Source organism: Parasulfitobacter algicola (genome assembly GCF_013315265.1).
Lineage (GTDB): Bacteria > Pseudomonadota > Alphaproteobacteria > Rhodobacterales > Rhodobacteraceae > Parasulfitobacter > Parasulfitobacter algicola.
Genome location: NZ_JABUFE010000007.1, coordinates 1 through 114344, shown reverse-complemented (window position 1 = coordinate 114344; position 114344 = coordinate 1). Strand labels below are relative to the sequence as shown.

At 52.7% G+C, this 114344-nt stretch carries 113 protein-coding genes, 3 pseudogenes and 1 riboswitch (1 of these 117 running past the window's edge); of the genes and pseudogenes, 62 read left to right on the top strand and 54 right to left on the bottom strand.

Translation table 11 applies throughout. The features are described from left to right. Positions 1 to 591: the 5' portion of a helix-turn-helix domain-containing protein gene (locus HRQ87_RS20590; protein ID WP_174138805.1), read on the bottom strand. 408 nt of this gene lie to the left of the window's left edge; 591 of the gene's 999 nt are visible here — the first part of the coding sequence; it begins with the start codon at positions 589 to 591; the stop codon falls past the left edge of the window. On the opposite strand from HRQ87_RS20590, the gene HRQ87_RS12655 reads away from it, so the two are divergent. The 5 genes from HRQ87_RS12655 to HRQ87_RS12635 are packed head-to-tail and all read left to right on the top strand — an operon-like array spanning position 548 to position 8167. Then, complete coding sequence (locus tag HRQ87_RS12655; RefSeq protein WP_174138804.1) at positions 548 to 1615, top strand: cytochrome-c peroxidase; 1068 nt, start codon at positions 548 to 550, stop codon at positions 1613 to 1615. The two genes, HRQ87_RS20590 and HRQ87_RS12655, sit on opposite strands and share 44 nt — an antisense overlap. 10 nt (positions 1616 to 1625) lie before the next feature. Further along, positions 1626 to 2750 (top strand): cytochrome-c peroxidase, encoded by a 1125-nt coding sequence (locus tag HRQ87_RS12650; RefSeq protein ID WP_174138803.1) that lies wholly within the window; start codon positions 1626 to 1628, stop codon positions 2748 to 2750. Between the two features lie 12 nt (positions 2751 to 2762). Further along, positions 2763 to 3347 carry an arsenate reductase (azurin) small subunit gene (locus tag HRQ87_RS12645; protein WP_174138802.1) on the top strand — a complete coding sequence of 195 codons (585 nt, stop codon included), beginning with the start codon at positions 2763 to 2765 and terminating at the stop codon, positions 3345 to 3347. 12 nt (positions 3348 to 3359) lie between these two features. Continuing rightward, positions 3360 to 6035 carry an arsenate reductase (azurin) large subunit gene (locus HRQ87_RS12640; protein ID WP_174138801.1) on the top strand — a complete coding sequence of 892 codons (2676 nt, stop codon included), beginning with the start codon at positions 3360 to 3362 and terminating at the stop codon, positions 6033 to 6035. Then, on the top strand, positions 6032 to 8167 hold the full coding sequence (locus HRQ87_RS12635) for a HEAT repeat domain-containing protein (protein ID WP_174138800.1): 2136 nt from the start codon (positions 6032 to 6034) through the stop codon (positions 8165 to 8167). The genes HRQ87_RS12640 and HRQ87_RS12635 overlap by 4 nt, the downstream gene beginning before the upstream one ends. A 31-nt stretch (positions 8168 to 8198) precedes the next feature. Here the strand turns inward: HRQ87_RS12635 and HRQ87_RS12630 are convergent, their stop codons facing one another. From HRQ87_RS12630 to HRQ87_RS12605, 6 genes are all read right to left on the bottom strand, one after another. Continuing rightward, positions 8199 to 9635, bottom strand: coding sequence for a nicotinate phosphoribosyltransferase (locus HRQ87_RS12630; protein WP_174138799.1), 1437 nt, complete (start codon positions 9633 to 9635; stop codon positions 8199 to 8201). Positions 9636 to 9747: 112 nt separating this feature from the next. After that, the gene (locus tag HRQ87_RS20585) at positions 9748 to 10854 is read right to left on the bottom strand and encodes an NUDIX domain-containing protein (RefSeq protein WP_174138798.1); all 1107 of its coding nucleotides are present in this window, start codon (positions 10852 to 10854) and stop codon (positions 9748 to 9750) included. A gap of 165 nt (positions 10855 to 11019) precedes the next feature. Beyond that, the gene (locus HRQ87_RS12620) at positions 11020 to 12480 is read right to left on the bottom strand and encodes an alpha/beta hydrolase (protein ID WP_343035265.1); all 1461 of its coding nucleotides are present in this window, start codon (positions 12478 to 12480) and stop codon (positions 11020 to 11022) included. Next, positions 12480 to 13304 (bottom strand): C40 family peptidase, encoded by an 825-nt coding sequence (locus tag HRQ87_RS12615; protein ID WP_217430448.1) that lies wholly within the window; start codon positions 13302 to 13304, stop codon positions 12480 to 12482. Before HRQ87_RS12615 ends, HRQ87_RS12620 begins: the two co-directional genes overlap by 1 nt. Then, complete coding sequence (locus tag HRQ87_RS12610; protein ID WP_174138796.1) at positions 13304 to 14689, bottom strand: leucyl aminopeptidase family protein; 1386 nt, start codon at positions 14687 to 14689, stop codon at positions 13304 to 13306. Before HRQ87_RS12610 ends, HRQ87_RS12615 begins: the two co-directional genes overlap by 1 nt. 61 nt (positions 14690 to 14750) lie before the next feature. Further along, on the bottom strand, positions 14751 to 15131 hold the full coding sequence (locus HRQ87_RS12605; RefSeq protein WP_174138795.1) for a hypothetical protein: 381 nt from the start codon (positions 15129 to 15131) through the stop codon (positions 14751 to 14753). A 150-nt stretch (positions 15132 to 15281) separates the two neighbouring features. Here HRQ87_RS12605 and HRQ87_RS12600 point away from each other — a divergent pair, with 150 nt between their 5' ends. The 3 genes from HRQ87_RS12600 to HRQ87_RS12590 are packed head-to-tail and all read left to right on the top strand — an operon-like array spanning position 15282 to position 17268. Continuing rightward, the gene (locus HRQ87_RS12600; protein WP_174138794.1) at positions 15282 to 15929 is read left to right on the top strand and encodes a carbonic anhydrase; all 648 of its coding nucleotides are present in this window, start codon (positions 15282 to 15284) and stop codon (positions 15927 to 15929) included. Between the two features lie 47 nt (positions 15930 to 15976). Then, positions 15977 to 16957 carry a sodium-dependent bicarbonate transport family permease gene (locus tag HRQ87_RS12595; protein WP_174138793.1) on the top strand — a complete coding sequence of 327 codons (981 nt, stop codon included), beginning with the start codon at positions 15977 to 15979 and terminating at the stop codon, positions 16955 to 16957. After that, positions 16957 to 17268: a P-II family nitrogen regulator gene (locus HRQ87_RS12590; RefSeq protein WP_174138792.1), complete on the top strand. Its 312-nt coding sequence runs from the start codon at positions 16957 to 16959 to the stop codon at positions 17266 to 17268. The genes HRQ87_RS12595 and HRQ87_RS12590 overlap by 1 nt, the downstream gene beginning before the upstream one ends. Positions 17269 to 17756: 488 nt before the next feature. On the opposite strand, the gene HRQ87_RS12585 is transcribed toward HRQ87_RS12590, so the two are convergent. Then, positions 17757 to 18779, bottom strand: a complete 1023-nt coding sequence (locus HRQ87_RS12585; protein ID WP_174138791.1) for an aspartate-semialdehyde dehydrogenase — start codon at positions 18777 to 18779, stop codon at positions 17757 to 17759. A 346-nt stretch (positions 18780 to 19125) separates the two neighbouring features. Between HRQ87_RS12585 and HRQ87_RS12580 the strand changes: the two are divergent. Both HRQ87_RS12580 and HRQ87_RS12575 read left to right on the top strand, forming a co-directional pair. Beyond that, positions 19126 to 19556, top strand: a pseudogene (locus HRQ87_RS12580) (transposase); the annotation flags it as partial. Then, positions 19550 to 19870 (top strand): annotated as a pseudogene (locus HRQ87_RS12575) (tyrosine-type recombinase/integrase); the annotation flags it as partial. The pseudogenes HRQ87_RS12580 and HRQ87_RS12575, both read left to right, overlap by 7 nt. Positions 19871 to 19917: 47 nt before the next feature. Here the strand turns inward: HRQ87_RS12575 and HRQ87_RS12570 are convergent. Next, positions 19918 to 20316 carry an RrF2 family transcriptional regulator gene (locus HRQ87_RS12570; protein ID WP_174138790.1) on the bottom strand — a complete coding sequence of 133 codons (399 nt, stop codon included), beginning with the start codon at positions 20314 to 20316 and terminating at the stop codon, positions 19918 to 19920. 104 nt (positions 20317 to 20420) lie between these two features. On the opposite strand from HRQ87_RS12570, the gene HRQ87_RS12565 reads away from it, so the two are divergent. From HRQ87_RS12565 to HRQ87_RS12550, 4 genes are all read left to right on the top strand, one after another. Further along, a complete protein-coding gene (locus tag HRQ87_RS12565) occupies positions 20421 to 21632 on the top strand; it encodes a GTP-binding protein (protein WP_174138789.1) in 1212 nt (403 codons plus the stop codon). Continuing rightward, the gene (locus tag HRQ87_RS12560) at positions 21629 to 22264 is read left to right on the top strand and encodes a DUF1826 domain-containing protein (RefSeq protein ID WP_174138788.1); all 636 of its coding nucleotides are present in this window, start codon (positions 21629 to 21631) and stop codon (positions 22262 to 22264) included. Before HRQ87_RS12565 ends, HRQ87_RS12560 begins: the two co-directional genes overlap by 4 nt. Continuing rightward, positions 22261 to 22533: a DUF6525 family protein gene (locus HRQ87_RS12555; protein WP_174138787.1), complete on the top strand. Its 273-nt coding sequence runs from the start codon at positions 22261 to 22263 to the stop codon at positions 22531 to 22533. The genes HRQ87_RS12560 and HRQ87_RS12555 overlap by 4 nt, the downstream gene beginning before the upstream one ends. A 444-nt stretch (positions 22534 to 22977) precedes the next feature. Then, a complete protein-coding gene (locus HRQ87_RS12550; protein ID WP_343035263.1) occupies positions 22978 to 23349 on the top strand; it encodes a SnoaL-like domain-containing protein in 372 nt (123 codons plus the stop codon). On the opposite strand, the gene HRQ87_RS12545 is transcribed toward HRQ87_RS12550, so the two are convergent. After that, positions 23337 to 24194, bottom strand: coding sequence for a universal stress protein (locus HRQ87_RS12545; protein ID WP_174138786.1), 858 nt, complete (start codon positions 24192 to 24194; stop codon positions 23337 to 23339). The genes HRQ87_RS12550 and HRQ87_RS12545 overlap by 13 nt on opposite strands. 123 nt (positions 24195 to 24317) lie before the next feature. Between HRQ87_RS12545 and HRQ87_RS12540 the strand changes: the two genes are divergently transcribed. After that, a complete protein-coding gene (locus HRQ87_RS12540; RefSeq protein WP_174138785.1) occupies positions 24318 to 25097 on the top strand; it encodes an SDR family oxidoreductase in 780 nt (259 codons plus the stop codon). A gap of 108 nt (positions 25098 to 25205) precedes the next feature. On the opposite strand, the gene HRQ87_RS12535 is transcribed toward HRQ87_RS12540, so the two are convergent. The 4 genes from HRQ87_RS12535 to HRQ87_RS12520 form a co-directional block, all read right to left on the bottom strand. Beyond that, positions 25206 to 25778, bottom strand: a complete 573-nt coding sequence (locus HRQ87_RS12535) for a cob(I)yrinic acid a,c-diamide adenosyltransferase (protein ID WP_174138784.1) — start codon at positions 25776 to 25778, stop codon at positions 25206 to 25208. Beyond that, positions 25778 to 25987 (bottom strand): twin transmembrane helix small protein, encoded by a 210-nt coding sequence (locus tag HRQ87_RS12530; protein ID WP_174138783.1) that lies wholly within the window; start codon positions 25985 to 25987, stop codon positions 25778 to 25780. Before HRQ87_RS12530 ends, HRQ87_RS12535 begins: the two co-directional genes overlap by 1 nt. 116 nt (positions 25988 to 26103) lie before the next feature. Then, a complete protein-coding gene (locus HRQ87_RS12525) occupies positions 26104 to 26595 on the bottom strand; it encodes a hypothetical protein (RefSeq protein ID WP_174138782.1) in 492 nt (163 codons plus the stop codon). A 22-nt stretch (positions 26596 to 26617) separates the two neighbouring features. After that, positions 26618 to 27445, bottom strand: coding sequence for an SDR family oxidoreductase (locus tag HRQ87_RS12520; RefSeq protein ID WP_174138781.1), 828 nt, complete (start codon positions 27443 to 27445; stop codon positions 26618 to 26620). A gap of 173 nt (positions 27446 to 27618) precedes the next feature. Here HRQ87_RS12520 and parC point away from each other — a divergent pair, with 173 nt between their 5' ends. Continuing rightward, positions 27619 to 29856 carry a DNA topoisomerase IV subunit A gene (gene parC, locus HRQ87_RS12515; protein WP_174138780.1) on the top strand — a complete coding sequence of 746 codons (2238 nt, stop codon included), beginning with the start codon at positions 27619 to 27621 and terminating at the stop codon, positions 29854 to 29856. 57 nt (positions 29857 to 29913) lie between these two features. Next, complete coding sequence (locus HRQ87_RS12510; RefSeq protein ID WP_174138779.1) at positions 29914 to 30222, top strand: hypothetical protein; 309 nt, start codon at positions 29914 to 29916, stop codon at positions 30220 to 30222. Between the two features lie 50 nt (positions 30223 to 30272). On the opposite strand, the gene HRQ87_RS12505 is transcribed toward HRQ87_RS12510, so the two are convergent. From HRQ87_RS12505 to HRQ87_RS12495, 3 genes are all read right to left on the bottom strand, one after another. After that, the gene (locus tag HRQ87_RS12505) at positions 30273 to 31058 is read right to left on the bottom strand and encodes an enoyl-CoA hydratase (protein WP_174138778.1); all 786 of its coding nucleotides are present in this window, start codon (positions 31056 to 31058) and stop codon (positions 30273 to 30275) included. 88 nt (positions 31059 to 31146) lie between these two features. Further along, positions 31147 to 34386, bottom strand: a complete 3240-nt coding sequence (locus tag HRQ87_RS12500; protein ID WP_174138777.1) for a translocation/assembly module TamB domain-containing protein — start codon at positions 34384 to 34386, stop codon at positions 31147 to 31149. After that, on the bottom strand, positions 34383 to 36170 hold the full coding sequence (locus tag HRQ87_RS12495; protein ID WP_174138776.1) for an autotransporter assembly complex protein TamA: 1788 nt from the start codon (positions 36168 to 36170) through the stop codon (positions 34383 to 34385). Before HRQ87_RS12495 ends, HRQ87_RS12500 begins: the two co-directional genes overlap by 4 nt. Before the next feature lie 152 nt (positions 36171 to 36322). On the opposite strand from HRQ87_RS12495, the gene HRQ87_RS12490 reads away from it, so the two are divergent. From HRQ87_RS12490 to HRQ87_RS12470, 5 genes are all read left to right on the top strand, one after another. After that, the gene (locus tag HRQ87_RS12490; RefSeq protein ID WP_174138775.1) at positions 36323 to 37165 is read left to right on the top strand and encodes a YihY/virulence factor BrkB family protein; all 843 of its coding nucleotides are present in this window, start codon (positions 36323 to 36325) and stop codon (positions 37163 to 37165) included. Between the two features lie 57 nt (positions 37166 to 37222). Continuing rightward, a complete protein-coding gene (locus HRQ87_RS12485; RefSeq protein WP_174138774.1) occupies positions 37223 to 38362 on the top strand; it encodes a hypothetical protein in 1140 nt (379 codons plus the stop codon). Between the two features lie 38 nt (positions 38363 to 38400). Next, positions 38401 to 39027: an urease accessory protein UreF gene (locus HRQ87_RS12480; RefSeq protein WP_174138773.1), complete on the top strand. Its 627-nt coding sequence runs from the start codon at positions 38401 to 38403 to the stop codon at positions 39025 to 39027. Beyond that, positions 39024 to 39635, top strand: coding sequence for an urease accessory protein UreG (ureG, locus tag HRQ87_RS12475; protein WP_174138772.1), 612 nt, complete (start codon positions 39024 to 39026; stop codon positions 39633 to 39635). The genes HRQ87_RS12480 and ureG overlap by 4 nt, the downstream gene beginning before the upstream one ends. A 91-nt stretch (positions 39636 to 39726) precedes the next feature. Next, positions 39727 to 40281: a hypothetical protein gene (locus HRQ87_RS12470; protein ID WP_174138771.1), complete on the top strand. Its 555-nt coding sequence runs from the start codon at positions 39727 to 39729 to the stop codon at positions 40279 to 40281. A gap of 8 nt (positions 40282 to 40289) precedes the next feature. Here the strand turns inward: HRQ87_RS12470 and HRQ87_RS12465 are convergent, their stop codons facing one another. Both HRQ87_RS12465 and HRQ87_RS20260 read right to left on the bottom strand, forming a co-directional pair. Then, positions 40290 to 40913, bottom strand: a complete 624-nt coding sequence (locus HRQ87_RS12465) for a LysE family translocator (protein ID WP_174138770.1) — start codon at positions 40911 to 40913, stop codon at positions 40290 to 40292. An 18-nt stretch (positions 40914 to 40931) separates the two neighbouring features. After that, complete coding sequence (locus tag HRQ87_RS20260; RefSeq protein ID WP_174138769.1) at positions 40932 to 41462, bottom strand: GNAT family N-acetyltransferase; 531 nt, start codon at positions 41460 to 41462, stop codon at positions 40932 to 40934. A gap of 195 nt (positions 41463 to 41657) precedes the next feature. Between HRQ87_RS20260 and HRQ87_RS12455 the strand changes: the two genes are divergently transcribed. After that, a complete protein-coding gene (locus HRQ87_RS12455; RefSeq protein WP_174138768.1) occupies positions 41658 to 42014 on the top strand; it encodes a hypothetical protein in 357 nt (118 codons plus the stop codon). A 79-nt stretch (positions 42015 to 42093) separates the two neighbouring features. On the opposite strand, the gene HRQ87_RS12450 is transcribed toward HRQ87_RS12455, so the two are convergent. From HRQ87_RS12450 to HRQ87_RS12435, 4 genes are read right to left on the bottom strand one after another with little or no spacing between them, the layout of a single operon-like run. Beyond that, positions 42094 to 43098: a molybdopterin-binding protein gene (locus tag HRQ87_RS12450; RefSeq protein WP_174138767.1), complete on the bottom strand. Its 1005-nt coding sequence runs from the start codon at positions 43096 to 43098 to the stop codon at positions 42094 to 42096. Further along, positions 43098 to 44069 (bottom strand): XdhC family protein, encoded by a 972-nt coding sequence (locus HRQ87_RS12445; protein WP_174138766.1) that lies wholly within the window; start codon positions 44067 to 44069, stop codon positions 43098 to 43100. The genes HRQ87_RS12450 and HRQ87_RS12445 overlap by 1 nt, the downstream gene beginning before the upstream one ends. After that, complete coding sequence (locus HRQ87_RS12440) at positions 44066 to 45328, bottom strand: vWA domain-containing protein (protein ID WP_174138765.1); 1263 nt, start codon at positions 45326 to 45328, stop codon at positions 44066 to 44068. Before HRQ87_RS12440 ends, HRQ87_RS12445 begins: the two co-directional genes overlap by 4 nt. A 1-nt stretch (position 45329) precedes the next feature. After that, positions 45330 to 46241, bottom strand: a complete 912-nt coding sequence (locus HRQ87_RS12435; protein ID WP_174138764.1) for an AAA family ATPase — start codon at positions 46239 to 46241, stop codon at positions 45330 to 45332. 129 nt (positions 46242 to 46370) lie between these two features. Here HRQ87_RS12435 and HRQ87_RS12430 point away from each other — a divergent pair, with 129 nt between their 5' ends. Both HRQ87_RS12430 and HRQ87_RS12425 read left to right on the top strand, forming a co-directional pair. Further along, complete coding sequence (locus tag HRQ87_RS12430; protein ID WP_174138763.1) at positions 46371 to 47591, top strand: acyl-CoA dehydrogenase; 1221 nt, start codon at positions 46371 to 46373, stop codon at positions 47589 to 47591. A 311-nt stretch (positions 47592 to 47902) separates the two neighbouring features. Further along, on the top strand, positions 47903 to 48259 hold the full coding sequence (locus tag HRQ87_RS12425) for a hypothetical protein (RefSeq protein WP_174138762.1): 357 nt from the start codon (positions 47903 to 47905) through the stop codon (positions 48257 to 48259). Positions 48260 to 48261: 2 nt separating this feature from the next. On the opposite strand, the gene infC is transcribed toward HRQ87_RS12425, so the two are convergent. After that, positions 48262 to 48807 (bottom strand): translation initiation factor IF-3, encoded by a 546-nt coding sequence (infC, locus tag HRQ87_RS12420; RefSeq protein ID WP_174138885.1) that lies wholly within the window; start codon positions 48805 to 48807, stop codon positions 48262 to 48264. A gap of 180 nt (positions 48808 to 48987) precedes the next feature. Here infC and HRQ87_RS12415 point away from each other — a divergent pair, with 180 nt between their 5' ends. Together HRQ87_RS12415 and HRQ87_RS12410 are read left to right on the top strand one after the other, a co-directional pair. Then, a complete protein-coding gene (locus tag HRQ87_RS12415) occupies positions 48988 to 49677 on the top strand; it encodes a hypothetical protein (RefSeq protein WP_174138761.1) in 690 nt (229 codons plus the stop codon). 139 nt (positions 49678 to 49816) lie between these two features. Beyond that, positions 49817 to 50035 (top strand): DUF6500 family protein, encoded by a 219-nt coding sequence (locus HRQ87_RS12410; protein ID WP_174138760.1) that lies wholly within the window; start codon positions 49817 to 49819, stop codon positions 50033 to 50035. An 81-nt stretch (positions 50036 to 50116) separates the two neighbouring features. Here HRQ87_RS12410 and HRQ87_RS12405 read toward each other — a convergent pair whose 3' ends face one another. From HRQ87_RS12405 to cysG, 6 genes are all read right to left on the bottom strand, one after another. Continuing rightward, positions 50117 to 50935, bottom strand: a complete 819-nt coding sequence (locus HRQ87_RS12405; protein WP_174138759.1) for a ferredoxin--NADP reductase — start codon at positions 50933 to 50935, stop codon at positions 50117 to 50119. A 71-nt stretch (positions 50936 to 51006) separates the two neighbouring features. After that, positions 51007 to 51435 (bottom strand): DUF934 domain-containing protein, encoded by a 429-nt coding sequence (locus HRQ87_RS12400; RefSeq protein ID WP_174138758.1) that lies wholly within the window; start codon positions 51433 to 51435, stop codon positions 51007 to 51009. Next, entirely contained in the window at positions 51432 to 52181 is a 750-nt protein-coding gene (locus HRQ87_RS12395) for a phosphoadenylyl-sulfate reductase (protein ID WP_174138757.1), read from the bottom strand. The genes HRQ87_RS12400 and HRQ87_RS12395 overlap by 4 nt, the downstream gene beginning before the upstream one ends. Next, positions 52171 to 53835 (bottom strand): nitrite/sulfite reductase, encoded by a 1665-nt coding sequence (locus HRQ87_RS12390; RefSeq protein ID WP_174138756.1) that lies wholly within the window; start codon positions 53833 to 53835, stop codon positions 52171 to 52173. Before HRQ87_RS12390 ends, HRQ87_RS12395 begins: the two co-directional genes overlap by 11 nt. Then, positions 53828 to 54139 (bottom strand): DUF2849 domain-containing protein, encoded by a 312-nt coding sequence (locus HRQ87_RS12385; protein ID WP_174138755.1) that lies wholly within the window; start codon positions 54137 to 54139, stop codon positions 53828 to 53830. Before HRQ87_RS12385 ends, HRQ87_RS12390 begins: the two co-directional genes overlap by 8 nt. Continuing rightward, positions 54136 to 55536 carry a siroheme synthase CysG gene (gene cysG / locus HRQ87_RS12380; protein WP_174138754.1) on the bottom strand — a complete coding sequence of 467 codons (1401 nt, stop codon included), beginning with the start codon at positions 55534 to 55536 and terminating at the stop codon, positions 54136 to 54138. The genes HRQ87_RS12385 and cysG overlap by 4 nt, the downstream gene beginning before the upstream one ends. Positions 55537 to 55676: 140 nt before the next feature. Between cysG and HRQ87_RS12375 the strand changes: the two genes are divergently transcribed. Next, positions 55677 to 56138, top strand: coding sequence for an Lrp/AsnC family transcriptional regulator (locus tag HRQ87_RS12375; protein ID WP_174138753.1), 462 nt, complete (start codon positions 55677 to 55679; stop codon positions 56136 to 56138). Between the two features lie 186 nt (positions 56139 to 56324). On the opposite strand, the gene HRQ87_RS12370 is transcribed toward HRQ87_RS12375, so the two are convergent. Further along, on the bottom strand, positions 56325 to 57230 hold the full coding sequence (locus tag HRQ87_RS12370; RefSeq protein WP_174138752.1) for a LysR family transcriptional regulator: 906 nt from the start codon (positions 57228 to 57230) through the stop codon (positions 56325 to 56327). A 145-nt stretch (positions 57231 to 57375) separates the two neighbouring features. Here HRQ87_RS12370 and HRQ87_RS12365 point away from each other — a divergent pair, with 145 nt between their 5' ends. From HRQ87_RS12365 to HRQ87_RS12315, 11 genes are all read left to right on the top strand, one after another. After that, entirely contained in the window at positions 57376 to 60780 is a 3405-nt protein-coding gene (locus tag HRQ87_RS12365) for an indolepyruvate ferredoxin oxidoreductase family protein (RefSeq protein ID WP_174138751.1), read from the top strand. A 69-nt stretch (positions 60781 to 60849) separates the two neighbouring features. Beyond that, positions 60850 to 61731, top strand: a complete 882-nt coding sequence (locus HRQ87_RS12360) for a lysophospholipid acyltransferase family protein (protein ID WP_174138750.1) — start codon at positions 60850 to 60852, stop codon at positions 61729 to 61731. Beyond that, positions 61731 to 62543, top strand: a complete 813-nt coding sequence (locus HRQ87_RS12355; RefSeq protein WP_174138749.1) for a glutamate racemase — start codon at positions 61731 to 61733, stop codon at positions 62541 to 62543. Before HRQ87_RS12360 ends, HRQ87_RS12355 begins: the two co-directional genes overlap by 1 nt. A 90-nt stretch (positions 62544 to 62633) precedes the next feature. Further along, positions 62634 to 63662: an N-acetyl-gamma-glutamyl-phosphate reductase gene (gene argC, locus HRQ87_RS12350; RefSeq protein ID WP_174138748.1), complete on the top strand. Its 1029-nt coding sequence runs from the start codon at positions 62634 to 62636 to the stop codon at positions 63660 to 63662. A 7-nt stretch (positions 63663 to 63669) separates the two neighbouring features. Beyond that, a complete protein-coding gene (gene ccmE, locus HRQ87_RS12345; RefSeq protein WP_174138747.1) occupies positions 63670 to 64128 on the top strand; it encodes a cytochrome c maturation protein CcmE in 459 nt (152 codons plus the stop codon). A gap of 53 nt (positions 64129 to 64181) precedes the next feature. After that, complete coding sequence (locus tag HRQ87_RS12340; RefSeq protein WP_174138746.1) at positions 64182 to 64793, top strand: holin-associated N-acetylmuramidase; 612 nt, start codon at positions 64182 to 64184, stop codon at positions 64791 to 64793. Further along, positions 64784 to 65359, top strand: a complete 576-nt coding sequence (locus tag HRQ87_RS12335) for a holin family protein (RefSeq protein ID WP_174138745.1) — start codon at positions 64784 to 64786, stop codon at positions 65357 to 65359. The genes HRQ87_RS12340 and HRQ87_RS12335 overlap by 10 nt, the downstream gene beginning before the upstream one ends. A gap of 69 nt (positions 65360 to 65428) precedes the next feature. Continuing rightward, positions 65429 to 67552: a heme lyase CcmF/NrfE family subunit gene (locus HRQ87_RS12330; RefSeq protein ID WP_246252240.1), complete on the top strand. Its 2124-nt coding sequence runs from the start codon at positions 65429 to 65431 to the stop codon at positions 67550 to 67552. After that, positions 67552 to 67998: a cytochrome c-type biogenesis protein gene (locus tag HRQ87_RS12325; RefSeq protein WP_174138884.1), complete on the top strand. Its 447-nt coding sequence runs from the start codon at positions 67552 to 67554 to the stop codon at positions 67996 to 67998. Before HRQ87_RS12330 ends, HRQ87_RS12325 begins: the two co-directional genes overlap by 1 nt. A 57-nt stretch (positions 67999 to 68055) precedes the next feature. After that, the gene (locus tag HRQ87_RS12320; protein WP_174138743.1) at positions 68056 to 68835 is read left to right on the top strand and encodes an enoyl-CoA hydratase-related protein; all 780 of its coding nucleotides are present in this window, start codon (positions 68056 to 68058) and stop codon (positions 68833 to 68835) included. Positions 68836 to 68849: 14 nt separating this feature from the next. Next, positions 68850 to 69260 carry a PaaI family thioesterase gene (locus HRQ87_RS12315; protein ID WP_174138742.1) on the top strand — a complete coding sequence of 137 codons (411 nt, stop codon included), beginning with the start codon at positions 68850 to 68852 and terminating at the stop codon, positions 69258 to 69260. Between the two features lie 53 nt (positions 69261 to 69313). Here HRQ87_RS12315 and HRQ87_RS12310 read toward each other — a convergent pair whose 3' ends face one another. Next, positions 69314 to 69535 (bottom strand): DUF1127 domain-containing protein, encoded by a 222-nt coding sequence (locus tag HRQ87_RS12310; RefSeq protein WP_174138741.1) that lies wholly within the window; start codon positions 69533 to 69535, stop codon positions 69314 to 69316. Positions 69536 to 69642: 107 nt separating this feature from the next. On the opposite strand from HRQ87_RS12310, the gene HRQ87_RS12305 reads away from it, so the two are divergent. The 5 genes from HRQ87_RS12305 (at position 69643) to HRQ87_RS12285 (ending at position 72926) form a co-directional block, all read left to right on the top strand. After that, positions 69643 to 71040 (top strand): aminotransferase-like domain-containing protein, encoded by a 1398-nt coding sequence (locus tag HRQ87_RS12305; RefSeq protein WP_174138740.1) that lies wholly within the window; start codon positions 69643 to 69645, stop codon positions 71038 to 71040. Between the two features lie 152 nt (positions 71041 to 71192). After that, a complete protein-coding gene (gene rplM, locus HRQ87_RS12300; RefSeq protein ID WP_174138739.1) occupies positions 71193 to 71651 on the top strand; it encodes a 50S ribosomal protein L13 in 459 nt (152 codons plus the stop codon). Between the two features lie 2 nt (positions 71652 to 71653). Next, positions 71654 to 72142: a 30S ribosomal protein S9 gene (rpsI, locus tag HRQ87_RS12295; protein WP_174138738.1), complete on the top strand. Its 489-nt coding sequence runs from the start codon at positions 71654 to 71656 to the stop codon at positions 72140 to 72142. 72 nt (positions 72143 to 72214) lie between these two features. Beyond that, on the top strand, positions 72215 to 72505 hold the full coding sequence (locus HRQ87_RS12290; protein ID WP_174138737.1) for a GIY-YIG nuclease family protein: 291 nt from the start codon (positions 72215 to 72217) through the stop codon (positions 72503 to 72505). Then, entirely contained in the window at positions 72447 to 72926 is a 480-nt protein-coding gene (locus HRQ87_RS12285; RefSeq protein WP_174138736.1) for a hypothetical protein, read from the top strand. The genes HRQ87_RS12290 and HRQ87_RS12285 overlap by 59 nt, the downstream gene beginning before the upstream one ends. A gap of 78 nt (positions 72927 to 73004) precedes the next feature. On the opposite strand, the gene HRQ87_RS12280 is transcribed toward HRQ87_RS12285, so the two are convergent. Both HRQ87_RS12280 and HRQ87_RS12275 read right to left on the bottom strand, forming a co-directional pair. Then, a complete protein-coding gene (locus HRQ87_RS12280; RefSeq protein WP_174138734.1) occupies positions 73005 to 74150 on the bottom strand; it encodes an ABC transporter substrate-binding protein in 1146 nt (381 codons plus the stop codon). A gap of 123 nt (positions 74151 to 74273) precedes the next feature. Beyond that, a complete protein-coding gene (locus HRQ87_RS12275) occupies positions 74274 to 75854 on the bottom strand; it encodes a substrate-binding domain-containing protein (protein ID WP_174138732.1) in 1581 nt (526 codons plus the stop codon). A gap of 349 nt (positions 75855 to 76203) precedes the next feature. On the opposite strand from HRQ87_RS12275, the gene HRQ87_RS12270 reads away from it, so the two are divergent. Genes HRQ87_RS12270 through HRQ87_RS12260 form a run of 3 tightly spaced genes read left to right on the top strand, consistent with a single transcriptional unit; the run spans position 76204 to position 78496 of the window. Next, positions 76204 to 76911 carry an ABC transporter permease gene (locus HRQ87_RS12270; protein ID WP_174138731.1) on the top strand — a complete coding sequence of 236 codons (708 nt, stop codon included), beginning with the start codon at positions 76204 to 76206 and terminating at the stop codon, positions 76909 to 76911. Beyond that, positions 76904 to 77653 (top strand): ATP-binding cassette domain-containing protein, encoded by a 750-nt coding sequence (locus tag HRQ87_RS12265; RefSeq protein WP_246252224.1) that lies wholly within the window; start codon positions 76904 to 76906, stop codon positions 77651 to 77653. Before HRQ87_RS12270 ends, HRQ87_RS12265 begins: the two co-directional genes overlap by 8 nt. Positions 77654 to 77677: 24 nt before the next feature. Next, positions 77678 to 78496, top strand: coding sequence for an ABC transporter substrate-binding protein (locus tag HRQ87_RS12260; protein WP_174138729.1), 819 nt, complete (start codon positions 77678 to 77680; stop codon positions 78494 to 78496). A gap of 36 nt (positions 78497 to 78532) precedes the next feature. Here HRQ87_RS12260 and HRQ87_RS12255 read toward each other — a convergent pair whose 3' ends face one another. From HRQ87_RS12255 to HRQ87_RS12215, 10 genes are all read right to left on the bottom strand, one after another. After that, positions 78533 to 79420, bottom strand: a complete 888-nt coding sequence (locus HRQ87_RS12255) for a helix-turn-helix transcriptional regulator (protein ID WP_174138726.1) — start codon at positions 79418 to 79420, stop codon at positions 78533 to 78535. Positions 79421 to 79457: 37 nt separating this feature from the next. Then, the gene (locus tag HRQ87_RS20495; RefSeq protein ID WP_281356649.1) at positions 79458 to 79592 is read right to left on the bottom strand and encodes a hypothetical protein; all 135 of its coding nucleotides are present in this window, start codon (positions 79590 to 79592) and stop codon (positions 79458 to 79460) included. After that, positions 79589 to 80887, bottom strand: coding sequence for a c-type cytochrome (locus HRQ87_RS12250; protein ID WP_174138725.1), 1299 nt, complete (start codon positions 80885 to 80887; stop codon positions 79589 to 79591). The genes HRQ87_RS20495 and HRQ87_RS12250 overlap by 4 nt, the downstream gene beginning before the upstream one ends. 1 nt (position 80888) lies before the next feature. Then, positions 80889 to 82100, bottom strand: coding sequence for a formate dehydrogenase subunit gamma (locus HRQ87_RS12245; RefSeq protein WP_174138724.1), 1212 nt, complete (start codon positions 82098 to 82100; stop codon positions 80889 to 80891). A gap of 80 nt (positions 82101 to 82180) precedes the next feature. Next, entirely contained in the window at positions 82181 to 82774 is a 594-nt protein-coding gene (gene fdh3B / locus HRQ87_RS12240; protein ID WP_174138723.1) for a formate dehydrogenase FDH3 subunit beta, read from the bottom strand. A 12-nt stretch (positions 82775 to 82786) separates the two neighbouring features. Next, positions 82787 to 85780, bottom strand: a complete 2994-nt coding sequence (locus tag HRQ87_RS12235; protein ID WP_174138721.1) for a formate dehydrogenase subunit alpha — start codon at positions 85778 to 85780, stop codon at positions 82787 to 82789. Positions 85781 to 85894: 114 nt separating this feature from the next. After that, positions 85895 to 86086, bottom strand: coding sequence for a ubiquinol-cytochrome c reductase iron-sulfur subunit N-terminal domain-containing protein (locus tag HRQ87_RS12230; RefSeq protein WP_174138720.1), 192 nt, complete (start codon positions 86084 to 86086; stop codon positions 85895 to 85897). Between the two features lie 54 nt (positions 86087 to 86140). Then, entirely contained in the window at positions 86141 to 86749 is a 609-nt protein-coding gene (locus HRQ87_RS12225; protein WP_174138882.1) for a TorD/DmsD family molecular chaperone, read from the bottom strand. A gap of 36 nt (positions 86750 to 86785) precedes the next feature. Beyond that, a complete protein-coding gene (locus HRQ87_RS12220; RefSeq protein WP_174138718.1) occupies positions 86786 to 87373 on the bottom strand; it encodes a DUF3306 domain-containing protein in 588 nt (195 codons plus the stop codon). Next, complete coding sequence (locus tag HRQ87_RS12215; RefSeq protein WP_174138881.1) at positions 87370 to 87909, bottom strand: DUF3305 domain-containing protein; 540 nt, start codon at positions 87907 to 87909, stop codon at positions 87370 to 87372. The genes HRQ87_RS12220 and HRQ87_RS12215 overlap by 4 nt, the downstream gene beginning before the upstream one ends. 334 nt (positions 87910 to 88243) lie before the next feature. On the opposite strand from HRQ87_RS12215, the gene HRQ87_RS12210 reads away from it, so the two are divergent. Then, positions 88244 to 90202, top strand: a complete 1959-nt coding sequence (locus tag HRQ87_RS12210; protein WP_174138716.1) for a 4Fe-4S binding protein — start codon at positions 88244 to 88246, stop codon at positions 90200 to 90202. On the opposite strand, the gene HRQ87_RS12205 is transcribed toward HRQ87_RS12210, so the two are convergent. Further along, on the bottom strand, positions 90196 to 90978 hold the full coding sequence (locus tag HRQ87_RS12205) for a cytochrome c (protein ID WP_246252221.1): 783 nt from the start codon (positions 90976 to 90978) through the stop codon (positions 90196 to 90198). The two genes, HRQ87_RS12210 and HRQ87_RS12205, sit on opposite strands and share 7 nt — an antisense overlap. 37 nt (positions 90979 to 91015) lie before the next feature. On the opposite strand from HRQ87_RS12205, the gene HRQ87_RS12200 reads away from it, so the two are divergent. The 4 genes from HRQ87_RS12200 to HRQ87_RS12185 are packed head-to-tail and all read left to right on the top strand — an operon-like array spanning position 91016 to position 93473. Beyond that, the gene (locus tag HRQ87_RS12200; protein ID WP_174138715.1) at positions 91016 to 91216 is read left to right on the top strand and encodes a DUF6494 family protein; all 201 of its coding nucleotides are present in this window, start codon (positions 91016 to 91018) and stop codon (positions 91214 to 91216) included. A gap of 1 nt (position 91217) precedes the next feature. After that, positions 91218 to 92285 carry a P-loop NTPase gene (locus HRQ87_RS12195; RefSeq protein WP_174138713.1) on the top strand — a complete coding sequence of 356 codons (1068 nt, stop codon included), beginning with the start codon at positions 91218 to 91220 and terminating at the stop codon, positions 92283 to 92285. 2 nt (positions 92286 to 92287) lie between these two features. After that, positions 92288 to 92989 carry a DUF4444 domain-containing protein gene (locus tag HRQ87_RS12190; RefSeq protein WP_174138879.1) on the top strand — a complete coding sequence of 234 codons (702 nt, stop codon included), beginning with the start codon at positions 92288 to 92290 and terminating at the stop codon, positions 92987 to 92989. 4 nt (positions 92990 to 92993) lie between these two features. Next, positions 92994 to 93473, top strand: a complete 480-nt coding sequence (locus HRQ87_RS12185) for a DUF6505 family protein (RefSeq protein ID WP_174138711.1) — start codon at positions 92994 to 92996, stop codon at positions 93471 to 93473. 790 nt (positions 93474 to 94263) lie between these two features. Here the strand turns inward: HRQ87_RS12185 and HRQ87_RS12180 are convergent. The 4 genes from HRQ87_RS12180 to HRQ87_RS12165 all read right to left on the bottom strand — a co-directional run bounded on the left by HRQ87_RS12180 (position 94264) and on the right by HRQ87_RS12165 (position 97447). After that, positions 94264 to 94698, bottom strand: a complete 435-nt coding sequence (locus HRQ87_RS12180) for a 6,7-dimethyl-8-ribityllumazine synthase (RefSeq protein WP_174138709.1) — start codon at positions 94696 to 94698, stop codon at positions 94264 to 94266. A 73-nt stretch (positions 94699 to 94771) separates the two neighbouring features. Continuing rightward, positions 94772 to 94916, bottom strand: a riboswitch (FMN riboswitch). 105 nt (positions 94917 to 95021) lie between these two features. Then, complete coding sequence (locus HRQ87_RS12175; protein WP_174138707.1) at positions 95022 to 95399, bottom strand: Rid family hydrolase; 378 nt, start codon at positions 95397 to 95399, stop codon at positions 95022 to 95024. 7 nt (positions 95400 to 95406) lie between these two features. Further along, a complete protein-coding gene (gene clpX, locus HRQ87_RS12170) occupies positions 95407 to 96672 on the bottom strand; it encodes an ATP-dependent Clp protease ATP-binding subunit ClpX (protein ID WP_174138705.1) in 1266 nt (421 codons plus the stop codon). Between the two features lie 145 nt (positions 96673 to 96817). Further along, entirely contained in the window at positions 96818 to 97447 is a 630-nt protein-coding gene (locus tag HRQ87_RS12165; RefSeq protein WP_174138704.1) for an ATP-dependent Clp protease proteolytic subunit, read from the bottom strand. Positions 97448 to 97545: 98 nt separating this feature from the next. On the opposite strand from HRQ87_RS12165, the gene HRQ87_RS12160 reads away from it, so the two are divergent. After that, positions 97546 to 98820, top strand: coding sequence for an FAD-binding domain-containing protein (locus tag HRQ87_RS12160; protein WP_174138702.1), 1275 nt, complete (start codon positions 97546 to 97548; stop codon positions 98818 to 98820). A gap of 129 nt (positions 98821 to 98949) precedes the next feature. Then, on the top strand, positions 98950 to 101130 hold the full coding sequence (locus HRQ87_RS12155; protein ID WP_174138700.1) for a hypothetical protein: 2181 nt from the start codon (positions 98950 to 98952) through the stop codon (positions 101128 to 101130). A gap of 406 nt (positions 101131 to 101536) precedes the next feature. Here the strand turns inward: HRQ87_RS12155 and HRQ87_RS12150 are convergent, their stop codons facing one another. Further along, complete coding sequence (locus HRQ87_RS12150) at positions 101537 to 102013, bottom strand: hypothetical protein (RefSeq protein ID WP_174138699.1); 477 nt, start codon at positions 102011 to 102013, stop codon at positions 101537 to 101539. A gap of 613 nt (positions 102014 to 102626) precedes the next feature. On the opposite strand from HRQ87_RS12150, the gene HRQ87_RS12145 reads away from it, so the two are divergent. From HRQ87_RS12145 to HRQ87_RS12125, 5 genes and pseudogenes are all read left to right on the top strand, one after another. Next, the gene (locus tag HRQ87_RS12145) at positions 102627 to 103688 is read left to right on the top strand and encodes a DUF4123 domain-containing protein (RefSeq protein WP_174138697.1); all 1062 of its coding nucleotides are present in this window, start codon (positions 102627 to 102629) and stop codon (positions 103686 to 103688) included. Further along, complete coding sequence (locus HRQ87_RS12140; protein ID WP_174138696.1) at positions 103660 to 105291, top strand: hypothetical protein; 1632 nt, start codon at positions 103660 to 103662, stop codon at positions 105289 to 105291. Before HRQ87_RS12145 ends, HRQ87_RS12140 begins: the two co-directional genes overlap by 29 nt. Continuing rightward, positions 105281 to 105727: a hypothetical protein gene (locus tag HRQ87_RS12135; protein ID WP_174138694.1), complete on the top strand. Its 447-nt coding sequence runs from the start codon at positions 105281 to 105283 to the stop codon at positions 105725 to 105727. Before HRQ87_RS12140 ends, HRQ87_RS12135 begins: the two co-directional genes overlap by 11 nt. Positions 105728 to 105744: 17 nt before the next feature. After that, entirely contained in the window at positions 105745 to 106065 is a 321-nt protein-coding gene (locus HRQ87_RS12130; protein WP_174138693.1) for a hypothetical protein, read from the top strand. A 292-nt stretch (positions 106066 to 106357) separates the two neighbouring features. Further along, positions 106358 to 106531 (top strand): annotated as a pseudogene (locus HRQ87_RS12125) (tyrosine-type recombinase/integrase); the annotation flags it as partial. A gap of 126 nt (positions 106532 to 106657) precedes the next feature. Here the strand turns inward: HRQ87_RS12125 and gltS are convergent. Genes gltS through HRQ87_RS12110 form a run of 3 tightly spaced genes read right to left on the bottom strand, consistent with a single transcriptional unit; the run spans position 106658 to position 112199 of the window. Then, a complete protein-coding gene (gene gltS, locus HRQ87_RS12120) occupies positions 106658 to 107863 on the bottom strand; it encodes a sodium/glutamate symporter (RefSeq protein ID WP_174138691.1) in 1206 nt (401 codons plus the stop codon). A gap of 30 nt (positions 107864 to 107893) precedes the next feature. Beyond that, positions 107894 to 110947: an efflux RND transporter permease subunit gene (locus tag HRQ87_RS12115; RefSeq protein WP_174138690.1), complete on the bottom strand. Its 3054-nt coding sequence runs from the start codon at positions 110945 to 110947 to the stop codon at positions 107894 to 107896. 4 nt (positions 110948 to 110951) lie between these two features. Next, positions 110952 to 112199, bottom strand: coding sequence for an efflux RND transporter periplasmic adaptor subunit (locus HRQ87_RS12110; protein WP_174138689.1), 1248 nt, complete (start codon positions 112197 to 112199; stop codon positions 110952 to 110954). Between the two features lie 71 nt (positions 112200 to 112270). Here HRQ87_RS12110 and HRQ87_RS12105 point away from each other — a divergent pair, with 71 nt between their 5' ends. From HRQ87_RS12105 to HRQ87_RS12095, 3 genes are all read left to right on the top strand, one after another. Next, positions 112271 to 112711: a potassium channel family protein gene (locus HRQ87_RS12105; RefSeq protein WP_174138687.1), complete on the top strand. Its 441-nt coding sequence runs from the start codon at positions 112271 to 112273 to the stop codon at positions 112709 to 112711. Positions 112712 to 113128: 417 nt separating this feature from the next. Beyond that, positions 113129 to 113485: a hypothetical protein gene (locus tag HRQ87_RS12100; RefSeq protein WP_174138685.1), complete on the top strand. Its 357-nt coding sequence runs from the start codon at positions 113129 to 113131 to the stop codon at positions 113483 to 113485. Next, the gene (locus HRQ87_RS12095; RefSeq protein ID WP_174138683.1) at positions 113463 to 113645 is read left to right on the top strand and encodes a hypothetical protein; all 183 of its coding nucleotides are present in this window, start codon (positions 113463 to 113465) and stop codon (positions 113643 to 113645) included. Before HRQ87_RS12100 ends, HRQ87_RS12095 begins: the two co-directional genes overlap by 23 nt. A gap of 11 nt (positions 113646 to 113656) precedes the next feature. Here HRQ87_RS12095 and HRQ87_RS12090 read toward each other — a convergent pair whose 3' ends face one another. Further along, entirely contained in the window at positions 113657 to 114073 is a 417-nt protein-coding gene (locus tag HRQ87_RS12090) for an Imm50 family immunity protein (protein ID WP_174138680.1), read from the bottom strand. Between the last annotated feature and the right edge of the window lie 271 nt (positions 114074 to 114344).

The following is a 114344-nucleotide window of genomic DNA, read 5'->3' as shown; positions in this document are numbered from 1 at the left end:
AACGCTGTTCAGTGCCATGAGTTTTCCCTGATGGATGCGTTCATGGCGTTCTGTGTCAATGATATCCCCGGCCTTGAAAAGGGTCGAAAAAGTCCAACGCCCGTCGGATAATTCCCGCCGTACGGCCATCACGCCGGACAGCACAATGAACAGTCGATGTTCGCTGACAGTTTCTTTTCGGAACGTAATAACCTTGGACATGTCGTTCAGGATCTGACGGCTGTGCCAGTTAAGCGTATCCCATGGGGAAATGTCGGCCAGGGGGTCCTGAGTTATGCGTTTTGCCTTCAGGTCCAGTTTCATATCGCACACCAATGTTGCAACCCATTTTTGGGCCACTGCAATCAGTAACCATTGCAAGGGTGACGTGCGTTGATGCAGATCAAGCATGGAATACATCAATCTGGAACTGTTTCCTTTTATTTGCGCTAAGTTGATTGCAATCAACGGGGCTGCCGTTGGGTCAACACTAGGGTTTGGAAAAGCATGATTGGGTTTGGTCGAATGACCATACTCTGAGATGTGCACCAAAAACCGGGGGGCCGTGATGAACAAGATATTGACCGTGGCATTTGCTTTGCTGATCGCCACGCCCGCAGCCGCGCAGCAGGGCATTGAACCGCTTGAGGTCAAGGCTGAGCTTGCAGAGCTAGGCAAGCGATTGTTCTACGACACGCGACTTTCGGGTGACACATCACTGTCGTGCGCGTCTTGCCACCAACCGGATAAAGCCTTTACCGACGGTCAGGCGCTGTCAGACGCCTATACCGGTGCGGCGCATTTTCGCAATACTCCAACTTTGGCCAATGTCGGACACCGCGATGCCTGGCTGCATGATGGGCGTCTGGGCACGAACCTGAACGATGTCGCCCGCGAGATGATTACCGAAACCTATCTGATGAACATGGATATGCGCATCATGCAGGAACGGTTCAAACAGGATCCGGTTTACGTGCAGATGTTTGCGGCTGCGGGGATGAATGAGCCGTCGAACGGTGGCGCACGGAATGCGTTGCAGGCATTCATGCGCACGATTGCATCACGCGGGGCGCCCATTGATATGGGTGAAATGTCACCTGCCGCACAGCGCGGGCAAGGTCTGTTTGATGGCAAGGCGAATTGTTCTGCGTGCCACAGCGGGAACCGGTTTACCGATGACAAACCCTATAACACCGGTGTTCCTGATAATCCTGACATCTGGTCTGATCCGGAACGGCATTCGGCCTTTGTGACCTATGCCAAATTTATGGGCGTCGAAAATTACATGAACCTGCGCCAAGATTTGGGGGCCTATATCCGCACCCGTCGCCCTGAAACCGCGCGTCGCTTTCTGACGCCCACGTTGCGCGAACTGACCTGGACCGCGCCTTATATGCACAACGGCACAATGGCGACGCTGGACGAGGTGATTGATTTTTATAACCAGGGCGGTGGCGATGATCCGTTCAAGGATCCGCGGCTTCAGCCCTTGGGGTTGGTGCCAAGCGAAAAGGCAGATCTGTTGGCGTTTCTGCAGGCGTTGTCGGGCGACAGCTTTGACACCGACGCCTATGTCTGGCGGGCGGAGGATTATGATTATCAACTGATCGAAAACTGGCGCGATGCGCAGAATTAAGGGGGCGAGCATGTCCATTTTCAGATATTCAATCGCCTTTACCGCAATCTTGACTGCAACTGCTTTGGCCGACGGGCATCGTCCCGAACAGCTGGCAGCATTGGGGCCACCGCCGATACCCGCCGACAACCCGATGACGGACGCCAAGGTTGAACTTGGCAAGATGCTGTTCTTTGATGGTATTCTATCAGGCAATGGGTCAATGCCCTGTTCTGCCTGCCATTTGCCCGATGCAGGTTGGGCTGTGCAGGATCAGATCAGCTTTGGCTATCCGGGCACCACCCATTGGCGTAATAGCCAAACCATCGTGAATTCCGCCTATTACGGCAAGCTGTTCTGGGCGGGGTCTTCGAAATCATTGGAAGCCCAGGCACGATCTGCCGCGCGTGGCGGTGTTGCGGGCAATGGCGAAGATGACATGATGGAAGCCCGACTGGCGTTTGTGCCGGAATATCGCGCACAGTTTCGCGAAGTGTTTGGTGATGACTGGCCGAACATCCGCCACGCTTATATGGCCATCGCCGCGTTTCAGCGCACCATCGTTCAGACTGATACGCCCTTTGATCTGTATATGAACGGTGATGATGCCGCCTTAAGCGATCAACAAAAGCGCGGTCTGGATCTGTTCACCGGCAAGGCCAATTGCGTGGCATGTCACAATGGCCCGCTTTTGAGTGACGAGCAATATTATAATATCGGCGTTCCGGCCTATGATGGTTGGGAAACCGATGAATTGGCGCAGATCACGTTCCGGTTTGAGATTTTCGCCAAAGGGTCCAACGAAGAACTGTACCGCAGCGCCAAGGATGATCCGGGTCTGTATTTCCGCACCAAAGACACGCGCCATTACGGCAAATTTCGCACGCCGAGTCTGCGTTATACCAAATACACCTATCCCTATATGCACAACGGTATGCTGGAAACGCTGCGCGATGTGGTGGTGTTTTACAACGATGGTGGCGGCGAAAATGATTGGGCCGACACCAAAAGCCCGCTGATCCAGCCCCTGGGTCTGACCGATAGCGAGATTGATGAACTGGTCGCCTTTATCGAAAGTCTGTCGGGGGATGAAATTCTGATCGATCCGCCTGAATTACCCATGATGCAACCGCTGCCCGCCAGTGCGCAAAATTAAAGGAGAGGCGAGATGAATGTTATAAAAAGCGACCTCGAAAAAGATGATCTTGTAAAGCTGATCAATGGCGGTAAACCCGCCCGCGGTTGTCTGATGACGCGGCGCAGTTTTCTGCTGACCGGTGGGATTGCGACATCTGTTGTCATGATCGGCATGCCGGGCATGGTGGACGCACAGCAGCCTGCAGTTGTGTCGACCTATCCACGTAAACTGATCGCCAGATTGTCCGAACTGCGCGTCGATGAACCGCTAGATTTTGAATATCCGGATGAAGGCGCATATGCCGAAAGCATTCTTGTGAAACTTGGACGCGAGGCGGGCGGCGGGTTAGGGCCTGACAGTGATGTCGTCGCCTTTAACTATACCTGCACCCATCAGGGTGGCCCGTTGCAAGGCACCTATCAGGCTGCTGACAAGGCGCTTGGGCCATGCCCGCTGCATCTGACGACGTTTGATCTGACGCGACACGGGATTTTTATATCCGGTCAGGCGTACCAATCACTGCCGCAGGTGCTTTTGGAACTGGACGGCGACGATATCTATGCCGTCGGTATGTTTGGCCTGATCTATGGCCGCATTGACAATCTTCAGGGATAAGGAAAACCTATTATGTCCACCCCGTATTATATCCCCGAAGAATCCGTGCCACTGCCACCGCCCGACGCGGACGTGATTTCCACCGCGTGCGATTATTGTGTCGTGGCCTGCGGTTACAAGGTTTATCGCTGGCCAGTGCGTGGTGGCAAAGTCGGTGGCCCTAAGGCCGAAGAAAACGCCTTTGGCGAAGATTTTCCAACCTATGTCCTGGGACCATGGATCGCGCCCACGCAGCATAACATCGTGCTGCACAATGGCGAACCGCATCACGTTATTATCATCCCAGACAAAGACACCGAATTTGTCAATCCGCGCGGCAATTCGTCGATCCGTGGCGGTGCGATTGCGCAAAAGGTTTATAACCCGCAAACGCCCACGCGCGATCGTTTGAAATCGCCCATGGTGCGCATGTTTGGTGTCCTGATGCCGGTGACCTGGGATTTTGCGCTGGATATTGCGGCTGAGGTCGGCAAGCACGTGCTGGAAAAGCACGGGACCAATGCGTACGGCGTCAAGACGTTTTCCTATGGCTATATGGAAAATACCTATGCCATCACGAAATACGCCCTGCGAAACATCAGTACGGCAAACTTCACCTTTCATGATACGCCGTCGGATGTGTCATCGACGCCCGGGTTTCGCGATGCGGGGTTCGATAATTTCGGCCCATCTTACGAAGACTGGCGCGACGCTGAAACGCTGCTGATGTGCGGGACTGATCCATATGAATCCAAGACGATCCTTTATACCGATTGGATCATGCAGGGCATTCAGAACGGTCAAAAAGCGATCTTTCTTTTGCCGCGCAGCACGGCTGGCGTGGCCTATGCAGTGAAAAATGGCGGGATGTTGATTGATATCCAGCCGGGTACCGATCTGCCAGTGGTTCTGGCAATCGCGCGAGTTATCGTTGAAAATGGTTGGGAAGATGCGGAATGGATTCAAAACTGGGTCAATTCCAAATGGGAAAGCTCATCCGGGTTTGGACAGGGCACGCGCAACACGCCATGGCAGTGGCGCACGACATGGGGACAGTTCCAGACTGACGGGTTTGAGGACTGGAAAGAATGGCTGCTGGCGCAGGATTATGCGATCCCTGAAAATGCCGCCGAAATTGCGCAGATTGATGTTCAGAAAATCTATACGGCGGCGGAATGGATGGCCAAGCCCAGGGAAGACGGCACGCGGCCCAAGACCTCGATCATGATTGAAAAGGGGTTTTACTGGTCCAACAACACCGGCAACACAAATGCGATTTCGTCGTTGGGCATCATCTGTGGCTGCGGTGGTCGCCCCGGTCAGGTCATTGGCCGGGCAGGGGGACACCAGCGCGGCGGTTTGCGCGGTGGATCCTATCCGCGCAACAAAAGCCCCGAAAAACTGCCAGGCCGTCGCCGTCGCGCGATGGATACGGATAGATATTTAATGAGTGGGCACACAAGGTTGGCCCATGTGATCGGCACAACCTGGGTTCAGGCCATGTGCGGGTCGCAATCGCTGCAAGCCAAGTTCGATGAGCTGACAACGCGCAATCCCCATCAGGTGCAAAGCTTTGATAAGGCTGATATTATCGAAACACTGAAACGTCGTGCGGACAGTGGCGGGATGGTTGTTTGGGATCAGGATATCTATCTGGTGGACCCCATTGGCGCGCGCTATGCCGACATTGTTTTTCCTGCGTCAGGGTGGGGTGAAGAAACATTCACCCGCGCCAATGGCGAACGTCGCATCCGGCTTTATCCAAAGTTCTACGATGCCCCGGGTGAGGTTAAGCCAGACTGGTGGATCATCGCGCAACTGTCCAAGAAAATGGGCTTTGAAGGGTTTGACTGGAAAGACAGCAATGAGGTGCTGGAGGAAGGGTCCCGCCATTCGCGGGGGTCCCGTAAGGACTTTCACATGGTCAAGGTTGCTGCCCATCGTGAAGGTAAAACCTTGCATGAAAAGCTGGGCGAATTTGGCACTAATGGTATTCAAGGCCCTGTTCTGATGCTGGCTGATGGCAGTCTAGAAGAAACAAAACGTTTGCATGATGTGAACCGGGTTTTGCCGAAAAACGGCCCCGCCGGGGCGACGGTGTTCAACAAAAAGCTGACCCACTTCAACACCCAGACCGGCAAGTGTAATCTGCAAAAAGCGCCATGGGATCTGTTTTCAAGCTATTGGAATTGGCTGAAACCGCGCGAGGGCGAGATTTGGATGACATCGGGCCGGATCAATGAACGCTGGCAATCGGGTTATGATGATCGGCGCAGGCCCTATATCGTGCAGCGGTGGCCGGAAAACTGGATCGAACTGCATCCCAATGATGCGGCGAAGTTTGGGGTCGAATCCGGCGATTACGTGATGCTGCATTCGGACCGTATCCCGGTGCAAAAGGATACGATTGTGGGGGTCGAAGCATCAGATTTCGATTTCGACAGCTTGCTGAAAAATGGCCACATTGAACTGACGCGCGCCGCGATTACGGCCGTAGCCATTGTCACCCCGGCTATTAAGCAAGGCGTTGGTTTCATGGACTTTTTACATACAAATCAACCTGCCAATGCCCTTTCGGGCCGTGTAGTGGATTGGATCAGTGGTAATTATAACTATAAAATGGGTGTGGGCATGGTGACGCGTATGGGCGAAAGCCCTTATAAGCATCAGTTCCGGTCCATGTCATTTGCCCGGCGTGATATTGCATGAGCGCAGTTTCAAGTATCACCTTGGCAAAGCCATCGCCAACCGGATCGCTGGATGCATTAAGTTTGATCAGCCGCCATCTTGCATCGGACAATGCGGTGATCAGATGCGCGGCTGCGCGGGCCTTGGGGGCGTTGAATGATCCGCGGGCCGCATCGATGCTTGTCGATGCGCTGATGGACGAAGATCCCGATGTGCGGGACGATGCGATGATGGCTTTGCGCAGATGTGCCGCGCCAGAACATGCCCAGACCATTTTGGAATCGTTGTTGGGCGATCCCGTCAAGGATGTCAAAATCGCGGCGATTCAGGTTTTGGCAAAGCTAAATGCGGTTATTGCGATCCCCGTTTTGCGGGGTTTGGCGTTGGATAGGATGGAAGATAAGATCGCCTGGGAAGATCAGGCGGGCATGTGGGACGATTGGCTTGAAGTGCAGATCGCCGCAATTGCAGCGTTGGGCAAGATGCAGGATCGCGGCGCGGTTGAACCCATTCTAGCCGCCACACAAGATGAATTGGGCCAAGAGCTGGAAGATGTGGCCTTTGCCGCCCTTGCGCAGATCCCGGAAACAGGCACCGCGGCACTGCTTGGGATTGTGCGTCATCCATCCGACAAGACACGCCGTTTTGCATTGAATGCGCTTTTAAACGCGAAGCTTTCGGTCCTTGGGCCGATGATCGACGTGTTGGCGAATGATGTCAGTCCGCAGATCCGTATCTTATCCTTGCGTGCCTGCAGCGCCGATCATGGTTGCGTCGAACAATTGGGCCAAGACAGTGACCCGCAGGTCAGGTTTGCCACGTTAGACCGTTTTGGTGCCCAACGGCCCGATCTTGCTTTGGCCGGGTTGGCAGACACCAGTGAAGCGGTGCGGGCGCTTGCCCTGTCTTTGGTATCAGAACATCCTGAGCCGCCGAAAGACTTGTTTTCAAACGCGGCTGCCTGGCTGGCGGGCGCGCGATCTGAATTGGCGATTGCGTGCATCACTGCAATGGCAAAACTTGACGCGCCGCGCGCTGCACCCGTGCTGATCGACATCAGCGGCAAACCCGAACAACAGGCCGAATTGCGCATTGCTGCCATCGCGGCGTTGTCCGCGTCGTCAGACCCTGACGTAATCCAACATATGGCGGCTATGGTTCACAATCCGGATCGTCAATTGCGTGCAGCCGCCCTGAAAGCGCTCGCGCGTGTTATTCAGCGTGACGATCAGCTGGCGCCAATGGCCGAGGATGCAATCATCGCCGCGATCAATCATATATCTGCAGATAACGATGTTATCCCAATGGCTGTTCAGGGTGGGCAGGGCGATCTTGGCGCAACGCGCGTTGAAGGCCCCACTGATCCACGTATCATGATCACGCGTGATGGCGACATCGTTGCAGAAAACCCTGATGCCGAAAGCATTGTGGTCAAGCCGGATTTTCCACGATCGACGCTGCAGCATCTTCAGGATCAAAATGCACCGGGGCAAGGAGATACGCCCAAAATACCCCAGGGCCGCCGCCGAGTTGCAATCGCTGGCCCTGACAATTTCGCCACGGACCTGCGGATTACGGCAATCGGCATTGCGGCCAGCATCAAAAGCACCGGACTTGCAAAGGCCATCTTGGAATGTGTGGATGATCCGCATCCAGACGTCAGAACCGCCGTCTATCGTGCGGGTTTGCAGCTGGTCGATCATCATATTCTGAAACAGCCGCAGCGTCGCGCTTTTGCAAAAGGTTTAAAGGACACACAGCCACAAGTGCGCGCAGATGCATTGCGTATGCTTCTTAAAACAGGGGACGTGGACCAAGGTATTATCAAATTATCTGCCGATCCTGATCCGATTGTCAGAATGATCTGCGTTCAGTCATATGCTGTTGATCAAACGTGTCAGTTACTTGACGCCTTGCACGACAGCGCCGAGATCGTCAGACGCGCCGCCCTTCACAGGATCATGGCAATACAGTCACGTTTTGCGATGTCAAAGGCCATTCAGATTGCATTTGATATGGGCGAAACGGCGGGTCTTGGGTCTGTGATCAATGCCGAACAAGACGCGCGCCATCTGTGCCTTGAAATTTTAGCAAGACCCAACACGTCCAGCCATGATGTCCTTTCCATTCTCATAGCATTCGGCCCCCGATGATCAGGGGCCGAGCCACTTTGTTTGAAAACACCTAAAGCTGGGTCCAGGCGCGTGCGCGAATGTCTTCAAAGCTGTGCAGCTTCAGGATATTGCCATCGCGGAAAACGGGCACAAGAGCATCAGCCCCTTTGGGTATATTCGCTGCAGGACGCGCAACAAAACGACCGCTATCGTTGCGCATCGCACCTTGTTTGCCTTTGCGCGATGTTTTAGTGCCCTGCGCAGTTTTTGGGTCCTTGAACACATCGTGCCATGCGCCATTGCGATAGATCGCGGATGCCTTCATGGCATAGCCCAAGCTGTCACGATCCAGCTTTTGCAACAGACCGCCGCCCATCCCAAAGGCAATGTTTCCGATGGCAAGCCCGCGATCCATCATCACATCCATGATGCGAATAATTGAATCCTTGTTGACGCCATCGCCCTGGATCACCCGGACCTTTTCAGCCAGCAAACGGTATCCTTGGGCGGTTGTGCCATAGCCGAATTTGGCCATCAGGGCTTCGATCACATCAGGCACGATCTGCACCGGATCACCGCTGTCAGGGCGCACCACCAACACACCATCCCGTGCCAGAACATCGTCACGCAACGCCCCGCCCCAATAATTCTTGACCGCGCGCATCAGGTCATAGCTGTCGCTGACACAGGCGATCAGGCCGGATGGGTTGGTGTGCAAAAAGCGACGCATCTGATCCAGTTCGCCGTCCACACCGGCGGCTGTCATGGTCGAATGTTCGGTGGCTGGGATCGAAAACCCGGCCATGTCTGCGCCGTAAAAATTGCGCGCATAGACCAACCCGGCAAGGGTGTCTGTCCCGCGTGAATTGATCAGGTGTGCGGCCCCGCCGATGGCTGCGGCTTCAAACCCGGTGGCACCGCGCGCACCGAAATCGTGCAATTTGAATTCCGCACCGGCATCGGACCCATCAGTGATCTTCAGCCGTTCGCGGATTGAACCGACAACAGCGTGGGACAGACTGCACACGGTTGACGCATACCAGACCGCCCGCAACAGACGTGTTTCAAGATAGGATACCAGCCAAAAGCATTTTGGATCAGTGTTTTCGATCCGCATCTGCGGCACGCCAACAGGGGCAATTGTGCCTTCGGGCAATGCTTCGATCAGGATGGGCAGTCTGCCGTCATAGGTCTCTATGATGTACTGCCAGCCTTCGACAAAAATCTCAAAACCGTGTGCCTTCAAGAATGGGGCAGCTTCGTTCAGCATTGCCTGGGTCACGACAGATCCGGCCAGTTTGGTCAATTCGATCTGTAGCCCAAAGAACACCACCTGGTCGATGTCATCCCATGCGCGGCGGGGTTCGATATAGGACGACACAAATTCTGTGCCTTCAGGATACTGGTTGTAGTGGGATAATTTATAGCTGTCGGTGTCGAAAATCAGATTATCAATGGCAACAGAGTTTTCAAAAAGCGCAAATGCGCCTTGATTTTGATAAGTCATTGTCCTGTTCCTCCTCGGAGTTGGACGGTTGATCATCGGCGGACCTCCCGCAGATGGGGGTGCAAAGATATGGTCTTTGCGGCCAGTTATCCGCATGTTCGCGGAATGAGGTTCAATCCTGTGCCATCAGGATCGATGAATAAGCAAAGGGCACTTCGGGCACCAAGGCATGGATGATATCAAAGTGGTCTTCGAACAATGTGTCCGGTGTGATTTCAGTGATCGGAACCCAACATGCGGCAGCCGCATCACTGCCGGATTTGACCTTTTCCAGATGCGCGCGGTCTTGCAATTCAAAGACAAACGCTTCGGTGCGAACCCACCCTTTTTCAGATCGCTCAGGGTGGTCGAACACTCGCCGTTCGCGTAACCGCCCCCGCATGGCCCCTTTGGGCATGTCCAGCCCGGCTTCTTCGTAAAGCTCGCGCACTGCCGCCTCAAGCGCGGTTTCGCCTGGGTCGATGTGCCCACCGGGCAGTGCCCACAGGCCCTTGCCGGGTTGCATACTGCGTTGGACCAGCAGCACATGGCCCGATTGCACAACGACCGCATCCGCAGTGTTCACCGGAATGGGATAGCCATACAGATTTTCAGCCGCAGCCGTACGGTCGCGATATTTGCTGACAAAGATGCCTTCGTCGCGAATTGTGCTTACAGCATCCGGGTTTTCGTTGATCCAGGCGATCACGGGCGATACCTGCTGCATCCCGAACCTTTTGGCCACACGACCTGTTTCATCGCCATTGCCCAAAAACAGATGCGTGCGCAGATCAGTGGCATTCAGCACCACGCCATCATGCTTCTTTGGCTGGGCATCCAGCATTTCCCATGTGGGAAACCAACTTAAATAGCGCGAGGATTTGTCTTTTTCAAAGCCGGTCAGCACCACTTTTGTGGATTGCGGATCCAGACCCGCCTTGCGCATGTGTGCCATAACAGCTGTGCGCACATTGGTGATCCACGCGCGGTCGTTATAAAGTGTATCGACCAGGGGAAGCGTGGCAACTGGCTTTGCAATACCTTGGGTTCCGGCTGAAATGAAAGCACGGCGTTCGACATAGCTAAAGGGATTTTTCCAGCTGCGTGGACGGTAAGAGCTGCCGACAAGCAACAAAAGGCTGTCCGCCACATCAAGCGCGCGTTCAACTACGTCCAGGTGTCCAAGGTGAAAAGGCTGAAAACGGCCGATAAATACAGCCAGAGTTTGTTTGGTCTTCATATCGTGCGTCCTCCGCAACGTTCAGGGTAACCGAGACCTCCTCGATTAATGATTTGATATCATTTGTTCGAGTGAAATGCCAGATGGTATCGGGTAAGATCTGCTATGCATCTGATGCATAGAAAAAGCCGTGCTGCCCAATGCGCAATGTGCGGTCTGATCTGTTTATGTCTGAAAAAGCGGAAAGCTAACACCAAGAGCCCAGGCCAGCATCAGACCAAGTGCCAGACCAGACGTTAGTGCGCCGGACCGGGCGGCAACATCGCGGCCCATTGTGCCAAAGACGATATAAAACAGCACAAGCACGGGCGCGATCATGATCAGGAAAAACAGCCCCTGAAAATCGAACGCCACAGCAATGCCAAGGGATATTAAAAAAGCCATGCGCGTGCAAAGGCGTTTCAAAAAGCCGGCCTGCGCAGTCAGGGTGGCGTCTGCAATCATATAGGGGACGGCCCCAATCATCAGCACGGCAATAATCCAAAGACGCTGTGGGATGGGCCAAAAATTTGCAGCATAGCGGTCAAGGGCTGCCCCGAAGATCACGCACCACAGTACAAGCAGACAAAACCCAATCGGCGCGATCCGACCGCTGGTTACCCCCCAAAGTCTAAGCAGCGCCAGCTGGATCACACCGAATACCATCAGATGCAGCCCCAGATAATCCGCGATAAGAACCGGCAGAAATTCAGGGGCCAAGGGTATGGCGATCAGGGGCGTCACAATTGCGGGGGTTGCCAATATGACGGCAAGTTTCTTGGGACTAAGGGTGACAGATGTGTGGTGCCGTTTGGGTAACATGCTTGCGATCGGGCGAAAGATCAGGACAAGCCCAGCCAGCAATCCCAGAATCGCCCAACCGCTTGGCAGGATGGCCACGTCTGAGGTTCGGCCATAAGCCTGGTCAAGCCACTTCAGCGTCTCGGACCGTGCGACACGGCTGTGCAGAACTGACACATGTTCGCTAAACGGGGCAGCGACAGCGCGGCGCGTGATGGCCCCTTTGGTCACGGTTTGCCCTTCGGACGCACCCGTATGAACCATTTGTAATGCCTCTTGCGCAAAGCCCCGCAGCCCCGGTTCCCATGCACCGGTGACCAGTAACAAAGTATCGGGTGTGTCTGAATCGATGACCTGTGAAAACGCCGAGAGCAGCACAACCGGGCCTATGTCACTGCGGGTTTCGGCGGCGCGAACAAGGATATCCGTTGCCATGGAATGACCAATCAGTGCGATTTTCTGATCCTGCAGTGCCATCGCGTCGATCATCCCGCGTGTTTGGTCCACCAGCAGACGCGTCGTTCCGTCAGCGGATGTCACATCCCCCGACATGGGAATGGGATGCCGACCGTGGCCATAAAATTCAAACGTGACAACACGGTATCCTGCCCGTGCAAGCGGCAATGCATAGCCCTGCATCATCTGTTGGGATCCCGCAAAGCCGTGCGCCACAATAACGACCGGACCGTCACTGGTATCAGTCGCGTATTCGGTGGCCGGTGTTTGGCCAAGTGTGAATTGTCTTATCACAACATCCTTACGCGCAAATTCAAGCACGAAAAGCGATGCCAAAATCACACCGGCCGCCAGATAAATTCTGAAGGGGGGATGTCTTTTGCGGGGCACTACATTCGTTTGCGCGATGTGACTGGCCCATCGCCCTGCGCCTGAATGCGGGCGATGGCAGGTTTGATCGGTTCATACGCGACGGCCATATGATGAACATTGGCGTGGATCATAGTGTCTGGGTCGACCACAAATGCCACGTGCCCGTCCCAAAACAACAAATCACCCCGCTGCAGGGGGGCATCGGCCGGTATATCGTGGCCCAGTGTGTTTTCCTGCAAGTCACTGTCACCGGGGCAGTCAATGCCACAAGTGATATATGCCGATTGGACCAAACCGGAACAATCAAGACCCCAGACCGTGTTGCCGCCCCAAAGATAAGGGGATCCGAAATGCAACTGTGCCACTGTCACCGGATCGCGAAACGGTTGATCCAATGGGCGCACATGCGGTTTTGGAACAAAAAGTCCGTTGGTCAGTGCAAAGTATTTCTTTTCCTCGTGCCCAACGGTCAGACGGGTGCCAAAGGACACGGCCATTCGGTCGGCTGACTTGAAATCAGGCGCGGTATAAAGGTGCGAACTGGGAACAGCCAGAAAATGCGTAGGTTGAACGGCGTCGATCAGCGCATCATGCGCCACATAACCGCAATAGCCATCTTTGTCTGCCTGGATGAAACTAAAGCCATCTTGCGTATCAAAAACCTGAACCTGTTCGCCAAACAACACCTGTCTGTCACGTCTGCCGCCAGGCGCGCGCAGAAGATCGGCAAACGCGATACCCACCTGTTTCGGGGTTCCCTGAACGAATGACGTGGCTTCGACCTGGCCTTGCAGATGCTTGGCAGCGACGGTACCGTTTGATGGTGTCAGACGACGATCCATCACAGGTTCACCATATTTGGCAGTGCCTCAAGCAGGGCGCGTGCGCCTTGACCTACACCGCCTTTGGGACGCGCAGGCGCGGCAGAGGGTTGCCAGCTATAAATGTCGAAATGAACATAATTTTCGGCCTCAGTCACGAAGCGGCGCAGGAACAGCGCGGCTGTGATTGATCCCGCAAATCCGCCAGCTGGCGCATTGTCCAGATCGGCGATGCCGGGTTCGATCATCTTTTCGTAAGGGTCCCAGAACGGCATTTCCCAAACCGGATCACGCGCAGTGACAGCGCCCTTGCGGATCGCATCGGCTGACGTTGTGTTGTCGGTATAAAACGGGGCCAAATCGGGGCCAACGGCCACCCGGGCCGCCCCGGTCAGTGTCGCCATGGATATAATGCAATCGGTGGGCTCTTCATCGGCCAGGGCCAGCGCGTCGGCCAGAACCAGGCGCCCTTCGGCGTCGGTATTGTTCACCTCGACCGTCAGACCTTTGCGCGATGTCAGAATATCCTGCGGGCGAAACGCCGATCCGTCGATGGCGTTTTCCACTGCAGGGATCAGCACACGTAATCGCAAGGGCAGATCAAGCGCCATAATCATATGAGCCAGGCCCATAACAGTCGCAGCGCCACCCATGTCTTTCTTCATCAACCCCATTGAGGCTGCTGGTTTAATATTCAGCCCGCCCGTATCGAAACAGACCCCTTTTCCGATAAGGGTCAGCTGTGGGCCGGTCTTGCCCCATCGCATGTCCAAAAGGCGCGGTTCCTGGACTGATGCCCGCCCGACTGTGTGAATCAACGGCAGATTTTGGGCAATAAGATCATTCCCGCTAATGATATATGGCGTTGCGTTATGCTTTTGCGCCAGATTCAAAAAAGCGGTCTCAAGCGCGTCGGGGCCCATATCGGACGCAGGTGTATTAATCAGATCGCGGGTCAGGCATTCGCCCTGCGCAATAATCTGAATACGGTTTGCGTCGACGTTGCCCGGTGCTTTTAACACTGCACCCGCATCGGCCTGTGTGGCATATCTGGAAAACCGGTATTGCGCCAAAAGCCAGCCCAATGCGAATTCTGTGGCGTCATCATCCGCAAGTTCCGTTTGCAGATGATAAACCCCTGCAGGCAAGCTATTGGACACATCGGCCAGCGCAAAGCGGCTGCGCTTGCGCGATGCTGCTGTCCCGTTGCCAATAATGATGCAGTTCACATGGCCATTTGCGGAAGGAACAGCCAAAAACTTGCCTAGCTTTGCCTGAAAAGCATGGGCATTGACCCATGATTGGGTGACCTCATCCTGTTTTGTGATCCAGTCAGATAACCCATCCTGATCCACAATGTGGATGGGAACAGACTGGGTATCGGGCGCGGCAAAAGCAAGTGGCATCAACGATCTTTCCAGGTGACTGTTTATGCCAACCTAGCCACTTGTCGGCCACCCGCAACCCTTAGCCCGATAAATCTTGAACATCCCAGACAGCTGTCAGCGATTGATCACTGACACGGATCAGCCGGGTATAGGTGCTGGCAATAGCCACCGGGTTCATCGCATCAACACTATGGGCCACATCCGCCGCTACACGCGCCAGTGTGGTCAACCCGATCTGATCGGCAATCGCGATCATACTGCGCGCGCATTTTCGCATCGTGTTATAATCATCGTCGTGAAACGCAGTTTCGATTTTGCGCAGACGCACGGCCAATTCTTCCATCGCACGGCAAATCACGTCTTCTGCTGCCCCTTCGCCCAATTGTGTGCAAAGCGATGCCACCCGATCCGCATCCATGCGCACGGTTTCGTCATGTATCAGTACTGTTATCATTGTCATTCTGTCTTACCCCATAGAAGTCAGCCACCACGGCTTTGGGCACATTTGCTGATTATCCTTCTTAAAAGGTTGCGGGTCGCTTGGAAAAAGCCTCGAATTTCATGAAAATGCAGTCTATTCAGTCATAAGTGAGGCAACAAAGAAAAAATTATGGAACAGGCAAAACCGTTACCGGGCTATCTGGTACAAAGGTATCACGGCTGGAAAGCCACTGCTTTTGCAGACAACGAAGTCTGGCATAAACGCATGGCTGACGAAGGCCAACACCCCCGCGTCATGGTGATATCCTGCTGTGATAGTCGGGTGCATGTCACTGCGATTTTCGGGGCCGATCAGGGCGAATTTTTCATCCACAGAAACATTGCAAATCTGGTGCCGCCTTATGCCCCTGACGGGGATCACCATGGCACATCGGCGGCCGTTGAATATGCCGTCACAAAGTTAAATGTTGCACATATTATTGTGCTTGGTCATTCCAATTGCGGGGGGGTTGCCAGTTGTGATGACATGTGTTGCGGTAAGGCGCCTGAGCTTGAAGAACGCCACAGTTTCATTGGTCACTGGCTGGATATTTTGCGCCCTGACTTTGACACGGTTAAGCACATAAATGATCGTGCAAAGCGCATAAAAGCAATGGAAAAACAGGCGGTTGTGACATCTTTGCGAAATCTTCTTAGCTTTCCTTTTGTTGCGGGCGCCGTTGAACAGGGCCATCTAAGTCTGCACGGACTGTGGACAGATATTGGCGATGGCGGGCTTCAGGTATATGACTCTGAAAATGGGTTTGTGTCGCTGTAACGCCAGCCATTTTCAACAAGCCGCAAAGGCAGATCAAAGGGGACACTATGGACGGTATTCTGGCGCTTGCCGCAGATAATCTGATTTCACCAATTATCCTGTCATTCGCGCTTGGTTTATTCGCAGCTTTGGCGCGATCAGATCTAAGCGTGCCCGAAGCTGCGGCGAAAGCTTTGTCAATCTATCTGCTGTTCGCAATCGGCTTCAAAGGCGGGGCCAGCGTTGCCGATCATGGCATTGACACCACGCTGGCATTGTCGTTGGCCGCAGGCTTTGTTTTGTCAGCCACCCTTCCGTTTCTGGCATTCTTTTTACTGAAAATACTTACTAAACTTGATACAATTAATGCAGCAGCGGTCGCCGGGCATTACGGTTCGATCTCGATTGTGACCTTTGTTGCGGGTACTTCTGTGTTGCAAGACGCGGGAATCACATCCGAAGGATACATGGTCGCTGTCGCCGCCGTGATGGAAGCGCCCGCTATTTTGTCGGCTTTGTGGTTGGTATCACGCGGCAAAGGTGGCGCTGCGATGGATAGCCAGCTGATGCGCGAAATCCTGTTGAACGGCTCAATCGTGCTGTTGGTAGGGTCTTTCTTTATCGGTGTGATCACCGGGGCGGAAGGCTTGGCGCGGATTGAAAGCTTTATCGTGGCCCCGTTTCAGGGTGTGTTGTGTCTGTTTTTGCTGGATATGGGGCTGGTTGCGGGCAATGGCCTGCGCAAAAGCCGCAAGGTGTTGAACCTTGGCGCGTTGGCCTTTGGCATTTTGATGCCACTTTGCGGGGCTGTTATTGGTCTGGGCGCGGGTCTGGCCATTGGGCTGTCCCTTGGTGGGGTTGTGCTTATGATGATCCTCGCGGCCTCGGCATCCTATATTGCTGTGCCTGCCGCCATGCGTGTGGCATTGCCCGAAGCTGACCCGGCAGTTTATCTGACTTTGTCGCTTGGGGTGACGTTTCCGTTTAATCTGACCATCGGAATACCGATCTATCTTGCCCTCGCCACCGCTGTAATGGGAGCCATGTAATGCAGATGCATAATGCCAAACGTGTGGAAATCACGATCGAAGCCCCGATGGAACGTCGTCTGACCGAAGCGTTAGAACATGCGGATGTCAAAGGATATACAATCCTGCCGATTGTGGGCGGATCGGGCCGATCTGGTAAATGGAGCCGCGAAGGCCAGATTGGTCGTGCCGGCGGGATGGTGCAGGTGGTTTGCATTATTCGCCCTGAACGGCTGGAGGCGCTGCTTGAAGCGGCATTTACAGTCGTTGAACGGCACATCGGTGTGGTATGCGTCACCGATTGCGAAGTTTTGCGGGCTGAACGGTTTTAGCGGGGCCTACGCATGATGCTTAAAGGGCCGTCAAAACTATTAAGCGATTGCTTGATGGTTCTGGTTTTATTTTGCAGCTTTGCGATGAAGGCGCTGTAGGGGCGCAAGATCTTCTGTATTCAGACGATCTTCAAGATCAGAACCAAACAAGTTTAATACTTGTTTGCGGTTTACGTTTTCAGTCTGGATGCAGGGTGTATCGATCTTTTCAACACTCAACCCGAAACTAGGAATTGCCACACGAAACATCGAACGACGACGGGAAGATGGTACACGATTTTGACGCGGTATTAACATGACTTGCCCCCATAAAGCAGCACTTGAACATTGGGCCTTTACACATTCTTCATAACACGAGTGGGTGTCAAAAATAAATAAACAATTAAGCGATTATCGGCCTATTAGGCCAAAGTGACGCGAGGTCAGGCCGTTTTTATGCCTCATTTATGCCCCGCGTCGATCACATCCATTACCGCATTGGTAATCAGTTAGCCCTTTTTTAGAACCCGATTCCCCAGTGTTTCCGCAATTTGAACAGCATTAAGCGCGGCGCCCTTGCGTAAGTTGTCAGATACGCACCAAAGATTAATTCCGTTATCGATTGTGCTGTCTTGACGAACGCGGCTGATAAATGTCGCAAAATCGCCCACGCATTCGATAGGCGTGACATAGCCGCCGTCTTCGCGTTTATCGATCACCATTACGCCCGGCGCTTCACGCAAAATTTCGCGCGCTTCGTCTTCGTCCAGGAAATCTTCAAACTCGATATTAACCGCCTCAGAGTGTCCGACAAACACCGGAACCCGTACGCAGGTCGCTGTCACCTTGATCTTGGGGTCAACGATCTTCTTGGTCTCGGCCACCATTTTCCATTCTTCTTTAGTCTCGCCCGAGTCCATGAAGACATCGATATGTGGGATCACATTGAATGCAATCTGCTTGGTGAATGTCTTCGCAGGTTTGTCATCGACCGGGTTATAGATTGACTTGGTCTGGTTCCACAGCTCATCCATGCCGTCTTTGCCCGCGCCCGAAACGGATTGGTAAGTGCTGACCACAACCCGTTTGATCCGTGCGCGGTCATGCAATGGCTTTAGCGCCACGACCATCTGTGCGGTCGAACAGTTCGGGTTGGCGATGATGTTTTTCTTGGAATACCCCATGATTGCATCGGCGTTCACTTCTGGCACAATCAGCGGCACATCAGGATCATAACGGTAAAGCGACGAGTTATCGATCACCACACAACCGACTTTGGCCGCTTTGGGCGCATAGATTTTCGTGGCCTCTGACCCGATGGCAAAAAGGGCGATGTCCCACCCCGTAAAGTCAAATGCATCCAGATCGGTGGTCTTCAGAGTTTTGTCGCCAAAGCTGACCTCTGTGCCCAAAGACTTCCGGCTGGCCAGCACGGCGATCTCATCCACGGGAAACTGGCGTTCGGCCAGAATATTCAGCATTTCGCGGCCCACATTGCCTGTGGCGCCCGCGATGACGACTTTATAGCCCATCTGGGGTCTCCTTGTTTGCGCAAGGCTGCGTCATAAGGGGTTATGAGGGCAGGGGAAAGAGAAAACTGAGGATGAAGGGAGGGCGGACCACTTGGAGCACAGAGCTTTCGCCCGTTTCGCAAGACCTTACCCCACCGACCGTTGCGCGAGGTGGGGCCCCGGGGGCCCATGCGCACGCGGTTTTGTATATTTTGTACACGGGTTTTGTACATAAAGTTTTGTACAAAACTGTGATTCCAGATGAAAAATGGATGGATTTTGATCTGTCAACACGTGCGATGGGGCCAGATTTTGGTAAGAGGTGTAGGGATGTTAAGATTTATACGGGCGCTTTTATGGATCTCAGTTGGGATCGAGGCAGGAAGCGCAGCCCGCTCTTTTTTATCAGTTCTCGCTGGAGGATCACATCCCCCAAGACCACCTTCTGCGGTCGATTGATCGCTTGGTTGGTCTGACCAGCATCCGCGCGCATCTGGCGGATTTCTACAGTCACACAGGCCGCCCGCCGGTTGATCCAGAACGGCTGATCCAGATGCTGCTAGTGGGATATTGTTTTGGTATCCGGTCGAAGCGGCGGCTGTGCGAAGAGGTGCATTGAACCTGGCGTATCGCTGGTTCTGCCGTCTCGATCTGGCGGATCGGATCCCAGACCACTCGAGCTTTTCCAAGAACCGGCACGGTCGGTTCCGGGACAGCGATCTGTTGCGTCATGTGTTCGAGACAACCGTGGCGCACTGCATGAAAGAAGGTCTGGTCAGCGGCCAGGGGAGGTGCGTAATGCTAAGTGGGAAGAGTTCGATCTAACCGAAAAGGTCTGGTCGATCCCCGCCACCAAAATGAAAATGCGCCGCGACCATATTGTTCCGTTGCCAGATCAGGCGATTGCACTACTAGAACAGCTGCGCGCCATGAACAACAAAGGCGACTATTTGCTTCCATCCTTGCGCACATGGACGCGTCCGATGTCCGAAAACACCCTGAACGCCGCTTTACGCCGCATGGGGTATGCGGGTGATGAAATGACCGCCCACGGTTTCCGCGCTTCGTTCTCAACGCTGGCCAACAAAAGTGGCTTGTGGAACCCTGACGCTATCGAACATGCCTTGGCCCATGTTGAGAAAAACGAAGTGCGACGCGCTTACCTGACGTCTGCGATCGTGGTCGCAGCGAGCCTCGCAAGCAGGCTCTGTTCAATCTCTTCCATGACGGATGTGACTTTCCGATGTAGCGCGTGCTCAACCGAGCAATCCGGCTTTTGCTCATTAGCAGCGGTAGCAATCAGGCTCTCGTCCAACGCCAGATAGACGTCTGCCAGCGTGATCTGGTTCGGCTGACGGGCGAGGCGCCAACCGCCTGCATGTCCTTTTTCAGAGGTCAGCAAGCCCGCCTCTCGAAGCTTTCCGAGCACGCGCCGCACCACGACAGGGTTTGTGCCAGCATGTTCGGCGATATCAGCAGACGTACGAATCTTATCCGGATCGTCCGCCATATGACCGAGCGTATGCAGGGCAAGTAAAAGACGTGAATTGCGCTTCATACGTGATTTTTCTCCAAACAGGCCTAATCCGTAACTTTTGCAGTTGCATTAGTAAAGTAACTGCATAAGTTGCGTGATAAATTGGATCAGATTTGGAGCGCCTTATGACACACCAACGACTTCCCGTCACCGTTCTTTCAGGTTTTCTTGGTGCTGGAAAAACCACGCTCCTGAACCGCGTCTTGAACAATCGCGAGGGTCGTCGTGTCGCCGTCATCGTAAACGACATGTCTGAGGTCAATATCGACGCGGATCTGGTGCGAGCCGATACCGAGCTTAGTCGTACGGATGAGACGCTGGTTGAGATGTCGAATGGGTGCATTTGTTGCACGTTGCGGGATGATCTGTTGGATGAGGTGCGCAGGCTCGCCGCCGAAGGGCGCTTTGACTACCTGCTGATCGAATCCACTGGGATTTCCGAACCGCTGCCCGTCGCAGCAACGTTCGATTTCCGCGATGAGTTTGGTGACAGCCTGTCGGATGTTTCACGGCTCGATACGATGGTGACGGTGGTCGACGCGGTGAACCTGTTGAACGACTACGCCAGTCACGATTTCCTTCGGGACCGCGGCGAGACCTTGGGTGAAGAGGACGACCGGACACTGGTCAACCTGCTTGTCGAACAAATTGAATTTGCCGATGTGGTCATCCTGAACAAGATCACGGATGCGGGACCAGATCGAACAGATGCCGCGCGCAAGATCATTCGCAGCCTGAACGCCGACGCGAAGATCATCGAGACGGATCATTCAGAGGTCGCAGCCGAGGCCATTCTCGACACCGGGCTATTTGATTTCGAGAAGGCGCACGAGCACCCGATGTGGGCCAAGGAGTTGTACGGCTTTGCCGACCACACGCCCGAGACCGAGGAATATGGCGTCGCCTCTTTTGTTTATCGCGCGCGCCTGCCGTTCATCCCGGAGAATATCCTAAGCGTATTGAACGGTGACCTGCCCGGTGTGATCCGCGCCAAAGGTCATTTCTGGATCTCGACACGTCCCGGATGGGTCGCAGAGTTTTCACTTGCAGGAGCTTTGTCGAGCGTCAAACCGCTGGGAACGTGGTGGGCCTCTGTGCCGAAAGAGCGCTGGCCCGACCACGAAAGCGCGCGCTCGTATATGCAGCAGCATTGGCAGGACCCCTGGGGTGACCGGCGGCAGGAGCTTGTGTTTATCGGCGCTGGTATTGATTGGTCCGCCCTGAAGGCGCGACTTGATGCATGTTTGGTCCCTGCGGCTGCCGCGACCGGGCCAGACGACCTGCCGGACTACCCAGACCCGTTTCCGGTCTGGCGTCGGCAGGAGGCTGCGGCATGACGCTCGCGCGTACGCTGGTCGGGAATGCGGCGGCCGGCGTCGCGATTGCTGACAGGCCGGAAGACCTGAAGACATTTCTGCAACCCGGCAGTGCGGCGGTGATCTTGCGGAGGCAGCCAGAGCCTAAATTTCAGACCTGGATCGATAGGCTTGATCCATCGCGGCTGCCGCAAGGGCGCATTATCCTGCGTCCCAAGACCGTTCCATCTGCGGTGGTGGCGCTTTGCGACACGGCGTCGATGCCGGACTGCAACGAACGAGAACATCTGATTGGCGACATAAGCGCCTTGTCCGGGATTTTTGCCAAGCTGATGCGCAGCCCTTACCTGCGTCTTCGTCTTCAAGCGGTCACAACGAATGCCTGCCGCAAGTTTCATATCGATGCGATCACGGCGCGTCTCGTCTGCACCTACCGTGGTCCGGGCACGCAATATGGGATTTCAACCGATGGACGCGAGCCTGCACGCGTCTTTTCGGTGGCTACCGGTGCCCCAATCTTTCTGCGCGGAACTCTTTGGCCCGAAAACCCGGCCTCTAGCCTACTCCACCGCTCGCCGCCCATCGAAGGGACGGGGGAGACACGGCTTGTGCTGGTTCTGGATGCCGTCAACGACCCGGAGGATGAGATTTGACCCGAAACCTTGGATCGACCACCCTTCGCCGCAAACGCCGCTCTGCTGACCCTATGCGCAGCTATGACGCACTGCCTGCCCCGCTGCGTCACTGGTTGGCGCAGGCGACGCTACCATGGTCACCGACCTCCGTTCGGCGCATATGGCGCCGCGCCTGTGCAAAGGGCCTTAGCCCCGAAGAAGCAATAACCGTCTTGTCGCAAGTGGAAGCCCGCACCTTGGCGCACGACCGCTTTGCAAACACCAACCATCTGCCAACGAAGGTCTAAAGGAACCCGCATGCCGATATTCACCCGCCTTGCCGCTGCTGCGTTAATGACGCGGTAGCCGTGACCGGATGCGACATCGAATTGGCGCGGTATGTACTTGGTTAACTTGGCATCGACGACTTTGAGTGTGTTGAAACCGGGTTCGCCGATGAAGCCTTTGGTTTCGTCTGTGAAGGTGGGGTCTAGGGTAAAGTCTGTGACTTCGCCGAAGGGTTTATAGACGCTGGATTTGGCGGCAAAACCTGTATCGTCAGTGATCAGGCGCAGGGATCCAAGGTGGTCTGAGTGCAGGTTGTGGGTCTGGGTCCGGACCACGCCGCCGACTGTAGGCCTCGCGGATGGTGGTCAGCGGATAGCAGCCTTAGCCGAACCTCGCCCTGGATTGCCTTAAGTCACATCTGTTGATAGCTTGCGAACATTGAGTGAACAAAAGGGTATGCTAGGATGTTGGATCTCAAGGGAATTGCAGAAGAATTGGTCAGCGGCTGTCGTGAGGGGCGCGAGGCGGAAAACTTGGATAAGTTGTACGCAAAAGATGTGGTTTCGGTCGAAGCAATGGATTTCAGCGGGCAGGGTCGCGAGGTACACGGCATTGACGCGATCAAGGGTAAGCATGCGTGGTGGGCCGATAGTTTTGAAGTGCACAGCCAAAGCGTCGACGGTCCGTTTTTGCATGGTGACGCACAGTTTGCAGTGGTCTTTGACGTAGACTGCACAGAAAAGCAGTCAGGCAACCGAATGAAGACCCGCGAAGTTGGCGTTTATCATGTTGCGGACGGCAAAATCACGCGGGAAGAGTTCTTTTATTCCGACTGACCCTGTCTGGGTCGCGCGATCAGGATATCACATGGCGCGTCGCGCATCAGATCATTGGCCACACTGCCCAGGACAGCACGTAAGGTCCCCATTCGGCCATGCGCCCCGACACAAATCAGATGGGCGTCTGAGTGTAAGACCATGTTACACAAGGCAGGATAAACCGACCCTTGCACGATCTCGACAGGCTTCATTGTATCTGGCAGGCTTTCCCGACCGCGCCATGTTTTTTCGTTTTGGCGAGCCTCATTGATAAAAGCGGCGGCCAGGGCCTCGGCGCTTTGGTCGCCCGTGGCAAGACGGCCCTGATAGGGCACATGCACCACATGCAGAGTTTCGATAATAGCTTGCGGTGACAGTGTATGGGCCAGTTGAATAGCAGCCGTTGAGGCCGGTGAAAAATCAACAGCAGAAACGATTTTCTCATAGTCATGATCGGCTGCATCCTTGACCATCAGAACCGGGCAATCGGTTTGCCGGACAATACGTTGAACCGTCGTTTCGCGCAGTGAATCAAAAAAGGGCCGGGGCCGGTGAATGCCCATGACCAGCAAGTCAGCGTTCGTATTTACGGTTGTTTGCAGAATTTCGGTTGTTGGATCGCCTTGTTGAATGATGATGTCGTGATCCAGTGGCGTGTCTTGAACCGCGCCTGCAATCAGACGCTCAAGCGTTGTGCGGGCTTTGCCAACAAGCGGGTCGAGCATGTCGTCCGGCATCGCGTTATCCAGAACGCACAAGACTGTCAGCTTTGCCTGCTGTGTCTGTGCCAGCTTGATGGCGCGTCGCACAGCACGGTCTGATCTTGCAGAAAGATCGGTGGTTGCCATAATGTGTTTGATCATCATATCCCCCATTTTATGTCTGCCCTTTTATAAATATGTGGATGTCGGGGGCGATATGCAATTGCGTTTCCATGATACAGCAGTTCATTTGGGGTAAACGTTCATAAAACCGGGAGAAATATCATGGATTTGGGAATTGCAGGAAAAACCGCATTGGTGTGTGCCTCAAGCAAAGGATTGGGGTTGGGCTGCGCCGAGGCATTGGCCGAAGCAGGCGTGAACCTGATCATGAACGCCAGATCTGCAGGACCGTTGGATCAGGCAGCCGAAGATTTGCGCAATCGGTTTGATGTAGATGTCACCACAGTGGCCGTTGACATCACATCCGAAGATGGTCGCGATAAAGTGCTTCAGGCGGCAGGGTCCGTTGATATTCTGGTGAATAACGCCGGTGGCCCGCCCCCCGGATTATGGAGCGATTGGGATCGTGACGATTTCATCAAGGCGCTTGATGCGAATATGCTGACACCAATTGCGCTGATGAAGGCCGTGCTTCCAGCCATGATGGATCAGGGGTGGGGCAGGGTGGTGAACATCACCAGCCAGTCGGTCAAGGCCCCGGTCCCGGTGCTGGGTCTGTCAAATTCAGCGCGGGCCGGCCTGACTGGCTATGTCGCAGGCACGGCGCGACAAGTCGCTGAAAAAGGTGTTACGATTAATAATCTGTTGCCTGGAATTCATGCGACAGATCGTGCAGACGCATTGGATAAAGGCGTGGCAGATGCGCAGGGTATTTCGATGGACCAGGCCCGGCAGCAACGTTTTGCCACGATACCTGCCCATCGCTATGGCACACGGCAAGAATTTGGGGCGGCCTGCGCTTTTTTGTGTTCGCAGCATGCGGGTTTCATCGTGGCGCAGAATATTTTGCTGGATGGTGGGGCCGTCAACGCAACGCTTTAATTATGTAAAAAGGAGGCGCGCTGACGCGCGTCATTTCCTTTGTTTTGACGCACAAGCGCGGCGCGGTGCCTTTGGCAGCTGGACCATTAACCGGTAAAGTTTTTCAAATTACCGGTTGGCACCCGGCACCCAAAGCACGTCGTCTTTGCCGTCATTATTCGCAATACGGGCGGCCACAAAGAACCAGTCCGACAGTCTGTTCAGGTATTTGACGGCCGCGGGATTGATTGCCTCCATCGTGGCCAGTTCGACCGACAATCGTTCTGCCCGACGCGACACGGTTCGGCACAGATGCAGATGTGCAGCCAATGCTGATCCGCCGGGCAATATGAAGCTGCGCAAGGGTTCCAGCTTGTCGTTCATTACATCGATTTCGGTCTCAAGGCGCGTAACCTGCGCATCGCTGACACGCAGCGGTGGGTATTCAGACACGGCGTCTTTTTCCATGTCAGGGCGGCACAGATCAGCGCCCAAATCGAACAGATCGTTCTGAATTGCGGCCAGTCGGTCATCCAGATCGCCCTGAGTATGCAGCCGCGCCATGCCGACGGTCGAATTAGCCTCGTCCACCGTGCCATAGGCTGTCACACGCATCGAATGTTTGGCCACGCGTGCGCCATTGCCCAGTGCGGTTTCGCCCGCGTCACCGGTTTTGGTGTAAATCTTGTTCAGTACGACCATCAGTTGGCCCCCATATTGCGAAAAAAGACAAAAGCAACGATCAGGATTACCGCCACCAATTGCGCCCCAAGCCGATAGCGCATGACCTTGTTGGCGTGCTTTTGATTGAATTCACTGCCCTTGGCAAACCCGCCGATGCCAAAAGCCAGAATGCCCAGCACTATGAAACATGCGACAACGGCAAGAATAAGAAGAGGATCAGAGAACATCACGTTTCCTTTTTCGTTTCCCAGCATCTAGGTGGGTTGTGGGGAAAAGCCAATTTTCCTATAAAATCAAACGTGTTTTTGCACCTTTTTTCATCAAATCCAGTGCAGAAACGACTTTATGGCAGTGGTCTGGACCGTCCTGAAAGCAGTGTAGGATTAGAAAGTGCTGACTTATAATCGATTACAGATATAAATGGCCAGACTGCATAGTGTCCTGAGCAAAGGAAAGCCTTCGCTTTGTCTGTCGGCAGTGCATCCAGCGAAAAAATCCGCTGCCAGAATGATTTCTTAATTCGCAAAGATGGATCCCATCCTGGCAGATAAAGGTCGGGCCATTTGTATTCCAAACTACTGTGCAAAAATAAGATCCAGCGTATACATGCGCGTTTTTGATCGCTCGGCATAGCATATCGACCCTTTAAATGGTGTGTTTTGAAGTCATCATAAAATAGCCAAGCGGTATCCCATATGGCGTCAATTGCTCGGTCATGTGTCGTCGGCATCTGATTTTCAAAATCATCATTGGTAATTTTACCGTTCAGAAAGTTTCTGAAAATCTGCGCAGCTTCGCGGCGCGCTTTTATGTCTAAGGTGTCAATCTGGTCCATACATAGTCTCCGATTACGTATATTACCCCTTCGACAAAAGCCAATCCAGCCCTGACGTCGGCAAAATCCGTCGCGCGATACCCATCGCATAGGTTGGCGTGGTCACATAGTACCTTGCGCGGGGACGGGGGGCCTCAAGCGCGTAGATCAGTTTTTTCGTGACGGCTGACGGGGGCAACTCGAACTTGTCGGGCGTATTTTCCTTGTAAAGTCGTTTGATCAGTTTGTTACGATACTGGTCGGCGCGGGCGGAATTTTCCCAGTCGATCCATTTTTCAAAATGGCCAATCGCATTGATCCGGAATTTCGTGGTAATAGGCCCAGGTTCGATCAGACTGATGTGGATCGGTGTGTCGCGCATTTCGACGCGCAGGGTATCGGTCAGCCCTTCAAGCGCGAATTTTGTGGAATTATACGCCCCCCGCCAAGGGGCCGCGACAAAGCCCAGAACGGATGAACAGTTCACGATCCGCCCTTCGCCCTGTTTACGCATCACCGGAATGACCGCACGGGTCAGATCGTGCCAGCCAAAGACGTTGGCCTCAAATATCGCGCGCAGGGCATCGCGAGGTAAATCTTCGACCGCTCCGGGGCAGGCATATGCGCCGTTGTTGAACAACGCCTCAAGCCGTCCGCCTGTGGCGTTCAGTACCCGCTCTAGCGCGGGTTTAATTGTTTTTTCGTCCGCGTAATCGATCAGGACAGTTTCCAATCCTTCTTCGCGCAACCGGTCGCAATCGACCTGTTTGCGGCAACTGGCAAATACTCGCCAGCCATGCGCTTTCAGCCCGTGGGCGGCATCATAACCGATGCCGGACGAACACCCGGTGATCAGGATGGATTTTGTCATATCACTGCCTCGCACTTGTTACCGCGTCCGCTATGCCAAGCTGCGTAGTGATGCGCAATGGTCAAGTCGTAAATCCCGCCCCTTGTGTACACATGGCGGCGCTCTAAGCACAAAATGACCAAACCTGCTTTGAATTTCTTTACCTGGCCGATTCAGCCCGCTACACAGCATCTATGTCCGATTTGACCGATGACCCCAAGATGAACCCCTCTGAAGTGTCCGAGCCGCTGCGCCGTGCCATTGGCGAACGCTATCTGACCTATGCGCTGTCCACGATCATGCATCGTGCCTTGCCCGATGCCCGTGATGGTCTGAAACCGGTCCATCGTCGCATTCTTTACGGTATGCACCAGATGAAGTTAGCGGCTGGATCAAGCCATCGCAAAAGTGCTGGTGTCGTGGGGGAAGTCATGGGGAAATATCATCCCCATGGCGACGGGGCGATCTATGATGCGATGGCCCGCCTGGCCCAAGATTTCAACATCCGCTATCCGCTGGTTAACGGGCAGGGCAACTTTGGCAATATTGATGGCGATAATCCGGCGGCCATGCGATATACCGAAGCGCGCATGACGATCGCGGCCGAGGCGCTGCTTGAGGGTTTAAGCGAAAACGCGGTCGACTTCCGAGATAATTATGATGGTCGCGAACAGGAACCCGTTGTTTTGCCTGCCAGTTTTCCGAACCTTCTGGCCAACGGATCATCGGGTATCGCTGTGGGCATGGCCACCAACATCCCGCCCCATAACATAGAGGAGTTGTGCAATGCCTGCCTGCATCTGATCAAATCCCCAGATGCGCGTGATGATACTTTGATGAACCATGTACCGGGGCCTGATTTCCCCACCGGTGGCATCATTGTCGAGCCACGCGAAAATATCCTTGAGGCTTACCGTACCGGGCGCGGATCGTTTCGTCTGCGCAGCACGTGGCAGACCGAAGATCTGGGTCGTGGCCAATGGCAGATAGTCATCACCGAAATCCCCTATCAGGTGCAAAAATCCCGCTTGATCGAAAAGATTGCCGAGCTGATCCAGACCAAGAAAATCCCGATCCTGGCCGATGTGCGCGACGAATCCGCCGATGACATCCGGCTTATCCTGGAACCTAAATCCAAGAATGTTGATCCTGATGTGCTGATGGGCATGATGTTCCGCAGCAGCGATCTTGAAGTCCGCTTTAGCTTGAACATGAACGTTCTGATCGATGGCCGCACCCCCAAAGTCTGCAGTCTGAAAGAGGTGCTGCGCGCGTTTCTGGATCATCGCCGCGATGTCCTGATCCGTCGCAGTCAGCACCGTTTGGACAAGATTGATCACCGGCTTGAGGTGCTGGAAGGCTATATCATCGCCTTCCTCAATCTTGACCGCGTGATCGAAATTATCCGGACCGAGGATGAACCAAAGCCCATCATGATGGTCGAGTTTGAGCTGACTGATGTGCAGGCCGAGGCGATCTTGAACATGCGTCTGCGCAGTCTGCGTCGGCTTGAAGAAATGGAGCTGCGCCGCGAACGTGACGGGCTGATGGCCGAACGTGTCGACCTGCAGGATCTTCTGGCCAGCGAAGACCTGCAATGGGCCCGTATCTCTGATCAACTACGCGAGACCCGCAAAAAGTTTGGCAAAGAATACGAGGATGGCGCACGTCGTACCCAATTCGCCGAGGCACAAGAAACCCCCGATGTCCCGATCGAGGCGATGATCGACCGTGAACCCATCACGGTTGTCTGTTCGAAAATGGGTTGGGTTCGCGCGATGAAGGGCCATATCGCGCTGGATCAAGAGCTAAAGTTCAAAGACGGTGACGAAGGCCGTTTTGCCTTTCATGCCGAAACCACAGACCGCCTGCTGGTCTTTGGCGCGAACGGGCGCTTTTATACCATTACTGCGGCAAACCTGCCCGGCGGGCGCGGTATGGGCGAACCTCTGCGCCTGATGATCGACCTACCAAATGACGCCGAGATTATCGATTTCTTTATCCACAAACCCGGTCGCAAGCTGCTGGTTGCCTCAAGCGTGGGGGATGGGTTTATCGTGCCTGAAGACGATGTCATTGCCCAGACCCGCAGCGGAAAACAGGTGCTGAACGTTCGGGGTGAGACCCGTGCGCAGCTTGTCAAACCTGTTACAGGCGACCATATCGCTTGTGTTGGCGAAAACCGCAAAATGTTGGTTTTTGAACTTTCTGAACTGCCTGAAATGGGTCGTGGTAAGGGTGTTAGGTTGCAAAAGTATAAGGACGGTGGACTGTCTGATGCGGCAACTTTTGTGCTGGAAGAAGGTCTAAGCTGGAAAGACCCCGCTGGTCGTACGCGCACGGAAACCGAATTAGCCGAATGGATCGCCAAACGCGCCGCTGCGGGTCGCATGGCCCCCCGCGGCTTTCCAAGGGATAATAAGTTTACCTAAAAACGCAGTGCGCTTTTTTAAGCAGCGTATCCCCTGATGGATTTTTGAAACGGAATAATGATCATGAAAATCGGATGTGAATGCGGTGCTGTCATCGTTGATCAGACAGATTACCTGGCGAACAAAGGATACATATTCGGCGACAAAGATTGGTTCAATTTTTGGGATATCGTTGACGATGCGATTGAAAACCCCTCTGACAAAGAGACACGAGAGGAAGCTGCAATGAGGGTCCGGAAAAGCCAGCCGACGCGTTTGATTTGGGAATGTCGGCAGTGCGGGCGTTTATATCTGGACGATCAAAATCACGACTTGGTTCAATATGTTCCTGCCAATAAGAAGTGTAACGATATACTTGATCGATAGGATAAATTTACATCCGACAATTTTAGCAGGTTCAACTTCGATATAATTACCTAAGTTTTCCAATCCGGATCACGCTTTTCGATAAACGCATTGATGCCTTCTTCCGTATCCCGCAGCATCATGTTTTCGACCATAATATCGCCTGTATAGACATAAGCCTGATCAATCGGCATTTCTGACTGATCATAAAATGCCTGTTTGCCGATCTTGACGGCTGCGGTCAGTTTTTGCACGATGGTCTGGGCCAGATCTTGCGTCTTTTTCTCAAGATCCTCATGTGGGACGGCGTGGTTGATCAGCCCCAAACGTTCAGCCTCGACTGCCTCAATAAAGCCACCGGTTGTCAGCATTTCAAAGGCCTTCTTGCGTGGAATATTCCGCGACAGCGCGACCATGGGCGTTGAACAAAACAGCCCGATATTCACGCCGTTTACGCCGAACCTAGTGCCCTCGGCTGCCACCGCCATATCGCACGACGCCACCAGTTGGCACCCTGCTGCGGTCGCGATTCCATGCACTTGTGCGATCACAGGTTGGGGTATCTTTTGGATCGTCATCATCATTCTGGCGCAACGATCAAACAGATCCTTGAAATAGGCGCGACCCTGGTCCGGCGATTGCCGCGCCGCTGTCATTTCTTTCAGGTTATGGCCCGCGCAAAACGCTTTACCTGCGCCTGAAATAACAACGGCACGTATGTTGTCATCCGATGCGATGTCATCAAGACTTGTCTGCAAGGCTGTCAGCATATCGTCTGATAAGGCATTCAATGTCTCAGGCGTGTTCAACAAAAGCTGGGCTATGTGATTGCGGTCATTCCGTTCCAATATTGCCATGATGCGTCCCCCTTATCGGTCACAACTTAGATACAGGACTGTTCTGATTGCAATGTATTACGTGATATCACCCGCGCGGGCAGCGCCTTTAGTAATCGCGCTCAAAGAACAGGCCAATCCCGGTATTGCCTTCGTCATCCAGCCCACCTTTGATAGTGACATTATCGCCGACATCCAAGTTCAGATTAATCTCGGAACTGCCGTTGGACCCAACTGTGACATCTGTATAAACGTTGTCTGACAGATATTTACCTGCGCGCAGTGCGGTTTCACCATCATCGCCCGATGTAACATCAAGATCGTCCAGTCCAGTGCTTTCACGCAAGCGGTTCACGACACCGCCATCCCCACGTCCGGCCAGCGTTGCAACCGCCGATGCCAACTGCAACGCCTGCAGCGCCGACAGGCTTTGCAATTCGCGGCCAAAGAACAATTGCGCCAGTATTTCATCATCGGGCAGTTCAGGGGTGGATGCAAAGTTCACCTCGGGGGCGGCCGCATCGCCTTCGACGATGATACTGGCAGATCCAGTGGCCGTTTCAGTCGTGGCCACCAATCGTATCACCGGATTAAAGTCGCCCTCTAATTGCGCCCAGCCTTCGTCCAATTCAAACCTTTGTTGCAAGATATCCAGCCGTCCGCGCACCAGCTCGAACCGTCCACTGGGGATCATGATTGCGCTGGTGCCCGACAGCCGTAACTGTCCGCCCAGTTCGGCGTCCAACCCGCGCCCACGCACAAACATCCGCCCCGGCGCACGTACCGTAATATTCAGAAGATAGGGGCTTGACCGCGACACACCGTCATCCTGATCCAGCAATCCTGCGCGTTCACGTGTTCTGCGCACGTCAATCGGTTCGCCGATATGCGTGATGTCAGGAATAGCGCCAAGTGTCGTGATTGTGGTCGACGGCACTTGAATTTCCGTTGGTCCCAACACCAGGTCACCGGAAATTACCGCCCCGCCGATCAGTGGCCCACCAAAATTGATCCCACCGGATACACTGGTTTGATATAGATCATCATCAACGATCTGGACCTCACGCAATCGCGCTTCAAGTGTCGCGAAATAAGGAAATAACAGTCCAAATGACCCATCCAATGACACGTTGCCGCCCGCTTCGACCTGCGATTGGACATTCACACGCGCACGACCGCCGCCCAGCTCAAGGCGGCCATCGATATTGTCCAACGCTACGCGATAGGTGGGCGCTGACAACCGCGCGTTCTGCGTTGAAATTGTCCCCAGAACAGACGACAGCTGCGGTGGTCCGTTGATCGCCAGTTGAACTTGCGCCACACCCCGTAAATTGCGCGGCTCGATAAAGGGGTTCAGTGCGGCCAACGGACCTTGTCCCTGAACGTTCAGCGCCAGATTGCCATTTGTGGCGATACCGCCTGCGACATTCAACGTGCTGTTGCCGGGGGCTGTTGCATCCGCGTTCACTTGCCAGACGGTCGTAAAGCCCAGTGCGGTACCTTCCAACGTAAAGGGGCCTGTAAAATCGGGCGTTATCAAGCCCACATCATTCAGCCGCGCCTGATATGTCACGCTACTGGTTTCGGACCCAAGCTGTGCATCCACGCTTGCGTTGAAATTCGGTGTGGTCAGGATCGCGTTTTCGATCTGCGTGCCGTCCAGCGTTCGAATGGCGCGTGCGGTGATTGTGCTTTGCCCTGCAATCACACGGTCCAGTTCGCGCTGACTGACGGCCAGATCATTCGCGGCGGCATCCAGTGTGATATCAAATTCACCGGACAGCGGCATATAATTGCCTTGGATATCCGCCGTTGCATCCCCGCGCAGGGGTCTGCCAGCAAGCTCCGACAGGCGCGCCAGATCATCCATGGCCAGTTGCATCTGCACAGTGGTGTTCAGATTGTTGTCCAACCGATCAATCCGCGCCCGGCCATTTGCACTGTAATCCAGCCCATTCAGCCGCAGCGTGGGGATATCAATCGGCTCACTTTCAACGATATTTATCACGATATCGCCATCCACCTGATCCCCGACCGCCGCAGACAGGCCCGGATCATCAAAGGCCAGACCTTGGGCGGCATAGTTCAGACTGGCAAAGACACGCCCGATAGTCAGTGCGTCGCCCTGCTGGATTGTACCACCCCCGATCAAGGTCAACGCTGATGCGGACAGCTGTGATTGTTCAAGCCCTGCAATCCCGATGCGGCCTTTCCAGCCGTCCCCCTGCGCCCCGTCATAGGTGATGCGCATACTAGCGCGAGTGACAAACACCGGATCGCCCGCGATCGGCAAACGGATCTTGTCGCCCGACGGATCCGCCATCTGGCCGGTCAGATCCAGCAGTTGCGGCCAGCCATCCGGATTGAATGCAGCCCGACCCGCCAAGCGCAAGGACGCAGCGCTCAGATTAAATCGATCCAAGGATATGCGACCATCAGGTGACTGCTGCCCATTGGCCTGCAGTTGAATTGACGGGCCAAAGAACGCGCGAAATTCGGGTGCGAAAAGTGTGGCGATGTCGCCGCTTATATCGGCATCAAATGCACGGGTAGGGGCAGCAGTCGGATCTTCGGCGGCAATCGTGCGCAGCGCCATTGTGCCGGTCAGCCGCTGCACATCGTCCGTGGACAGCGCGATGTCAGTGGTGAATGTGTCGACTGGTCCTTCGCCTTGTGCTGTCAGCGATAAAGCAGGCGCGCCATGCAGGCCAGACAGGGTCGAAATCAACCCACTGCGCCCTTCCTCAAGACTAAGATTGACCGACAGGACGCCACTTGTATTCGCGTATCCCACGCCCAGATCAAAAACGCCAGTTTTGCCATCGATACGTTCTGCGTCAATGTCCATCCGCCCTTGACCGCCAGCCAGTGTCAGACTGCCTTCGATCTGAAAGCGTGCCTCTTCGCCTAAAATCGGCGCGCCGATTACGATTTCTTCGGCATTGATGCTGGCAATATCAATGCTGACGGGCAGCTCTGGCAGGGAAAATTCGGTCGCCTCAGGCGTGGGCGCACTTGGTTCGGACTTTGGCATACGGGCCAGTTCGATACGGCCTGCGGTCAGTTCGCGCACGATCAGTTCGCCCGACAACAATGCGCTGCGGTTCCAATCCAAAACTACATCTTCCAGCGTCAGCCAGATGCCGTCATCATCTGCAATTGTCAGTCGGTCCAGCGTCGCGCGTGAACTTAACGCGCCGGTAAAGCCCTTCAGCTGCACATCGCGGCTGACACCAGACAGATTGTCTTCAATGAAATTGACGATGAACCCTTCGTCTGAATTGTCATCCTGGGCCAGTATGACAAAGGGCCAGACCAAGACTGTCAGAAAGATGAAAAAGCGGATCAAAACGATTGTCCTATGCCGATGTAGATCTGAAAAAGTGAATCGGTTTCGGGCCCACTGACCGGGACGCCGACATCCAATCGGATGGGTCCTATCCCAGTATTATAGCGCAGACCCAGACCCGCGCCGCTGTGCCAATCACCGCCATCACTTGGCAGGCTGTCAGGCCCCACGTAGCCCACGTCGTAAAAGGCCACCAGACCAAAGGTATCGTCCAGGTCGCGCCGCACTTCAAACGCGCCGCCCATGAAAACACGCCCCCCGATCCGGTCATCGCCATCCAGTTCCACGGCAAGCGATTGATATTCCTGCCCCCGCACTGTGCCACCACCACCGGAATAAAACAGATAACTGGCAGGTGTTGCATCTGTATCTGATCCAATCACCGACCCGAACTGACCCCGAAACGCCAGCACCGTGTTGTCGCCAAATTCGCGGTAAACCCGACCATCCAAAAACAGGCGCGCGCCGCTTTGCGCGTCCAGCGTTCCCAGATACGGGATCAACTGCCCATCCAGAAAATAACCCGCCCGTGGGTTGGCGCGATCATCCCGCAGGTCCCACCGCGCATCCAGCGGAAACGTCAGCAGCAGCAAATCTCGTTCGCCCAGATCATCCTCAATTTCGGATCCCAGAATGGCCACACCATAGCTGTACTGAAATGTGTCCGAAACATAGCGTTCAAGCCCGCCGCCGATCGTAAATTCGCGCGAACTGAAGTCAGGTTCGTTCAGCTGCTCGATCCTGGCCTCAAGATACAGATCGGTATCGCTGCGAAAGGTGGCCGGACGCGTAAAGCGGGCGCCCAGATTATAATCCAGATCAGACTGGCTGCCGATCCCGCTGATGCCCGCATCGACTCGCAGCCGTTCAGCACCGCCCAGCAAATTGCGGTGCAGCCAAAACGCGGACAGCGCCAACCCTTCGTCCGCTTCGGCTTCGATCCCGTATCCCAGACGGCGACGTTTTTGTTCATTCACCTGCGCGGTTATATCCAATGTACCATCGCGGTTGGGTGTTTCTGCTTCGATCAATGCAGCCGACCGGAATGCGCCAGTACGCCGCAATCGCTTTTGAGCCTGATCTAATTCCTGGGGCGAATAGATCTGGCCCGTTGGCAACCCGGCAATTTCCCGAATACGTTCGGTACGCACACCTTCATTTCCTTGCACGATTAAATTCCCAAAGCGCAACCGCGGGCCAGGGGCCAGCCGAATATCGACGTCCAGCGTATTTGATGAATGAATGGCCACAATCGACTGATCCGCCGGTTCTGCCTTTGCATATCCCTGATCGCGCCAGCCTTCGACACCGGCAGCAGCAGCCCCGCGAATGACAGCTGTTCTGGCGCGTTGTCTGCGGGCGAATTCTTCGGGCAAGGTTGTGTCAGGGGCAAGTGGGGTTACACGTGTCTGTCCAAATCGAAAGCGCGGTCCGGGATCAACGCGTAACTCAATGGATTGAATGTTGCGTGGTGCGGCCAGTGGTGGAATTGTTGATGCCTCGCGCCCATTTACAGAAATCTGGATCACACCCCCAAAGTAAGCCTCGTCGTAAAGGGCTGCCAGAATGCGGCCATAATCTGCCTGCGCTGCAGATACATAATCTTGTGCAGATTGATTGCCGTCTTCACGCAAACTGTACACAAGTGACGCGCCCACAACCTTGTCACGGATGTCTTCGCGATCAGTCACAATCACGAATCGAATATTCGGCGTTTCTTGTGAAAAAACCGGCAAAGCCCCGAAAAACGTCAAAACAACAATGACTTGAATGAAAAAGCGCAATCTATACTCCTGCCATGCAAGAAAAACGCCTATGCGGCAATCTGGTTCCGTTGCATAGCATATGATTTGTCGGGTGAAAGGTCTTCTCACATTCCGGCGATGCGGCTTTTTGCTTGTTTTGATACGGAAGGACATTAGGTTAAAGCCCTGATATGCTCAGATTATTTCGACATTCCCCCACCAGTTTGTGGCGCGTTTTACGCGGTGTCTGGGACGATATTGATGAAAAAAACCTAAGTCTGATTTCAGCCGGTGTGGCATTTTTCGGTATTTTGGCGGTTTTTCCTGGCATTGCTGCGGTCATTGCCATTCTTGGCATATGGGCTGACCCCACAGTGGTGAATGTCCAGATGGAGCTATTGCGCGGTTGGATTCCAGCCGATGCATTCCGGCTTTTGAACAATCAGGTCACCACTTTAATTTCCGCCCGGACTGAAACATTAAGCTGGGCTACAACTGTATCAATTTTGATCGCTTTTTGGTCTGCACGCACAGGCGTCAGCGCCCTGATCCGGGGTATGAATTCGATCTATGCCGTTCCGAACAGACCCACAGCGCGACATTACGCATCAGCGCTGATCCTGACCGGCGCGTTGATTGGTGTGGCGGTCGTGGCCTTGGCGACGGTCGTAGTGGCCCCCATTGTACTGGCGTTTTTGCCGCCTGGTGCGTGGATCGCGCAGACATTGGATGGCTTGCGATGGGTTGTGGCGATATCGGTTGTGCTGGCGGGGCTTGGCATTGTGTACCGTTACGGACCCAACCACCGTCAATTTCGCATGCCTTGGGTCACACCAGGTGCGTTTCTGGTCGTGATCATGTGGGCCGGGGCATCCTATGGATTTTCGGAATACCTTGCGAATTTCGGGCGTTACAACCAAATCTATGGCTCGCTTGGGGCGGTTATTGCGCTGCTGATGTGGCTTTACATCAGCGCATTTCTGATCCTTTTGGGTGCCGCGCTGAATGTCAGACTGGCGCAATTTGAGCCGTGATATTGGCAATGCCATCTAATCCTTTAAAGTGATACGGGATTTAGGCTGGGAATTTTCATGCGCATTGTCATAAAACTGACCGCTCTTCTACTGATGACCTATCCCGCTTTTGCCGAACCCTTTGCGCAAACGGATATGGATTGGAACGGCGACGGTCACGTGGATCGCATCGTGCTGCAGCCGTCGCCCAATGATCCATCCCGTGCGGATTTGTTGATCTATCTTGGCACGCCAGGCACTGAAAAAATCGATCTGTTCAAGACGCTTGCCGGCTTTACCCACGCCGCTGATGGCATTGATACATTTTTGTTGATACAGCCAGCGTCACAGCCAAACGCAATCACGATCATCGAACAAGGTGGCCTGTTTGGCCGATCCAGTCGCACCCAAACCCGTGTTATCGGTTATCGTCAGAATGACGCGCACGTGCTGCAGTATAATATGCAGCAAATTCATCCGACCGTTCTTTATTACCTAACCTGTCAAATTGACTTTGAAGCCGGCGAAGGCGCTCTGACGCGCTATGGGCAGCTGTATCCATTTGACGTCGACCCTGCACAGGTTCAAGCTGAAAACTGGGGACCAAATATCATTCCGGATAAATGCCAGTTCATAACGCCAACACTGGGCATGATGCCTAAAGGCGATGCCGATCTGATGATTGATCAGCTTGAACTGGACATGAACGTTGACGGGCTAATGGATCTGGTTTGGCTGACCAACGAATATGATGGCGTTTTTATCTATGTGTTTTTAGGCCAGACAGACGGGTCGCACGTTTTGATGGGCGTCGGTCGCAATCTGGCATGGGCCAAGTGGCAAGGTGACTATCGCGATGTTAAATGGATGGGCAATGCTGATCACGCCAAACTGTATGTCACGCCGGGGAATCCGCATGGCCTTCAGGTCAAAACCTATGAAGATGATAATGAAAATGGTGCCAAAACGAATGTTGTTGCCTATATCAACTGGGATGGCACACGGCCCGTTTTGACCCGATTTGATGTGATGATCCATATCAATGACGAACCGGAACCCGCAATGCATTGCGTCAATGATTTTGCAGATCGGGTGTCCTATCTGGCGGCCAAGATCGATGGGATCATGTCAACTGACCAAGAAATTCGCGCACCCTATCGGCTGACGGAATGGGATCCGTCGGACGTGGATAAATGGATATATGACTGCCGACCATAACCCCTTGCGTTCGCGCGCACATGTGACATCGTCTGACCATGACCGCTGATACTTTGACCTTGATCCAATGGCTGTCGCCCGCCTTTCCGCTGGGCAGTTTTGCCTATTCCCATGGGTTGGAAACAGCTATTACGCAGGGCGCTGTATGCGATGCGGCGTCGCTGACTGAATGGCTGTCGGGCATTCTGACTGCTGGTGCAGGTCAGACCGATGCGGTGTTGTTGTATCATGCCTTGCAAGGCACCGATGTCACCGATACTGCTATCGCACTGGCCCCAAGTCGTGAACGGCTTGAGGAAACGATGGCCCAGGGCCGCGCCTTTGCCCGCACCGTCACGGCGATGCAGCCTGAGCTGATCCTGCCGGATGCGCCTTTACCCGTTGTGGTGGGTGTCGCTGCAAAGGGGCTGAACATTGACCCCGCCATCTGTATTTCACTTTACGTTCAGGCTTTTATTTCAAATTTGATCACAATCGCTGTGCGCCATGTCCCCTTGGGGCAGACCCAAGGCCAGCAGGTGCTGCACGATCTAAAAGACCTGATCTTGACCATCGCAGATCAGGCCATCAAAACCGACCTTGACCAAATCGGCACCGCAAGTTTCGCCAGCGATCTGGCCGCAATGACACATGAAACCCAAGACGTACGGATATTTAAAACATGACTTCACTCAACGGCCCTTTGCGCGTGGGTATCGGCGGCCCAGTTGGCGCTGGCAAAACGACCCTGACTGAACAGCTGTGTCGCGCGATGACGCTTGATTATTCTGTCGCAGTGATCACCAACGATATCTATACCCGCGAAGATGCCGAATATCTGATGCGCGCGCAGGTTCTGCCGCAAGACCGGATCAAAGGCGTTGAGACCGGCGGCTGCCCCCATACGGCGATCCGCGAAGATGCCTCGATCAATCTGGCGGCAGTGGCAGATATACGCGCCCGTTTTGCTGATCTGAATGTGATTTTCATCGAATCCGGGGGCGATAATCTGGCCGCCACCTTTTCGCCTGAACTGGCCGATCTGACGATCTATGTCATCGACACCGCCGCCGGTCAGGACATTCCCCGCAAAAAAGGGCCTGGGCTGACGCGGTCTGATCTGCTGGTGATCAACAAAATCGATCTGGCCCCCCACGTTGATGTATCGCTTGACCTTCTGCAAACCGACGCCAAAGCCGCGCGGGGTGAAAAACCTTTTGTCATGGCAGCACTGAAATCAGGGCAGGGTATAGACCAGATCGTTAATTTCATAAAACATTTCGGCGGACTTTAGCGCATTTTACATATGTCATGATACATTCATTATCATTAGGCAGTGGGGCTTGATAATCGTCATAAGATATTCAAAAATCACGGAGAATTCAGTGATTGTTTATGTGCATTCCCACGATGTTTACGACAGTGACACAACATTTATACGACACAGAAAACTTCCCGACGTAGAACACATCATCATTCCATATCATGCTTCTGTCGATTCTATTATTAATAGTATTATTGCGCGTGCTCGGAATAAGCGGTCGATATGGCTACTGGTTCTGAATGCACATGGTAACAGTACGTTTGTGAGTATGGGAACGAACATTAACCAGAATAATGTGCATAATTTCTGGAAACTTGCCCCTTATATGACACCCAGTGGGCGCGGCGTTGAAATTCACAGTTGTTTGACTGCGTCAGCCCGTATGAAAAAGCAGGTTGTTAAAGACGGGCAGGGGCTAAAATTTCTGAGGACTTTTGCCAGTAGTATCGGAACGACCGTACGGGCCGGATATGGCAGCCAGGTTGGGTGGGATTCATTCCTGGGTATCAGGCATGGGGATCGGCAAGGAATGTATGAGACACCTTGGGTCAGCGTTAGGCCAAGTGGTGAATTCAAAAATTATAAAGCTACTGACAAGCCATGGGATGATCGTTGATCCTGACGTTAGGCACTGCGCTGTGCCGTCGCGGTCAGCACGTCCATTCCGATCAACGCACCGCCACCGCCCCTGTTTAACCACCGCAAAACACTGGGTCGTCGGATACGGGTGCGCAGTTTGTCGGCCAAAAGCGCATAGATCAGCGCATTCACACCCGCCAGAGATACAAACGTCAAAATCAGGATTGCAAACTGCGGCAGCAAAGGTGCCTCGGGTCGGATGAACTGCGGCACGAACGCGATGAAAAAGACGATGCTTTTGGGGTTCAGCGCCGTTACAGCGGCCGCATGCATGAATGTCTCGCGCCCCGAGGTTTGATCAAGCGTCACTGCCTCAAGCCCCTTGGGATTGCTGAACAACAGCTTGATGCCCAGATAAACCAGATACGCGGCGCCCACCCATTTCAAAATGGTAAACATCAGCGCACTGGTCAGAACCAAAGCCCCAAGTCCCGCCAATGATGCGGTCATCGCGACCAGATCGCCCACAGCGACGCCTGCCGCCGTACTGACCGCCACGCGCTTGCCCTGCGTCAACGCATATGACAGCACCAACAGCACCGTTGGACCCGGGATCAACAGCAATGCAACCGAAGCCGCAACAAATGTAAGCCAAAGATCTAATGGCATCGGTATACTCCCTGAAAATTATTCCAACAATTTATGCATATACGTTGTCGCATGATAGCTTTTTCCGTCCGGGTCCAGCCCGAAATCCGGCACGCGCCCGGTGATTTGATAGCCAAGCGACAGATAAAAGGGTTCTGCAACATCTCCGCTGCGCGTATCAAATGTGATCAACCTCTTTTTCAGCGCGCGTGCGTGATGCTCAAGCGCTGCCATCAACTGCCCGGCAATGCCGCGTTTGCGATAATCAGGGTGGACCAGCAGTTTGGCAACCTCACACCGATGCGGCTGGTTCTGCGGCAGTGCGATCTGCAATTGCACGGTACCTGTGACTTTGCCCCCCGATACAGCGCCCCACAAAATCACATCGCCATTGCGAACGTTTGGAAAAATCTGATCACGCCAGAACGCACGGGCATCGTCAATGGTATGAGGCCAAAGAAAACTGACCGCCGCGCCTGCGTTAACTGTTGCATGCAAAATCTGCGCCAAATCTTCTGTCGCGCTTTCCAGCAGATCTGCACTTAAAATCTGAATGTTAAAATGGCTCACGTGCACCTCGTCTTTTTCTGAACTGTGGCTTGCACTGATCCGGTGGGCAAGGCAATACCATGAAAACGGCTGATTTTATCCATAGCAAATCCATCTTTTGACCCGATGTCCTGTGTCATGCGATATGTTTCAATAGTCTTTGCTGTCCTCTTCCTTGGCGCTTGTGCGATCTTTATTCTGTACCGGGCGTTTTGGATGGCAGCCGCCTGGATGTCGCGATGGACAAAGGCCGATCTGATCTATTTTGATGCTCAGGATGTAAAGCTATTGGTTTTGCTTCTTGTGATTGCCTTGTGCCTGATCGGATGGATTTTCTGGCCCAGGTTATTCCGCAACGATCCAAAGATGAAGACGCGCCAGATTTTGACACTAAGTTTTGCAATCACGGGTATTGTCGGATTTATAAAAGTGATGTTTGCAAGCGGGTATCTGACAACCGCCGCGGCCTATGCTATCGAAAATGGCTATGTCATCTGCAACCCGGACCGGTACCAGATTTTTGGTGAACTTTGGATGGCGAAAGACCAACAAGATTGTGCGTCTGTTTTATAACGTCTGCCGGTGTTGGCTGATCAGGTTGTACAAAAATTTAAGTACAAAATCCGTGTACAAAATATACAAAACGTGTGGTTCAGCGCTTGGGGGCTTTATCACGAGGCTGCGGCCTGCTGGGAATTTCCTTCAGCAAGCCGCCCACGCCCATGGCGGCGATATCATCTGCTGTAACAGGTATGCCGCAGGCCACACGCTCTAGCACCCAATCGGCCCCGTTCAGTGCGGGCGATCTGGCGCAGCCGGGTAAACCGATTACAGGTGATCCTGAAATGTCACCCAAAAACAAAAGGTTACCAGGATCAACGGGCATACCGAACCGGCTGATTGTACCGCCGCTTAATCGCACAGCCTGAGGAGCCACATCCATTGAATCCGACGTGGCCGAAGCCGTTAGGATCAGTTTCAGCTGCCCCGTGGTCTGCGTCAACGCCTGTGCAATGGCGGCTTCCGTGTGATCCACTTTCAGAACCTCTGTTAATTCAATATCCAGCGCATTCAACCGCCCCCGCACCGATTTTATACCCTTGTCATCCCCCTTTGACCCGCTGATCTGGCTGACGATAAGGGACACGGATTTGATTTTGGTCGGGACCACCTCGATTGCACCGCTTACGTTTCTACAGGCTTGTTCCAAAACGGTTTTTTGAACACCGTAAGAGATAATCTTGACCGTTCCGACCATGCGCCCAGCCCGCGTTGGCGCATATTGCGTAGCGGTGGCAAGGGTGATCATAGGATGTGTCCGGTTCAGTGTATTGATCTTGTCGATATCCAGAATAACCACGCCCGTCGTCGTCGATTTTATGTTCACACGCCCTGTGAAACTGTCGCTTAGCTCAAGATGAACTGCATCTGGATCGGGCACCAGGGCTTGCGCCAATTGCAGTGCCGCATCGTTTTCAGACACGTCATCGGGGGCAAGACGTGCAACGGTCACTTTGGTAAATCCGGCTTGTTCAAGTTTGATGATGTGTTCTTGTTGTAAAATCAGACCTTTACGTAGACGTCCATCCGGTAATGCCATTGAATGTGCAAGGATTGCGCCAAGGGCAGAATTCAGAGAAACGGCGCCAAATTCCATTATCCGCGCCGTAGCGTTTCTGTGACTTGCGCAAGAATGGATATTGCAATTTCGGCCGGGGATTTTGCACCAATATCAAGACCCACAGGTGCATGTAAGCGTTTGATATCACTTTCGGAAAATCCTGCGTCTTGCAGGCGCGCGATACGTTTTGCATGTGTCCGTGTTGATCCAAGACAGCCGATATAGAACGCATCAGATCGCAGCGCGACATGCAAGGCGGGGTCATCCAGTTTTGGATCATGGGTCAGGGTGACGACGGCGGTTCGCATGTCTAATCCATAGTCCGTCAGTGCTTCATCCGGCCAGTCGTTCAGGATGGTCTGGCCCGGAAAACGGCTGCTGGATCCAAAGGCATCGCGTGGGTCAATCAGCACAAGATCATAGCCAGCCACCTGCGCCATGGGTACCAAAGCCTGCGCAATATGTACGGCCCCAACAATGGCCATGCGCAGCGGCGGGTTATGAATGGCAACAAATTGATCACCTTCAAAACCGCTTTTATCAGAGCGGAAAAGGTCCGTAAAAACGCCGTTGGTGTCATGATCCAGATGCCGTTTCGAGCTTTTGATATCAATGACATAGGCGATTGGTTGGCGGGTATCGTTCGCCTGAATAAGCTGGGTTAATATGTCTATCGAAACCGCTTTGCCAACAGGTTCGACCAGCACACGAATTGTACCACCACAGGCCAAGCCGACGGCAAAGGCTTCGTCATCGCTGACCCCGTATTCCAGAATGCGCGGTTGGCCGTCGTCCAAAGCCTCTATTGCCTCGACCACGACCGCGCCTTCGACGCATCCGCCCGAAACCGACCCCGCCATTTCACCATTGCCTGATATCACCAGTTGGCTGCCGACCGGGCGGGGGGCGCTGCCCCAGGTTTCAATGACAGTTGCCAGCGCCGCGCCTTTACCAGCATTGTGCCAGTCCAAAGCGATTTTAGGCATGTTGTCATAATCATAGCTCATGTTTGTGATCCCATCGCTGCCATCATACGGGCCTTTTCGCCGTAATCGTCAGGCCGTGATATAGCATCTGCCAAAGCTTTCAGGGATGCAATGTTGTGACCTGCACGAAAGCTGTCGACATGGGGCATCATCGCAGAAATGCCCTGGGCTTTTGGCGCAAATCCATCCCAGCGCAGCAGGGGATTGACCCAAATAACACGCCGAGCAGACAGGTGTAGCCATTCCATTGCTTTTGACAGTCCATCCGGATCATCGCGATCAAGACCATCGGTGATCAGCAGGACAACCGCGCCCTGGCCCAAAACGCGCCGTGACCAGTCGCGGTTAAAGGCGTTCAGGCAGGCCCCGATGCGCGTGCCACCTTCCCAATCCTGCGCCTCGGCCCCGGCAGCGGCAAGGGCAGCATCAACATCACGCTGTTGCAGATGGCGGGTGATATTCGTTAGCCGGGTGCCAAAGGTAAAAGCGTGCACCTTAGCCCAACCGCGTCCTTTATGGTTGGACACCGCATGCAAAAAATGCAGCACAACGCGCGAATATTGCGACATGGATCCCGAAATATCGCATAGCGCCACAAGGTTCGGCCAGCGGTCGCGCCGTGTTTTTCGGGCAAACTTTGTGATCTCTCCACCTTGTCTCATGGCTTGCCGCATCGTGCGTTGCCAATCAGGTAGCCCGCCATGCAGCGCTGCTGTTGTGCGGCGGCTGGCAAGTGGTTTAATCGGCAGTGCCATTTGTGCCAGCATCTGCTTGGCTTGCGCCATCTCGTCTGTATTCATCTGTTCAAAATCAAGGTGTTGCAGCCGTTCCTGCGATGACATGGTACGCGAGGCGTCGATGTCGATTTCAGTCCCATCTTCGGCTTCGGGCAAATTCGGCAGATCACGATCAACGCCGTCAAGCAACGCCTCGGCTGCGCGTTTTTCTGCAGGCTTGGCAATACGATCTTCCTGCACTCCGCGTACCTGTGGCGTGAGTGCGGCCATCATATGTTCCAGATATCGCGGGTCACGCCAATATAGCCGGAAAATCTGTGCAAAAACCTGACGATGTTCAGGCTTTGACACGAAACAGGCATGTAAAATCCAATAAAAATCCCGCTTTTCGGTAAATCCTGCCGTTTGCACCGCGCGGATTGCATCCATGATATGCCCCGACCCAATCGGCAGTCCGGCTTTGCGCAAAGCACGTGCGAAATGGGTGATATTCGACATCAGCTTTGGATTTTCGGGCAGGTCGAGATCGGGCAGTTTAACCATATTACACCGGCGCCAGTTCGGCCTTTGCCTCGTCCAGCAGCCGTTTTGCTTCGGATCCTTGCAGCTTTTGAATATCGTCCTGATATTTCAAAATGGCGCCCAATGTATCAGCGATAACCTCTGGCGACAGATTGATGACATCCAGTGCCAGCAGGCATTTGGCCCAGTCGATGGTTTCGGCCACGCCGGGTTTTTTGAACAGATCTTCGGTGCGCAGTTTTTGCACAAAGGCCACGACCTCTTGGCTTAGCGCTTCGGCGGCTTCAGGCACACGGGCGTTCAAAATCTGGATCTCGCGGTCGAAATTAGGATAATCGACCCAATGATATAAACAGCGGCGCTTTAGCGCATCGTGCACCTCGCGCGTGCGGTTAGACGTCAGGATGACAATGGGCGGTTCGGGCGCTTTGATCGTGCCCAATTCCGGGATCGAAACCTGAAAGTCGGATAGCGCTTCCAGCAGGAATGCTTCAAACGGTTCATCGGTACGGTCCAATTCGTCAATCAGCAAAACAGGTGGACCTGCGGGATCAGGGCGCATCGCATCTAAAAGCGGGCGTTCGATCAGATAATCGTCGGAAAATAACTGCGTTTGCAGCGCATCCTTATCGGCTGTTCCCGATGCCTCTGCCGCGCGAATGGCAATCATCTGGGCGGGGAAATTCCATTCATAAACAGCAGATGCGGCATCCAGTCCTTCGTAACACTGCAGGCGGATCAAACGGCGACCCAATGTTGTGGCGATGGCCTTGGCAATTTCAGTCTTGCCCACGCCTGCTTCGCCTTCCAGAAACAAGGGCCGCCCCAGTTTCAGGGACAGGAAAACGACTGTCGCCAAATCGCGTCCGCAGATATAATTCGCATCGGCCAAGGCCTTTTGAACAGTGTCGATTGACGAAAACTGATGTGACATGAACCCTCCGATCAGACCTGCAATGCTGCATGTCGGTCAGGCAGGGTCAAGGGGGCCTAAAGTCGAAGCGCGATTGTCAATCCCGATATCGCGGGCTAGGTTTCGCCAAACCATAGAAGTGAGGATGCCATGAACGCACCAGCGCAGATTAAAACCAAGGATGCCCCAGACCTGAACCGTTTCGACTGGCAGGATGTTTTTCGATTGGAAGATCAGCTTTCTGAAGACGAACGTATGCTGCGCGATGCGGCCGAGGAATTTGCCCAAACCAAGCTGCAACCGCGTGTGATTGAGGCATACCGGGACGAAGTAACAGATCCTGGTATTTTCCGCGAAATGGGTGAAGCTGGGCTGTTGGGCATTACGGTGCCAGAACAATACGGCGGGCTTGGCGCATCTTATGTCACCTATGGTTTGGTGGCCCGTGCAGTGGAACGCGTTGACAGCGGATACCGGTCGATGATGAGTGTCCAGTCATCGCTGGTGATGTATCCGATCTATGCTTACGGGTCCGAAGAACAGCGTCAGAAATATTTGCCGGGGTTGTCCAGCGGCGAATTGATCGGGTGTTTTGGTCTGACTGAACCCGATGCGGGCAGTGATCCGGCGGGCATGAAGACTCGTGCGGAAAAGACGGCAACAGGCTATCGGATCACAGGGTCCAAGATGTGGATATCTAATTCTCCGATTGCAGATGTATTTGTGATATGGGCCAAATCCGAGGCACATGGCGGCAAGATCCGCGGGTTTGTTCTGGAAAAAGGCATGGCCGGTCTGTCTGCCCCGAAGGTGGGTGGCAAACTTTCTTTGCGTGCATCCATTACGGGTGAAATTGTAATGGACGGAGTCGAGGTTGGCGAAGACGCTTTACTGCCGGGCGTCGAAGGGCTGAAAGGCCCGTTTGGCTGTCTGAACCGCGCGCGGTATGGCATTAGTTGGGGTGTAATGGGGGCCGCAGAATTCTGTTGGCACGCAGCACGGCAATACGGGTTGGATCGCAAACAATTCGACAAACCGTTGGCACAAACCCAGTTGTTCCAAAAGAAGCTTGCCGATATGCAAACTGAAATTTCTTTAGGTCTTCAGGGCAGTTTGCGTCTTGGGCGTCTGATGGATGAAGGCAATGCGGCGCCCGAAATGATCAGTCTGATGAAGCGCAACAACTGCGGTAAAGCATTGGATATCGCGCGCATGTCCCGCGACATGCACGGCGGCAACGGCATTTCCGAGGATTTCCAGATCATGCGCCATATGGTCAATCTGGAAACGGTAAACACCTATGAAGGCACCCACGATGTCCACGCCCTGATCTTGGGTCGTGCGCAAACCGGGTTGCAGGCGTTTTTCTGAACCCGCTGACTTTTGCCGGCGCGTCCCAAGGGATACTTTGGCGAAAGCCTGCGGATTATATGATGAATTTAGCCTTGGATGCTTTTGCTATGCATCCAAGGCGGACATCATTCGATGTGCTGTGAACGCCCCTTTATATCTGGGAAGTTAAAAACAAGTCTCGATCTTGAAATTAAACTCATGGGAAAAGTAGGGAGTGGAAGTCTATAAATAAAACTCTCAGAGTATTTATTGCGCTTATTGCTTTGCACAGCAGATCAATCGATGGCTAAAGCATCCCGTCGCCTTATCCACAACTTGAGAGCCGTGTGATGTATGTTACGGCAGATGGCACCATGTTGATCCGACCAAAGGGCACCCCAGAAAGATTGCCAAATGAAGACCCTGAAAAGGGGTTGGTCAGAGCAAAAATAGCAGGCTTGGACATGTCTCCTGTGAGGCTTGCAGCTCTTACAATCAATCGAGATGTTTCTTGTAGTGTAAGGGCATACTTATTTGAATTTGTAAGTAGCGGTGAAGCAAATATTCTATACGCTGCAGAAAACAGCACTTTGACTTCAAGACCGGCACGCAAGTCCTTTATCTTTTGGCCCGCTTTCACTTTACGCAAGCCAACAAAAAACCCTCTGACCAAGGGCAGAGGGTTTCTAAATCATACACAAGTATAATTTTATTTCGGCATAGGTCCAATCATCATGACCATCTGACGGCCTTCCATCTTGGGCATGTTTTCGATCTTGCCATGTTCTTTGGTGTCTTCGGCCACACGTTCCAGCAGCTCACGCCCAAGGTTCTGGTGGGCCATTTCACGACCGCGGAACCGTAGGGTGATTTTGACCTTATCACCGTTTTCCAAAAACTTGAAAACGTTGCGCATTTTGACTTCATAGTCATGCGTATCGGTGTTGGGCCTGAATTTGACCTCTTTGACCTCGATAATCTTTTGCTTTTTCCGCGCCTCGGCTTCTTTTTTCTGGGTTTCGTATTTGAACTTGCCGAAATCCATAATCTTGCACACAGGCGGTGTGGCATTTGGTGAAATTTCCACCAGATCAAGACCGACTTCATCTGCCATTTCCATGGCTCTTTCGGGGGTTACAACGCCGACGTTTTCACCTTCGGCGCCGATAAGGCGGATTTCGTTTGAACGAATGCGATCATTTACGCGGGGTCCTGTTTCACGTACGGGCGGCGCGTTGTGTGGTCTGCGGGCTATGACATTGATCCTTAAACTGTTGCAGATGTCTGATTTATGAAATTAGCCTTTTGCGGCCTTTGTTTCAAGACGAAAACGGCATAAGCGAAGCTTTGCTGCGCAGCTTTTGTCACAGTTTTCATTTTGCGGGCTGTCTGGCATAACGTTTAGCAAGATATCCAATGGAATGAAGGTGGTATTATGAAAAATATTTATTTGGTGTTGGCTGTAATTATCGTCGTGGGGGCGGGGTACTATTTTTATTCTGAAAATACGCCACAAGAGGCAACAGATTCTGCGCAAGACACACTGGAAAGCACCACAGATGCCGTCAGTGATACAGTCGATAGTGCTGCGGAAACCACCGAGGGCGTCGTTGATACCACAACTGAAACAGCAGTCGAGGCTGTCGATACGATGCAAGATGCTGCTGAACAGGCTGTAGATACGGTTACAGATGCCGTTGAAGACACCACACAAGCTGTCACAGATACTGTAGAAAGCGGCGTTGATGCCGTTCAGGATGCCGCCAATGCTGCCGACGCGGCAACGGATAGCATGATACAGGACGGTGTGAACGCTGTCGAAGGTGCGCTGCAGGATGGGCAAAGTGCAATGGACCAATCGGCAGATACTGTCGAAGATGTGGCAGCTGAGACAGAACAGACAATCGTCGAAGGCGCGAATAGTGCCAGTGCAATCCCTGCTGAAATGGAACAATATCTGACTGTAGAAGGATATGATTTCGAAAAAGTCAGTCAGATGATTGATGATTCAAATCTGGATGACGTGCAGAAGGCCGGCATGAAAGTCGCCTTGCAACAGACTGAAAATGATCCGACAGTTTTGAAAGCCATGCTGGATCGCCTGAAGCAGCTTATGGAAGAATAAGCTGATTTAGATATACTCAAGCCGCGCAAAGTGTTTTTGCGCGGTTTTTGTTGTGAAGTATTTAATGCAATGAATAGCCAAAACAACTTGACTCGCCTTAAGTGGCATCGCCACCAATTGAACCAAGATTGAAATGATAATGAGAGCAAGTTTAAGGCAAAAAGCCATCGCGATTTGTGATGATAAAATTAAGAAGAAAGGCGAAACAGTTGGCCTTTCATTCTATGCTTTTTTTGCCAACAAGAACGACGATCCTGAACTTTTGATGGAAGCTGCGGTGTGGTGGATTAAGACGCATGAACTTGACCACTTTGTGAAAGCTGTAAAAATACGCGATATGATTAAAGCAGGGCTTTGAACGATAAATCTGTAGAGGCGTCTGCAAAACGGATGCTTGACTGGGTTTAAGCCATAATCATCTAAAAACGTTCGCTGTAACTTAACCAACAAACGCTTTTTCAACGACGTATTCGGCAGGATCGGAATTGGCCCCTTCGCGAAGGCCAAACCCTTCCAGAATTTCCTTAAGGTCGGTATTCAGGCCCATTGATCCGCAGACCATCGCACGGTCTGTTTCAGCGGTCATTCCATCAATACCAAGGTCTTTAAAGACAGTGCCATCCTGCAAAAGCGTTGTGATGCGGCCCATCTTGGGGCTGTCTTCACGTGTCGTGGTTGGATAATATTTCAGCTTGTCACCAACCAGTTCACCGATCAGCGGATCATTAGGCAGGGCTTCGACAATACGGCGGCCGTATTCCAGTTCGGCCACATCGCGGCAGGTGTGTGTGATAATGACTTCATCATAAAGTTCATAGGTCTCAGGATCACGCAACAGCGATGCAAAGGGGGCAAAGCCCGTGCCTGTGGCAAAAAACCAGATGCGCTTGCCGGGCAGAAGTGCGTCATGCACCAGTGTGCCCACGGGTTTGGGGCGCAGGATGATCTGATCGCCCGGTTGGATATGCTGCAGTTTACTGGTCAGCGGGCCGTTCTGGACCTTGATCGAATAAAACTCCAACTCTTCATCCCAACTGGGCGATGCGATGGAATAGGCGCGCAGAAGCGGTTTGCCAGTGTCGCCCATAAGGCCGATCATCACGAATTCGCCGGACCGGAACCGCAGCGACTGCGGACGTGACACACGAAAAGAAAACAGATCGTCGGTGAAATGTTCAACGTGTGTGACAGTCTGTGCGTCAGGCAGCATCGGTGTTTTAATCGGGGTTGCGTCAGTCAATGGTTTTAACTCGGTCATATGTCATTGCAGGGATATTTGTGACCCCGCCCTTGTTCTAGTCGTTGAAGTGTTTGGTGAAAAGCTGAAAGTCAGCCGGACACAGCGCGCAGCCGCGACTGATAGTCATGGGCGCGCCAATTGGCGCGGGCCAGCCATTGGTTTTCGGGCTGGCGTGCGGCCAAGTCATCCGAGATTTCGACCTCATCAAAACCGCAACGACGCGCCATGGCGTATTGATCAGCCAGCACATGGCCGACGGCACGTAAACGGCCCGCAAAACCGAGATGGCGCAATGTGGTGGCCAACGAAAAGCCGCGGCCGTCTGCGAAGCTGTGAAAATGGATACGGATCAAATCGATGCTGTCCAGCCGGCCCCGCAGGACTTCAAGGCTGGAGTCAGGTTCCAGATCGACGGCCATTGCAGGGGCCTGATCATTGGCGGGAAAATCTTCCAAAGATGTGAAGCCATGTGTCCAATCATCGGATTGAAAGCCGCTATCGGTAACGATTACGTTCATGTGGTTCTCTCTATATTCAAGCGAACAGCTTTGCCGTTTACGAAGTGGATGCCGCATTCTTCTTTGTTCTGATCGCGCCAGCGTCCCGCACGGGGATCTTCACCGGTGCCTACGGGCGATGTGCAGGGCGCGCATCCGATAGACGGATAGCCCTTTGCGACCATAGGATGACGGGGCAGGCGGTTTTCGTCGATATAGTCGCGCAGGTCCTCGGGCGTCCAATGGGCCAGTGGGTTGATCTTGATCCGGCTTTCGTTGTCGACCTCAAAGAACTCAAGCGCGGCACGCGTGCCTGCCTGATATCGCTTGCGCCCAGTGATCCAGGCATCAAATCCGTCTAGTGCATTTTGCAGTGGCACTGTTTTACGTAATGCACAGCATGCATCAGGGTTATGCAGGTGCAGTAATCCTTCGTTGTCATGTTCAAAGACTTGTTCACGTGCAGGTTTGATCACCCGTACATCGGTCAGGCCAAGCCGCTCTGACAGCTCTTGCTGATAGGTCAGGGTTTCCGCAAACAGCATTTCGGTGTCGATAAACAACACGGGCGTTGTGCGATCCATAATCGAGATCAGATGCAGCAACACCACGGATTCTGCCCCGAAAGACGACACAAGCGCTGTGCGTCCCACTTGCGGATCGGCCAACGCATGTTCCAGTACGGCGGTTGCACCGTGATGACGATAACGGCGGTTCAGATCGTCCACGCGAACGCTGACCGGTTCTAAGGGGGCTTCAAGCGGCATTGGCTTTTGCCTCGGGGTACAGGGCGGATTTAAAGGGCTGGGGCCCAAGCCGCCGATAGGTTTGCAGAAAAGTTTCATCCCGGGTTGCGCGCAGATCAAGATAGGCATGAACCAGACGTTCGATGGCGGGCACGATTTCTTCCGCGCTGAAACCGGGACCCGCGCGTTCGCCGATGGCGGCGGTTTCGGTTCCGTCGCCGCCCAGAGTGATCTGATAGTTTTCGACCCCCGCACGATCCAGACCAAGGATGCCGATATGGCCCACATGGTGGTGTCCACAGGCATTAATGCAGCCCGAGATTTTGATTTTCAGCGGCCCAATGTCATGTTCCAGCTTCAGTTCATCGAAACGTTCTGCGATCTCTTGTGCAATCGGGATCGACCGCGCCGTTGCCAGCGCGCAGTAATCCATACCGGGGCAGGCGATGATATCGCTGATCAGCCCGATGTTGGCCGTCGCCAGCCCCGCATCCCGCAAGACGGCGTAAAGCTCGGGCAGATCGGATTTATGCACATGTGGCAGGATCACGTTCTGTTCATGGCTGATGCGTATTTCGTCATGTCCGAACCATTCTGCCAGATCGGCCATGACACGCATCTGATGGGCCGTGGCATCGCCGGGCGTCGCGCCATGGGCTTTTAGCGATATCGACACAATCGCGTATCCATCCGTCTTATGCGGTGTCAGGTTGGTGTCGGTCCAGGCGCGGAAGGCGGGGTTGGCGGCGCGCGCAACCTCATAGCCCGCAGTATCGGCCTGTTTGAAGGCAGGCGGCTGAAAATGCTTTTCGATCTGGGTCAGGGCCTGCATGTCAAAGCCCATGAAATCAGCGCGGGTGTGTTCAAACTCGGCCTCAACCAGATCGCGGATCGTTTCCAGCCCTTTTTCGTGCACCGTGATCTTGATGCGCGCCTTATACTTGTTGTCGCGGCGGCCCAAGCGGTTATAGACGCGCAGGATCGCCTCGACATAGGGCAGCAGATCGGCTTTGGGCAGGAAGTCCCGGATGACCTTGCCGACCATCGGCGTGCGGCCAAGCCCGCCGCCCACGATGACCTCAAAGCCCGGTTGACCATCCTGTTCGACCATCCGCAGACCAATGTCATGGGCGCGTGTTACGGCACGGTCATTGGGGCTGCCTGTGATCGCGATCTTGAATTTGCGGGGCAGGAACTGGAATTCGGGATGATCGGTCGACCATTGCCGCAGCAACTCGGCCACAGGGCGGGGGTCTTCGATTTCATCCTGTGCCGCGCCCGCGAAATGGTCCGAGGTCACATTTCGCACGGTATTTCCGCTGGTCTGGATCGCGTGCATGCCGACATCGGCCAGCGCATCCAGCATATCAGGCACGTCGCGCAGTTTGGGCCAATTGTACTGAATGTTCTGCCGCGTGGTGAAATGGCCATAGCCCTTGTCCCACCGTTCGGCAATCATCGCCAGTTGCCGCATCTGGCGGCTGTTCAACGTGCCATAGGGGATCGCCACGCGCAGCATATAGGCGTGCAGTTGCAGATAAAGCCCGTTCATCAGGCGCAGGGGCTTGAATTCATCCTCGGTCAGCGATCCGTCAATCCGGCGTTCGACTTGCGCGCGGAACTGAGCGGTGCGTTCGCGAAGAAAAGCGTCGTCGAAGTCGTTGTATTTATACATTTTCTGCCTGCTTCTCTTGTTTGCCGTGGGCATAGTTGGATGGGCCGCGCGTCCGGAAAGTTTCGCGGAAATGGGTGGGTTCTGGGCCGTCATCGCCCAGGGCCGCATCCGCCAGATAGGCGCCGACGACCACATCTGGCTGTTGTTCGGCATGCAAAAGGCGGATCTGGGCGTGGGCTTCATCCTCGATGAACTCAGCCTGTTTCATGTCACGCACCCACCGGTCGTCGGCGGCCAGATAAATCACGTCCCCCTCCAACAGGTCATTGGCGGTGACGACTTTCGGTGTAAACTTGCGGCTCATAACGCGACCTCTTGGGGTTGGATGGTTGCGGCGACAGATTGGGCTGTTCGGGGGGCAAGGCCGTAAAAAACCAGGGCGGGGCCCTTCATGTCGGCCCGGGTAATGGCATCGGCGAAGTCAGAAAGCTGAGCCGTCACAATGCGTTGTTCGGGACGCGAGGCATTTTCAATCACAGTCACAGGCGTGGCCGGGTCGGCACCATGCATCAGCAGCCGCCCCTGAATAAAGCGGGATGACTTTTTACCCATATAGATCGCGGCCACTTCGCCCGTTCGGGCCAGGGCACGCCAGTCATGTTCGGCAAAGCCTTTCATGTCATGGCCAGTCAGAAACCGGACCGAGGCATTGCGATCGCGTTTGGTCAAGCTTTGTCCGATGCTGGCCACTGCGGCCGAGGCGGCGGTGATGCCGGGCACGATGCGCCAGCTGACGCCGGCGGCCCGGCAGGCGTCGATTTCCTCGTCCAGACGCCCGAATACGGTCGGGTCACCGGATTTCAACCGAACCACATGGGCGCCGTTTTGAGCATGTTGAACAAGCAAGTCGTTGATTTCATTCTGGGAAACCGACCGCCCAAAGCCTTCTTTCCCGACGTCGATCATTGTGGCCTCACGCCGGGCCAGTTCCAGAATTTCTGCCGAAACAAGGCGGTCATAGATCACGACATCAGCTTCGTCCAAGGCTTTGCGGGCCTTAAGCGTCAGCAGATCAGGGTCGCCGGGACCGGCACCGACCAGATCAACATGGCCTTCTTTTTCCCCTGCATTCAGGTGCTGATCCAGCAAAGCCTCCAGGGCGGGTCGAACGGATTTTATCCCTTTTTCTTCAATTGCTTGGGGGCCGGTTTTGAAATAGAACTCGGACCAGAAATCACGACGCTTGCGCCCCATGGGCAGGGCGTCTGCGGCCGATCGGAACAGCTTGCCGATGCGGGCCAGGGTACCAAGGGTTGCAGGCAGTCGTTCTTCCAGATCGCGTTTGATGGCGCGGGCCAGAACGGGGGCTGCGCCTTCGGTTCCGATGGCGACAGTCACAGGGTCGCGGTCGACGATGGCGGGGGTGATAAACTGGCTATCTATCAGATTATCAACGATATTTACGATCGCTCCGTCAGCGCGGGCCAAGGCAGCGGTGCGGGCGTCTTCGGCATCGTCTTCGTTGGCGCCATAGAACAGGACAGCGCAAAGGGCATCGCCGGGGGCCATGGCGCGGGGAACCAGACGCAGCTTTCCCTCAGTGGCCCAGCTTGCGATCTCTGGCGCAAATTCTTCTGCAAAAACAGTAAGATGGGCCTCTGTCTTCAGCAAAAGACGCAGCTTGGCCAGGGCGGCATCGCCGCCGCCTGAGACGACAACGCGGCGGCCGGCCAGGGCCATAAAGATCGGAAAGTGTTGCATTGGATTACTCTTGTCACTGTGCTTACGTCTAATATAGGATATTTTCCCAATTTAATGCTATATGTGCTTGTAGATAAGGATGATTGTTCTTATGAATTTCCTTATAGGTGCGATTTTTCCTGAATAGAGAGAAAAACAGAATGGATATCCGGATAGACGACACAGATCGGAAAATCATGGCGGCGCTGCAGCGCGATGCGGGGCGGTCCCTGGACGAAATCGCGCGCGAAGTGGGGTCATCGAAGACGCCCGTATGGAATCGCATCCGCAAACTGCGCGATGCAGGTGTGATTGGCCCGCAGACGGTTGTGTTGGATGCAGAAGCTTTGGGCTTTGAAGCATGTTTCTTCGTGCTAATCCGCACGTCCGAACATGAATCCAAATGGCAAAAGAAATTCTTGCACGCCTTGCAAACCCGCCCCGAGGTACAAGAAGCGCATCGCTTGGCGGGGGATATCGATTACATTCTGAAAGTGCGTGTCAAAAATGCCCGCGCATACGATGCATTCTATCAGGCGCTGATTTCAGAGGTGCGCGTTTATAACGTGACAGCATTGCTTTCGATGGAGGAGATTAAATCTACTACTGCGCTGCCTTTGTAGATCTTAAGGATTGCGCGATCCTGCGGGTAAAAAAAATGGCCGAGACAAAGCTCGGCCGAAGTCCAACAGGGAGGTATGAAGACACCATTTGTTGTCTTCATTTGCTTAGTTAATCAGCGATGGTATCGCAAACAAGTCTAAAAATGCTGCAAATAAGACATAACCGCTATGCGTTGCGCGCAAGTCTCAGTTGTTTTTGTTTAATTTTAGTCGCCTACGGTGCGCAATGATCTCGTCCTGAACGAAATCACGGAAGGCCGCAATGCGCTTTGAAGGGCGTAATTCTTCTGGATAGGCAAGAAAAACGGGGACTTCACCCGACTCAATATCTGGTAAAACACGCACCATATCCGGGAAATCCTCGATCAGATAATCCGGCAAAATGCCAATACCAAGGTTATTAAGCACACCCTGAAGCACGCCAAAGTAATTATTTACGGTCAAAAGGCTCTTAAGATCGTATGTCATAAGATGTTGCGCAAGACTTGCACCGGCGCCGACCTGAGTTGAGTTCGGGCTTTGGCAAATCAGCCTGTGATTGGCGATGTCGTCAAGATGCTCGGGGGTTCCGTTTTGATCCAGATAGGCAGGCGTTGCATAAAGTCGCATACGAACGGCCATCAGCTTTTTGCGTATCAGATCAGCTTGCGATGGTTCTTTCATGCGAATGGCAACGTCGGCTTCGCGCATGGGCAAATCCAATACACGTTCTTCCAGCATCAGATCAATTTTAAGGTCTGGATACTTGTCATAAAATGCCGGCAACCGTGGCGCTAGCCAAAGCGTTCCAAAGCCGGTTGTTGTGGTGACGCGCAATTCGCCAAACACTTCTTCTTCACTGTCTTTGATGCGGGCTTCGGCCGTATCAAGCCGCTTTTTCATTGCAGATGTCGCGTCAAACAGCAGCTCACCCTGTTCTGTCAGGATCAATCCACGTGCATGGCGGTGGAACAAAGTTGTATTAAGTGATTCTTCCAAAGCACGAATTTGTCGGCTGACAGCGGATTGTGACAGGTGTAAAACATCACCTGCATGCGTTAGGCTGCCCGCATCTGCGACGGCGTGAAATATTCTTAGTTTGTCCCAGTCCATTTTTGCGCAATCACCTGAAAAGTTTTTCTGTTCAGCCTTACTTAATGTTGCGTGTATCTGGCAAAGAGTACCGCAGCGTCAATTTTATTTGTAGGTCAGGGTTTTTGACCTATAATAGCTTTAACAAAGCATTGGGAGGTGCTCAATGACCAGACAAGATATTTCTTTGTCAGATAGGTATGATTTATCCAAGTCACAGGTGCTTCTGAACGGAACACAGGCATTGGTTCGCCTAATGCTGATGCAACGTGCGCGGGATGAACGGGCAGGGTTGAATACAGCGGGTTATGTGACTGGGTATCGCGGATCGCCGCTTGGTGCTGTTGATATGCAAATGGCGCGTGCAGAAAAACAGCTTGAGGCGGCTCAGGTTCTATTCCAGCCGGGCTTGAACGAAGATCTTGCCGCCACAGCCCTTTGGGGCAGTCAGCAGGCCGAATTGCGTGGCGAAGGAAAATACGATGGTGTCTTTGGTCTGTGGTACGGCAAAGGCCCCGGTGTGGATCGCAGCGGCGATGTCTTTCGTCATGCCAATATGGCGGGTGCATCGCAGAATGGCGGTGTTCTTGTCGCGATGGGCGACGATCATACGGGCGAAAGCTCAACGACACTGCACCAGTCTGAATGGACAATGGTTGACAGTTTCATTCCGATCCTCAGCCCTGCCGGTGTGCAGGAAATCATGGATTACGGTTTGTTCGGTATCGCCATGGGGCGGTTTTCAGGGCTGTGGGCCGGGTTGAAATGTATGAAAGATACGGTCGAAGCAACGGCTGTTGTCAATGGCGATCCGCATCGTCTGAAGTTTGTTCTGCCCGAATTTGACATGCCCGACGGTGGCTTGAATATACGGCTGGTCGACACCCCCCAAGCGCAAGAGGCGCGGGTGATGGATTACCGCAGGTTCGCCGCAGAAGCCTTTGGTCATGCAAATAAAATCGACAAACGGGTTTGGGGAAAACCTGGTGCCAAGATTGGATTTATGGCAGCTGGTAAGAACTGGCTGGATCTGACCCATGCGTTGCATCTTTTGGGCATTGATGCAGCCGAGGCTGAGCGCTTAGGCATCACAACCTATAAGGTTGGTATGACCTGGCCTCTGGATGTCAAAGGATATTCCGATTGGGCGGAAGGTCTGGACCTGATCGTCATCGTCGAAGAAAAACGTAAGCTGATCGAAGTTCAGGCAAAAGAGGCGATCTTTAATGATCGTCACGGGCGTCGGGTCTATGGTGGGCAGGATGGTCGGGGGCAGACATTATTCCCGGCCAAAGGTGCGCTGGACCCGATCATGATTGCTGAAAAACTGGGTGCCATTCTGATTGAGGAGGGCCGCGATACAGAACAACTGCGTCATGGTTTGCAGATGCTTCAGGATGCTAAGAAAGCTGATAATGCACAGGAAATCGCGGCACGCCTGCCTTATTTCTGTTCGGGTTGCCCCCATAACAGTTCGACCAAAGTGCCCGAAGGATCCCGCGCTTATGCCGGTATTGGCTGCCATTATATGGTCCAATGGATGGATCGCGAGACCGTCGGGTTTACCCAGATGGGTGGCGAAGGCGTGAATTGGGTGGGCGAGGCCCCGTTTTCCAAGCGCGATCATGTATTCCAGAATTTGGGCGATGGTACCTATAATCATTCCGGTGTTCAGGCGGTGCGGGCGGCTTTGGCGGCGGGCACCAATATTACCTATAAAATCCTTTACAATGATGCTGTTGCCATGACCGGTGGGCAAGCGAACGAAGGCAATCTGACCGCTGATCAGATTTGCCGCGAACTGGTCGCCATGGGTGTTCAGCATGTGGCGATGGTCTATGATCCCAAGGAAGAGGTCGATCTGTCGTTATTCACGCGCGAAGTCGAACGTCATGAACGCAACAATTTGATGTCCGTTCAGGATAAGTTCTGCAAAATCAAAGGTGTGTCGGCGATTGTTTATGTTCAAACCTGTGCTGCTGAAAAGCGCCGTCGCCGGAAGCGGGGTAAATTCCCTGACCCGGATGCACGTGTGTTCATCAATACAGATGTCTGCGAAGGCTGCGGCGATTGCGGGGTGCAATCTAACTGTGTGTCCATTGTGCCTGTTGAAACGGAGTTGGGCCGCAAGCGTGCAATTGATCAATCATCCTGCAACAAGGATTTTTCCTGCGTCAACGGTTTTTGTCCCAGTTTTGTCACAGTAAAAGGTGCGCAAATCCGTAAAGAGGCAACATCTGACGTTGATTTGCCGGATATTCCATTGCCACAACTGCCAACGATTGCTGGCACCCATAATGTGGTGATCACTGGTGTTGGTGGGACCGGCGTTGTGACTATTGGGGCTGTCTTGACGATGGCGGCGCATATTGATGGCAAGGGCGCTGCGATGATGGAAATGGCAGGGTTGGCACAAAAAGGCGGTGCGGTGCATATTCATTGCCGTCTGGCCGAGGCCCCGGAAGATATCAGCGCAATCCGTGTGGCAACCGGTGAATGCGATGCCCTGATCGGTGGTGATCTGGTGGTAAGTGCTGGCGCCAAGACCATCGGACTGATGAAAGCCGGACATACGAGCGGGGTTGTGAATAGTCACGAGATCATCACAGGTGATTTCACCCGCAATACGGAATTTCGTTTGCCGTCTGATCAGTTACGTCTTGCGCTTGAAGCCCGCCTAAAGGATCGATTGTCGATGTTCGATGCCTCGGATCTGGCGAAAAAGCTGCTTGGAGATTCGATATTTTCCAACATGCTTTTGTTCGGTGCGGCCTGGCAACGTGGTCTGATCCCGCTTAGCTATGACGCGATTACCCGCGCGATTGAACTGAATGGGGCAGCCGTTGACCGTAACCAGCGCGCATTCGAAATTGGTCGTTGGGCAGTTGAACATCCAGATCAGGCCGAAAAGCAGTTGACGCAAGTTGTTGTTTCAAAGCCGAAATCCTTGAGTGAAAAGATTGATTTTAGGGCACAGCATATTGTGCAGTATCAGTCACAAAGGCTGGCTGACCGTTACCTTGGATTGGTTAATCGGGTTCAGGATGAACGCCTGAAAGAGGCAATCGCAAAAGGCTATCACAAGATTCTGACTTATAAGGATGAATACGAAGTGGCGCGATTGCTGGGCTCAACAGCGCAAAAAGCCAAGGTTGAATTTGCGGGTGATCTGTCATTCAGGTTTCACCTTGCGCCGCCGTTACTTAGCCGCATGGGGTCAAATGGTCGGCCTGAAAAACGCGAATTTGGGGGCTGGATTGCCAAAGCCTTTGGTCCGTTATCAAAGCTAAAAGTTTTGCGCGGAACACCTATGGACATCTTTGGATATACCGCAGAACGCAGGATGGAACGTGCGCTGGTCACCCAATACGAAGTTGATATAGAAGAAATCTTGCGCGATTTACGCCCCGAAACGCTGGATCTTGCCATCGCAATCGCGGAGCTGCCATTGCAGATCAAGGGTTTCGGCCCTGTCAAAGAGGCGCACGCAAAGGCTGCTGAACAACGCAGACAAGAACTGTTTGCTATGTTCCGCGCACAAACTGCGCCATTAAGTACCGCTGCGGAATAATACAAGTGACGAAAATCTGACTAGCCACATCACACAAACCTGCTTACAGAACAGATAAGCCAAGAGGTAATGAGTATGTCACAACGTCAGATTGCTCGTGAGATAAGCTATGCAAGCTCGGCCAACAGCCGTGGGGCTAGGGCGGTTATTCGTATCATGGAAAATGCCACAGGGCGTTTGCGCTTGATCAAACGCGCCAAAGGTTATGAAGACGAGGTCGCCGCGGGCCGTGACTTCTGGCAGGTGATGACGGAACGGTATGGTCTTAGCTTGAACGTGGTCGGCGGATCATTGGACAACATTCCGAAAACAGGGCCGTTGATCATGGTCGCCAATCATCCGTACGGTATTTTGGACGGCTTGATGATGGGCCATATCTTAAGCCAGGTGCGTGGAGATTTTCGTATTTTGGCCAACAGCGTGTTTCGCAAGGCCAGCGATTTGGACAAGGTGATCCTGCCAGTGTCATTTGATGAGACGAAAGAAGCGGTTCAGCTAAATCTGCAAACGCGCAAGAATGCGCTGGCTTATCTTAATCAAGGCGGGGCAATCGGAGTTTTTCCAGGCGGAACGGTTTCGACGGCTGCTAAGCCTTTTGCCAAGCCCATGGATCCCGGTTGGCGGTCATTCACGGCAAAGATGGTTGCCAAGTCGAATGCTACGGTGGTTCCGGCATTTTTTGACGGGCATAATTCGCGTCTGTTTCAGATTGCCAGCCATTTGCACATCACGCTTCGCCTTGGACTGTTGATCAAGGAGTTCAAGTCACGTCTGGATGAGCCTGTACGCATCGTTATTGGAGAACCGCTTGACCCCGCAGAAATTGATGCGCGTCGCAAGGCACCGAATGCAATGATGTCGTATCTTCGCAAAGAAACCTATGGCCTGTCACCGCGTCCATATCTATGGTCCGATCAGGGTTTTGAATTCGAGAAAAAATATAAAAACTGATGGCAGTTGGTATTTTCGATAGCGGTATGGGCGGCTTGACGGTTCTTGAAGCCGTGTCCAAACGCCTGCCTGATGTTCCGTTTGTTTATTTCGGTGACCATATTCACGCGCCCTATGGGGTGCGTGACGCGGATGACGTTTATGATCTGACAACCAAGGCGGTCGAACGTCTTTGGGATGTGGGCTGTGATCTGGTTATTCTGGCTTGTAATACGGCATCGGCGGCTGCATTGCGGCGAATGCAGGAAAGCTGGATACCGCCTGAAAAGCGTGTGCTCGGTGTCTTTGTACCGTTGATCGAAGCCCTGACAGAGCGGCAGTGGGGCGACAATTCCCCACCGCGTGAGGTCGCTGTGAAGCATGTGGCACTTTTTGCCACCCCCGCGACTGTGTCCAGCCGTGCCTTCCAGCGCGAATTGGCATTTCGTGCGATTGGCGTGGATGTCGAAGCACAGGCCTGTGGCGGTGTTGTTGATGCAATTGAAGATGGTGATGAAATTTTGGCCGAAGCACTGGTGCGATCGCATGTGGATGCCTTGAAACGCAAGATGCCAAACCCGGAAGCCGCAATTTTGGGCTGCACACATTATCCGTTGATGGAACAGACTTTTCAGGATGCGCTTGGCCCAGATGTTCAGGTGTATTCCCAAGCCAAACTTGTTGCTGAAAGTCTTGCAGATTATCTGAAGCGACACCCAAAAATGCTGGGTCATGGCGAACAATCGTTATTTTTAACCACCGGCGATCCGGCGCGCGTGTCTGACAAAGCTACGCAATTCCTGAAGCGACGGATAGAGTTTGTGGCAGCATAAAAATAACTATAAAACGCGTTGTAATCGGGGCGGCTCTTGCCAATATGTCATGTGCTGCTTAGACGTAAGTTGACGTGAAAAGGGCGGCATATGACCCACAATATCGCAATTCTTGGGGCCAGTGGTTACACCGGCGCAGAGCTTATTCGTTTGATCGCCACGCATCCCTCGATGACGATTGTGGCTTTGTCTGCGGATCGCAAAGCCGGAATGGCGATGGCAGATGTATTTCCTCATCTGCGACATTTGTCTTTGCCTATACTACAAAAGATCGACGATATCGATTTCAGCTGTGTTGATTTGGTCTTTTGCGCGTTGCCGCATGTGACATCGCAAGCCGTAATCAGCAATTTGCCTGCGGATATGAAGATTGTTGATTTATCTGCTGATTTTCGCCTGCGTGATCCTGACGATTATAAAAAGTGGTACGGTAAACCGCATGCTGCAACCGATTTGCAAAGCGAAGCGGTTTATGGATTAACCGAATTCTATCGTGACCAGATTACGAGCGCACGCCTTGTGGCTGGAACGGGCTGTAATGCGGCAACGGGCCAGTACGCTTTGCGCCCCTTGATCAAGGCCGGCGCAATTGATTTGGATAATATCATCATTGATCTTAAAACTGGGGTCAGCGGGGCGGGACGGTCGCTAAAAGAAAACTTGTTACATGCCGAACTAAGTGAAGGCGCACATGCGTATAGTGTGGGTGGTGTCCATCGGCATTTGGCCGAGTTCGATCAGGAGTTTTCTGCAATTGCCGGACGTGAGATCAAAGTACAGTTTACGCCACATCTGCTGCCTGCCAATCGCGGTATTCTGGCGACAGTCTATGTTCAAGGGGATGCCGAAAAAATTTACCAAACGCTGTCCGATGCATATGCAAACGAAGTCTTTATCGAGGTTTTGCCCTTTGGGCAGCATCCTTCGACGCGGCATGTTCGTGGGTCGAACTTCTGCCATATCGGGGCCGTGGCGGACCGCATCGAAGGACGTGCTGTTGTGATTGCGGCACTTGATAATTTGACCAAAGGATCAAGTGGGCAGGCCTTGCAGAATGCAAACCTGATGTTAAATCTGGATGAAACAATGGGTCTGATGATGGTCCCGGTCTTTCCATGAGGGTACGATGAAATCACTGAAAAAACAGCGACGCATTCAGGTGATTTTTATCATTTCACTTGCGTTGGTCGTTTCGTTTGCACTGACTTGGTACGCCAGTCGGGATGCGTTTCAATTCTTTCGTGCCCCGAGTGAGATCGCTGAATCCCCTCCATCCTCGGCTGAGATTTTTCGAATTGGTGGATTGGTTGAAGAAGGAACGTTGGTGCGTGATCAAGGCGAAACCATCACATTCAGGGTTACCGATGGTGGTGCTTCAGTGCCTGTCGCCTATACCGGCGTTCTACCTGATCTTTTCGGCGAAGGCGAAGGGATGGTTGGGACCGGGCGCTTAATTGATGGCACGTTTCAAGCAACCGAAATTTTGGCGCGCCACGACGAAACTTATATGCCGGCCGAGGTGATTGATGCCCTGAAAGAGCAAGGTGTCTATCAGGACCCGAACGCTGAGATAGGGACGAATTAACCTTCGTTACGCATCTTTTGCCCCTCAGTTAACCAAAAATGGGGCATAGGCAGATGCAAACTGTATCCGATATTGCAGAAGAAATAGTCGTGCGTGAAGGCGGCTATGTGAATGATCCCGATGATCCGGGCGGTGCGACCAATTATGGTGTTACGATCCATACGATGCGCGGTTTGGGGATGGATCTGACCGGCGATGGCCGTGTGACACAAGCGGATGTTCGGCGGTTGACGCAGGCGCAGGCGGTCGAAATTTTTGTGAAACATTACTTCAATCGCCCCCGGATCGCGGCGTTACCAAAGGTGCTGCAGGCATCCGTGTTCGATATGTACGTCAACGCTGGCAGCAATGCCGTGAAAATCCTGCAACGGCTTCTGGTCGAGATGGGACAACCTGTAACGGTAGATGGTGCAATCGGTCCACAAACGATTGCGGCAACGGATGCGGCCTATGCATCGGCGCCGGATCATCTAGCCGATGCTTATGGGATCGCTCGCCGCAATTATTACTATCGTTTGGGTGATGCGCGCCCACAATCGCGCAAATTTGCGCGCCGCCGCGACGGAGGCAAAGGGGGTTGGATTATCCGAGCCGAGGAATTCATTTCGCCAAAATACCACCTGACCCAAGCAGAGCACGCAAGGAGAGTTGCATCATGGGCATGATTGAACGATTTTTCAGTGTAATTTTTGGCGGCGGTCGAAACGTTGTCAAAGAAACAGCCGAAGTATTCTTTGAAAACGCCGAAGCGGGTGCGGGCAGGGACGCCACTTTGCGGGCACAGGCACTGCAACAGCACAGCAGTGAATTTGCGGTACAACGCCAAGGTGGCTTTGACCGTTTTATGGACGGTGTGAATCGGTTGCCGCGACCGGCATTGGCTTTGGGTACGTTGGGGCTGTTTGTCGCAGCAATGGTGGATCCGATCTGGTTTGCCAGTCGCATGCAGGGCATTGCTTTGGTGCCAGAACCGCTATGGTGGCTTTTAGGCGCGATCGTCAGCTTTTATTTCGGTGCACGACATCAACTGAAAAGCCAGGAATTTCAGAAATCCATCACCGAAACTATGGCGCGTGTTCCGCAGGTTGTTGAAAATACACGCGTTTTGAAGGAACTTGCGGCACAGGCCCCCGGCGTTGCTTCAACAGGGCCAGATGCCAGTCTGACGCTTGAAGCCTTAGAACTTGAAAACAATCCAGCCTTGTCTGACTGGCGGCGTAAGCGCGCTTAAACACATTCGTGATGGACAAGTCAGCGCAGCCCATTGGCGAGGCTGCGCTTTGTGCCTATAACTTGGTTCATGATAACCGAGCTTGGACATTTCGCCCTTATTCTGGCCTTTGCTGTTGCCATTGTTCAGATGATCGTTCCGCTTGTCGGCGCATCTTATAATCGACGTGATTGGATGGCCGTGGCCGAACCGGCCGCGACAGCGCAATTTCTGCTGACAGGATTTGCTTTTGCAGCTTTGACTTATGCGTTTGTTGTGTCTGATTTTTCACTTCAGCTTGTGACGTTGAATTCGCACACGGCAAAGCCGATGTTGTATAAGATCACAGGTGTTTGGGGCAATCACGAAGGGTCAATGCTGCTTTGGGTTTTGATCCTGACATTGTTTGGGGCCATGGCCGCTTGGTTCGGTGGGGGGCTGCCACCCACATTGCGCGCACGGGTCTTGGCTGTGCAAAGTGCTGTGGCTGTTGCCTTTTTTGCGTTCATTATTTTCACATCCAACCCGTTTATTCGTATGGCTGTTCCGCCATTTGATGGGCAAGATCTGAACCCGCTTTTGCAAGATCCAGGCTTGGCATTTCATCCGCCATTTTTATACCTTGGGTATGTCGGTCTTTCGATGAGCTTTTCTTTCGCTGTCGCCGCCCTGATCGAGGGGCGCGTTGATGCGGCGTGGGGCCGGTGGGTGCGGCCTTGGACATTGGCAGCCTGGGTATTTTTGACCATTGGTATCGCCCTTGGATCGTGGTGGGCATACTATGAATTGGGTTGGGGCGGGTTCTGGTTCTGGGACCCTGTTGAAAATGCCAGCTTTATGCCTTGGTTAATCGCTGCGGCTCTGTTGCATTCGGCCATTGTTGTCGAAAAACGCGAGGCGCTGAAAAGCTGGACAATTCTTTTGGCAATCCTGGCATTTGGGTTTTCGCTGATCGGTGCGTTTATCGTGCGATCTGGGGTTCTGACATCGGTACATGCCTTTGCAAATGATCCCGAACGCGGGGTATATCTGCTGATAATCACGGCCATCTTCATGGGCGGTGCATTGGTGTTATTCGCGATCCGTGCATCCGCCATGGAGGCAAAAGGTGTCTTTTCCTTAGTCAGCCGCGAAAGTGCTTTGGTTATCAACAACGTTTTGCTGGCAGTCAGTTGCTTTATCGTGTTCATCGGAACAATGTGGCCGTTGGTTGCTGATCTGCTTTTTGATCGGAAACTCAGTGTGGGGCCGCCGTTTTTTAATCAGGCCTTCACACCCTTTATGGTTTTACTGGCCATTGCTATTCCGTTCGGATCCCTTTTACCGTGGAAACGCGGGCGGATGGAAAAGATCATGCCGCTGTTGTTGCCAGCGCTGATCATTAGCTTTGTCCTTCTTATTCTGGCGGTTGTGATCGAGGCGGGCTTGTCCATTCGTATCCCGATTTATGTGGCCATCATTGCGATGATCCTTTTTCTGTGGCAGCGCGAAACACTTGAACAGCTTTCGAAATTCATTATCCCGGCATTTATTCTGGGTGTGTCGTTGATTGCGCTGGTGTTCACAATTCAGACCGGACAATCTGTTCTTGGCCCGCTGGGACTCGCCTTGGGTGCTTGGGTGGTCTTTGCAGCAATCACGGAGCTTTGGCAACGATCCGGTAAAAGTGGTGCGCGTCTGCGTCGTTTAGCCGGTCTGCCGCGGGCCGATTGGGGCAAGGCTGTCGCACATGCCGGGTTTGGGATCACGATATTTGGCGTGGCGGGGTTGATGGCCTGGCAGCAGGAAGATATCCGTGTGGCCCAGATCGGGGATCGGTTCGATGTCGGCATCCACGAGATTGAGTTGCGCAATGTTCAAAGGGCCGAAGGGCCGAATTACATCACCACAATGGCTGAAATGATCGTCTATCGAAATGGCCGCCAAGTTGAAGTACTAAGGCCTGAAAAGCGGTTCTATCCTGTGGCAAACATGCCAACCACCGAAGCGGCGATCAAGAACGGTATTCTGCGTGATGTCTATCTGGTTATCGGTGATCCGCAGGCGAACGGTGGCTGGGCCGTACGAACCTATATCAAGCCCTTTGCCAATTGGATTTGGGCCGGATCGATTATTATGGCCTTGGGCGGTGGCTTATCCCTAAGCGATCGTCGGCATCGTATTGGTGCGGGTGCACGCAAAACCCGCGTGCCAAACGCGGTTCCCGCAGAATGATGGCGCGTCTGCTTTTGATCCTGTGTTTGATCGCTGCACCTGTTTTTGCGGTGCAGCCTGACGAAGTGCTTTCAGACCCGGTTTTGGAAGAACGTGCGCGGGCCTTGTCTGATGATCTGCGCTGTCTGGTGTGCCGAAACGAAAACATCGACGAATCCAATGCGGATCTGGCCCGTGATCTGCGCATTTTAGTGCGCGAACGCCTGGTCGCAGGCGATAGTGATGAACAGGTCATGGACTTTGTTGTTAATCGTTATGGCGAATATGTATTGCTGCGGCCGACGATGACGGGATCTAATATGATATTATGGGTATCCGGTCCGATCATGCTGCTTTTTGCATTGATTATTGCATTTGTCTATTTGCGTGGGCGGCAGACTGAAACATCCGAAGCGTCTTTGAACGAAGACGAAAAAAAGCGCTTAGCGGAACTTCTGAAAGACTAATTGCACGCTGCGTGCAAAACTCGTTAGGGTGCATCGACCGCGACCGAAGGATCAAAGATGCATTACGACACCATTACCCTGGATATAACCGACGATCTGGCCGTTCTGACGCTGAACCGCCCTGACGTGATGAATGCGCTGAACACGCAAATGCGGGCCGAAATTCAGGATGCATTCCAATATTCCGAAAAGAATGCGCGTGTGATTGTGATGACTGGTGCGGGCCGTGCGTTTTGTTCTGGGCAGGATCTGGGGGATCGCACGTCAACTGCCGCTGATCTAGATCTTGAACGGACACTGCGCGAAGAATATGTGCCGATGCTGCGTGCGATTTTTGACTGCAACATCCCGTCGGTCTGTGCTGTAAACGGGCCTGCGGCGGGTGCGGGCGCAAATCTGGCATTGGCTGCAGATGTCGTGATCGCCAGCGAAAGCGCTTATTTCCTTCAGGCGTTTACCCGCATCGGGTTGATGCCTGATGCAGGCGGTACCTATTGGTTGCCGCGACAAATGGGGTTTGCCAAGGCGATGGGTGCGGCCTTGTTCAGCGACAAGATTTCAGCGCGCCAAGCCAGTGATTGGGGCATGATCTGGGATGCTGTGCCCGACGCAGATTTTGCCAGCCATTGGCGCGCGCGTGCGCAGCAGTTGGCCAAAGGTCCAACCGTTGCGTACCGTCATATTAAATCCGCCATACGCGGGACGTTCCAGAATTCGTTGGAAGAACAGCTTGCGCTTGAAGCGCATTTGCAAGGTGATTGCGGCAAAACCCGAGATTTCAAAGAAGGCGTCATTGCCTTTACTGAAAAACGCCCTGCGCAATTCGAAGGTCGCTGATCACCGTGCTTGCTATGGATAAAACGGCGCTTAAGGCGTTTCTGCAGGACGTATTTCCGCAAGTCTCAGATGATTTCATTTTTGATGAGGTGTCTGAAAGTGGTGTGGTCGTTCGATTAAAGACGGCAGATCGACATTTGCGGCCCGGTGGCACAGTGTCGGGGCCCAGCATGTTTGCTTTGGCGGATGTTGCTGTTTACGCTGCCATTTTGGCCCGGATTGGGCCCAAGGCATTGGCGGTGACGACCAATTGCTCAATTGATTTCATGCGAAAGCCTGCGGCGAATACGGATCTGATCTGTCATGCTAAGCTGTTGAAAATGGGACGTGTCTTAGCGGTGGGCGACACGCTTTTGTACAGCGATGGAAAGCCTGATCCGGTGGCGCGCGCGACGCTGACGTATTCAATTCCGCCGGATCAATAACAAAAAAGACCCGGCGCGAAGCCGGGTCAGGAAGAGGTCTGGCACGTCAGGGATTAGTCGCGCCAGAACACGCGACGGGCCTCATGAAGGGCGTCGTCGCGATTCAAACCGATATCTTTTAAAAGATGATCGTCCAGATGTTTCAGGGCAATGCGGCTGCATCGACGTTCGTTCCATTTGACCAGCGTCACAGCCACAGTTACCGCCAGTTGCGAAAGCGGCGTCAAAGGCCGATTGGCAAGAAAGTCGATCTGTTGTCTGCGTGCGTATGTCATGGGACAATTCCTTAAATTGTATTGACACAATGGGGCATTATTGCCAAATATATGGATACAATATATGGATACAAAAGTAAAATGTATCAGTCTATAGGAGTATTGTATTGAGTACAATTTGGAGGCCAGTTCTTGCCGACCTTTCGTCATCGAAATACAAGGCCGTAGCCAAGGCGATACAAGCCGCAATTGATAGTGGTGAACTGGAAGCAGGTGCGAAACTACCCCCCGTCCGTGAATTGGCCTGGTCGCTTGAAATGACACCAGGTACCGTGGCGCGCGCCTATACTGTTTTGACAGATCAGGGTATTTTAGAAGCCGTTGTCGGGCGCGGTACTTTTGTTGCGGCCAAGCCAACCTGCCTGCTGGATGATGTCTGGTCCCGACAGCACGAACCACCCGAAGCAGACAGCGTAAATCTGTTCAGCCCACGCCTGCCGGATGTCGGACAGGTAAATGCCATTAAGCAAGCATTGGTCCATATTTCCAAAGCGACAGACATTGATGCATTCCTGCATTACCCAACCCGTGATGCGTATCTTCCGGTTCGACAAGCGGTTTTATCTTGGCTGGATGACATTCAACTGGGCCAAATCAGCGAACAGGATATTGTACTGGCGCATGGGGGACAAAATGCCATTTCACTTGTATTGCAGGCCACGCTGACGGGCCCCAAACCCGTTCTTATGGTTGAAGATCTTAGTTATGCGGGGTTTCGCCGTGCTGCGGAAACATTGCGTGCTGACGTGGTCGGTGTTCCTATGGATGAAAATGGTGTCATTCCCGAAGCCCTTGAAGAAATCGCGCGCAGAACCGGTGGGCAAATTTTTTGCACATCACCAGAAGTTCACAATCCTACGGGCAAGCATACCCCCCTTGAGCGACGTAAAAAACTGGCTGATATCGCCGGGCGGTTGGGTTTCGATATTCTTGAAGATGATTGTTACCGCATGAACACGCCAATCGCCCCCAGTTATCGCGCCTTGATGCCAAACCGTGCGTGGCACGTTTCGTCTATTTCGAAAACGTTAACGCCGTCGTTACGTGTTGGGTTTGCGATTGCACCACAAGGTCGGTCCGCTGATTTGCGCCGCGCCGCTGAATATGGTTTTTTTGGCTTGGCGCGTCCGATTGCCGAAGTAACCCGGCTTTTGCTATCTGACCCAATGGCAAAAACATACGCGCATCGCATCCGTGAAAGGGTGGGCGACTATATTCGTGTTGCAGTCAATGTTTTGGGCGGATTTGATCTGGTTTGGAATGGTGATGTACCATTCGTTTGGCTGAATTTACCTTCTGGCTGGCGTGCCGCCGCGTTTTGTCGTGCCGCCGAAACCGCGGGCGTACAGATCAGATCTGCAGATGAATTTGCCCTGCGGGATGGACGCGCGCCTCATGCGGTTCGTATTGCAGTGAATGCACATGTCGCCCTGTCGTCATTTGAAGACGCCATGCACCGCCTGCGCGCACTTTTGGACAATCCGCCGGAACAGATAAGCGTATAAGAATGGGGGTAAATTAATACCTATTTCATAAGATATTGAAATTGCAGTATTATTAGTCAATCAACTGTATTGACTGTGTGTTCAGTACCTTTATAACCCATCCATCGAATTCCGGCGGAATGCCCGCCAGCACACTAAACATGGGTACACACATGAAAACCTTTTCTGCTACTCCGGCAGACATCGACAAGAAATGGATCCTGATCGACGCTGAAGGTGTTGTTCTGGGACGTCTTGCATCGATTGTTGCCATGCGCCTGCGCGGCAAGCACAAGGCCAGCTTTACACCTCATATGGATATGGGCGACAACGTGATCGTGATCAACGCGGACAAGATCCAGTTGACCGGCAAGAAGCGTGACAAGCCAAACTATTGGCACACAGGCTATCCTGGCGGGATCAAGTCGCGCACGACAGGTCAGATCCTGGAAGGGGCACACCCTGAGCGCGTTGTGATGCAAGCCGTCAAGCGTATGTTGCCAGGCAACCGTCTTAGCCGTCAGGTTATGACGAACCTGCGCGTTTACCCCGGTGCTGACCACCCACACGAGGCGCAAAACCCAGACGTGCTGGACGTTAAATCCATGAACAAAAAGAATACGAGAGCGTAACGATGGCTGATGAGATCAAATCCCTCGACGAGCTGAACGCCGTCGCAGAAGGCACTGAGACAATCGTCGAAGTTGCCGCCCCCCGTGAGCCTGTTCGTGACGAACTGGGCCGCGCCTATGCCACTGGTAAGCGTAAAGATGCGGTCGCCCGCGTTTGGATCAAGCCCGGTTCTGGCAAGGTTGTCGTGAATGGCAAAGAAATGAAGGACTATTTCGCACGTCCCGTTCTGCAAATGATCCTGCGCCAGCCATTTCAGGTGGCCGGCGTTGAAGATCAGTTCGACGTGATGGCAACGGTCAAAGGTGGCGGCCTTTCGGGGCAGGCGGGTGCAGTCAAGCACGGCGTTTCAAAAGCGCTGCAACTTTATGACCCCTCATTGCGCGGCGCATTGAAAGCAGCCGGCTTCCTGACCCGTGACAGCCGTGTGGTTGAGCGTAAGAAATACGGTAAAGCAAAAGCGCGGAAAAGCTTCCAGTTCTCAAAGCGTTAAGATTTTCCGTTATAAACTTGAAAGGGCTGCACATTGTGTGGCCCTTTTTTCATTTCAGAAGGAAAGTTTATGATGGATGAGTTCGACGCAAAAACACAAGAACAGATAGGGTATTACGTTTATTGTCTTGTGAATCCTGACACTAAAAAACCATTTTATATTGGAAAGGGTAAAGGCAACCGCGTTTTCGATCATGCGAAAGACAAGCTAACGGGTACCGTTGAGAATGATAAGATTGAGACAATCCGAAAAATTCTCAAACAGGATAAAAAAGTTGAATATCTTATTATTCAACATGGTTTGAATGAAAAAAACCGCATATTCGCTAGAGACCGCTTTGATCGATTTTTCGGGCTATTTTGAATTACCTCTAACAAATCGTGCACTTGGCCATAAATCCAGCCTATTCGGATTAATGACCGCAGATGATATTCATCGCAGATATGCGGCTGAACCTCTTTCGAATTTGGGCGAAGGTTGCGTGATTATCAATATCAATAAAAATTATAAGCGGGCGCAATCAAGTGAAGATATATATTACGTCACTAAAGCAAGCTGCGTGATCAGTGAAAACCGTACTAAAAGTCTAAAATATGTTTTGGCCGAATTTCGGGGTTTTATTGTTGAGGTCTTTGAAGTTGATCATTGGTATCGCGCTGAAGGCAGCAAAAACAGGTGGTGTTTTGAAGGCACGGAAGCACCACACAATATCAGGAATAAATATATCAATCGGTCGATTGTAAAAAAGCAAGGTGCCGCTAATCCGATCACATATACTCTTTGATTTAGATATCTTTTCGTAATTTGTTCCAAATAAAAATACCGGCCAAAGGGCCGGTATTTTCTTAATAATGTTACGACTTTATTCAATCGGTTCAAAGAACCCATCGGGCAGAAGCCGGGTCATGAAAATCTCATCAATGCCTTGATTGTCGTCTGCATTAAAGCTCATGTTGACGCCACCCAGGTCCAGCGATGATGTGCTTTCAATCGCATCCAGAAACGCTGTACGGGTCAGATCAGAGCCAGCGCGTTCCACTGCGGCAACGGCCAAACGACCGATCAGGTATCCCTCAAGCGTTACAAAATCAAACGATGCATTCGGGTTATAGGCTTTGAGTGCTGTCTGATAGTCGTTGACCACCGGGATGGATTTGTCCCACGGGAATGGTACGACCTGGCTGATGATCACGCCTGCGCCTTCTGGCCAAAGTTCATCCGCCAAGGCTTGCGATCCAACGAACGAAATGGTCACAAATACGGGCGTGAAATCCAAAGAACGGGACAGTTTGATAAATTCCCCCACTGGACGATAAGCCCCAACCATCACCACAGCGTCGGGGTTGATTTCCCGAATGTTGACGACGGCATCTTTCACATTGGTGGTGTTGCGGGTGTATGTGCCTTCGGCAACCAGCTTCATATTGCGACGACCAAGCGCCTTATTTACACCGCTCAACCCGGCTTGGCCGAAACTGTCGTCCTGGTACAGAATTGCGATCTTTTTCAGACCCAGATCATCAACCAGATGTGCGATCCAGGCTTCTGTTTCCGCATCATAAGTGCCGCGCACGTTATAGACATTATTGTTGTCGGCATTGCGCAAGAAACCTGCACCGGTAAAGGGGCCAATCAAAGGCAGGTCAGCCTGGGTCGCAATGGGTTGCAGCACTTTGTTTGTTGGTGTGCCAACCGTTCCAATCAGGGCAAAGTGCTTGTTATTGCTGATCATTGTGTTGATATGTTCGATTGAACGATCAGGTTCATAGCCGTCATCGAAGCTTTCCAAAACCAACGTGCGGCCATTAATTCCGCCTTTGGCATTGGCTTCCGCGAAAGCGGCATTGATGCCAGCCTGAACGCCTAATCCCAAACGGGCAGCGGGGCCATCAAGGGCGGCGATTTGGCCAAAGACCACTTGGTTATCTGTAACGCCGGTTTCAGCAAGCGACGTGAAAGGAAGGACGAGTGCGGATAGCGCGAACACCAACTTTGCGCGAAAAGACATCTTGTATCTCCGATATGGGGCGAACAAAGCAATACAGAACTGCCAGTTCAATACGGTTATTTGTAAAAGAGGCAGCTTTGATACCGTTCAAAGCCGCCCCGACATTATCATCAGTTGTGGCGATTAAGGCTTGCGGATCCAAACCTCAACACGGCGATTGATGCGCTTTCCGTCAAGCGTATCGTTGCACGCAACAGGAGCCATCTCTCCGTATCCTTTGGCGACAAAGCTGATTTTCTCTAGCTGAGGTCCCGCAAACAGCTGGATAGCATCGACAACCTGCTGTGCACGACCAACCGAAAGCGCGCGGTTGGCTTCAAAAGCGCCATCCCCATCGGTAAACCCAACAAGCGAAACTTCTGTGCCTTGCGGTTGCAATTGCAGATATTCAACAAGACGTTGCAAATCCACCTGGGCTTTTCCGTCCAAACGGCTTGATCCTGATGAAAAGCGGAATGTTGTCGACAGACGGTCCCATTGGAACATGTCCACAAGCATTTCGCGCATCAGGCCAAGTTCAAATGGATCGGTGGTAGACTGGATCAAATCCTGCATCCGTGTGCCTGCATTATCCATTGCAAGACGACGCACGCCCAGATCCACAAAACCTGCTTTTGTTATAATATTGTCGGCCTCGGAAGACACTGCATAATCAATCAGGTCTTGGGCTTCGAAGGTCAGGTTATCAGCGCGATTATAGAAATACAGCCGACGTTGCAGCGGATATTCCTCTGTCTTGGCCAAGAACGATGTGGGGCTTGTTCTGATGCCGCAACTGCTGACGATATCAAGCGCCTTGGCGCCGCGAACAAAGGCAGTACCCACATACCCGATAGCATTTGGATCAGATGAAACAACGCGGCTCATCTCTTGCGAGGTGTTGATTTCACGAACAAAACTGGACTTGCGTCGCCCGGATGCCGCAAAAATCTTTTCTTCGAACACCGATGCTGTGCCACTGCCAGATTCACGGCCAAAAACTGTAATTGGCGCGCTTGACCCACCCAATTCGGACCAATTGGTAATGTTCCCACTGAAAATAAGATCAAGTGTTTCAAGAGAAATAGATTGCACCGGATTGTTTGGATGAACAATGACGGCGATACTGTCAGCCGCAATGATATGTTCCTGACCAACATCAATCATATTGCCCGCGCCTGCATCGCGCAGCGATCGGGCTTCTTGCGGGCGAATACGCCGTGACGACATATTGATGTGGACGTTTTCGTTTTGCAGCGCTTGAAAGCCTTCGCTAGAACTGGATGAATTTACTTTGAATTCACCAATTGGATCACCGAAACCAGCTTCAGAGATAACAGTCGCATTCAGCATCCCATTGTCCTGACTTGTATCGACAACCGCCCCTTGGCTTGCTGCAAATCCATCAAGCAAGAGGGGCATTAAACCAAGACCGATTGAGCCTGAACCAACAATCATAACGCCTTCGGCAGAAAGATCCGGTTGCGGACATGCATCGCCATTACAGACCATGTTTTCAGCGGAAATACGCATCGTCCCAAGGCTGGTGCGAATAGTATAAAAGCCGCCTTCATAGTTCACAAGTTGCCCGCGCGCCGAAAAAGTCCCGTCGCTTGACTGAAGTTGAACATCCTGTGCCGACAGACTTCCTGTGATCGCAAACGTCGCGAACAGCGCGAAAGCAACATGTGACGTTGACTTAAGTAAATTTATTTTTTTAGGCACTTGGGTCTCCTTCCAAGGTGGTCTTCGATTTATTTACGCAGGCCACTACGGTTTGAATTTATTGTATTTCGTCTTTAAGCTATGTTTTCAGTTTGACGTTATTGTGCTCGAATTAAGAAAAATGATGTGAAATTAGACGATTTGGTGAATAAACAATCTTAAAAAAGACAAGATTATTACCTGAGACTATGCTGCTCAGAGATCTTTTAAGATTTATAGCATAAATAATGTAGATTTTCACGGATTTTCACGAACGTAGATCGTGATTATAGATACTCATGTTATTTAATCTGCGATTTATGACCCTTATTCTTGCATTTTATCCAAAAAAGGGAATATTTGCATAATAATGCAGGATTTTGCATCTTCTCTTCATTCCTCATTTGGAATGATCCTTTCTGGCGATGCGCAGTTGTGGGCAATCGTTTTATTGTCGTTGCGCGTGTCCTTAACGGCTGTGATGATTGCATCGGTGATTGGATTACCACTTGGTGCCTTTTTAGCAGTCAGCCGTTTCCGTGGGCGGCAGATTTTAGTGGTCATGATCAATGCATTGATGGGGCTTCCCCCTGTCGTTGTTGGTTTGCTGGTTTATCTGATGTTATCGAATTCTGGTCCATTGGGTGTGTTGCAGCTGCTTTATACACCAACTGCCATGATCATCGCGCAGGTCGTTTTGATCACGCCCATCATCGCAGCATTGTCGCGCCAGATTATCCAGGTTCTTGACGCCGAATACGACGAACAGCTTCGGTCGATCGGGTTATCACGCCTTGGATCCATTCCCGTTTTATTGTGGGATGGGCGCTATAATTTGCTGACCGCAGTACTTGCAGGTTTTGGACGTGCCATCGCAGAGGTGGGCGCGGTCATTATTGTGGGGGGAAATATCAATCATGTCACACGGGTGATGACGACCAGCATCGCGCTTGAAACATCAAAAGGCAATCTGGAACTGGCCTTGGCTTTGGGCGTGATCTTGTTGCTGTTGGCGCTGATCGTAAACGCGGCGGTCAGTTTTATCGGCCAAGGCGCAAGGCAAACAGCCTATGCTTGAACAGGTCAACAAAGCCGTGTGGCAAACATCGCCCATCATGGACCCTAAAGCGCCAACTGTGCTTGAGTTGTGTGATATTCGGTTGATCCGGGATGAACAGCATCTTGTGAATATCCCGAATTTAACGATACGACAGGGCGCCCCGACTTTGATCATGGGACCGAATGGGGCGGGTAAAAGCCTGTTGCTGCGGCTGATGCATGGTCTGATTTCACCAACACAAGGGCGCGTTGATTTTGATACTGACGTGCAACAGGCCATGGTTTTCCAGCGGCCCGTTTTGTTGCGCCGGTCAGTGGCTGGAAATATCGATTTTGTTCTAAAGGCACACCGCATTCCACGTGCTGTGCGTAAGGATCGCGTGAATGCGTTGCTTCGGATGGCCGATCTGATCCCAAAAGCCCGCCAATCTGCACGAACGTTGTCGGGCGGGGAACAGCAACGTCTGGCTTTGGTGCGGGCATTGGCGTTGAAGCCCAAGATACTGTTTTTAGATGAACCCACAGCCAGTCTTGATCCATCGGCAACACACGCAATCGAAGCCTTGATCAGACAAGCCAATGATGCGGGCACAAAGATTATCATGGTGACACATGACCCCGGTCAAGCGTCCCGTCTGGGTGGGGAAATCGTGTTTCTGCACAAAGGTCAGGTGCTGGAACAGACTGGGGTATCTGATTTTCTGACTGAGCCGAAATCAACCGCTGCAAAGCATTATTTGGCGGGTGGCCTTCTTTTCTAATCCACCAAAATACACGAGGATGAAATGCTAAGACGCATATCTTTTACAGTGGCCATCATGGTTATTCTGTCGGTCGGAAAAGGGCATGCCGATAAGCCTTTCATCATCGTTCAATCCACAACCTCGACACAGAATTCGGGATTGTTGGATGCGATATTGCCGGAATTCGAAGAACAAAGCGGTATCGAGGTCCGTGTCGTTGCCGTTGGAACAGGCCAGGCCATTCGCAATGCAACGAACGGCGATGGTGATGTGTTGCTAGTGCATTCAAAGCCGTCCGAAGAAAGCTTTGTCGCCGACGGCTGGGGCGTGCAGCGGTTTGATGTGATGTACAATGATTTTGTGATTGTCGGCCCCGCTGATGATCCTGCGGGAATTGCGGGCCGCAGTGATGTGGTTGCGGCTTTGTCTGAAATGGCTAAATCACAGACGGTTTTCGTGTCACGGGGCGATGACTCTGGCACCCATAAGGCCGAACAGCGCCTGTGGTCTGAAACGGGCATAGACGTCAACGCGGCATCAGGGACGTGGTACCGCGAAACTGGGTCGGGAATGGGGGCGACACTGAATACCGCCATTGGCATGCAGGCCTATGTCATGACAGATCGTGCCACATGGATATCGTTTGGCAATAAGGATGATTATCAGATCATGGTTCAAGGCGACCCGCGTCTGTTCAATCAATACGGTGCTATTCTAGTGAACCCGGACAAGCATCCAAATGTCAAAGCGGATGCAGGCCAGGCATTTATCGATTGGTTGACAGGCGCAGACGGGCAGGCAGCAATTGCCGCATATCAGATTGATGGCCAACAACTGTTTTTTCCAAATGCCGTGCAATAGCGGCAGCCAATAATGCAGGTTCTGCACAGCGGCGTGTTATAGACAGGCTGAATTATAGTGCACGGTCCCTAGATTGGTTATGTCATAACCAGTCATTTCAGCGGCGCGTTTTTTGAAACCGTCAGATTTCAGGAAATCAAACAGTGTCTGGAAAGCAGGATCGAAATAGCTTTTGCGCCAGATCAGCAGATCAAACCGTTCTTCAATCACCGGTAAAAAATCCAGTTTAAATTGTACCGCGACCGCCTGAAGACCAAATCCGGTATCCGCTTTGCCCTCAAGAATGGCCAATGCGACGTCTTGCTCGGTTCGGGCTGGCGTCGGTTGCATGCTTAGCTTGGAGATGTCAAAACCGGCTTCAGACACCAGTTTTTCAAACAAGCGATGGCTAGCAGCACTGGGTTGGCGTTGGGCGATGCGTAGCGTGCTTATGTCTTGCAGGCCAGTGACAGCTTTTGGATTGCCCTGCGCCATCAACAACCCGCGCTGTCTGCGCGCAAATTCAATCAGGATAACAGGCTGATCCGCCATATGATCCGCCACAGTTTTAATATTCCAGCCATTGCTTTCATGTATGTGCAGACCGCAGCCCATGGCATCACCTGCGGCACAGCGATCAAGCCCATCATGACTGCCATCAAAGAACGCAGCCAGTCCACTGCCAGACTCGCGCAGGGCCCATTCGAACAGCGGATCATGACTGCCTGCAAAGGTATTCGGTAAAATCTGGGGCGCACTATATGGACCGGATCTGGCTGAGCCTAGCCAAGTCTCAATCTCGGCCCTTGGAAACAACAATTTGCCCACAACACGTACGCAAGGCACGTCGCCGTTGGATGCCATATCATAGATTTTGCGTTCTTTGATCCGCAGAAGATCAGCAAGCTCTTTGGTGGTCAGATAATCTGCGGGCGTTATGGTCATGCCTTTGTCTAACCCGGTTGCAAAGGCGCGTCTATTCTTAGTCCAATCGCACAGATGGGCCGCTGCCCTGTTCTGCAGCAGAAAATCCGGCAAGGTCGACATAATCCAAAGTGACCCACGCAAGGACAGAAATGAGGGCTGTGGCGGCAAAGGCGATCATCATTATTTTCATTCTTGATTTATCTCCGGATTGGTCGTGCGGCGCAGATAAGCCACAAGGTCGTCGCGATCTTTTTGTTGTGTAATACGTTGCATCGGCATTTTCGAGCCCGGAATGTAATGATCCGGCCCTTCATCAAAAAGCGCGTCTATCGTGTCATCATCCCAGATGATGTCAGAATTGGTCAGCGTGCTGGAATAGATGTAATCTGGTACTGTTCCTGCCTTGCGCCCGAACACACCGTACAGGGTTGGTCCTGCGCGCCGGGCGTTGTCGGGCGTCAGGGTATGACAGATCGAACACTTGCGGGCAAATTGACGTTCGCCGTTCTCCATGGTGTCGGGATCCTGCTGAAAACTGCGTTCTGCTGTTTGTATTGGATCAAGATCACCCATCTGTGCGATGGGCCATGAATACAGCGTATCATCCAAGCCACCCGCATGGATGTTCTGACCGTTTTGGGAAAAGGCCAACGCCCAGATCGGTCCTTTCAGTGTGGCACGGAAATCGCGGGCGATTGCCCATTCGGCCGTGTCTATGACCATAATATAGCCTTCGCCATCACCAACGGCCAAATGTGCCGTATCGGGGCTAAGCGCCATGGCCAGAATGGGGCGGCGATCCAGTGTGAAATCCGCGATATCAGCGCCGGTTTCAGGATTAATAATGCGTGTGACGCCATCAACAGCACCATAGGCAAGCCAGCCATTTGCTTGGTTTAAGATCAAGGTATTGATGCCGAACCCATTGTCCAGGATGACGCGGTTTTCATTCTCTTTCTTCAGATCCCAAAGTCGGATTGTGCCATCGGATGACGCGGAATACAGACTTTTCCCATCAGCTGAAAACGCCACATCATTGACGCCGCCAGTGTGGCCTGTCAATCGGCGTACATCGCCTTGTGCAGACCACAATCCGATACTGCCGTCCCAACTGGCTGATGCGAATTGCAAACCGTTCGGCGCCGCAGCCAACGCCGTAACCTTGCCTTGATGCTGGCCCAAAACCATATGGTTTTGATCTTGCAGAACCCACAGGATGACTTGAAAATCATCGCCGCCCGATATCACCAGATCATCACTTAGCGGCAATATCGTCGTCACTGCCGCGTCGTGGGCTTCCAGCCACTGCGGCGTTGACCCATCCCATAATGCGATTGAATTATCGAAACTGCCTGTCAGTATCTGCCCTGACGGTGACACAGCGACATCCATGATGGGGCCGCCGTGCCCTTTGAGCGTAAAGAAATCTTGTGCCAACGCAGCGCAAGGCAAAAGGATGATGCAAAATGCTGCTATAGTCCTCATCTTATTCCGCAGGCGTGGCGCTGCCAGAGATTTTTTCCTGCTCTTTCGCTTTGACCTCTTCGACCCACAGACCGTGGTGTTCTTTGGCCCATTGTTCTTCGACCTCGCCCGAACCCATGGCGTCAAACGCGCCTTCCATTCCAACCGAGCCTATATAGATATGCGCAAAGATGATCGCCATGAAGATAAAAGCCACGATCGAATGCCACGCTTGGGCGTATTGCATTTCTTCATGCGGGGCCATGACTTCGGGCAGGGTACCAAAGCCCAAAAGCTGCGGCAGGCCTGTGTCATTCAGGATTGCGAATGTTTTGGCAAACATCGGCATTTCAAACGGGAACAACAATGACAGGCCAGACAGTGAAATCGACACACCAAGCACTACGACCGACCAAAAGATCATCTTTTGACCCGCGTTGAATTTTTTCGCAGGGGGGTGGACATCTTTGCTGAACAGACCACCGCCAACGGCCAGCCATTTCAGATCTGTCTTATTGGGAATGTTGTCCAACACCCACATCACAAACACCATCACCAGACCCAGCATAAAGGCCCACGCGACATTATTGTGTATCCATTTGCTGGCCATTGCGAATGTGGCAAAGGCTTCGTGCCCAAGAAGCGGAATGATCGCGACGCGACCGAACAGCGACACAAGCCCTGTAATGCCAAGCAGAATGAATGACCCGGCCAGCAGCCAGTGGCCAAACCGCTCAACCGCCTTGAACCGCGTGATTGTGCGGCCGGTTTTGGGGCCGTCAATACGAATGCGGCCGCGTAAAACATAGAAAATCGTCAGCAAGATCAGCGTCGCCAGCAATAGATAACCACCGTACGTCAGCAGCGGTCCTTCGCGGAACAAAAGCCAGCGCATGCCACCATCCTGTATCAGAACTTCGGCTGCAGGCCCGCGTGATGACACTGTGACGTCAGCGGTGCCAAACCGCAGGGCACGGTACACTTCGCTGTCAGATGCACCGCCCAGGGTGCCAAGTTGATTGGCCATACCAGCCGCGCTGTCAGTGTCGCCTGTCAGGTTGCGGCGATAGCTGTCATCGACGGTCTCACCGCGTTGACGGGCCAGGATATCTTCCAAAGTCGGGGCACCGCCAGTGACAGATCTGTCAACCGGGGCAGGGGCCTCGGTCTCTTGTGCGGGTGCTGTGGACACAAAGGTAATCGTTAGCAACAAGGCGATAAGAGCGCGAAACATCAAAGATGGTCCTTGTTTATGTAATGGGTCACAAGGACGGCCCTTGCAGGCCGTCCTTGGTATCGTGCAGAAAAAAGCGTTTAGCCGCCTTTTTGATCGTAGGCCGTTCCCCAGCCCCAGGCACCTGAACCAAAGCCGCGGGCAACAACGCGTTCGCGATAGATTGCGGATACAACGTCGCCATCACCGGCCAGCAGCGCCTTGGTCGAACACATTTCGGCGCAGATGGGCAGTTTGCCTTCGGCGATCCGGTTGCGTCCGTATTTCTGGAATTCAGCTGTCGAGTGGGTTTCTTCGGGGCCACCGGCGCAGAAGGTACATTTGTCCATCTTACCGCGCGATCCGAAGTTGCCCGCCTGTGGATACTGCGGCGCGCCGAAGGGGCACGCATAGAAACAGTAGCCACAGCCGATGCACAGATCCTTTGAGTGCAGGACCACACCTTCTTCGTTCTGATAAAAACAGTCCACAGGGCAGACTGCCATACAGGGCGCGTCAGAACAGTGCATACAGGCGACCGAGATCGACCGTTCGCCGGGTTTCCCATCATTGATGGTCACCACCCGGCGGCGGTTGATGCCCCACGGTACCTCATGTTCGTTCTTACACGCCGTGACGCAGGCGTTGCATTCAATGCAGCGTTCGGCGTCGCAGAGAAACTTAGCTCTTGCCATTCTTATTGCTCCTTATGCTGCAGTGATTTTGCAAAGAGTCGCTTTTGTCTCTTGCATCTGTGTCACTGAATCGTAGCCATAGGTCTGGGCCGTGTTGGTACTTTCGCCCAACACATACGGATCAGCCCCGTCAGGGTACTTATCGCGCTGGTCCACACCTTCGAAATGACCGCCGAAGTGGAAGGGCATAAAGGCAACGCCAGCCCCCACCCGTTCGGTGACCATGGCCATCACTTTGACCTTGCCTTTTTCCGGACCTTCGACCCAAACCTGTGCGCCATCCCGGATACCCAGATCGTTCGCATCACGTGGATTGATTTCGACGAACATGTCTTGCTGAAGTTCGGCCAACCATGGGTTCGACCGGGTTTCATCACCGCCGCCCTCGTATTCGACCAAACGGCCCGAGGTCAGGATGATCGGATAATCCTGGCTGAAGTCCTGTTTCTGGATCGATGCATACATTGTAGGCAAACGATAGAACTTGCGGTCTTCATAGGTTGGATAATCCGCCACCAGATCGCGACGATTGGTATAAAGGGGTTCGCGGTGAACCGGGATCGGATCAGGGAATGTCCACACAACAGTACGGGCTTTCGCATTTCCGAACGGTGCACATTCGTGCTTGATCGCCACCCGCTGAATACCGCCCGACAGGTCGGTTTTCCAGTTCACGGATGCCACCCGATCATCATAATCAGACGGGAACGGCGACATTGAGCTTTCGCCAACCTCTTCACCATCATCGCTTTCGCCGACAACACCTGTAAATCCTTCGACACCAGCGACATAAGCGATTGAACGACGCTCTGCCTCGGTCAGGTCTTTGTCCCAACCCAGATCCTTGAGCATCTGATAGGTGAATTCCGGATATCCGTCCTGAATTTCGGAATTCGCGCTATAGACCCCTTCGGCCAGCAGATTTTCACCATCGCGTTCCACACCGAAACGCGCGCGGAATGTCAGACCACCTTCGGACACCGGTTGTGACATGTCATACAGGTTTGGCGTACCTGGGTGGTTCATCTCGGGCGTGCCCCAGCATGGCCATGGCAGACCATAGTGATCCCCGTCAGCCGGACCACCATTCGCGCGCAGCGTGGTTTTGTCGAACGTGTGCTGATTGGCCATATGCAATTTCAGCCGCTCAGGACTTTGACCCGTATAGCCAACTGTCCACATACCGCTATTGAATTCGCGTGTGATGCTTTCGACATTCGGCGTTTCAGGATCGTCCATTTCGATGTTGCGGAACAGACGATCAGCAAAACCGAACTTATTGGCGAACTTTGCAATGATCACTTCATCAGGCTTGGATTCAAACAGCGGCTCCATGATCTTATCGCGCCATTGGATAGACCGGTTCGACGCCGTAACAGACCCGCGTGTTTCAAACTGGGTACAGGCTGGCAGCAGGTAAACGCCATCGGTGCGGTCATGCAGAACAGCTGAAACGGTTGGGAAGGGGTCAATCACGACAAGCGTGTCGACTTTTTCCATCGCCGTTTTCATTTCCTTCATTCGCGTTTGCGAATTGGGGGCATGACCCCAAAGAACCATCGCACGCACGTTGTCGGGCTGATCAATGTTGTCTTTGTCTTCAAGAACCCCGTCGATCCAACGCGATACAGGAATACCGGTTGAATTCATCAGGTTCTTGTCTTTGCCATCAGCGGCTTTGACCGTTTCAAACTGACCTTTCAGCCAATCCAGATCTTCGCCCCAGACACGTGACCAATGCGACCATGCCCCTGCGGACAGACCGTAATACCCGGGCAAAGTGTGCGACAGAACGCCAAGATCGGTTGCGCCTTGCACGTTGTCGTGGCCACGGAAGATGTTTGTGCCACCACCGGCAACGCCCATGTTGCCCAAAGCCAGTTGCAAGATGCAGTAAGCGCGGGTGTTGTTGTTCCCGTTGGTGTGCTGCGTGCCACCCATGCACCAAATAACGGTACCGGGGCGGTTGTTGGCCAATGTGCGAGCCACACGCTTTATCTGGGCACCAGGGGCACCTGTGACGCGTTCAACCTCTTCTGGGTTCCATTTGGCAACTTCTTCTTTGATCTGGTCCATCCCCCAAACGCGGGTGCGAATGAATTCTTTGTCTTCCCAGTCATTTTCAAAGATATGCCACAGAATACCCCAAACCAAAGCCACGTCAGAACCGGGGCGGAAGCGGACATATTCATCTGCATGCGCGGCCGTCCGCGTGAAACGTGGATCACAAACGATCAGGGGCGCGTTGTTTTCCTCTTTCGCCTTTAGCACGTGCAAAAGGGAAACAGGATGCGCCTCGGCGGGGTTACCACCGATGATAAAGATCGCCTTGGAGTTATGAATATCGTTATAACTGTTGGTCATGGCGCCATAGCCCCATGTGTTCGCAACACCTGCAACGGTGGTCGAATGGCAGATCCGGGCCTGGTGATCGACGTTGTTCGTGCCCCAATAGGCGGCAAACTTGCGGAACAGATACGCCTGTTCGTTGTTGTGCTTGGCCGATCCCAGCCAGTAAACGCTGTCAGGTCCGCTTTCTTCGCGGATTGTCATCATCTGGTCGCCGATTTCGTCAATCGCCTGATCCCAGCTGATCTTGACCCATTCGCCGTTCACTTTTTTCATCGGGTGCTTCAGGCGGCGTTCGCCGTGGGCATGTTCGCGGACAGCAGCCCCTTTGGCACAATGCGCACCCAGATTGAACGGGCTGTCCCAGCCGGGTTCCTGACCCGTCCAGATACCATTTTGCACTTCGGCAATAACGGTACAGCCTACGGAACAGTGGGTACAAACGGATTTAACTGTCTCGACAGCGCCTTTGACAGCCGATGCGGCTGAGGCCTGGGTGACGGTGCCACCCACTGCGCTGATTGCAGCCAGACCACCGATGGCCAAGCCAGATCCGCGCAAAAATGCACGGCGATCTACTGATTTTTCAGCAGCTGAAGACAGGATACTTGTCCGCTGGGGGCGTCGCGCAACCCCGTTGGTCTTTTTCCTTAGCATGTTCTCTCTCCCTTGCTGGCTCCCTGTTATTCAGGGGCTTGCGGGGTTTCGTTGAACCGACCGTCGGGCGTTACGCAACCATTGGTCGGGGTCGTCAGTGTGTCAGTGACCGGATCAGAACCGGGCGCTGTCAAAGTATGCGCGAGTGTGCGCGGTGTCTTGCATAAGCGTTTCGTCCGTCACAGTTTCAGCCGCTTGTGCCGGTGCGCCGGTCAGCGCTGCGGCTGCAACGGCTGCTGGGGCTGCGGTGGAAGCAAGCTTTAGAAAGTCACGACGGCTTTTGCCCTCATTTTCTGATTTGCTCATGGGAACCTCTCCCTTTCTTCTTCGTGGCCACGGATGCGACCGGTGGATGCAGGCCTAACCTGCGGTCATTCGGAAAGCCTCGCGTTCGATATCCATGAACGTCCGGCCGACAACGCCGACGGATGCATAAAGTACCGAATTTTTCGCAGCTTCCAAATCTGAATAAAAGTGACCAGCCCAAGGGCCGATATGTTTGTTAAAAAACGTTTTCTGGGCATCAAGGCTGGCAGCAGCGCCAAAACGACCGGTGATCATGCCGGCCATCATTTCCATCAAAGATGCGATGTTATCTTCGGGCTCAAACACGTTGGGCGCACGCGTGATCCGCTGGGTCGACATGTCAGTGCGCAAATGGGCCAGTGGTTTTTCATTCAGAAAGCCCGTCAGATAATAGCTGGCATAGGGTAGCAGTTCGCCACGGCCCAATCCGATGAACAAGGCGTTGAATTCACGTTCAACGCCTTTCTCTGTGGTGACTTTTGCCACGCGGGCAAGCGCCTGAATAGCTTGACCAAGATCTGTGTCGTTGCCCTTCAAAGCGGCCGCTTGCCGCAAAAGATCGGCCTTGGGCGGGTTGGCCAACAATAGGCCAAGGAAATCGTAAAGATCAGCGCGCAAGCGATCTTCTTCTGCGATCCCGGGCAGGTCAGCCGTCATAGTCATCATTTTCCTTCCAACCTCTTGCGAGGAGTCTGTTGGCTACGTCTCTTGTGCGAATTCAAATCGCATCTTCCGCCGAATTACGGGGGTTTCATTTTCTTCAGTTTCAGTGTTTTCGTCTTCAGTTTCCAGAGGCTGCACGTCATGGTTGCAATTCTGTGGCGTTTCGGCAATAGCTTCCGCAGCGTCAGCGACTTCATCCGGTTCCACTTCGGCGGCCTGCGCCTCTTGCTCCAGTTTCAGAAGATGTGACAACATCCCCTTGCCGACCTGATAAGCCGTCTGGATATTTTCGACGGCCATCGCTGAATCTGTGAAATCTTCGCCATAGTCGACCAGATTATCGACATTCGCCAAAACCGGATTTGACACCCACAGCTTGCGCAAAGCGCGGCGGCGAATGCGTTCTGGAATGGCCTGTTTCATAAAGGCCGAAAAATCATCGCCGGGTTTCAATGTGTCAGGATCAGGTAAATTGAGCTCTGCCAAAACCTCATCATCTGATCTTTCGGCCAATTGGGCCTGTTCATTCAGCACCTTCAGATCTTCGGCGGCCTTTTGGTCTTTCAGAACCTCAGCCTCGACACGGGCTTTGCGACGTGACCAGAAATCAGTTGATGTGGTCAATGGATCGCCCCCGTTTGTTTGCGACGTGGCGCGCGATAGACATCCGTGGCTTGCGAGATGCGCGCGTCACCGCGCCCATCTTCTTTCTGATCAATGCGCTTTTTATCGCGACGGCGTTTGATGAATTCTTCATCCACATGATGCGCATTTGCGAAATCCCGAACCCAAGCCACCAGCCCTTCGGTCATTGGAATTTTTTCGACCAGTTCTTCTGCGCTGTCTGCATAATCCTGTGCCTCGTAAGGTGATGCGGTGATCAGCAGGACATCATAGGGAATGTCAGTCCCATCCGTGGGACGCATCACAACATAAACACAAGGGATTTGATCCGATATAGCGGTCAGATAAGCTTCGGTATCTGTGGACCATAATTCCAACGGCACAGTCGCGGCGTGGTATTCGACATTGTCACCTTCTGATCGCAGAACGGCCCAATCGGCAGGTCCGGCACCGGGTAAAATGGCAACTGCTTTCCAAGACCATTTTGCCCAACGGGTCACACCAGGTGACTTCCTGACGACAACGCCGACTGGCATAGAAATCTTGTTGGCAAAAACTGATGCCAAATGACGCCTCCCTTACCCGTAAAACACACCCCCATGGATGCGTATGAAATAGCATGCTGCAAAAACTACCGAAGTTCCAAGTAAATTTCGTCGTACTAGACGTAGGTCGTAGAGATGAGGCTGGCAAACACGTTAAATACTGGTCTTTTTCAAGATGGGTTGTGTCGATTTGACGCAATTTCATCCATAGGACGTATCTGACCTTTGGAAAGCCTTTACCTTGGAACGAATCCAAGGTTTCTTAGCTTCTGGTCATGAAATGGACTACTAATAAACAGTCATGACCGGAAACAGGGTGGAAGACATGCCAAAGAAGCTGATTTTATGCGATTGTACCGGAACGCAGTCGATCAATCGGGATGCGATCGGGCAGGCGACCGGTCTGGTGTGTTCGCGCATTCATTCGGCCCTTTGCATGGGTGAAATCGAATCTGTGGCCAAAGAAATGACGGCTAGCGACGTTATTATCGCTTGCCAACAGGAACGCCCAAGGTTCGAAGAGCTGGCAGCCGAGTTGGGCACCAATGTGCCAGATTTCATCGATCTGCGCGACCGGGCGGGGTGGTCGGATGATGGGGAAAGAGCAGGTCCCAAAATGGCAGCACTGTTGGCCGAAGCACAGTTGACTGTGCCAAGCCCAAAGGTCGTTGATGTCATTTCCGAAGGCATGTGCCTGATTGTTGGGCCATCTGATATCGTCTTACCCGCTGCTGAACAGCTGTGCGACGTGTTAAGTGTCACCGTACTTGTTATCGATGATCCCGATCTACCGTGGCATCGCAATTTTGATGTCATTCGTGGAGCTTTGCGGGGGGTACAGGGCGCTTTGGGCGGATTTGAGGTGCGCATTGATGCGTTGCAACAGATCATTCCAGGTGGACGCGGTGCGCTGCAAATGACTGCGCCCAAAGATGGGGCCATTTCCCAATGTGACATTCTGCTGGACCTAACAGGCAAGCCCGCGATGGTGCCAGCCCCACAAAAACGCAATGGATATCTGCGTGCTGATCCACGTGATCCAAAGTCGGTGGCCAAAGGGATTTTGGATGCGTCACAGCTGATCGGAACATTTGAAAAGCCGTTTTATGTCGCCTTGCAGGAAAGCTTGTGCGCCCATTCGCGGGCAGGGCAAATCGGGTGTTCCAATTGCTTGAACGTCTGCCCAACCGGTGCGATCACGCCAAATGGCGACCATGTGGCAATTGATCCGATGATTTGTGCTGGGTGTGGTGCGTGTTCCGCGCTGTGTCCATCCGGGGCGATTACCTATGATGATCCGCCTGTCGATTTCCTGTTTCGCCGCATCGATACGTTATCGCGTACATACCGTCAGGCTGGGGGTGAACAGCCCCGCCTTCTGGTTTGTGATCGCGATTTCGGAACCCAAATGATATCGCTGGCGGCCCGTTTTGGGCGCGGTTTGCCCGCCGATGTGATCCCTTTGGACATCGAAGCGCTGTCCGGATTTGGTCACGCCGAAATGCTGGCGGCTTTGGCCAGCGGCTTTGCTGGCATTGATGTGTTGTTGTCGCCGAAATCCGAACGCGATGTTCTGGAACGTGAACAGACCCTTGCAGTGGCCATCGCGGGTAAGGATGTGATCAGATTGCTGGATTTGGCTGATCCCGATCAGCTGTGCGATGTGCTTTATGATCAAGATACGCCATCTGCTCTTGCAGAACCCGTGCTGACACTTGGAACACGCCGCCAGGTCGCGCGCCTGGCCGGTAAGGCCCTGCAACCCAATGCCGATACGCCCATTCCTCTGCCGGAAAATGCGCCCTATGGTGCGGTGCTTGTCAATACGGATGCCTGCACATTGTGTCTGTCTTGTGTGTCCCTTTGCCCGTCCGGTGCGCTGGTCGATAATCCGGATATGCCGCAGTTGCGCTTTCAGGAAGACGCCTGTCTGCAATGTGGTCTGTGCAAAAACATCTGCCCTGAAAACGCGATTGAACTGAAGCCGCAACTTGATACGTCCGATACCGCGTTTGACCAGAGGGTTCTGAACGAAGAAGAACCCTTTGCCTGTATTGAATGCGGATCATTGTTCGGTGTGAAGTCGACCATTGAAAAGATCACTGAAAAGCTGGCCGGTAAGCATGCAATGTTTGCCACCAGTGATGCGGCCAAGATGATCCAAATGTGCGACAATTGCCGTGTGCAAGCGCAATATCATTCGGAAAACAACCCGTTTACAGGCAAGGAACGCCCTGCCGTTCGCACCACCGATGATTATTTCAGCAAACGCAAAGATCACTGATGTTGGATCGGTGCGCCCAGATCAGCAGGTTGCACTGTTGCGACGAAAGCAATGATGGCGTCCAGATCCTGAATGGTCATCGCGATTGGCGCAATGGGCGAAGGGCGCAGGGGGTCAAAAGGATCGGTAACCCCATCAACCTGGGTGAACGCGCCGTGCGGCTTCAGTGTGTAAAAAATCTGAAACCGAACGTCCCAATCCGAAAACGTCCGCAGAACAGCGAAAGAGGGCGTCGATCCGATATCATTCATGCGGTTGGTATCATTGACCACATGACAGCGACCGCAAAGCGCCAACGACAGTGTCTCACCTTTGATTGCATCCCCGGTAAAGTCAGCGGCTTGTACAGTTTCGGCCTGTTCTGCAACCGCTTGAAATGTAACGCCTGCATCGTTTTCAAAGCTTTCAATCGTACGACGCCCGATGTCAGAGATCAGCCAATCACGAAAGCGTTGTTCAGCCTTGGTATCAACGCCATCCAGAAAATAGTGTGTGCCTTGGCTGGAAAAAACGACCTGGCCCGCAGGTCTGGTCTGAAAAACAAGCCCGTCGCCGTCATCAATCTTGATCCCGGTTTTCATCGAAAATCGCGGCAGAATGTGCTGCAGAAAACCACTGTTGCGCAAAAAGTCGGGGGCGGTCAGGCTAAACCGCTTGTCATCGGCGCTGACAATGCTTGCAGTCAGGCATAATAGAACTATGGATACTATGACGCGCAGCTTGGCCCCGTTTCCAGTGATGAGTTGTCCGTTAAGGGTAAAGGGCGAAGCTTTCATGCGTCAACTGTGTTTACAAAAAAGGGAGGACTGAAAAATGAGCGAAGAGTTCAACATGAGCATGCGCAAGTTTCTCAAGCAGGTCGGTGTGACGTCGCAGCAGGCGATAGAAGATGCCATGCGCAAAGCGGGTGCAGACACGACGGCTGGCAAGACATTTGAGGCCAAAGTGGTGCTGACCATTGATGGATTGGATGTCGAACATGTCGTGACAGGCAAGATCGAGGGACGATCATAAGGTGACACTTACGCGTGATAAAGTATTGGAAACGCTGAAAACTGTTTCCGACCCGATTGGTGGGCAGGATATTGTTTCGGCTGGCATGGTGCGGGCGTTGACCGTGGATGACGGTGCTGTTCGTTTTGTGCTTGAGGTTGATCCGACCCGTGCAGCCAAGTTGGAACCTGCCCGCGCCGAGGCCGAGCAGAAAGTGAAAGCGCTGGACGGGGCCGCATCTGTGTCTGTTGTTATGACGGCCCACAGCAAACCTGCCGCCCCGCCTGATCTGAAAATTGGGCGCAAGGCCGAACCACAGGGTCCTGAAAAAATTCCTGGCGTTGACCGGATCATCGGTATCGCATCGGGCAAGGGTGGGGTTGGCAAATCGACGGTTTCGGCCAATCTGGCCTGTGCGCTGGCTGCCGAAGGACGGCGTGTGGGATTGCTGGATGCCGATGTTTATGGTCCTTCGCAACCGCGTATGCTGGGCGTGTCGGGTCGCCCTGCATCCCCTGATGGCAAAACGATCCTGCCGATGCGCAATCACGGTGTCACGATGATGTCAATTGGCCTGATGACCAATGATGATCAGGCCGTTGTCTGGCGTGGTCCGATGCTGATGGGTGCCTTGCAACAGATGATGACGCAGGTGCAATGGGGCGCGTTGGATGTTCTGATCGTCGATCTGCCACCCGGCACCGGTGATGTTCAGATGACGCTGACCCAGAAATTTGCAGTGGACGGTGTGGTGATCGTTTCGACCCCCCAAGACGTGGCGCTGATTGATGCCCGTAAAGGCGTGGATATGTTTAACCAGATGAAAACGCCAATCATCGGGATGATCGAAAATATGTCGACGCATATTTGTTCATCTTGCGGTCACGAAGAGCATGTTTTTGGCCATGGTGGCGTAGTGAAAGAAGCTGAAAAGCTTGGCGTGCCGCTGCTGGCTGAAATTCCGCTGCATCTCGATATTCGTCTTGCCGCAGATGGGGGTGCCCCGATTGTGGTGTCCAAACCCGACAGTGCGCAGGCCGCCGCGTTTCGCAAAGTGGCCCGCGATCTGATCAAGGCTGGCCAGGCATGACAATTATGGAACCGACATTTCCACCTTTGCTGCAAGGTCAGGCGGTAACGGGGGCTGATGATCCGTTTGAAAAAGCACAGGCGCTTTCTGCGTTAGGCTGTGACGCTGGACTGGTCGTGCATAATATACAGGCGGATCGTCTGCGGGCGGCCATGGTCTTTGCGCCTGAAGTGCCTTTGTCAAAGGCAGTTGTTATGTTGCCCCTATGCGGCATCGGTCTGCAAAGTGCGCTTGGTGCGTTGGCCCCGCCGGAAGTGGCGGTTCATCTGATGTGGGATGGCGGCATTCTGGTGAATGGTGCGGCATGTGGGCAATTGACGATTGCGACTTCTGACACCAATCCCGAAGCGACGCCCGATTGGTTGGTTGTCGGCCTGGATATTCCGTTCATTCGATCTGGCAGTGCGCCGGGGCAAATCCCTGAAGAAACAGCACTTTTTGAAGAAGGCTGCGGCGAGGTTGATCAGACCCGTCTGCTGGAAAGCTGGTCACGGCACACTTTGGTGTGGATCAATCGCTGGCTTGATGATGGTACGGCACCGGTGCATCGTGAATGGAACGGCCTGGCTTTTGGCGTTGGTGCACCGGTGACACGGGGCGATCTGTCGGGTACATTTCTGGGTGTTGACGAAAATTTCGGTATGCTGCTGCGCGATGATAAAACCACCCATCTGATCCCGTTAAGCACTGTTCTAAAAGGATAAAACTATGAAACTGGCCCGTGCGATCCACTTTGATGAAAGCGACACGCGTATCTTTCACAATCCTGCACGCACCGGTGAATGGGCCATTAGCGGCGGCTTTGAATTTTCAAACTGGGGCGAAGCCGACCTGACCGGTAAAGCGCGGCAGGCATTTGCGAATGGGTGGCTGGGGGTCGAGACCTTTGGCCGGGTGACATTTGTTGCCGTAACTCAGATAGAAGACAACGAATTCAATGCTTTGATAGAAAGCCTTGCGCAACATTTTGTCGATGTCTATGGGGCGCCATCGCTGGACGCGGCCACAAACGTTGCCAAGGAAGAACTGGCCCATATGGCTGAACTGTGTGAAGATCAGGAGCCCAATACACTGGTCACAGTCCAGCGCGAATTGACCGAAGCCGGCGTCAAGGAAAGCTTTCGCACGATCGAGGCCCAGGACGCCGGAATGGAACAATTTGCCATCCACGGATCACTGGACGAATAATCCGAAAACCAAAGTTTTGTATATTTTGTACATGTGTTTTGTACTTAAATTTTTGTACAAAACTCTGCCTTATTAACCCTGATTTTCGGTATAAGGGTAGCCCCTGCATTCAAGTGCGATCAACATATCGTTTTTAAATTCTGCCCTAACACCAATTTCTGAACTCGCTTTGCTAGCGGGCCATAAATGTTGATCGTGATTGATGTCAGACGGCATCCCTAGGCGAAGATAAACTTCCCCAATGTGATCACCGATCTGTAGTTGATCACAATAAGCCGCTGGGAATGCCCGAACCCCACAATCACCTTCGTAATAGCAAAGGTTTGTAATGCAATACGACCCATTTGTTGCCCAAACACCATCCTGATAAATCTCGCAAAATGGTTTTGATGTTTTCTGACTGCTGACAAAAACTGTCCCCAGGCATGTTATCACAACGAGACCTAGAAAAATTTTTGTTCTAATTTTCAAATTTGGATTCCTTGAACAAAATCGAAATTCGACTTTGTCATATTTTAAATTTTCATGCCACAGATGTATCTGTAAAATCTGTAAAGTCGCTTATCACATCATGCACCGCCAAATGATTTTCACGGTATATATGCAATTCATTTTCTAAAGCGATTTCCTGAATTTCACCGATCTTCCATTTCAGTTATCGATACGAAAAAACGCAATATCGGATGTTTCTTCAGGGCGGATGTGCTGAACCGGCAATAAAGTCTGATCCGACCTGTTAACGATCACCAATGATTAAGTGCAGCGGCTTTAAGATACCGCTGCACTCAGTCTAGGCCGCCAAACTTCTTAGCGTCTTCGCAAATGCAAGTGCTGCTTCACCTGCTTCACGTCCTTTTAAAACGAAATGTTGGCGGTAAATGCTGGTATGATGCTCTGTGTCATGAAAATTGTGAGGCGTCAGAGATACGGATAGAATTGGAACATCAGCCTCCAATCCGGCTTGCATTAGTCCATTTACAACAGCCTGTGCCACAAAATCATGTCGATATATCCCCCCATCGACAACAAAAGCCGCCGCCGCAATCGCATCATATTGTCCACTTTTGGCCAATCGACGCGCAAGAAGCGGAAGTTCAAAAGCGCCTGGAACGTCAAAGACATCTATCTGATTGGAGGGAATTATTTGCTTAAAACCTATTAATGCTTGATCGACAATATCGGCATGCCATCTTGCTTTGATGAAGGCGTATCGGGTGTGTGTCATAGTCATCTCCTTTATCGTGACACTTCACCCAAGGCGATCACATGCTAGCCACTCCACAGGATGTGAAGCGGGTGCATATTCTCTTTCATCCGGACTTTAACCGTCGGCTCAGGAATTACACCTGATCTGCTTGACCCTTCAAAAAGAAGGCGCTCGCGGGCTTACAATTGATGTTGCTTACCGCCGGTGGGGAATTTCACCCCGCCCTGAGAATGCTCACAAAACATCACCGATTAACTATTTTGGCAAGTGAACAATGAAGACTGGGTTCGTCCGCACAACAGTTATTTCCGCATTAACGTGATACCAGCTTGCTGTTTGGTTTAAATCTTGGCGGTGACTTCAATCTCGATCTTCATATCCGGGTTTTGAAGGGCTGCGGCGATCATTGTGGCGGCTGGACGGGCCGTTGCAAAGGCTTGTGACACAATCGGCCAGCAGTTTGGCCATTCTGTTGGATCGGGCACGATATAACGAACGCGAACGACGTTATCCAGGCTGCAGCCCGCGTCGTTCAGCGCCTTTTGGATGTTGTCCAGCGTGTTGCGGCATTGCGTTTCGATATCTGCGGGCATCGACATGGTGGCATAGTCATAGCCTGTCGTGCCGGACACAAAGACCCAGCCATCTGTGACGACAGCCCGGGAATACCCGATGCTGTCTTCAAAGGTTGAGCCGGATGAAATTCGCCGTGTCGTCACTGTGGGATTACCCTGCAGTGGCGGGTTCTTCCTTGCGATCAGCGTGGATCATCAAAGGTGCTGCATCTGTTTTAACGGCCTCTTCGTTGACGACAACTTCGCTGACGCTGTCCATGCCGGGCAAATCAAACATGGTATCCAGCAGGATATCTTCCATGATGGACCGCAGACCACGTGCACCGGTTTTGCGTTCGATTGCGCGTTTTGCAATCGCCGACAAAGAGTCCTCGGTAAAGGTCAGGGCGACATCTTCCAGTTCAAACAGACGCTGGTATTGCTTGACCAGCGCGTTCTTTGGCCGGGTCAGAATGGTCACCAGCGCGTCTTCGTCAAGATCTTCCAGGGTGGCAATAACGGGCAGGCGGCCCACGAATTCCGGGATCAAGCCGAATTTTAGCAGATCTTCGGGTTCAAGTTCCCCAAACAGTTCACCCACGCCGCGATCGTCATTGTCGCGCACATCGGCGCCAAAGCCCATAGCAGAGCCTTTGCCGCGTGCTGCGATGATCTTGTCCAGACCGGCAAATGCGCCGCCGCAGATGAAAAGGATGTTCGTTGTATCCACCTGCAGAAATTCCTGTTGTGGATGCTTGCGGCCGCCCTGCGGGGGGACGCTGGCAACGGTGCCTTCCATGATTTTCAGCAGGGCTTGCTGCACGCCTTCGCCCGATACGTCACGGGTGATCGACGGATTGTCGGATTTGCGGGTGATCTTGTCGACCTCGTCAATATAGACGATGCCGCGTTGGGCGCGTTCGACGTTATATTCGCTGGCTTGAAGCAACTTCAAAATGATATTTTCGACATCTTCGCCCACGTAACCGGCTTCGGTCAGGGTTGTGGCGTCGGCCATGGTGAACGGCACATCCAGAATGCGGGCCAGGGTCTGTGCCAGCAGCGTTTTACCGCAGCCTGTGGGGCCAATCAGCATAATGTTTGATTTCGCCAGTTCGATATCACCGGATTTCGAGGCATGGTTCAGACGCTTGTAATGGTTATGGACAGCCACGGACAGCACACGTTTGGCGTGCATTTGGCCGATCACGTAATCATCCAGAACTTCGCAAATCTCTTTCGGGGTGGGGACACCGTCAGCGGCTTTCAGGCCAGCTGTCTTTGTCTCTTCGCGAATAATGTCCATACAAAGTTCGACACACTCGTCACAAATAAAAACGGTCGGACCTGCGATCAGTTTGCGCACCTCATGCTGGCTTTTGCCGCAAAAGCTGCAATACAAGGTGTTTTTACCGTCGCCACCAGAGTTGTTCGCCATAACACTTGTCCTTTGGGGCGCTTTGCCCTCACCAACTATCCGATTACTGACCCGTTTGGTCCACCCTAGCCATCAGCTTAGGGCAGCCCAAACCCATCTACAACTTGAAAATGTGCCGTAATTACAACGGCGCATTCACCTTTTATTACGAAGCATCGTCACCTTTTTCGCGGTTCTCGACGATTTCATCGATCAAGCCCCATTCTTTCGCTTCTTCTGGGGACATAAAGTTGTCCCTTTCAAGGGCCAATTCGACCTTTTTCAAGGTCTGGCCTGTGTGTCTGACGTAAATCTCGTTCAGACGGCGTTTCAACTTAAGTGTTTCTTCGGCGTGAATCATGATGTCTGTCGCCTGACCCTGATATCCGCCTGATGGTTGGTGCACCATGATACGGCTGTTGGGCAGGGAAAAGCGCATACCTTTTTCACCGGCAGTCAGCAAAAGCGATCCCATTGATGCGGCCTGACCGATCACCAGTGTGCTGACCTTTGGTCTGATATACTGCATCGTGTCATAGATAGACAGACCACTGGTCACAACGCCGCCTGGGCTGTTGATATACATAGAGATTTCCTTAGACGGGTTTTCCGCCTCAAGGTGCAAAAGCTGGGCCACGATCAGCGATGACATACCGTCATGCACGGGGCCATTCAGGAAAATAATGCGTTCCTTCAGCAAGCGCGAAAAGATGTCATAGGCCCGTTCACCGCGGCTGGTCTGTTCGACGACCATGGGGACCAATGTGTTCATATATGTATCGATTGGATCTTTCATATCACTCTGCCTCGGCTGCTGTTGCGCACTCATTACACACGAAGTGCTAACGGAGTCTTAGTTCTGGTCAATGGGGGCCGCAAGGGCAACCGGGAAAAATGCTGGGACTTGAAACCTGTGTTGCTGCATCTAGGGTATTGGCCCTTGCAAAAGGATACCCTGGTTTGCCGATTGAATTTCCCCCGACCCGAACCGCTGCGTTACAAGCATTGTCTGCTTTTGTTCCCAAGGCGGGCAAAGATTACGCGTCGGGGCGAAACTATGATCTGGCGGGTCATCCGCATGTGTCGACATTGTCCCCCTATATCCGGCATCGTCTGATCACCGAGCAAGAGGTGTTGCAGGCTGTGCTGGGGCGCTTTTCGTTAAGCAGTGCCCAGAAATTTGTGCAGGAAGTGTTCTGGCGAACTTATTGGAAAGGCTGGCTTGAGATGCGTCCGCAGGTGTGGGTGGACTATCAGCGGGGCGTTCAGGGGGCGCTGAACCATGTGCAGACTGAATCCGGTTTGCGGGATAGATGGGAAGCGGCTTGCAAAGGTGAAACGGACATCGACTGCTTTAACCATTGGGCGCAACAGCTTGTGAATACAGGATATATGCACAACCATGCACGGATGTGGTTTGCGTCGATCTGGATATTTACGCTGCGGTTGCCATGGGAATTGGGTGCGGATTTCTTTATGCGGCATTTGTTGGATGGGGATCCGGCATCAAACACACTAAGCTGGCGTTGGGTGGCCGGATTGCAGACCAAGGGCAAAACCTATCTTGCGCGTCCGGATAATATTGCCAAATACACCGAAGGGCGGTTTCAACCAACGGGATTGGCGACCGATGCGCCGCCGCTGTCGGGCCCCGCTCACCCCACGCCCATGGCAGCCCCTGTATTGGACCCATGGACCATGACAGATGCGACAGGGATTTTGCTGACAGAAGAGGATCTGAGCCCCGGATTTATGCTGCAGTCAAAGCGCCCTGTGGCAAGTGCGGTGATGGTGGCGGTGACAGGGCGATCACCCTTGTCTGTATCACCCCATGTAACCAAGTTTACGCAGGCCGCCGCACAGGACACTGTGTCGCGCCATGCAGATAAAATTGGCGATACTGCCACGCTGACCGATGTTGCAGCACTGGTGGATTGGGCGCGAAGTCATAATCTGGATCAGATCGTCACGGCTTATGCGCCTGTCGGTCCAGCCGCCGATACGCTGACCGAAGCTGTAAGTGTATTTGCAAAGGAAAACATCACCCTGACCCGCGCCTTGCGCCCCTATGACGCCACGTGCTGGCCCCACGCCACCCACGGATTTTTCAAATTCAAAGACAAGATCCCGAAACTGGTTGGCACAATGAAGGGGGTAGGGGTGGCTTGAGTAAACCCGCGCCCTTGAATCAATACTTTTTGGTACCAGCGGAATACCGCTCTGCTGAAAATATCCAGATGCGCAAAGCCTATTCCGACGTTTAAATGACCAAAATTGATAAGTGTCGGATTTTCTTGAATGCAATCGTCAAAACATGTGCCAAGTCCCAGCCAGATCACCGCTCTTTTGGCTGAAAATGAAAATAAGGAACATCTCTATTACACAGAAGAAACATGCGATTTTGGCGGATCTTGTGGCGGAACTGGCATTATCGTGCCATTTAAAAAAGGCGCGACTGAACTGGATGAAATGTTCGGAATTACAGATGTCGACAGCCTGCCGAACAGCATTGATATTCTGCCCCCCATTTTTGATCACGTGCAGCTTACGAAAGACGGCTTGGTGGATACTTTTGCCGCAAAATACCCCAAACGAGCTGCGATTTTGTTGGCCTTATTACAATCTGGGTATGACCTGATTTTCACAGATGAACATCTTACGCCGGAAGAAAGAAAAAGATTTAAGGAAAAGGTTAATGGCGATTACGCAGATGAAAGACTGCAAGCCACTGTGAAGCGGGATAACATCCCATCCCCGAAGATAATCAAATACGACCCAAAGCAGCCACCCAAAACCAACAAGCCTGCCGATGAGCCGACGCAAGATCAGGACACACGCATTGATCGCGTAAAACGCAAATACGATCCCAACATGGAACGGGAAATTGCCTTTGACAGGAAAATTGATGCGCTTGAGATGTCAAAGATCCCCAGAAATGATCGCCCTTTTACAGCCAAAAGCAAGGAAGCCCTTCTGCGCGAGCGCAAGGCAAATGCGCTTCCGGCGCTGACGCCTTTTGAATTGCGAACCGAAGATTTTGGCCGCTGGCGCATCGATGACGAACGTATGGCCATCTATATTTTTCCCATCATCGACAGGCGCAAAGACTATCGGGATTTTGGGGACGACGGTGAAATTACCTATCTGGCAACGAACAACGATGGGGCTGATCGGCTTTACGAAGTGATGGGTGATTGGATGGTTCGGCAAGGTGGGGAGCTTGCCGAAAACGCCGATAAGGATGAAGAATTTTTTCGCCATTGGCTTGATCGCAAACTAACGGGTTCGTTGACGATGTTGGGCGGTGCTGCAGAAATATTCGCAGGTGTGTCATGCATCCTTGGAACAAGCATGCAAACTGGCGGTGGTGGCGCAGTTGGCGGATATGCACTGACCCTGACTGGCTTTGAAGTTTTCAGCCAGGGTGTGAATATGTTCAACTCACCTGCGTCAACTGACTGGAAAACAGGTCTGATTGGCGATGTCATTCACTCTGTCGCTGAAGATTTCGGCGGCAAGGCTTTCGCGGCGGAGGTCGACGATGGTTGGCTTATGACACAGTTTGCGCTTAGCATGGGTGGCACTGCAGCAATCACTTACAGCAACAGAGTTGCCAGAAATATTGCCGGGGTGCCCAACCTGTATCCCCGAGTGAATACGGGTATTCTGACAGATGCACGCCTTGCCACAATGCGGGTTACAAACTGGACACTCAGCAAAGGCCGCAAAATTGGCTATAACGCGCTGCGATCCGGTCTGGGCGCGATATTCGACGTTGATAAGTTCGGCAAGTTCTTCATGGGCGCAATCGATAGCAATCTTAGGGTGCTTTTGCGTCTGCATACGGCCAGGGATGCTTTTCTGGAAGCACGCTTCATGATGAAAAACCTTGGGCCTTTGAAGATCAACAGCACCCAATCCGCGACAAAACTACTGGAGCGCGCCGCAAAACACTGCGGTGTGGATCTGTGGAAATACGTAGACGAAGTTGTATATGCTCCAAAGGGTCATGAACTTTATAAAGGTAAAAATGCTCCCGCATATTTTCAGATAACCGAAAATGCCAAAACTCGGATCATCATTTCTTTTCAAGATGAACTGCACACAACCAATTCATATCGTCAAATGATGTCCGCAGTCCATGAACTGGATCATGCGGTACAGTTTAAGGCATGGGTCACATATCTGGGATACAAAGAGGCATTTTATAATTGGACATTGATGACTTTATCACAAAGTTCACCGCGATCTTTTGCATACAAAAACAAGTTGCTTGGCTATCAAAAGAATTATGCAATACATGAATTGATGTCTGAACATCGCGCCAACAATGTGATGAATATTTTCACGGGACGCACCAAAGGCGCTAATTATAGAGAATTCAAAGAAGCTATGGATTGGTCCTGGGACTATATAGAAGGTTACAGGAAAATTCTGGGGCGAAAATTGAAAGAATCCGATTATCACTTTAGAAAATAATCTTTTTCAGACATCACTCTAATACTGATTTGAATTAGTCTCGATGTGATCTGACACCGCCCCTTCCCAGCAAGTTGGAATGGAAACGGCGTATCTCTTAAATGACATGATGGTTGTCCGTTTTGATCAAGGTAACAGAAAGAAGCTCTAATTCGTCTTCAGAGCTTTCCGCAGTTCCGCGACCTCGCGTTCGAGATCGGATTGGACGGTTGGACCACCAAATTCTGGAAGCAGCCGTTACTAAAGAAAGCGTCAAAGTCTGGAATGTCCCCTCTGCGGCCTTTGGGGCCTGATGCAGCGAGTGTCTCAGGTAAATCCATAAGCTTCCGCAAGTCAGCTCCGGGATCATCTTTGATAGTGAATATCTGTTACTTTCGCTTCCGTGTCGGCCAACAATTTTGCGGTCTCATCGTTGTAACCAGCCATTCACAAGACTGACGATCTCCTTCGCAGCGCTATCGGGATGCGGACCTGTAAGCAAAATCACCTCACTATCCGTGTCATCGCCCAGTAGCAGCACAGGTGTATGGGCGTCGGAGCCTTGTTCAGCCAGATGCGTGACCTGGACTTCGGCGCGCGTGGACGTAGTCAAGGGATATATAGTGCGGCGAGCCCCGAAGAGATGGCGTACATGTAGTTCGAACGTACGGCTTGAACCGTCGAAGACCAAACGCGTCCTCCGGATCCAACCATATGCATAACCAAAGCCCAGAAGAACAAAGGGGGCGCCCATAACGAATCCAACGATCGAATCTTGGTCAGCGGCGATACTTCCGCCAACGGCAACGAACAAAAGCGCAATGCAGATCGTCGTGATACCAAGCGCCTGTGTAACGTCTTCGGCGATGACAAGCCGTTCCGGCGAATTTTGGATGATCTTCACGGCGACAGTTCCAATACGACGTATTACGCTGGCAGATAATGTATAAAAAACGCTATTTTATCTTTAAAAACAATTTTTAATGGCGGAGCGACAGTCCGCAATATAAATTAATTAAAAAATTGTAATAAATATAAAAATTACGGATATTATGTTATAGTACCACACTTTATACCACTATGTAATCTTTGAGAGCGTCATATCGATGCAGGTATGATAGATGCTGAGCAGATGAACGACTTCCTCGATACGGATTTGAGGATGTAGGAATGACGAGGAAGAATCTTCCCAAGTACGTATACAATGACCGTGGGTATCGCGCGCTATGCCTCCTAGAGACCAAGCAAAAAGGCTGTTTCCAAGTCGAGATTTCATTGAGGAAATGCATGCTCCAATTTCTATCCATCACTACCAAGCAGGGTAAGTTTTACGCCAGCAATCATCCTGTGGTTGGTTTCATGTGGAACAGATTTGCTTTGTGGCCTAAAATTTATACAAGATTGTTTTGTTAAGGATTCTATTTTCATGCGTTTTTCATTGCTCTGTATTTCCGAAAATTTGGTATCAGTTCACGATGAATGACCGTAATGGAACCAACTTCAATCAATGGGACCTGATGGAAAAGTCAGGAGTACAGGCTGAACCACCTGTTCTGATTGTCGAGACAATCAGTGGGATTACACCGCTGGACGATCAGTTTGGCGTTGATGACAAGAAAACTGTTCCAACCGCACTTTATGATCTGTTTTTCGGCCACCTTGATCCGAGTGACGTCAACCCAATTGCCTTGGGCGACACCCTGGAAGATGTTCCGCATCTGCAAACCTACGCCATTCTTGATGCAGCCAAAGTTACCAACCTGCCAGAGCTGCTGGCCATGTCAGAGCTGGAGCATCGCTGCCTATTCAAGGGGCAAGCCGAGGATAACCTGAGATCTGTCGCGCCTTGGATCGTGAAGCTGGAAGAGGGCAATGCCTTCACCCGGCACCTCTTTACTCATGAAAACGATGTGCCATGGTATCTATGGGACAAAGAGCCGGGGATCTATATTCGATCCCTAGCTACTTTGGATCAGCTTTGGAAGCACTTCAGGAAGTTTACACGCCTGCAAGATGAAAACGGGAAACTATATTATCAAAGGTTTTATGATCCAAGGGTTTTGAAATATCATCTTGAAGGTATTCAATATTCAAGTGAACGTACAAAACAGCTATTTCATGTACGATCCGCCGAAGACGTCGCACGTTTGATTACAATTAAAGATAATACTGTCCATATTTTTCAGATAAACCCTGATACTGATACAGAGCAAGAAACCATACAGCCTGTGCTGGAACTTGATATTCGCTACACGGAAACCTTCTTACGGGATTCCATTGTCATTTTACGGGGACACACACCCGAATTAATAAGCATTCCGGATGATGATCTGTTGTGGATAGCCCGAACTCATTTAATGAGTTTCCATCATTTTGATCTGAAAACAAAGCCTGTGATTGCAAACGCGCTTGCAATAACGTGTCTCATAGGCAAACCATTAACAGACTTACCGTCCGAGGATCAGGCTATTCTGCAGACCCCAGGACAATCGCAATTCAAACGCACAACGACTTTGCTTCAAATGATTAAAACCCGGATCAATACTTCAAATGACACAATCCTACCTGATAACGGATGATTTAACCGACTATCTTGGCGTTCTGCCTGATTGGTATATCCAGACCTTGGAAGATCGCGAAGAAAACGCCTGTGATGTTTGTCCCGATGAATGGATCGAAATCAGCCTGACCGATTTCGATGGCGTCCCGATCACCGGGGAACCCTGGTTTGTTTTCCAGCTTGGAACGGATGCAAATGCTGTTTCACCAGCCGCGGGCGAGATTGACCCATCGCTGAACGGTGCAGGACAAACAACCCCCACACGTCTGCCATTGCTGCTCGGCACAGAACGTGTGGATATCGCATTCGGGACCGATACCATGGTGACGCGAAATCTGACGGATGAAGAGTTTGGCGACGAATATTTTGAGCAGTTATACATCGAAGACAGTCCCGCAGAATACGATGGCCCGTTAAATATTCCAACAGATCATGACGGTCTTTGGCGGGCAGGCGCACAAGCCATCAATGAGATCAATGCAGCAAGAGCACACAACATACCAAGTGTCGCGCTGGTGGACATGCTAGGTGAACTTGATCTAGCTATCCGTGCAGCGTTGGGTGTCTATGAAGATATTTCACTCACGGCGCGTAATAAAGCCGAAGCCGATATGATGTTGGTGATGCAGGGGCGTCCGCCAGATTATCATCTACTGGACGGTATGGAGCAGATGTTCACAGATGCGGAGTTTGCATTTGAAGGTCGCGCTCCTGCGGTGTTCGTAGGTCCTGACGGTGTTGTATATGGCGACAACGTTATGGACATTTGGCAATCACCCTACACCGAAGAATTTCAATGGTGGCGCCGGATCATCGGTCTGTTGAATATGATCGCCGATTATACATTCTTTTCCGAACGCGACGCAATTTTTGAAGAGCGTGAGGCAGAAGAAGCAGAAGCGGCGGGGGAAGATTTTGGATTTTCAGGGCTGTTTGTCAGTGCCGCACATGCCAGTCCAAACCGAGGCGGGTCTGGAAGTGGCGGTGTAAACGGGCGAGGTGGTGGTCGGTTTATTTCAAGCGGTAAAGGCAGTAATCCAAGACGTAATCTACCCGCTCGAAGCCCGACAAATGCCCATAGCAAATTAAGCAGTAGAAAACCAAGCAAACCCAATCGCACGCTCAATTTAAAGGGCGCAAAGTTTCAGGTTCGTGAAGCGATGGACCATTTTTTTAGGGGCGGTGGTGTTAAGGCTAATGGTCAAATTTATGGTGGGCACACCACAACGACATACACAAGAGATACCGCAGCAGGTAGTCTTCGCCATATTCGGAATGAAACGCATCCTAGTGGCTCAGGCGCATGGCGTGGAATATCAAGAAATACGTATCAAGGCCGACGACAAGCAGGGAGCCAAGGGCAAGGAGGTACACCTTTGGGCGGGCAGTACATCAGAAACCAGCCTAAAACAGTTGTTGACTTGAGTGTTCGGGGGCCATTTCAAGTTATGCGAGATTTCAGGCAAGCGTTACGAAACGCTGCACAGGGCCAAGTATTTAAAGCAAATTCTTCTTATCAAACAATATCAGGATACACCAATACAGGAGTAAAAATGAGGTTCCATATCTCAGGTCATGGAAACGGGTCATACACAATCAGGAGCTTCTACTATGACTTTTAGAAGGGATGCTGAATTCGAAGCATATGCAAAAAAAACCTATCCTCTGATAAGTTCAGACATATTTAACACATTCAGAGATAAGTACTGTTATTACCTCAACATGGATGGTGCTGAGAAAGGTATTGGTGTTGGGCATAATGGTGTCGAACTCTCAATTGGCATTATCATTTCCGATGATTACGCCAATTATGATCATCCTATAGAAGCATATGGTTTTGTCCGTTTCGGGTATGAATGGGAAGACGACATGGAAGAACGCATGTCCTATCCAGATTTCGTCCTTTTCTTGAAAGATGCCTATCGTGTGTTTGTTCTTCGGTATCCTGAGGAGCAGCAAAAAGCGAAAGCCGCTTTGGATAAAGCAGTCGCTACCATCGAAAAAATGCAAGCTGCGCATCTGAAGTGGAAAAAGGCCAACCCTGGTATGACCACTTAATCCGTCTGATATCGGAGATGGTAAATGATATTCGGATAAGTGTTTTTTTCGACGAAATTAAGAATGTCGATGATTTAAATATGGTTCTAGATGAAATTGTGTTGGGTGACGATACAGTAATAGGAGAAACTGGTATTCTACTACCTTATGCAATGAATGAAGTACACGGCGACAAATATCCAGGTATGATTGAGTTCCATAGCCCTATGGGCGAGTTGCGATTGACTTATGATGAGTTCAGCACGCTGCTTGAAAAAAGAACGAAATCATTTCGCTTTTTTACTAAAAACACACAGCCAAAACTGGATAAGGTTTTGAATATCATATCAAAGTGGTGAAAATGCACTAGCGGACTCAACACAGCGGACATAATGATCTGGTACCACGGTGGAAACCAGTCGTTCTTTGCAGCCACAAAGTGGGCCACGCGATCCTGAAAAAGCTGCCATTAGGAGCTGGAATTGACAGTGGCGGTAATGCTGCACCTACACCAAGGTCCGGTATGCGCAGGAAGCGGACTTTGCAAACTCTAATCAATAACGCCAAGCTGTCATTTATGGTTTCGCGCACCTTCATTAGGTGCGCCGGTCAACACGAACGCCGCTTCTCCGCTTCTAACAGCAACTATTTGGATACGGCACTCATTCTCTACGCCGAACCAAAGCTACAGAGATTTACCGAAAGACTGGCAATGGTCGCGCCGTACAACTTCTGCTCGATCACAAGAAAGTCGATAGCACTGTGCGGTATCTTGGCGTCGAGTTTGAAGACGCACTCAGCATTGCTGAGCGCATCGACATTTGAACAATTTTGGCGAGCGGCAATTCCTTTCGCCGAACCGCAACCGGCGAAATCCTCCGAAACCAACATTTTTGTTGCATTGGAGAACGCTGGCGCTCACCGAGAAGCAGTATTTTGGTGATGCGAAGCCTAAAGACCGACAAAGAACTGGATGATTACCGCATTCGCAAGGTCTACAAAAAAGGCGGACACCAGCGGCAAGATGATGAAAGCCAGGGGAGCCGGACCGTAGCGTTTGGTCACAGAGGACATGTTTGCAATCGCGGTGGGTGTCGCGCCGAGAGTGAAGCCCGCAAACCCGGCACTCAGGACTGCGCCCTGATAACTCCGGCCCATCACGCGGAAGAAAACGAGCATGATGAAGGCAACCGTCATCACCGCCTGAAGACCCAGAACAATCAGGATTGGCCCGCCCAAATCGGTCAATGTCCACAGCTGCAAACTCATCAGAGACATCGCCAGGAAGACTGAAAGGCAATAATCAGATATCACCGCGAGGGACTTGGTGCGGGCAGGCCAAGTGATCCGCGGCAACAGGTATGGGATCGTGTTTGACATTGCGATGCCCACCAACAGGCAGGGTACAAAAAGAGGTAGCTTCATACCCACTTCGAGAATGGCGAGGTGCAGAAAATACCCGATGAGCATCGCAACGTGTACGGCCAGCATCCCGCGCATCAGGCTGACGTGGTTGATCAGGTCTTCGGGGTTTTCTTCGTCATCGAACTCAAGACCGACGATGGGTGCCTCGTCCTGATCGCTTTGTAATCCGTTGCGGTCTATCAATCGCTTTGCAATCGGTCCGCCCAGAACAGCAGCCAAGATGAGCCCAAGTGTGGCTGCGGCTACACCCATTTCTGGCGCTGCATCGAAGCCGCTCAGCGCCTCAATCTGGGGACCCCATGCAATGGCGGTCCCATGTCCACCGATCAGTGAAGCGGAGCCCACCAGAACAGACGTTGCGGAGGGCAGCCCAAAGAAAGTCACGGCCAAACCGACCACGTTCTGCAGGACCATGAAGCCCAATGTCAGCGCCAGAAGCAGGACCAGCAAACGCCCCCCGCGAAACAAGTCTGCAATTTTTGCGTTCAAGCCAATAGTCGCAAAAAACACTACAAGAAGGTAGTCGCGCACTTCCAGATCAAAGGCGATCTGTGTGCCTGTCAACGCGAAGAACGACCAGGTCAGAAGGGCAACCACGAGGCCTCCGGACACCGGCTCAGGGATGTTGTAGTCGCCTAAAAAAGACACTTTGCGTGTTAGAAACGCGCCCAGAAAGAAGACCACAAAACCAAGCGTCACCGAGATGAATGCAGGGACGACGATCTCTGTCATGTACTACCTACACGCTTCGTGAAGGTAAGGTCAGGCAGACGCATCGACTTCGCCTTGCTTCACGTTGAAGAAGATCGCGTAGAGCGTCGGGACGATGATCAATGTCAGGATTGTCGCAAAGCTGAGGCCGCAGATGATGACAACGGCGAGGGATTTGAAGAATGGGTCCCAAAGCAGCGGTACGACGCCGAGGACTGTTGTCAACACGCCTAGAGAGACGGGTCGCACGCGGCTGACAGCCGCATCGACCACGGCGGACATGCGCGCTTTGCCGCCCTCTATCTGACTGTCCATCTCGTCGATCAGGACGATTGCGTTCTTAGTCAGCATACCGGTCAGCGACAAAACGCCTAGAATTGCCATAAATTCCAGCGGTGTCTGAGTGCCGGCAAGGCCGTAGATCACGCCGATCAGCGCAAAGGGTACGACCAGCCAGATGATGATGGTTTGGCGCCACGCGTTGAAGAGGAACAGAACGACAAGGAACATGGCCCCGAAGCCAATCGGCATGGTTGACGCAAGGCCCGCATTCGCCTCGGCGCTATTCCCGAATTCGCCTTTCCATTCCATGCTATACCCTGGCGGAAGGTCGATGGCTTCAATTGGGCCTTTCACCGCCTCAAAGAGATCTCCGGACAGAACGCCGGGCGCATTGTCGGATTGCGCGGTGATAGCCAATTCCCGATCGATGCGCCGCAGGTTTCCGGCCTCAAACACAATGTCGAAGCGTTCAACGACCTGGCTGATGGGGATGTAGCTGCCGGTTGCTGCGCTGAAGACCTGAATGTTGCGCATCTCGGCAATATCGTTGCGCGCCGTTTCGACCGGGCGCATGACCACGTTGCGCAACTCGTCGTCCTCCCGGTAGACGCCCAAGGTCGTTCCAGTCAGATGGCTGTAAATCGCATTAGAAATCTCGCCTTGGGTCAGCCCGACCCTGCGCGCATCGTCGATGTCGATCACGGGTCGAACCACTGGTATCTGCTCGCGCCAATCGTCTTTGACCGCGACCGCACCGGCTTGCGCCATGATGGCTTTGGCTTGCGCGGCCAGATCGCGCAGCACCGCTGCGTCCGGACCGAAGAACCGCGCTTCGATCTTCGATCCGCCGCCGGGGCCAAGAACGAACTTCCAGACCTTGGCGTTTGATTCAGGGTAGGTCTCATCAATGTGGGTCTGCAAATTCGTGCGCAAATCATCGATGATCGAGAAGTCTTCCACGTCGACAAGAACCTGACCATAGGCTGCATTACTGTTCTCGGATTCGTAGATCAGCATAAAGCGCAAATGTCCGCCGCCAACGATGGTGTTGGTCCCGGTAACCCCATCCAGGCCGCGTGCGAACTCGGCGATCTTCAAGATATCGCTTTCGGTGCGGGAGATGTCCGTGCCCTGCGGCAGGAAGTAGTCGATCACGAACTGCGCGCGCGTCGAGGACGGGAAGAAACCGGCAGGCACCCCGCTGAACATTACGATAGCAGAGGCAAAGAGGGCCACCACAAGTCCCACCGTGATCCAGCGCACGCGGATAGCAAGGGCGAGCAAACGGCGATAGCCACTCAGGATAGCGTTTTCCTGTTTCTCAGTGCCTTCTTTGCCCGCCTTGAGCAGCAAAGTGCAATAATAAGGCGTCAGCCAGATTGCAACGAGCCACGAAAACGAAAGTGCGATGGCAATGGTCCAGAACAGGCTGCCTGCATATTCGCCGGTATTGTCCGGGGAAAACCCGATCGGTGAAAACGCCAGAATGCCCACGACCGTGCCGCCCAGAAGCGGCCACATCGTCTGCTTCACGACGGCGCGCGAGGCCTCTGAGGCATCCTCTCCGCGCTGCACCCGCACGAGTGTTCCTTCGACAACAACGATGGCGTTATCGACCAGCATACCGAGCGCGATAATCAGCGCACCAAGAGAAATGCGCTGCATGTCGAGGCCATAAAGATACATGCCAAAAAGCGTGCCCGCGACGGTGACAAGCAAGATGCCCCCCATCAGCACGCCAGAGCGCAGCCCCATGAAGACCAGCAAAGTGCCGACAACAATCGCAAGAGCCAGAGCCACGTTGACGACGAAGTTGTCGACGGACGCTTTGACGCTCGCCCCTTGATCCGAAATGGGCAGGATTTGGATGCCGATGGGCCGGTCGCCTTCAAGCGCGGCGATACGTTCGTTCACAGCCTGCGCCATGGTCACGACATTGCCGCCCTGCGTGTTTGACACGCCAAGTCCAATCGCGGGCCGGCCATTCCGGTAGAGCAACGACGTCGCGGGTTCCTTTAATCCTCGGTCCACCGTCGCGATGTCGCCCAAGCGAAAGGAGGTGCCCGTTTGCGGATTAGTAATCAAAAGCGCCTCAATGGCCTCGATAGATCCGACCGCGCTTTCGGGGCGCACCAGTAGTCGCGCCGATCCCGCCTGGATCGATCCCGCGGGGGTCACGAGGTTTTGTCCTTCCAGAAGTTGTTGAATTTGCGACAGCGCGAGACCCAGTTCGATCAAGCGGGCGGGAGAGTACTCAACATAGATAACCTCTTCTTGTACCCCGTTCAGAACCACCTTGGACACACCATCTACGGTGACAAGTTCGCGCTGAAGGTCCTTGGCGTATTCATACAGGTCTGAGATCGTGAAACCTTCGCCGACAATCGCGTAGTATTGCGCATACACATCACCGAAATCGTCGTAGACTTGGCTGGGCAGTGCATTTGGAGGCAACTGAGACTGCGCATCCAGTATCTTGGAGCGCATTTGCGAGAACTTTTGGTTCAATTCCGGATAATCCGGCGTCGAGGCGATCGTGAATTCCACCGTCACCGTGCTGAGACCAGGCGACGAAACCGACCGCACTTCGTCCACGCCTTGAAGTTGTTGCAGCGCATTTTCAACGACTTCGGTAACTTCTTCGGACACTTCTTCAGCGGATGCGCCCGGATATGGGGTAATGACCTGCGCTTGACGAATAACGAATTCGGGGTCTTCAAAGCGGGGCAGAACAGTGTAAGCGAAATACCCTGCGTAGAGAATGAGCAGAGTGACGACGTAAGAGATCAGCCGCTTTTTCAGCGCGAAACGGGCGAGATCCATCAGCTCAATTCCCGACTTCGCGGATCGGGCGGATTGTCATGCCACTCTGTATTTCGCTGACCCCCGCCGCAACCACCACGTCTCCCTCGGACAAGCCGTTTGTGATGACGATACTTGCGCCATTGGCTTCCCCTAACTCGACTGCGCGCTCCAAAACGACGCCCTTATCATCGACCAACCATACAAACGGTTCGCCATCAGGCTTGGAGGCGATGGCCGAGAGTGGCGCAATCACCTGCATGCCCGCCCCTTCAGTTGACGCGACCACGTTGGCAACCATTCCAGGCAGGATCACCGCCCCTTCGGGCACTTCAACCGCCACGCGCCCGCGATAGGTTTGGGTGGCGCTGTCGGCCTGGACAGAAAACTCGACGAGTTCCGTTGAAAATTCTTGGCCGGGAAGCGCATCAAAAAAGGCTGTATTAGAAACTTGATCGGGACCGTTTCGCGTGAGTTCAGTGACGTCCGGGCCTGGAATGTCAAAGGCCAGATGCACGACACCGAGGCCTTGCAAGAGAACGATGCTCTGACCGGCCTGAACGTTCGAAAAGTTCTCTATATCCCGGCGCGCGATGATCCCGTCAAAAGGCGCAATTAGGGTGGTGTCCGCCAGTGCATCTTGCGCCACCTTAATCTGCGCATCTATCCCGCGAATGGCTGCCTCAGAGGCGGCAATCTCCTCAGGGCGTCCGCCTACCTGGCCAATGCGCAATTGCTCTTGCTGAGCGCGCAAATTGGCTTCGGCCACCCGAAACTCTGCCTGCGCGCCTTCAACTTGCGCGAGGGTTGACACCCCCCGGCTCAAAAGCTCTTCAACACGGGCTAAGGCCTCCCGTGTCTGGTCGACCTGCGCCTGCGCGGATTCGACGGCTGCTTCCAACGCAACGATCTCTTCTTCACGCGCACCGGCCCTTAGGGCGTCAAGCTGTGCAACGGCCTGATCGCGCTGACTTTGCAAGGCAGAAAGCTGGTTTTCGTAGTCGCGTTTGTCGATCTGAGCGATGACATCCCCCGCCTCCACATTGCTCGCGGCGCGGATTGGAAGGTCGATCACCTGTCCGGACACTTTGAACGACAGTTCGATCTCGCGTGACGGAAGCACTAGCGCAGGATATCGTCTGGAAATTGTGGCGTCTGTCGCCGTGATCTCAGCCACTTTTGCAGGGCGGATCGTCTGCTCTTGCGCACTACTCAATGTGGAGGACACGACGCTGACAACCGCCGCGATCGCAATGTTGCAATACCATTTCATGAAAACTGCTCCCCAAACGACTTAACTTAGTGTAGCATCTCAAAAAAATTCGAAAACCCGAAAGTACGAGATTGAGTAGCTTTCAACAAATCCTCTTGGGTTCCGGCCTGCTGGCCACAAGCGCAATCATCCACGTCTTGGCCGTCGCATTGAGCGTGCCTGTCTTCAAGGTCTTTGCTGGTATCGTCCCGAATGACAGACGCCCACTGCGCCGGATCATCCTCTTCCTGATGCTGACGATCGGTGTGCTCGTCGCTGCACACACGGTTCAAATCTGGACATGGGCAGTGGTCTTTATTCTGATCTCAGACCTGCCAGATTTGCCAACCAGTTTCTACTTCGCAACTGTTACCTACACCACACTTGGCTATGGAGATATCGTCTTGGGAGAAGGCGCGCGCATCGTCGCAACGTTCTGTGCGATCACCGGTCTACTGACATTTGGGATTAGCACGGCCTTTTTGATCGGCGTCTTATCGAAAGTGCTTCCAGAGAGTCTTGGCGACGAGTGACGCGATATCTCTGCATCAACCAGAAGCGGGACTCTGACAACAGTCGATACTCTCAGTTAGCTCGCGAGCGGCACTTTTGTTTACATCTGAAGCATCGAATCTGGCGCAAGGTCAGGTGCCTTGAGTGGCGTCGAAGCTCCTTGCCTAGAACGACCGGTTCGGTGAAATCTGCCGCAATACAGAAAATCATACGCTGCGGCCGTGAAGGTTTTCTGCGCCAGCTAAAGCCGCACGTGCACAAGGCAGCTCTGTCTGCTGACCGGCCAAACCGTCGCAAAATCCAATGTCTGGTTCGGGCTGGCACCAGTCAACCGACTAAAACTGTCAGATGACGGCAGGGAGCCCAGTCTTACACCTTTACAGCGTCGAGCTAAGACGGTTTTGTAAGGCTTCTATCGGCGATTCGAGGGTAGCAAGGTGTCCAGCATACCAGAACTTTTGCACGCAACTCTTGCTGCCGGAAACATGCAGGCGGCAAAACTCGACAGCGCGACACAGGTGGCAAATCGCGTTCTCTGCGAACACGGTATGAGCGACTACGAAACCGCCAAAGACCATGCAACGTACTGGAAAGAATACATTGTATTTCGCTACTATCATATCGCAAACCCTAGCTTGGCGACTGGGGGCGGAGCGATTTTAGTAGTGCGAACAAGTGATATGCTTGGCGGGATGGTCTATTGCTCCCACGATTGGCTCGACCAGGACATCGACGTCATCTACGAAAACATTCCAATCGCATTCTCTGTGTATGACGCCAAAGATTCTCAATGACAGCAAAGTCCGGCTGACCGGCCAAATCGCCACAAAATCCAATGACCGGTTTGGGCTGGCACCAGTCAACGGACTAAAACTGTCAGATGACGGCAGCGAGCCCAAAGCACGGGATGCTGCTGAATGCATGAACGTCAGCTTTGCGACTTCCGGCTGGTGACTTCAGCGCACCTATTGAGGCTTCCCAGCAGTATAGCCAATTGTTAGTTCTCGTGCACGAATGCGGCCGGCTAACCCATGGCATGGTAATATCGAAACCTCGTATGGAACAGGCAAGCTACCGTCCGGGAAGCGATCAATTCGGAGTTTCTCAATGACGTTTTGTTGATTGAAATCCTTCAACGACAAGTCAAAGATACCGTCAAAAGCGAAGTGTATAACCGCATGTTTTTCCAACACGAAATGGCCATCTTTGACTTGATTAGTCATATTCCAGTAGTGAATATTCAGTGTAGAAGTGCCGTTGCGCCTCAATGTAAAATCGAGGATCTCCGCATCATAAAAGTCAGGGACGCATCCGAACCAACGCAAAAGTTCTACTCCACCGGGGATGGTGTCATAAATTGAGGCTTCAGTTTCTCTTTTCATAGCAACTGACTAAACGAACATGTAGAGTATTGGCAATGTTTCAAAAGAGCTGTTCGACGTTGTATGTGCGGATGGCAGCAAAGTCCGGCTGACCGGCCAAATCGCCACAAAATCCAATGACCGGTTTGGGCTGGCTGCGATCGTTGACTGAGTCCAATTGTGGGCGATCTTGCTGCGGACCTACCCGTCCGAGTTTAGACCTTTGATCAATTCACCCTGCTGTTGATGTGAAACAGGCAAGTAACTTGACGCGGTTGTTGTGAAATTCTCG

Coding starts and splice junctions, on each gene's coding strand:
- HRQ87_RS12230 (WP_174138720.1), bottom strand. CDS start 86,086: ATGAGCAAATCAGAAAATGAGGGCAAAAGCCGTCGTGACTTTCTAAAG.
- HRQ87_RS12540 (WP_174138785.1), top strand. CDS start 24,318: ATGGATTTGGGAATTGCAGGAAAAACCGCATTGGTGTGTGCCTCAAGC.
- HRQ87_RS12335 (WP_174138745.1), top strand. CDS start 64,784: ATGGGCATGATTGAACGATTTTTCAGTGTAATTTTTGGCGGCGGTCGA.
- HRQ87_RS12310 (WP_174138741.1), bottom strand. CDS start 69,535: ATGACATACGCACGCAGACAACAGATCGACTTTCTTGCCAATCGGCCT.
- HRQ87_RS12165 (WP_174138704.1), bottom strand. CDS start 97,447: ATGAAAGATCCAATCGATACATATATGAACACATTGGTCCCCATGGTC.
- HRQ87_RS12115 (WP_174138690.1), bottom strand. CDS start 110,947: ATGGATCTCGCCCGTTTCGCGCTGAAAAAGCGGCTGATCTCTTACGTC.
- HRQ87_RS12505 (WP_174138778.1), bottom strand. CDS start 31,058: ATGGCAATATTGGAACGGAATGACCGCAATCACATAGCCCAGCTTTTG.
- argC (WP_174138748.1), top strand. CDS start 62,634: ATGACCCACAATATCGCAATTCTTGGGGCCAGTGGTTACACCGGCGCA.
- HRQ87_RS12185 (WP_174138711.1), top strand. CDS start 92,994: ATGAAACTGGCCCGTGCGATCCACTTTGATGAAAGCGACACGCGTATC.
- HRQ87_RS12155 (WP_174138700.1), top strand. CDS start 98,950: ATGCAATCGTCAAAACATGTGCCAAGTCCCAGCCAGATCACCGCTCTT.
- HRQ87_RS12290 (WP_174138737.1), top strand. CDS start 72,215: ATGGATGAGTTCGACGCAAAAACACAAGAACAGATAGGGTATTACGTT.
- HRQ87_RS12525 (WP_174138782.1), bottom strand. CDS start 26,595: ATGGACCAGATTGACACCTTAGACATAAAAGCGCGCCGCGAAGCTGCG.
- HRQ87_RS12130 (WP_174138693.1), top strand. CDS start 105,745: ATGGTAAATGATATTCGGATAAGTGTTTTTTTCGACGAAATTAAGAAT.
- HRQ87_RS12485 (WP_174138774.1), top strand. CDS start 37,223: ATGCGCATTGTCATAAAACTGACCGCTCTTCTACTGATGACCTATCCC.
- HRQ87_RS12390 (WP_174138756.1), bottom strand. CDS start 53,835: ATGTATAAATACAACGACTTCGACGACGCTTTTCTTCGCGAACGCACC.
- HRQ87_RS12145 (WP_174138697.1), top strand. CDS start 102,627: ATGGAAAAGTCAGGAGTACAGGCTGAACCACCTGTTCTGATTGTCGAG.
- HRQ87_RS12270 (WP_174138731.1), top strand. CDS start 76,204: ATGCAGGATTTTGCATCTTCTCTTCATTCCTCATTTGGAATGATCCTT.
- HRQ87_RS20495 (WP_281356649.1), bottom strand. CDS start 79,592: ATGAAAATAATGATGATCGCCTTTGCCGCCACAGCCCTCATTTCTGTC.
- HRQ87_RS12340 (WP_174138746.1), top strand. CDS start 64,182: ATGCAAACTGTATCCGATATTGCAGAAGAAATAGTCGTGCGTGAAGGC.
- HRQ87_RS12235 (WP_174138721.1), bottom strand. CDS start 85,780: ATGCTAAGGAAAAAGACCAACGGGGTTGCGCGACGCCCCCAGCGGACA.
- HRQ87_RS12225 (WP_174138882.1), bottom strand. CDS start 86,749: ATGACTATGACGGCTGACCTGCCCGGGATCGCAGAAGAAGATCGCTTG.
- HRQ87_RS12265 (WP_246252224.1), top strand. CDS start 76,904: ATGCTTGAACAGGTCAACAAAGCCGTGTGGCAAACATCGCCCATCATG.
- HRQ87_RS12255 (WP_174138726.1), bottom strand. CDS start 79,420: ATGACCATAACGCCCGCAGATTATCTGACCACCAAAGAGCTTGCTGAT.
- parC (WP_174138780.1), top strand. CDS start 27,619: ATGTCCGATTTGACCGATGACCCCAAGATGAACCCCTCTGAAGTGTCC.
- HRQ87_RS12455 (WP_174138768.1), top strand. CDS start 41,658: ATGGCAGCCGCCTGGATGTCGCGATGGACAAAGGCCGATCTGATCTAT.
- HRQ87_RS12285 (WP_174138736.1), top strand. CDS start 72,447: ATGAAAAAAACCGCATATTCGCTAGAGACCGCTTTGATCGATTTTTCG.
- HRQ87_RS12630 (WP_174138799.1), bottom strand. CDS start 9,635: ATGACTTATCAAAATCAAGGCGCATTTGCGCTTTTTGAAAACTCTGTT.
- HRQ87_RS12215 (WP_174138881.1), bottom strand. CDS start 87,909: ATGCCAGTCGGCGTTGTCGTCAGGAAGTCACCTGGTGTGACCCGTTGG.
- HRQ87_RS12530 (WP_174138783.1), bottom strand. CDS start 25,987: ATGTTCTCTGATCCTCTTCTTATTCTTGCCGTTGTCGCATGTTTCATA.
- HRQ87_RS12650 (WP_174138803.1), top strand. CDS start 1,626: ATGTCCATTTTCAGATATTCAATCGCCTTTACCGCAATCTTGACTGCA.
- rplM (WP_174138739.1), top strand. CDS start 71,193: ATGAAAACCTTTTCTGCTACTCCGGCAGACATCGACAAGAAATGGATC.
- HRQ87_RS12375 (WP_174138753.1), top strand. CDS start 55,677: ATGGATATCCGGATAGACGACACAGATCGGAAAATCATGGCGGCGCTG.
- HRQ87_RS12325 (WP_174138884.1), top strand. CDS start 67,552: ATGGCGCGTCTGCTTTTGATCCTGTGTTTGATCGCTGCACCTGTTTTT.
- HRQ87_RS12160 (WP_174138702.1), top strand. CDS start 97,546: ATGCTGGGACTTGAAACCTGTGTTGCTGCATCTAGGGTATTGGCCCTT.
- HRQ87_RS12545 (WP_174138786.1), bottom strand. CDS start 24,194: ATGATCAAACACATTATGGCAACCACCGATCTTTCTGCAAGATCAGAC.
- HRQ87_RS12410 (WP_174138760.1), top strand. CDS start 49,817: ATGAGAGCAAGTTTAAGGCAAAAAGCCATCGCGATTTGTGATGATAAA.
- HRQ87_RS12510 (WP_174138779.1), top strand. CDS start 29,914: ATGATCATGAAAATCGGATGTGAATGCGGTGCTGTCATCGTTGATCAG.
- HRQ87_RS12535 (WP_174138784.1), bottom strand. CDS start 25,778: ATGGTCGTACTGAACAAGATTTACACCAAAACCGGTGACGCGGGCGAA.
- HRQ87_RS12370 (WP_174138752.1), bottom strand. CDS start 57,230: ATGGACTGGGACAAACTAAGAATATTTCACGCCGTCGCAGATGCGGGC.
- HRQ87_RS12135 (WP_174138694.1), top strand. CDS start 105,281: ATGACTTTTAGAAGGGATGCTGAATTCGAAGCATATGCAAAAAAAACC.
- HRQ87_RS12550 (WP_343035263.1), top strand. CDS start 22,978: ATGTTGGATCTCAAGGGAATTGCAGAAGAATTGGTCAGCGGCTGTCGT.
- HRQ87_RS12395 (WP_174138757.1), bottom strand. CDS start 52,181: ATGCCGCTTGAAGCCCCCTTAGAACCGGTCAGCGTTCGCGTGGACGAT.
- HRQ87_RS12435 (WP_174138764.1), bottom strand. CDS start 46,241: ATGTCACATCAGTTTTCGTCAATCGACACTGTTCAAAAGGCCTTGGCC.
- HRQ87_RS12405 (WP_174138759.1), bottom strand. CDS start 50,935: ATGACCGAGTTAAAACCATTGACTGACGCAACCCCGATTAAAACACCG.
- HRQ87_RS12260 (WP_174138729.1), top strand. CDS start 77,678: ATGCTAAGACGCATATCTTTTACAGTGGCCATCATGGTTATTCTGTCG.
- HRQ87_RS12445 (WP_174138766.1), bottom strand. CDS start 44,069: ATGAGCTATGATTATGACAACATGCCTAAAATCGCTTTGGACTGGCAC.
- cysG (WP_174138754.1), bottom strand. CDS start 55,536: ATGCAACACTTTCCGATCTTTATGGCCCTGGCCGGCCGCCGCGTTGTC.
- HRQ87_RS12245 (WP_174138724.1), bottom strand. CDS start 82,100: ATGTTTCGCGCTCTTATCGCCTTGTTGCTAACGATTACCTTTGTGTCC.
- fdh3B (WP_174138723.1), bottom strand. CDS start 82,774: ATGGCAAGAGCTAAGTTTCTCTGCGACGCCGAACGCTGCATTGAATGC.
- HRQ87_RS12385 (WP_174138755.1), bottom strand. CDS start 54,139: ATGAGCCGCAAGTTTACACCGAAAGTCGTCACCGCCAATGACCTGTTG.
- HRQ87_RS20585 (WP_174138798.1), bottom strand. CDS start 10,854: ATGAAGACCAAACAAACTCTGGCTGTATTTATCGGCCGTTTTCAGCCT.
- HRQ87_RS12180 (WP_174138709.1), bottom strand. CDS start 94,698: ATGACACACACCCGATACGCCTTCATCAAAGCAAGATGGCATGCCGAT.
- HRQ87_RS12655 (WP_174138804.1), top strand. CDS start 548: ATGAACAAGATATTGACCGTGGCATTTGCTTTGCTGATCGCCACGCCC.
- HRQ87_RS12360 (WP_174138750.1), top strand. CDS start 60,850: ATGAGTATGTCACAACGTCAGATTGCTCGTGAGATAAGCTATGCAAGC.
- HRQ87_RS12200 (WP_174138715.1), top strand. CDS start 91,016: ATGAGCGAAGAGTTCAACATGAGCATGCGCAAGTTTCTCAAGCAGGTC.
- clpX (WP_174138705.1), bottom strand. CDS start 96,672: ATGGCGAACAACTCTGGTGGCGACGGTAAAAACACCTTGTATTGCAGC.
- HRQ87_RS12560 (WP_174138788.1), top strand. CDS start 21,629: ATGACGCTCGCGCGTACGCTGGTCGGGAATGCGGCGGCCGGCGTCGCG.
- HRQ87_RS12250 (WP_174138725.1), bottom strand. CDS start 80,887: ATGAGGACTATAGCAGCATTTTGCATCATCCTTTTGCCTTGCGCTGCG.
- HRQ87_RS12280 (WP_174138734.1), bottom strand. CDS start 74,150: ATGTCTTTTCGCGCAAAGTTGGTGTTCGCGCTATCCGCACTCGTCCTT.
- HRQ87_RS12590 (WP_174138792.1), top strand. CDS start 16,957: ATGCAGATGCATAATGCCAAACGTGTGGAAATCACGATCGAAGCCCCG.
- HRQ87_RS12110 (WP_174138689.1), bottom strand. CDS start 112,199: ATGAAATGGTATTGCAACATTGCGATCGCGGCGGTTGTCAGCGTCGTG.
- HRQ87_RS12425 (WP_174138762.1), top strand. CDS start 47,903: ATGTATGTTACGGCAGATGGCACCATGTTGATCCGACCAAAGGGCACC.
- HRQ87_RS12645 (WP_174138802.1), top strand. CDS start 2,763: ATGAATGTTATAAAAAGCGACCTCGAAAAAGATGATCTTGTAAAGCTG.
- HRQ87_RS12570 (WP_174138790.1), bottom strand. CDS start 20,316: ATGAAGCGCAATTCACGTCTTTTACTTGCCCTGCATACGCTCGGTCAT.
- HRQ87_RS12615 (WP_217430448.1), bottom strand. CDS start 13,304: ATGGATCGTCGTCTGACACCATCAAACGGTACCGTCGCTGCCAAGCAT.
- HRQ87_RS12330 (WP_246252240.1), top strand. CDS start 65,429: ATGATAACCGAGCTTGGACATTTCGCCCTTATTCTGGCCTTTGCTGTT.
- HRQ87_RS12450 (WP_174138767.1), bottom strand. CDS start 43,098: ATGGAATTTGGCGCCGTTTCTCTGAATTCTGCCCTTGGCGCAATCCTT.
- HRQ87_RS12205 (WP_246252221.1), bottom strand. CDS start 90,978: ATGAAAGCTTCGCCCTTTACCCTTAACGGACAACTCATCACTGGAAAC.
- gltS (WP_174138691.1), bottom strand. CDS start 107,863: ATGACAGAGATCGTCGTCCCTGCATTCATCTCGGTGACGCTTGGTTTT.
- HRQ87_RS12440 (WP_174138765.1), bottom strand. CDS start 45,328: ATGGTTAAACTGCCCGATCTCGACCTGCCCGAAAATCCAAAGCTGATG.
- HRQ87_RS12640 (WP_174138801.1), top strand. CDS start 3,360: ATGTCCACCCCGTATTATATCCCCGAAGAATCCGTGCCACTGCCACCG.
- HRQ87_RS12210 (WP_174138716.1), top strand. CDS start 88,244: ATGCCAAAGAAGCTGATTTTATGCGATTGTACCGGAACGCAGTCGATC.
- HRQ87_RS12315 (WP_174138742.1), top strand. CDS start 68,850: ATGGATAAAACGGCGCTTAAGGCGTTTCTGCAGGACGTATTTCCGCAA.
- HRQ87_RS12595 (WP_174138793.1), top strand. CDS start 15,977: ATGGACGGTATTCTGGCGCTTGCCGCAGATAATCTGATTTCACCAATT.
- HRQ87_RS12465 (WP_174138770.1), bottom strand. CDS start 40,913: ATGCCATTAGATCTTTGGCTTACATTTGTTGCGGCTTCGGTTGCATTG.
- HRQ87_RS12090 (WP_174138680.1), bottom strand. CDS start 114,073: ATGAAAAGAGAAACTGAAGCCTCAATTTATGACACCATCCCCGGTGGA.
- HRQ87_RS12400 (WP_174138758.1), bottom strand. CDS start 51,435: ATGAACGTAATCGTTACCGATAGCGGCTTTCAATCCGATGATTGGACA.
- HRQ87_RS12490 (WP_174138775.1), top strand. CDS start 36,323: ATGCTCAGATTATTTCGACATTCCCCCACCAGTTTGTGGCGCGTTTTA.
- ccmE (WP_174138747.1), top strand. CDS start 63,670: ATGAAATCACTGAAAAAACAGCGACGCATTCAGGTGATTTTTATCATT.
- HRQ87_RS12140 (WP_174138696.1), top strand. CDS start 103,660: ATGACACAATCCTACCTGATAACGGATGATTTAACCGACTATCTTGGC.
- HRQ87_RS12635 (WP_174138800.1), top strand. CDS start 6,032: ATGAGCGCAGTTTCAAGTATCACCTTGGCAAAGCCATCGCCAACCGGA.
- HRQ87_RS12480 (WP_174138773.1), top strand. CDS start 38,401: ATGACCGCTGATACTTTGACCTTGATCCAATGGCTGTCGCCCGCCTTT.
- HRQ87_RS12605 (WP_174138795.1), bottom strand. CDS start 15,131: ATGACAATGATAACAGTACTGATACATGACGAAACCGTGCGCATGGAT.
- HRQ87_RS12585 (WP_174138791.1), bottom strand. CDS start 18,779: ATGGGCTATAAAGTCGTCATCGCGGGCGCCACAGGCAATGTGGGCCGC.
- HRQ87_RS12520 (WP_174138781.1), bottom strand. CDS start 27,445: ATGACAAAATCCATCCTGATCACCGGGTGTTCGTCCGGCATCGGTTAT.
- HRQ87_RS12365 (WP_174138751.1), top strand. CDS start 57,376: ATGACCAGACAAGATATTTCTTTGTCAGATAGGTATGATTTATCCAAG.
- rpsI (WP_174138738.1), top strand. CDS start 71,654: ATGGCTGATGAGATCAAATCCCTCGACGAGCTGAACGCCGTCGCAGAA.
- HRQ87_RS12095 (WP_174138683.1), top strand. CDS start 113,463: ATGACGCCAAAGATTCTCAATGACAGCAAAGTCCGGCTGACCGGCCAA.
- HRQ87_RS12565 (WP_174138789.1), top strand. CDS start 20,421: ATGACACACCAACGACTTCCCGTCACCGTTCTTTCAGGTTTTCTTGGT.
- HRQ87_RS12430 (WP_174138763.1), top strand. CDS start 46,371: ATGAACGCACCAGCGCAGATTAAAACCAAGGATGCCCCAGACCTGAAC.
- HRQ87_RS12355 (WP_174138749.1), top strand. CDS start 61,731: ATGGCAGTTGGTATTTTCGATAGCGGTATGGGCGGCTTGACGGTTCTT.
- ureG (WP_174138772.1), top strand. CDS start 39,024: ATGACTTCACTCAACGGCCCTTTGCGCGTGGGTATCGGCGGCCCAGTT.
- HRQ87_RS12610 (WP_174138796.1), bottom strand. CDS start 14,689: ATGCCACTTGCTTTTGCCGCGCCCGATACCCAGTCTGTTCCCATCCAC.
- HRQ87_RS12600 (WP_174138794.1), top strand. CDS start 15,282: ATGGAACAGGCAAAACCGTTACCGGGCTATCTGGTACAAAGGTATCAC.
- HRQ87_RS12320 (WP_174138743.1), top strand. CDS start 68,056: ATGCATTACGACACCATTACCCTGGATATAACCGACGATCTGGCCGTT.
- HRQ87_RS12415 (WP_174138761.1), top strand. CDS start 48,988: ATGAAAAATATTTATTTGGTGTTGGCTGTAATTATCGTCGTGGGGGCG.